Here is a 111609-nt window from a genome sequence, read left to right on the forward strand (position 1 = left end):
GGGGGGGGGGGGGGCCCGCTTGCGCTGACGCTAACCCCCTCATCCGGCGCTACGCGCCACCTTCTCCCCGCTGGGGAGAAGAGGTCCCGCCGGCGCTCTGCCCGTCAGTGTCATCACGTCATGCACGCTCTCCAGGAGGCCATCCATGCCCCTCGTTCCTGAAATCGACTACGGCACGCCCGCTTCGCGCTCGGAGAAACTGGTGACGCTGACCATCGACGGTCGCGCGATCACGGTTCCCGAGGGCACCTCGATCATGCGCGCCTCGATGGAGGCCGGCATTCAGGTGCCGAAACTCTGCGCCACCGACATGGTCGATGCCTTCGGTTCCTGCCGTCTCTGTCTGATCGAAGTGGAGGGCCGCAACGGCACGCCCGCCTCCTGCACCACGCCGGTCGCTCCCGGCATCGTCGTCCACACCCAGACGGAGCGGCTGAAAGCCATCCGCAAGGGCGTCATGGAGCTCTATATCTCCGACCACCCGCTGGATTGTCTCACCTGTGCTGCCAACGGCGACTGCGAGCTGCAGGACATGGCCGGTGCCGTGGGTCTGCGCGATGTGCGCTACGGCTATGAGGGCGAAAATCATGTGAAGGCGCGGTCTGCCGAGGGTGGCATCAATGCCCAGTGGATGCCGAAGGATGAGAGCAATCCCTATTTCACCTATGATCCGTCGAAATGCATCGTGTGTTCGCGTTGCGTGCGGGCCTGCGAAGAGGTGCAGGGTACGTTTGCGCTGACCATCGAGGGCCGCGGTTTCGACAGCCGTGTGTCACCCGGCGCGCACGAAGCGTTTCTCTCGTCGGAATGCGTCTCCTGTGGCGCCTGCGTTCAGGCCTGTCCGACTGCGACGCTGACGGAAAAGTCCGTCATCGCCATCGGCCAGCCGGAGCATTCGGCCGTCACCACCTGCGCCTATTGCGGCGTCGGGTGTTCCTTCAAGGCCGAAATGCGCGGCGAAGAGCTCGTGCGCATGGTGCCCTGGAAGGATGGCCAGGCCAATCGCGGCCATTCCTGCGTCAAGGGCCGCTTCGCCTATGGCTATGCCAGCCACAAGGACCGCATCCTCAAACCGATGATCCGCGAGAAGATCTCCGATCCCTGGCGGGAAGTGACCTGGGAAGAGGCCTATGCCCATGTCGCCTCCGAGTTCAAGCGCATCCAGTACCAGTATGGCCGTGAAGCCATCGGCGGCATCACCTCGTCGCGCTGCACCAATGAAGAGACCTATCTGGTCCAGAAGCTGATCCGCGCCGGCTTCGGCAACAATAATGTCGATACCTGCGCCCGCGTCTGCCACTCGCCGACCGGTTACGGTCTCGGCCAGGCTTTTGGCACGTCTGCCGGCACGCAGAACTTCGATTCGGTCGAGCATTCCGACGTCGTGGTCGTCATCGGCGCCAATCCGACCGATGGTCACCCCGTCTTCGGTTCGCGGCTGAAGAAGCGTCTCCGCCAGGGGGCGAAGCTGATCGTCATCGACCCGCGCCGCATCGATCTGGTTCGCACCCCGCATGTCGAGGCGGCCCACCATCTGCCTCTGAAGCCCGGCACCAATGTCGCCGTCTTGACGGCACTTGCTCATGTCATCGTCACCGAAGGCCTGTTCGACGAGCGCTTCATCCGCGAGCGCTGCGACTGGTCGGAGTTCGAGGACTGGGCCGGTTTCGTCTCCGACCCAGCACATTCGCCGGAGGAAACGGAAAAGTTCACCGGAGTACCCGCGGCAGAGCTGCGGAGTGCCGCCCGCCTGTTTGCCACCGGCGGCAATGGCGCGATCTATTATGGCCTTGGTGTCACCGAACACAGCCAGGGCTCGACGACCGTCATGGCGATTGCCAACCTTGCGATGGTCACCGGCAATATCGGTCGTCCCGGCGTCGGCGTGAACCCGCTGCGCGGCCAGAACAATGTCCAGGGCTCCTGCGACATGGGCTCCTTCCCGCATGAACTGCCCGGCTATCGCCACGTGTCCGACGATGCGACGCGCGAGACCTTCGAAAAGCTCTGGGGCGTCGAGCTCAGCAACGAGCCGGGCCTGCGCATCCCCAACATGCTGGATGCCGCCGTCGATGGCTCGTTCAAGGGCATCTATATCCAGGGCGAGGACATCCTGCAGTCCGACCCCGACACGAAGCACGTCTCGGCAGGACTTGCCGCCATGGAATGCGTCGTCGTGCACGACCTCTTCCTCAACGAAACGGCGAACTACGCCCATGTCTTCCTGCCGGGCTCGACCTTCCTCGAAAAGGACGGGACCTTCACCAATGCAGAGCGCCGCATCAACCGCGTGCGCAAAGTGATGAGCCCGAAGAATGGCTATGCGGATTGGGAAGTGACACAGAAGCTCGCCCAGGCCATGGGGCTTTCGTGGAACTATAGCCATCCGTCTCAGATCATGGACGAGATCGCCGCAACCACGCCGAGCTTTGCCGGTGTCTCCTACGACTATCTCGAAAAGATGGGTTCGGTGCAGTGGCCCTGCAACGAGAAATTCCCTGTGGGATCGCCGATCATGCATGTCGACGGCTTCGTGCGCGGCAAGGGCAAGTTCATCCGCACGGAATATGTGCCAACGGACGAGCGCACCGGCCCGCGCTTCCCGCTGCTTTTGACCACCGGTCGCGTTCTCTCGCAATACAATGTCGGCGCACAGACGCGGCGCACGGAAAACAGTGTCTGGCATGAGGAAGACCGGCTGGAGATCCATCCGCATGATGCCGAACAGCGCGGCATCAAGGATGGTGACTGGATCAAGCTTGCCAGCCGTTCCGGCGACACCACGTTGCGCGCACTGATCACCGATCGCGTGGCCCCGGGCGTGGTCTACACGACCTTCCATCACCCCAATACGCAGGCCAATGTCATCACGACCGACTTCTCCGACTGGGCGACCAATTGCCCGGAATACAAGGTGACCGCCGTGCAGGTTTCGCCGTCGAACGGCCCGACCGAATGGCAGGAAGAATATGAAGAACTGTCGCGCCAGTCGCGGCGGATCGTCGGCAAGCTGGAAGCGGCGGAATGAGTGATCTGATCGGCTCCACGGCGCGCCTCGTCGGCGGGCTGAAGGCGAGCCACGGGCGCGTCTCGGCCAGCAGCCGGCTGGTGCCCGAGGAGGTGCCGATCGCATTCTCCTACGCGGGCTCCACCCATGCGGTGATGATGGCGACGCCCGATGATCTCGAAGACTTTGCCGTCGGCTTCTCGCTTGCCGAGGGCATCATCGCGGGTGCCGAGGATGTGGTCGCCATCGACGCCATCGAGGCGGGCGAGGGGATCGACGTGCAGGTGACGCTGAGGGAGATGACGGCGCAAGCGCTGATCGACCGGCGCAGGCGCATGGCCGGGCCCGTCGGTTGCGGGCTCTGCGGCATCGAGTCGATCGAACAGGCAAGCCGTGCCGTCAAGCCGGTTGCTGCCGAGGGTTTCAGTCTGTCCGCCCGTGACGTTGCCCAGGCCATGGCGCAGCTGACGGCGCGGCAGGATCTGAACCGCCAGACGCGCGCCGTCCACGCTGCCGGCTTCTACAGCCTGAAGCAAGGGCTTGTCGCGATCCGTGAAGATGTCGGTCGCCACAATGCGCTGGACAAGCTCGTCGGTGCCGTTGTCATCGGCGGCTGGGATCCTGCCCAGGGTGCGGTCGTGGTAACGAGCCGTCTGTCCGTCGAGATGGTGCAGAAGACGGCAGCGCTCGGTGCGCCCGTGCTGATTGCCATTTCCGCGCCGACAGCGCTTGCCATTCGCACGGCCGCGCAGGCCGGGATCACCTTGATCGGCATTGCGCGCGACGAGGATTTCGAGATTTTCACCCGGCCCGACCGGGTGGCCGAGGGAGTACCGCTGCATGTCTGAAACCGGCACCGACGCCAAGCTGATCCGCATGGCGAACCAGATCGCCACCTTTTTCCTGTCGCAGCCGGAAGAGGTGCGTGCGGAGGGGGTGGCTACGCATATCAACAAGTTCTGGGAGGTCCGCATGCGCCGCCGCTTCCATGAGTTGGTGGCGGTCCCCGATGCCGGTTTTCTGCCGCTGGTGGTCGAGGCCGCCAGCAGCATCAAGCGCCCCGGCGCGTCTGATGCCACCGCCGTCGGTCTTGGTCAGGAGGCTGCTGTTGGTGCACCCTTCGGCAAAGGGGTAGCCGCAGGCGAGTCGCTGTCGGAGCCGAGCATCCCGGAGACGACGCCCTGAGCCCAGACGGAAGTGCCGTCAGTTTAGCCAGAGATGGATGAGTGCTGTTTCCGGCGTCTCGGTGCCGCCGTTTTCGATACCCGTGCTCCAGAGGCCGGTACCGGCCGCATAGGCGCCGGGTGACAGGCCGCCTGCCTCGCACTGGCTCACCGCCCGCAGCCGCTTTCCACTCTTCACTGCTTCGGCGAGCACCGACAGCAGGACGGTATCGTTCATCGCTGTGCCGGCGCCGAAAATACGCAGCACCGCACCGTCCAGTCTTTCTAGCATCGCCTTCACAGCTTCTGCCGGAATTCCTGGGGAGAGCGTCAGGATCGCGAGCTTTCGGTCCTCAAAAGTCCGACGCTGCGGCACGTCGGGTGTCGCCTGCGGCTGCGCGCGAAACGCATCCGCTTCGTGGCTGTCATGTTTCACCAGGCCGTCAGCCGCGAGAAGTTTGCCGGCGAAGGCAAGGAAAACGCCGGGCTCTTTGCTTGCCGTAGCCGAGATCGCGAGATCGAGATTGCTCTCGGCATCGCCCTGATGCCCGAGTGGCAGCATGGAGCCGCAGAGGATCACGCGGCGGTTCTCCTCCGCCAGAGCCTGGCTCAGCGCTGCACCGGAAAAGGCCATGGTGTCGGTGCCGTGGGTGATGATCACGGCTGCATCCGGATGGCGGCAGATCGTTTCCAGCATTCTGTTCCAGTGGGCAGGACCCACATCGGCGCTGTCGAGCAAGGGATCGAAGACGTCAGCGGTCAAAACCGCGCCGGCGGGCAGGCGTGCCGCAATCGCTTCTTCCACGAGCCCCTTGAGGGGTGCCAGCCCTTCCGGCGTCTCGGCCATCCCGATCGTTCCACCCGTGTGGATCAGCAGCAGTTTCATTGTCTCGCCTCCCAGATTCGTTGCCGTCTGGTAGGGCAGTGCGAAGTGGAGATCAACCGGGTCCTGGAACGCGAAAAGGCAGCGCCTGACAGCGCTGCCCCTTCAAAATCAGTCAACTGTCGCCGTGATCAGGCGGCCAGATCTTCCAGGTCGCTACCCTTGAACATCTTGGCGAGGTTCAGGAAGCAGATCATGCCGTTCTCGTTGGCAATGATGCCTTCAGAGAAGGTCTTGTCGAAGGAAGCGGAAACTTCCGGAACCGGCTGAACCTGGCTCGACGGGATGGTCAGGATGTCCGAAACGCGGTCGACCAGCATGCCGATGACCATGTTGTGGACTTCGGCCACGACGATCGCCGAACGCTCATTGGCAACCGTGCTCTTCATGCCCAGCTTGTAGGCGAGGTCGATGATCGGGATGACCGAGCCGCGCAGGTTCATGACACCGATGACATCGGCCGGCGCATGCGGGATCGGCGTCGACGGGGCCCAGCCGCGGATTTCGCGAATGGTCGTGGTCTTGACGCAGAATTCCTGATCATGAAGCCGGAAGGCGATGATCTCGAGGGTCTCACTGCCGAAGCTGGTGGAGCTGATAGTTGCCATTAGAAATCTTCCCAACCTTCCTGTACCTTGGCAGCGGCTGCGCCACCTGCGGCGCGAGCGACACTCGCCATGAGTTTGCGTGCCGGTGATGCCACAGGTGAAGCATCGGGACGCGCTTCCATGACTTTATGCGAAGAGTGTTGCCCAATTCTAAACTGTGACACCAGTTCGCGCAGGGATGCCGCCTGTTTTGCGAGGCTATGGCTCGCGGCAGTCGATTCTTCGACCATGGCGGCATTCTGCTGGGTGTTCTGGTCCATGGCGTTGACCGCCTTGTTGATCTCCGACAGGCCGGTCGACTGTTCGCGCGAGGCTTCGACGATCGCTACGACGTTGGTGTTGATGTCCTTGACCTCAATGACGATCTGCTCGAGCGCCTTGCCCGTCTCGCCCACCAGCTGGACACCTGTCTTCACCTGATCCGAGGAGGTGTTGATGAGCGCCTTGATCTCCTTGGCGGCCGTTGCCGAACGCTGCGCCAGTTCACGTACTTCCTGGGCAACCACGGCAAAGCCCTTGCCGGCTTCACCTGCGCGCGCAGCCTCGACACCCGCATTCAGAGCCAGGAGGTTCGTCTGGAAGGCGATGTCGTCGATTACGCCGATGATGTTGGAGATCTCCTTCGAGGAGTTCTCAATCTGGCCCATGGCCTGGATCGCGTTCTTCACCACCAAGCCGGACTTTTCAGCCCCTTCCTTGGTGCGCGCCACAAGCTGCCCGGCTTCGTTTGCTCGCTTCGAGCTATCGGCGACCGTCTGGGTGATCTGTTCGAGCGCGGCAGCCGTTTCCTCGACGGCCGCTGCCTGCTGTTCGGTGCGCTTGGCGAGATTGTCCGATGCTTCGCGGATCTGCGATGAGCCGGAGGCAATAGCATCCGTATTGTAGCTGACACCCTGCATCGCGGCTGCGATGCGTGTCATAGCGGCATTGAAGTCGGTGCGGATCTGCTCCAGCGACGGGATGAAGGGCTTATCGATGGTCGCCGTCAGGTCACCATTGGCGAGCGCCGTCAAACCCTTGGCGATTTCGTCGACGGCGTTGACGCGGCCGGTAATGTCGGTTGCGTATTTCACCACCTTGAAGACGCGGCCGCTGGCATCGAGGATCGGATTGTAGGATGCCTGGATCCAGACGATCTTGCCGCCCTTGCCGATGCGCTTGAACTCCTCAGAGACGAATTGTCCAGACGCGAGTTTTTTCCAGAACTCGCGATAGACGTCGGTGCGCGCGTAATCCGCCTCGCAAAACATGGAATGATGCTTACCGGTGATCTCGCCGAGCGTGTAGCCGAGGGTCGAGAGGAAGTTTTCGTTGGCCGTCAGTATCTCGCCCGTGGGCGTGAATTCGATCGTTGCCTGGACACGGGAGATCGCTTCGAGCTTGCCGGAGTCTTCCGCACTCTTCTGCTTTGCCGCCGTGATGTCGCTCGCGAATTTGACGATCTTCCACAGCTTTCCGTTCTTGAAAACGGGATTGTAGGAGGCCTGGATCCAGATCTCGCTGCCGTCTTTCTTAAGACGCTTGTATTCGCGGCTCTCGAATTTCCCGGAATTGAGCATCGCCCAGAATTCTTGGTAGTCAGCGGTGGCGGTGTAGGCAGGATCACAGAAGATGCGGTGGTGCTTGCCCTTGATCTCTTCAAGGCTATAGCCGAGCGCCCGACAGAAATTTTCGTTCGCTGTGATGATCGTACCGTCGAGCTTGAATTCGATGACTGCCTGTGACCTCCCCAATGACTCAAGGATCGCCTTTGACTCCGCCCCAGGCAACGCTATCAATCCCATCTGTATTCCCCCTCACAAGGATCCCTGCATGCACCGCTGACCAGTGCTACCATGTGAATATTAGCCTTGTGGGTTTAAGCAATCGTCAATGTTCAACGATTTTCTGAGGTGTCAGTGAGCGAAATTCGGTCATTTACCCTAAGAATTTGGGGGCTCTGAATTGACAAAAGGCAATCTTGAATCGAAAAATGCGCATATTATAATGCTATAATGTTGAATGCGTGGCTGGTGGGAGTCATCCGCCACGGGTCGGACGGTCCAGAATGCGGCGGCCGAAGAGGCTCGCAGCCAGTTCCACCATGACGCGGGCGCTGCGGCCTCGGTCATCGAGAAACGGGTTGAGTTCGACGAGGTCGAGGGATGAGACAAGCCCGCTGTCGTGCAAGAGCTCCATGATCAGATGCGCCTCGCGGAAGGTCGCGCCGCCCGGAACCGTGGTGCCAACGCCGGGTGCAACGTCGGGATCGAGGAAGTCGACATCGAGGCTGACATGCAGCAGCGCGTTGGCCTCGCGGACATCGGCCAGGATGCGTTTGACGATGCTGCCCATCCCCTCTTCATCAATGGCGCGCATGTCATAGACATTGACGGCATTCTCCGAGATCAGCCGGCGTTCCTCCTCGTCGACCGAACGGATGCCGACCTGGTAGACATGCCGTGGATCGACGAATGGCCGCTCGCTCGGAAGGATCGGGGCAAATTCAGCCTTGCCGCAGAAGAACGCGACGGGCATGCCGTGGATATTACCCGACGGGGAGGTTTCGGGCGCATTGAAGTCCGAATGGGCATCCAGCCAGAGCACGTAGAGCGGTCGACCCACCACACTTGCATAACGCGCCATGCCGGAAACGCTGCCCATGGAGAGGCTGTGGTCACCGCCGAGCAGGATCGGGACGGCACCGCCGGCTGCCGCCTCGTAGGTGGCAGTCTCGATTGCGCGGGTGAAGGCTCCGACGACAGGCAGGTTCTTGGCACGCGGCATGTCCGCTAGATCCGATGCCGGCTCCGGCCGAAGATCGCCGCGATCCTCGACCGTATAGCCGAGGTCACGCATGGCCGGACCGATCCCGGCAATGCGATAGGCTGCAGGCCCCATGGCACACCCGCCGCGGCCCGATCCTTCCTCGAGCGGTACCCCGATGAGGGCGACAGTCTTCTGTTGCATGGCCATGTCTCGTCCTTCTCTTTATTGACCCGCATGATCGGGCAAAGCGACGTTCTCAAAAAGGTGGAACTTCGTCACAAAGCGCTATAGTTTGCGCAGATCGCAACCATCATGTGACAGTTTGTAAAATGGACGACCTCGATCGCACGATCCTCGGCGCATTACGCCAGAACGCCCGCCTGCCCGTCGCTTCGCTAGCGGCTATGAGCGGGGCTTCGCGCGCGACGATTTCGGCCCGTATCGACCGGCTGGTGGCGAACGGAACGATCGCGGCCTTCACCATCCTGACCGGCAGCGAGATCCAGCCCAGCGGTGTCAGGGCGATCATCATGATTGAAGTGGTCGGGAAGTTTCACGACCGGGTGGCCCATCAGTTGCGCGGCATGCCACAGGTGCGTTCCCTGCACAGCACGAACGGCAAGTGGGACTTCATTGCCGAGCTGGAGGAGCGGGATCTCGCGAGTTTCGACGAAACGCTCAGACGGATCCGGCTGATCGAGGGTATCAATTTCACCGAAACCAATATTCTCCTGAAGACCAGCAAGGTCGCCTGACGGTTTCGACCGGCGACCGGCTCAGTATTCCTTTTCATAGAAGATGCCGCCGCCGGCTCCCGATCCGCCGGCTTCACCCTTCAGCTTCAATCCCCGGCCGATATCCAGGTTGATCGTCGCCTTGGCGCCGCCGGTGCCGCCCTGTTCCAGCTCGATATAGGTCCGGTCGTTCAGGTACTTGCCGGCACTGATGCTGGTTCCCCCGGTCTCATCAGTAGAGATGTCGAGATCATCGATGCCGAGTGTGTTGCGCAGCGACTGGAAGAGCGAGGTGCCCTGTCCGCCGGCCAGTTGCGCAGCCGCATCGGCAAGCTGGGCGATCTGCAGCGGCGACAGGCGCGACAGGGACTGGCCGAAGATCAGCTGGGCCAGAATTTCGTCCTGGGGCAGGGCAGGGGTGGAGCTGAAGGTCACTTGCGGATTGCTGGCCAGCCCAGTCAGCAGGATGACGATCGTGGCGTTGCCGGATGTGGTTGTTGCTTCCAGATCGAGCAATGGCACGAGATCGCCGCCAAAGGTGATGGTGGCGCGGGTGATGTCCAGCCGCTTGGTCAGGATCTGCATGCGACCGCGCCTGAGTTCGAACGCGCCCGAGACGACCGGGGCGGCAGCGCTGCCGGTCAGGTTGATTGTTCCGCCGAGTTCCGCGTCGATACCGCGACCCCGGATGAAGGTCTGGGACGGCGAGGAAATGGTGAGGTCGAGTGCGATGGGGGCGCTTGCAGAGCGGCCCTCCGCCGGCGTCTGATCAGGTTGCTGCCGCAAGATTGCCGGCGGTGCATGGCGGTGTTCGATATCCAACGCCTCGAGGCTGGCAGGGCGGCTCTCGGAGAGGGTGATCGACGTGCGTGAAAGGTTGATCGCGCCGGCGAGTGTCGGGCCGTTCAGCAATTGCCCCGTGAGCGTGAGCCGGCCATCCGCCGTGCTGGTCACCGTATTGCCATCGACATAGACGGCCTGGTCCAGGTTGATCGTCAGGTCTGCCGGCAGCCCCGGATTTGCGATGTCGATGAAACCGCTTGCCGATATCCGTCCGCCGGTCGCGAGGTTTCCGGTGAGGCTCCCGATTTCGGCGCGCGTCCCGGTGAGGTTCACGGTCGTTGCAATCTGTTCAATCGCGAGGTTGCGTCTCACGTCGACGATACGGGCGCCGCTGGTGGACACGGTGCCAGTGATGTTCAGCTGTGCGCCGGTTCCCCCGATCGTCAGGTTGACGCTGGCATTGCCCTCGGCGACGAAACCCTGGGCGGCCAGCTGGCCGTTGGCCGCGGACAGGGGGACATCACCCTGGACCTGGATATCGAGGCCAGGACCGCTCTGCAACGAGACCGCGCCGCCCGCCGTGAGGCCGATGCCAGCGCCATTGATGCGGCTGTCCAGGGTCAGGTTCTGGTTTTCGAACCGGCCGTTTGCCGTGATGCTGAGCGGAGGCACCCCAGCGCCCCGCGTCTGGGCGATTGCCGCGTTCTGCCAGTCGAGGCGATAATCCGCAACGGGCGCCGCTGCCGTGCCACGCACCGTGATCGTGCCGGAAATCGTGCCTTCCGGCGCGATGTCGGGTGCAAGCGCTGCTGCGAGCGAGGCGGGAAGGGCGGTGATGTCGGCTGCGAGATCCAGCCTTTCACCCACGGTTCCAGACAGTGCAATCCGGCCCGAACCTGCGGAAATGACGGTCTCGGCGATCGAGACCTGCCCGTCCGCGACGCGAACCGAGGTGGGGGATGCCAACGCGAGCGCAATGCCACGCGGTGCAGCGTTCAGTTCTTCGATCGCGACAGCGAGGCCTGCATCTCCCTGGTTCAGCGCGCCCCGGAGGAGCACAGGGGCATTGTCATAACGTCCGGTGATGTCGAAATCCGTGTCGGTGCCCGATCGCGTGAAGGCTAGTGTCACCGTATCCAGGCGGTTGGCGCCGGATGCAATACTCGCGGCGCGCACCGTGCCCTCGACCGCAAGGGCCATCACGTCGGACAGCCGAAGATCGATGGTCGGCTCCGCAATCGTCAGCGCACCTTGCCGGATTGCCGCGCCGGAAGCCTGAACGTCAGCCGCGAGCCTGCCCTCGCGAGATGCGAGCGTCACCTCTCCCTTGAGATCGCCCGCGACGGTCTGGCCGGCAAGTGCGGCAAGCAGGCTCAGATCCGGAAAGTCGAATGCAATGTCGCCGCTTGGCAGCATGTCCGGGCCGAGATCGAGCGCGCCGGTCAGCCGGTTCGGACCGATGGCCAGATCGAGTGCGTCGACCCGCGTCACGCCATCGGCGCTGACGACCTGCGCCTTCGCATCGACCGGTTTCCCATCGATCTGGCCGCTTGCCATGAGGTTGGCGGAGGGCGCCTCGCGGTTTGCCACGCCGTCGAGCTGGAGCGTCAGATCGTCAATACGATAACCGGCGGCTTGACCCTCCTCGACCACAAGGGTGACGGATGCCTCGATCGCATCGAGTGGGCCGGACGCCGACAGGTTGAAGGAGGCAGGTGCTTCAAGTCGTTCGACGAAAAGTCCGATGTCCCGCAGCTGGCCGGTCAGGTCGGTGGCGATCATGCCGTCCTGATCGAGGGAGAGGGAGCCTTCGGCCTGGGCAATGTCACTCGTCAGCACGATCTCCCGCAGCGCCACCGCACTCGGGGCGACGAAATCGACCCGGGCGGACAGATCGACAGGACCGTTGAGCCGGCTTGAAAGTGCGGGAGGCAGCAGGTCGGGTTCGGCCCGAACGGCAAGACGCCCGGAAAATCCGTTGCTCGCCAGCGTGTATTCGCCGGAGCCTTGCAGATCGAGACCGTTGCTGTCGAAAACCAGTTGCTCGAAGGCGATCGTCTCCGAGCTCACGGTGAGCGGCGCTGTCAGCGTCAGCGGGCCCCTGACATAAGGGCGAACGGACTCGTCGCGGATGTCTGTTTCCTTGACCGATGCCTGGAGGTTGACCGGTCCCGCACGGTTTGCAAGGTCGAAGCTGTCACTGTCGGCCGACAGCGTCAGATCCGAGAAGCTGCCCTGGGGAACGGTCATTTCTGCCAGATCGGCGCGCAACGAAAGGCTTGCGGCCGGTGCCTGTCCGGTCACGGCAAGATCGAGGCTCCGCAGCCTCACGCCGCCGGTGAAATCTGATGACTGCGAGGTGATGCCGACCGGCTCACCGGTTGCACGGGCCGCCAGCCTGAGATCGTTTTGACCGTTCGGATCGTAAAGACCGGCGGCCTCGACTTCGGCCGTAGCGGTGGCAAACCGGCCCCGTTCGATGGCAACCGATCCGTCTGCACCCAGTCGGGCCGCGACATCGATCGCCGTTTCCCCGGCCAGGACGTCTCGCAGTTCGGGTGGAACGAGCCCGGCAAAAAGGCCGCCGCCATTTGCGGTCAGCACTCGCGTTCCGTCCTCGGCGAGTTTGTGGCTGACGTCGACTGTAATCGTGCGTTCGCCGTCGAGCGACGCCATGACTTCGCCTGCCCAGTCATCGAGCGGTCCGTCGCCGTCCACCTTGATCGCCAGCGCCGGGAGACCGGGCAGCTGCAGCCTTTCGCCGAGAAGACCTGCCGCCGGCTCCTGATAGTCCAGGTTGATGCGCAACTGGTTGTCGTTCGGTGCATAGAGCAGGTCGACCACGGCACTATTGCCGGGATCGTCCAGCCGTGTTGCGGTCAGTCGGCTTGCGATGGTTTCGCCGACGATCGTCAGTGACCCCAGTGCCGAAAGGTCAAGATCGCGCTCTGCGAGGGCCGCCCCGATTTCAATCGAGGGGAGGTCGATCGAGGCGACATCTATCTCGACCGGCAACGAGAAAGGCTCTTCCGTTTGTGGCGTCTCTGCGGACGGAAGCGGTGCGCGCTCGACAGTCACCTGTCGTGCCGTGATGCGTTCGGCCGTGAAACGCTTGCGGATGAGATCGCGCGGTGTCCAGTCGAGCGAAAGATCATCTATGGTCGCATAGATGCCCTGACTGTCCGCCACCGTAATCTGATCGACGGAAAACTGGCTGCTGAGCAGTGGTCCGGTGCCGGTCAAAGTGATCTGCTGATTGTCGGTCGAGATGAGCTTGGCAATCTGGTCGGCGAGAAACTGGCTTCCCGTGCGCGACAAGCCGCCGACGAGAATGACCACCACAAAGAGCGCGATCAGCGCGGCCAACAGGCCGCCCAGCAGGCGAATCGTCCAGGTCAGGATGCGCTTCAACCAGATCATGTTCACTATCGTCCTGTCTTGCCCGGTCAGAAGCTCTGGCCGATGCCGGCATAGATTGCATAACGGCTGCCGCCATCATTCGGGTCCAGGGGAACCGCTACATCGAGCCGCAAAGGCCCGAAGGGCGTCGTGTAGCGCAGGCCGACCCCTGCGCCCATCTTGATATCCGAGAAATCGGGCACTGTGGTGTCGGTGACCGTGCCGATGTCGAGAAAGGGCACGATGCCAATCGTGTCGGTCACACCGATACGGGCTTCGAGATTGGCCGTCACATAGGATCGGCCGCCAGTGCCCTCGTCAGACGCCGTCCGCGGCGTGATCTCCTGGAAGGAATAACCGCGCACCGAGCCACCACCGCCGGCGAAGAAGCGTCGGGTCGCGGGGATTGCGGAGAGATCGCCACCGCCAACAAGCGTGCCCGCGTTCAGGCGACCGGCAAGTACGAAGCGTTCCTCCTCGCCGAAGCCGAGATAGGTCGAAATCGAGCCCTCGAGCGAAGTGAAGAAGGTCTGGCCGAAGAAATCGTAGCTCGGTGTCAGCGAGATGGTGCCGTAATGGCCCTCGGTGGCGTTCAGCCGGTTGTCCCGCGTGTCCCTGATGTAGCCGAGCGGTACGCCGAAGGTCAGGTATTCATTACCATCGCCGAAGGCGTCGTCGATGCTGTCATAAGCCAGGGATATACCGGCATTGACGATGTCGGTGTCGGTCAGTTCATAGGCATAGGATACCTTGCCCGTCACCGTTGCGGCATCATAGTAATCGGTTTCGAGCGTGCTGCCCTTGATGCTCGCCTCGAGCGTTCCCGAGGGGACGAAGGCGCCCGGCTTGATGAAGGTGATGCCGGCCGTGTAGTCGAGCGAGGTGACGTCGCTGACGTCCTTCAATTCTCCAAGTCCACGCACCGCGCCTTCGATCCTGAGCGATTCCGCCTGGCCGAACAGATTGCGATGGCCCCAATAGCCTTCGATGCCGCCGCCATCGAGCGAAGAGTAACTCGCGCCGATGCCGAAGTAGCGGTGTTTGCCTTCGGAGACGGTGATGCCGATCGGCAGGGATCCGCTCGGGTCCAGCCCGTCCGCTTCGTTGACGGTGACCGAGGAGAAGACGCCGAGTGTGCGCAGTCTCTCGCCTGCCTTTCGCAGCTGCTCGGGCGAATAGGTCTGGCCCGGCCTCAGCCGCGAGTAGTAGGCGATGAAGTCCGAATCGACTGCCCGAGCGCCCTTGACGGTGACGGCGCCGAGCGGCGCGACGGGGCCTGCTTCAACGGCGATGGTCACATCGACAGTATTCGTCTCGTGGTCGGCGACGACTTGACGGCGGGTCACGTTCGTTAGAGGTCTGCCTTCGTCCTTGAGGCGCTCGGCCATCTGTTCCGCTGCGCGCAGGATCACCAGCGAGCCCGCATTGCCGCCCGGGGCAAGATTGAATTCTTCCGGGTCGAGACGCGCCGCATCTCCCTCGAGGCTGATATCGCCGAGTTCAAATGTCGGACCGGGCTGCACGGAGATGGCGACCGGGACGGGGCGTGAGCGGTCGAAGACCGGGTTCGGCGGCAGACTGTCGATGTCGCGACCGTCGATCGTCACGGTGACAATGCCGCCATAGAGCGCGTTTTCATAGAGTGTCGCAATAAGGCGATCACGATCGTCACGCGCCTTGATGACCAGGCCAAGATCGCCGGATACCGGCTGATCTTCGTCAGCAATCAGCAACGATGTACGTTCCAGAGATTTCTTCAGGGCGCGATCGGCGTCCCCGGTGTCAAGGGCAATGCTGAAATCGACGGGATCGATGATGTCGCGGTCGGCTTCGTCGCTGCCGAATAGACGTATTCCAAATAGCTCGAAAGCGTAGGCTTGCGAGGTTATGCCGACGGACAGGGGGCTCGCGACGGTCAGTAACAGCCCGAGCCGGAACGCATGACTAAATTTCGGCAATGTCCATCCACTCGGTCTCGGCATGTCGCTTTCATCGCGATCCGTCAGGCACTCCCCACCCGGCGGACAACTTAGGCGGAAATGCGCCTCATAGCATACCCCCTTTTTAAGCACTCATGAAAAAAGGCGGGAAGTGTTGCTTCCCGCCCTGTCTCGTTTGCGGCAAATGCGTCAGTAGCTGCGCGGGCAGGCGTCGATGTAACGGTTGCCGTAGCGGTCGCGGTAGTAGCACTGGCCCGGCTGTTCCGAGACGCGACCGATCACGGCACCTGCAACGCCGCCGATGGCCGCACCTACAGCGGCACCCCGGACGTTGCCCGTGGCAATGCCACCGATGATGGCGCCAGAGGCAGCGCCGATGCCGGCACCTCGTTCCGTCTGGCTGCAGCCTGCGACCGAAAGGCCGACCAGCATCAGCACAAGAGCTTTCTTCATCTTCATCTCTCCAAGTTCCACGCGTCCGGTCGATCCGGTCTTGTTTTGACACTTTGCCCCGCCGCTCGAGCACTCCCCACGCGGCTTCAGGCTTTCATCAGCATAGCCCCGACTCTTGGAAAGTCCATGGTCGTGGCTCACACCCTCGCGGGTGGTTCCATTACATGAGACACCGAAGATGAACCCAGGATTTACAGCCGGTTTAATGCTGCAATGCGTCACAGAATTTTTCGTTTGCGACCTTCTGGACAGTTGCACATGTCACATAAAACTCACACCATGCTCCCCGTGTCCGGGAGAGACACGAGGAGGAACAACATGGCTAAAGTGACACTGACGGTGAATGGCCGGACAGTGAGCGGAGAGTGCGAGGATCGCACCCTGCTCGTGCATTTCATTCGCGAAAAACTTGGTCTGACGGGAACGCATGTGGGCTGCGATACCACGCAATGCGGCACCTGCGTCGTTCACATGGACGGCAAGTCGATCAAGAGCTGTTCGATCCTGGCCGTTCAGGCGTCGGGATCCTCGATCACCACGATCGAGGGCCTTTCTTCCGGTGGCGAGCTGCATCCGGTGCAGGCTGCCTTCAAGGAGCATCATGGTCTGCAATGCGGCTTCTGTACGCCGGGCATGGTGATGACGGCGCTGGACATGATCTGTCGTCACAATGGCGCGCTCGACGAGGCCACCGTCCGCCATGAGCTTGAAGGCAATATCTGTCGCTGCACGGGCTACCACAACATCGTCAAGGCCGTGCTCTCGGCCAACGAAGCGATGACCGCCGGCCGTCAGGCCGCCGAGTGACGTCCAAGCGATTAGGGAACAGTGAGTAGCGAAGAGAGCGTCGCGCCGCGACGCTAACTGAACGCACTCCGTACTCTATTCGCCATTCGCTATTCGCTCACTTCTGGAGGAGAAGACAATGGGTGTTGAAGGAATCGGCGCGCGTGTGGCGCGCAAGGAAGACAAACGTTTCCTGACCGGCAAGGGCCGGTATACGGACGACATGGTCGTCCCAGGCATGAAATATGCCTATTTCGTCCGTTCGCCTTATGCACATGCCAAGATCAAGTCGATCGATGTCGCCGCCGCCAAGGCCATGCCCGGTGTCATCGACGTGCTCGACGGCAAGCAGCTGCTCGCCGACGGTATCGGCAACCTGATCTGTGGCTGGATGATCCATTCGAAGGACGGCACGCCGATGAAGATGGGCGCCTGGCGTCCACTGGCACATGAAACCGTTCGCTACGTCGGTGACGCGGTCGCCATCGTTGTTGCCGACAGCATCGGCGAGGCACGTGATGCCTCGGAGGCCGTTTCGGTCGAGTATGAAGAACTGCCCGTCGTCACCGGTGCGGTCGACGCTCTGAAGTCCGGCGCGCCGCAGCTGCATCCGGAAGCCCCTGGCAACCTGATCTTCGACTGGGAGATCGGTGACAGCGCTGCGGCCGATGCCGCGATCGCCAGTGCCGCGCATGTCACGGAAATCGACATCTTCAATAACCGTCTCTCGCCGAACCCGATGGAGCCGCGCGCGACGCTCGGCATCTACGACACGGCGGAAGATCACTTCACCTGCTACACGACCTCGCAGAACCCGCATGTCGCGCGTCTCGTGATGAGCGCCTTCTACAATGTGGCGCCCGAGCACAAGCTGCGTGTGATCGCACCTGACGTCGGCGGCGGCTTCGGCTCGAAGATCTATATCTATCCGGAAGAGGTGGTCTGTCTCTGGGCCTCCAAGAAGACGGGGGTCCCGGTCAAGTGGACTTCGGATCGCACCGAGGCCTTCCTCACGGACGCCCACGGTCGCGATCATGTGTCCAAGGTCAAGATGGCATTTGACAAGGACAACAATATCATCGGGTTGAAGGTCGACACGATCGCCAATCTCGGCGCCTATATGTCGCTCTTCTCGTCCTCGGTGCCTACCTATCTCTACGCGACGCTGCTGTCTGGCCAGTATGCGATCCCGGCGATCCACGCCAATGTCCGCACCGTCTATACCAATACTGTGCCGGTCGATGCCTATCGTGGTGCCGGTCGCCCAGAGGCGACTTATCTCCTCGAACGTACCGTCGAAACGGCAGCCCGCGAACTCGGCATCTCGCCGGCAGAACTGCGCCGCAAGAACTTCGTGCGCACCTTCCCATACCAGACGCCTGTGATCATGTGCTACGACGCCGGTGACTACGACGCCTCGCTGGAGGCGGCGATGTCTGCAGCCGATTGGAACGGTTTCCCCGCTCGCAAGGCCGAAGCCGCAGGGCGTGGCAAGCTGCGCGGCATCGGCATGAGCTGCTACATCGAGGCCTGCGGCATTGCGCCGTCGGCGGCGGTCGGCTCGCTCGGGGCAGGCGTGGGTCTCTGGGAATCCGCCGAAGTCCGCGTCAATGCGGTCGGCACGGTCGAAGTGCTCACCGGCTCGCATAGCCACGGCCAGGGTCACGAGACCACCTTCGCCCAGCTTGTCTCCGAACGCTTCGGCCTGCCGATCGACAATGTCTCGATCGTGCATGGTGACACCGACAAGGTGCAGATGGGCATGGGCACCTATGGTTCCCGTTCCGGTGCCGTCGGCATGTCGGCCATCGTCAAGGCGCTCGACAAGGTCGAGGCGAAAGCCAAGAAGATCGCGGCGCATCTGATGGAAGCTGACGAGAGCGATATCGTCATCGACAATGGCGAACTGAAGGTCGCCGGGACCGACAAGTCTGTGCCGTGGTTCCAAGTGGCGCTTGCAGCCTATACCGCCCACAACCTGCCGTCGGGCATGGAGCCCGGACTGAAGGAGGGCGCCTTCTACGATCCCTCAAACTTCACCTTCCCCGCCGGCTGCTACATCGCGGAAGTCGAGGTCGATCCGGAAACCGGCAAGACCGAGATCGTGCAGTTCGTCGCAGCCGACGACTTCGGCAATATCATCAATCCGATGATCGTCGAGGGACAGGTGCATGGCGGTATCGCGCAGGGCATTGGCCAGGCGCTGCTGGAAAGCGTGCATTACGATCCGCAGACCGGGCAGCTTCTGACCGCGAGCTACATGGATTATGCCATGCCGCGCGCCGACGACCTGCCGTCGTTCAATGTTTCGCACCAGAACACGCCTTGCCCGGGCAATCCGCTCGGCATCAAGGGCTGCGGCGAGGCAGGCGCCATCGGGTCTCCGCCGGCACTGATCAACGCGATCACCGACGCGATCGGCAATAACGACCTCAACATGCCGGCGACGCCGCTTGCCGTCTGGAGTGCGCTCCAGGCCAATGCGACCCGCCAGGCTGCCGAATAAGGAAGGAGAGAATCATGCAGCTCTATTCCACCAGCTATCACCGCGCCTCGTCGATCGAGGATGCCGGAAAACTTCTTTCCGGTGCCGAAGACGGCAAGTTTATCGCCGGCGGACAGACACTGATCGCGGCGCTCAAGCAGCGTCTCGCGCAGCCGTCGGATCTTGTCGATCTCAGGCACATCGATGCCCTCAAGGGCATCAAGGTGGACGGTCGCCGCGTCACGATCGGCGCTGCCGCCACTCATGCCGAGGTCGCCTCTTCGGCGGCCATCCGCGCGGTGTGCCCGGCGATTTGCCATCTCGCCTCGATGATCGGCGATCCGCATGTGCGCCACATGGGCACGATCGGCGGCTCTGTCGCCAATGACGATCCGGCTGCCGACTATCCGTCGGCCGTGCTCGGCCTCGGGGCGACTGTCGTCACCAACACGCGCGAGATCGCGGCTGACGACTTCTTCGTCGGCCTGTTCGAAACAGCGCTTGCCGAAGACGAGATCATCACGGCGATCCGTTTCGACGCTCCGGAAAAGGCAGGCTATGCGAAGTTCGCCAATCCGGCCTCGCGCTATGCGATGACCGGTGTCTTCGTGTCGAAAGGTGCAGGGGGCGTTCGTGTCGCCGTGACCGGTGCCGGATCGTCAGGCGTCTTCCGCCATGCCGGACTTGAAACCGCACTCTCGGCCAACTGGTCACCGGAGGCTGTCGCAGGTGTCGATATCGATTCGTCGGAGCTGATGTCGGACCTGCATTGCACGGCCGAATACCGGGCAAACCTCATCCGGGTCATGGCCAAGCGCGCCGTCCAGGCATCTTGATGCCTGGCGTCTCATCAAAAACTGAAAAGGACGGCCTCGGTCGTCCTTTTTCTCTGCGGCTTGACGCAGATCAAGTTTCGCCAGCTGCAATCCATTAGGATTTACGTGAGAAAGTTCTGAAATTCGCGCCTTTTGTCGCAGTTTAGAATGAATATACACAAGCAGGGTTGACCGGAACCGCGGACGGACCCAAAAGAGGCTGAAAGACTGGAGTGACAGGCATGGATTTCGAGGCGTTTTTCAAGGATCAGCTCGCGGGGCTTCACGAGGAAGGCCGATACCGCGTCTTCGCTGATTTGGAACGCCAGCGCGGCAACTTCCCGCGCGCGACCCGCTACACCGAAAACGGCACCCAGGAAGTCACCGTCTGGTGTTCCAACGACTATCTCGGCATGGGCCAGAACCAGCTTGTCATCGATGCCATGAAGCAGGCGATCGACGACTGTGGTGCCGGTGCCGGCGGCACCCGCAACATTTCCGGCACCAATCATTACCATGTCCTGCTTGAGCGCGAACTCGCTGATCTGCACGGCAAGGAATCGGCGCTGATCTTCACTTCGGGTTACGTCTCGAATTGGGCAGCGCTCGGGACGCTCGGCGCCAAGATCCCGGGTCTCATCATCTTCTCCGACGCCCTCAACCATGCCTCGATGATCGAAGGCATTCGCCACTCCAAGGCTGAACGCGTCATCTGGAAGCACAACGACGTCAAGGATCTGGAAGCGAAGCTTGCTGCCGCCGATCCCAAGGCGCCGAAGATGATCGCGTTTGAATCCGTCTACTCGATGGATGGCGATATCGCGCCGATCAAGGAAATCTGTGATCTCGCCGATAAATACGGCGCGATGACCTATCTCGACGAAGTCCATGCGGTCGGCATGTACGGCGCCCATGGCGGCGGTATTGCTGAACGCGAGGGCCTGATGGATCGCCTGACGATCATCGAAGGCACGCTTGGCAAGGCCTTCGGCGTCATGGGTGGCTATATCGCTGCCTCGACCGCGCTTTGCGATTTTGTCCGCTCGTTTGCTTCGGGCTTCATCTTCACGACGGCGCTTCCGCCGGCGCTCGCTGCCGGCGCTGTCGCCTCGATCCGCCATCTGAAGACCAGCCAGGTAGAGCGCTTCGCCCATCAGGAGCGCGTGCGTCGCCTGCGTGCCATGCTCGACAAGGCTGGCATTCCGCATATGCCGAACCCGAGCCATATCGTGCCGGTCATGGTCGGCGATGCCGCCAAGTGCAAGTGGATCTCCGATCTGCTGCTCGATAACTGTTCCATCTATGTGCAGCCGATCAACTATCCAACGGTCCCGAAAAAGACCGAGCGGCTGCGCATCACCCCGACGCCTCTGCATTCGGACGCCGATCTCGAACATCTGGTCGGTTCGCTCCACCAGCTCTGGTCGCGCTGCGCCCTGGCGCGTGCGGTGGCTTGATCGACCCTAGCAGATCTTCATAAAAATGCGGGTTCCGGAAACGGAGCCCGCATTTTTCTTTGGGAGGTTTTAGGAACGTGAGTATTGCCGCGCGCGTGAATACCCTGGTCGACAGGGTGATCGAGGACGAACGCATCACGGGTGCTGTGGTGCTGGTGTGCCAGGATGGCGAACCGATCCTGGAAAAGGCGGCGGGTTTTGCCGACCGCGAGGCCGGCTTGTCTGCCCGTCTCGATACCATCTTCCGCTATGCCTCCGTCACCAAGCCGATCGTTGCGGTGACGGCCCTTGCGATGATCGAGAAAGGGCTGCTCAAGCTCGACGATCGCGTCTCGCAATACCTGCCCTGGTTCAGGCCGAAGGCGCCTGATGGTCGCGAAGGCGCGATCACCATCCGCCAACTCCTCACCCACACATCCGGCCTGCTCTATGATCCGGCACTGGAGCTCCTGCCCGAAGGACAGAGCATGACGCTCGGCCTCGGCAATACGGATCTCAGCCTCGAAGACAATTTCAGCCGCCACAATGCTATCCCGCTCGCCTTCGAGCCGGGCAGTCGCTGGGCCTATTCCTTCGCCACCGACATTCTCGGCGGTGTCCTTGCTGCCCTCCATGGTGGGACGCTTGAAGATGCCGTCGTCCATCATGTTGTAGGCCCGCTTGGCATGGTCGATGCCCGCTTTCACGTCACGGACCTCGCACGGCTTGCGGTAGCCTATGCCGATCATCTGGATCGACCCGTTCGCATGCCGGACCCCTGGGTCAGCGGCGACGAGGATAACTGGCGGACCGTCTTTTCACCGTGTCGCATTTTCAATGCGAGAGCTTTCCAGTCAGGCGGTGCTGGCATGGCGGGCACGGCGAAGGACGTCTTGCGTCTCCTGGAAATGCTGCGGACCGGTGGCGGCAGTCTGCTCTCGCCCGAAATGGCGCATGCCGCACTCTCCAATCAGATCGGCGACATCGAAGGCGAACCCGGCTATCGCTTTACTTTCGTCGGCGGCCTGGTCACCGATCCCGTCGCTGCGATGACGGCGCTCCCGAAAGGGGCGATCCAGTGGGGCGGTGTCTACGGGAATACCTGGTTCATCGATCCGGCCGAGCGCCTCACCGTCGTCAGCCTCACCAACAACGCGCTCGAAGGCTGCAACGGCGCCTATCCGGAAATGCTGCGCGCGGCGGTGTATGATCGATAGTCCAGAAGTTACCTGGCTGCGACAACCTCAGCCGCCTTGCGCCGCGCTTCCTTATCCGCCGCATAGACGTCGGCAATCGTATCCGCCGGCACGCCCTCGACCATGGCATCCATCACCGTCTCCACCACGTCGGCCATGTCGAGGAAGCGGATCTTATCCTCGACGAAGGCGTTGAAGGCGGTTTCTTCGGCGGCGTTGAGGATCGCGCCCTGCAGGCCGCCACGCTCCAGCGCCGTGCGGGCAAGCCGCAGGGCCGGGAAGCGCGTTTCGTCGGGCGCCTCGAAATCGAGCCTTGCCAACTTGGCAAAATCGAGCCGGTCGACATTGAGCGCCGGACGCTTCGGATAGGTGAGCGCATAGCCGATGGCGGTGCGCATATCCGGCACGCCAAGCTGGGCGATGACGGAGCCGTCGGTGTAACCCACCATCGAATGGATGATCGACTGGGGATGCACGACAACCTCGATCTGGTCTGGGCGGACATCGAAGAGGTGCTTTGCCTCGATCATCTCCAGCGCCTTGTTGAACATCGAGGCGCTGCCGACGGAGATCTTCAGGCCCATCGACCAGTTGGGATGGGTGCGCGCCGTCTGCACGGTGACATTGGCCATCTGCTCTCGCGTGTGGGTGCGGAAGGGACCGCCGGATGCTGTCAGCACGATCCGCTCCAGCGCGTGGCGCTGGTCAGCTTCCAGGCACTGGAAGATTGCGGAGTGTTCGCTGTCGACCGGGATCAGCCGTCCACCGCCATGTCTCACAGCATCGACGAAGAGGTGGCCGGCAGAGACGAGGCATTCCTTGTTGGCAAGTGCGATATCGGCGCCGCGGGCGGCAGCCTTCAGGGTCGGCGCGAGGCCGGCGGTGCCGACGATGGCTGCCATGACCCAGCCGGCCTCCATGTCGGCGGCTTCCTCAAGCCCGCTTGCGCCCGCGGCGACGTCCGTGCCGGTGCCCGCCAGCAGGTCCTTCAGCGTCCTATACTGGCTTTCGTCGGCGGTGACGGCCAGCTTTGCCCCCGTGCGGCGCGCCTGTTCGGCCAGCAGATCGAGATTGCCGTTGCCGGTCAGCGCCATCACTTCGAAGCTGTCGCGACCGCCGAGCTGCTCGATCACGTCGAGCGTGTTGACGCCGATCGAGCCGGTCGAGCCGAGGACTGAAAGGCGCCGGGGCCGGGCATTGTCGATCATGCTGCTTACGTCCGATTGCTTCATGCTTAGAAGGCTCTACAAGGGAAAGGGAAGACCAGCAAGAGAGGTCGATCCCGACCCCTCGCCAGCCCGCTTGGGAATATGAGAATGCCGGACATTTTGCAGTCGACACGTTTGCGTGAGAGCCTGCCGGTCCTGCTCGCGGCGCTTGCCTTTCTCTGTCTTACCGGCGGCGGCATTCTTGCGTTGACGGATTATCCCGAGCTTGCGCGTCAGGTCTGGCTGGTCGGTGCTGGTTCCGTCTTCATCGTCCTCGTCATCGATATCCTGCGGGCGCTTCTCAACGGCCGGATGGGCGTCGATGCCATCGCTGCGCTTTCGATCGGTGTTGGCCTCGCGCTCGGAGAGAACCTTGCCGCGGCCATCGTCGCTGTGATGTATGCCGGCGGCCAATTGCTCGAAAGCTTCGCCGAGGGCCGCGCCCGACGCGACATGACGGCGCTGCTCGGTCGTGTCTCGCGTACGGCCATGCTCTATCGTGGCGATGCGCTCGAAAGCGTGGCGATCGAAGCGCTCAAGCCGCAGGACCGAATACTCGTGCGCAAGGGTGAGGTCGTGCCGGTCGACGGGCGCCTGCTGGCCGCGACTGCCGTCCTTGATCTTTCGGCGCTGACGGGCGAATCGCTGCCCGTCCCCATCCAGATGGGCCATGAAGTGCCGAGCGGCTGCACGGTGCTTGGCGACGCCTTCGATCTTCTGGTGCTGCGCGAATCCAAAGCAAGCACCTATGCCGGTATCGTCCGCCTCGTCGAACAGGCGCAGGCCAGCCGGGCGCCGATGGCGCGGCTTGCGGATCGTTATGCCCTCGTCTTCCTCGGCATCACGCTTCTGCTCGCCGGTGGCGCCTGGTGGTGGAGCGGAGAGGCAACGCGGGCGCTTGCCGTGCTCGTCGTCGCCACCCCCTGTCCGCTGATCCTTGCCGTGCCGGTTGCCGTCATCGCCGGCATGTCGCGGGCTGCGTCGCTTGGCGTGCTGGTCAAGACGGCCGGCGCGCTCGAGGCGCTGGCTGCGGTGACCACCGTCGTTGTCGACAAGACGGGGACCGTGACATCCGCACGACCCGAAGTGTCCGAGGTCCGGCCGCAACCGGGCTTCACGTCTGATCAGGTGCTGGCGCTGGCTGCCTCTCTCGATCAGGCCTCCGGCCATGTCGCGGCAGAAGCGCTTGTACGCGCCGCCACCGCGCGGGGTCTCGGCCTGACCCTGCCACAGGGCGTCATCGAAGAGGCGGGGCGGGGGCTCTCCGGCTTGGTCGGAGGTGTCAAGGTGGTGCTCGGTGGCAGCGGCTATGTCCGCTCGCAGTTGGTTGCCGGCGAGGATTTCGCCAGAGGCGGCATCGAAGGCGGCACGGCAGTGGTCGCCGTCGGCATTGATGGGCGGGCAGCTGGCCTCATTCTCCTCTCCGATCCGTTGCGTGCGGATGCCGGGGCAGCAATCTCCGCCTTTCGGGCCGGTGGTATCAGTCGGATCGTCATGGCCTCCGGGGACCGCAGCGATGTGGCGGAAAAGGCCTCGGCCAGTCTCAGCCTTGATGCTGTCGCCGGGGATCTCACGCCTGAAGGCAAGGTCGATCTCATTCGCAGGGAACGCGCCGGTGGCGTGGTGATGATGGTGGGAGACGGGGTCAATGATGCCCCGGCGCTGGCGCTTGCCGATGTCGGCGTGGCGATCGGTGCGCGGGGTTCGGCGGCTTCGTCGGAAGCGGCGGATGTCGTGTTGCTGGCGGACGATCTTTCGCGGTTGCCGCTTGCCTGCGGGATCGCCAGACGTTCCCGCAACATTGCCCGGCAAAGTGCGATTGCCGGGCTGCTGCTCTCTTTCGGCGCTATGGTCTTTGCCGCCTTCGGTTATCTGTCGCCCGTTCAGGGCGCGCTGCTTCAAGAGGTCATCGACGTTGCCGTCATCCTCAACGCCTTGCGCTCTCTTCGGGGCTAGCTGCACCTCAGGCCTGCGTCATGACGCTGCCTTCGCCAGAAATCCGCACACGCAGATTGTTCTGCACATGGGTGACACCGCTGACGCGATCGGCGCAGTCTTCGGCGCGGCGCTTTTCCCAGCGATCCGTCACATGACCGGATAGGGTCACCTCGGCGTCCTTCACCGTCACCTCGATATCGGAGGCATCGACGGCGGGGTCGTCGGCCAAGCGGTCGTTGGTGTCCTCGAGAATGCGCGCATCCGAGCGGCGATAGCCCTTGGGGCCCTTGCCGCGGTGGTTGTCCATCTCGCGACGCCGAGCGGCCTCCTCGTCGCCGAACCAGGATGCGACCTCGTCGCTGGCACGGTCGACAAAGCCACGATCGTCATCATGGTCGCGACTGCTGCGGCCATAACCACCGCGATAGGATGGTTTGTCGGACGGGTGGGAGCCTCGTCCGCCACCCCGGGCATAGCGGCGTTCGTCGTCTCCGTATCCACGGTCGCTCAGGTCGCCGTAGTAGCCCAGATCATCCGTCGTCCAGTCGGAGCGCCCCGTGCGGGGATAACGCGACCCGCTGGCTCTGTCACCGCCGTCCATGCCGTGGTCGCGCTGGCGCATGGCGTCGTAGCGATCAGCGTCCGGTCGGTCGTCGCCATAGCCGCGGACGAAGCCGCTGTCGCCGGGGCCGTAGTTACCGGTCGGGCTGCGGCGCGTGTTGCGGTTTCGGCCGTCTCCGGCATCCCAGTTGTCGTTGCGATTGACCATTGTTTCCTCCTTCGGGTCTGGAGGGTGGCGTGCTGCGCCACCTGCAAAACTAACCCTGCGGAGCCCTTGATCGTTCCAGTCGGCGCGACAAAAACAAGTCAGGAACAAAGCGCCATCCGGCCGGTTCTTTTCTCGCCACAACCGATAACCGAGGAGATACCGACAATGGCTACCAAGACACTCGAAGACCTGTTCCACGAGACCCTCAAGGATATCTACTACGCCGAACGGAAGATCCTGAAGGCACTGCCAAAAATGGCGCGTGGCGCTCAGGACGAGAAGCTGAAGGCTGCCTTCCTGCAGCACAAGGAAGAAACCGAAGGCCAGGTCGAGCGCCTGCAGCAGGTGTTCGAGATCATCGGCAAGCGTCCGCGCGCCAAGACCTGCCCCGCCATTGACGGCATCGTCGAAGAGGGTGAGGAGATCATGGAAGAGTTCAAGGGCTCGCCCGCCCTCGACGCCGGCCTGCTTGCCGCCGCCCAGGCAGTCGAGCACTACGAAATCAGCCGCTATGGCACGCTGCGCGCCTGGGCTCAGCAGCTCGGCTACAAGGATGCGGTCAAGCTGCTCGACGAGACGCTGGCGGAAGAATCCAAGACCGACGAAGCGCTGACCAAGCTTGCCGAAAAGGCGGTCAATGCCGCAGCCCAGAAGAAGGCGGCCTGATAGCAGTTGCTTGCCAATTCAAGGAAGGGGCCGGATCTGTCCGGCCCCTTTTCCGTGCCTTTTGTCCTGCCGGACGCACTCAGTCGTTGTCTTCATCCTTCCGGGCATAATGAGCCTGGAGAAAGGTCATGAGCCTGTTCTCGTCGGCGCGGAGCAGGGCGCGGGCAGGTGCCGTCCGCACCAGTTCGCGCACCGCATCAAGGTCCGTGTTCTTGTCGGCCAGGTTGAGGATCGCCGGATGCACATAGCTCGAGCGGCAGATCGTCGGCGTGTTGTGCAGGCGGTCGGAGGCGATCTGGCACATCTGCCGGATTGTCGGACGTCCCGAAGCCTCAATGTGCTTCCAGGCTTCGGCGAATGCGGCGACAGATCCGCCCCAGGTGCGGAAGGTCTTGGCCGAGAGCCGTCTGCTGGTGATCTCCGTGAGGTAGGTGTTGAGCCGGCCCGAATCGATGCGATGCAACTGCCCCTCCTGATCCCGCCAGGAAAAAAGATCGCGCCCGGGCAGATCGGCAATCTCTTCGAGGATCTTCTGCAGTTTCGGATGACGAAGCTTTCGGCGCACCCGCTTGCCGCCCTTGGCGATGAAGCTCAGCCGGATGCCATCCGGCTCCAAGGTCAGATGGCGCTTCTGAAGTGTGGTTGCGCCATAGGTCTTGTTTTCCTGCGCATAAGCGCGGTTGCCGACGCGCATGTAGGTCACGTCCAGCAGGCTGATCAGGGCTGAGAGCAGGAAATAACTTGAATCGGCGTGTTCGGCGATGTCGCGGGCGATCCTCCGCCGGATGGTCGGCAGAGCCTCACCGAAGCCGATGAGTTCGTCGAACTTGCGCTCGCTGCGCCAGGATGCCCAGTCGACATGGTAGCGATACTGCTTGCGCCCCCTTGCATCGTAACCCGTCGCCTGCAGGTGGCTGTGGGGCTCAAGGCTGATCCAGACGCGTTCATAGGCCGGCGGCAGCGCGAGCCTGCGGATGCGTGTGAGGAGGGGCTGATCAGCGATGACGGTGCCGTCTGGAAGGTGATAGGAAAAGCCCTTGCCGCGGCGGCGGCGACTGATGCCGGGCTCCGCATCGGTGCCGTAGACCAGACCGATCTCGGTCAGCTCAGGCACATCGTCCGTCGAAGGCGGAGGTCCCGCACTCGCGTCTGCATCCCCGCTGTCGGTCTTGCTCATCCGACGGGACTGTCCGTCCCGGTTTCACCGAGTTCACGGCGCAATTGCTGGCGCGCGCGGCTCAGGCGGCTTTTGACCGTGCCCACGGCACAGCCACAGATTTCGGCTGCATCTTCGTAGCGTTCGCCGAGCATGACGATGAGGACCAGCATTTCCCGGTGATGTTCGGGCAATCGGTTCAGAGCCCTGCGGACCTCGTCGGCCTGCACGGTCCACTCCTGGCTCGCCTCGCTGGTCAGTCGCGAGGTTATCCCCTCGGGCAAGCCCACGGTTTCGCGGCTGCTCTTCTTGAAGCGCGTGCAGAAAGTGTTGCGCATGATCGTGAAGAGCCAGGACTTCAGGCGTGTTCCGGGCTCGAATTTGTCGAGGTTGGCCAGCGCCTTGGTCAGCGTCTCCTGGACAAGATCATCCGCCTCTTCAGGCTTATGGCAAAAGGTCCGCGCAAAGGCGCGCAATGCCGGTATCAACTCGACCACTTCAGACTGTGCGGCAAGCTCGGCTCTACGGGTCGTCAAGATCGCCATCCTCCGATGTCTGTGGTACCAGGCTGAACGACGCAAAAACGCGCGTCATTTACCTTGGTTCCCGAAATTGTGAGTGGTCAGCCAGGCCGGCGACCATGTCAGCTACGGCTTACAAACTTGCTGAAGCGGCTCAGTTCGCCGTCGGCGGTTTTGTCCTGGTGGAGAAAGGCGAGATCGTTCTTTTCAAAGATCTGAAAGAATTCCTCCCACTCAATCTCCTCCAGCGCCTCCTCCGGCTTGCCGAAATCCACTCTCAGGATACCGCCTTCGCCGCTGTCCTTGACCCGCGTCGGCATGCCATCCCGCTCCTCGATCCAGCGGCGTATCTCATCATGGTCCGTCGTTTGACGCGCACTGCTCATGGTGTGTCTCGCTCGTTCTCATTCCTCCCCTTGACCCGTTGATTGAACGCCTCTGTCAGACAGTGGTTCCCGCGGCTGCACCGCTTTTTCCGACGGAACAGAGAGCGTCTCCGGATGTTCTCTTTTGCGAGAGATCCGCAAGCGAGAGTGAGAAACATGACACATGTGCAGAATGTTGACGGCCAGGGACAGTTGCTGATCGGCGATCGCGTATCGCCCATCAGCTATCACGTCGCAGTCGCGCGACGGGGTGAAGGCTATACTGCAAAGGTCGAGATCCAGGCGCCGCGCGACTGGCTACTCCGCCAGGGCTTCGAGACACGCGCCACTCTGGTGTTTGCCTCGGGAGAGCGAGCCGAACTCGAGCACGACGGCCGGCTCGACGTATCCGAAAGCATCAGTGTGATCCTTCAGGCCGAGCCGCTTGAATACAAGGATCTTCAGAAGCTGATCGAAGCCTTTCCCGAAGCGGACGGGGGCGTCAACTGATCACGGCGGTTGATGTCGGTAAAAAAGACTGATCCGAGATGGTCCGGATGACGTAAGTGAAACATCATGCACTAATCAAACTCAACCTGCCAGCAATGCCCTCAAGTCGGAGGTCCACATGGAAGAACTGAAAATCGCATTTCCAGAGACGCGACGCGACAGGACGGGCGGCATCGTACGCGACAAGCTGGACCTGTTGATGCACGAGACGCGCCGTGAAGCAGTGCCTGAGTACCTGATCGTCCTTGCTGAAGAGTTGCAGTCGGCTCTCGATCAAAAGGTCGCGCCCTCCAAGACGTCGACCTGATACCTCCCGGAACCTTTTCCTCCCGCGATTGGTTGCACTTTTCATTGCGCATCCAGATTCGAGGAAAGGGTGTTTCATGATCAACTATTTATGGTTGTTTGTCGTCGCGCTCGGGCCGATCCTGCTCGGCGGCGCCGTCTTCTATGCCATCATGCGGCAGAGACGGCTTACCCGCCGCGAGCGCATCAATCAGGATGCTGCCACGCGAGAGCTCTACGAAAAAGATGAAACAGCCGATACCAGCCCTTATGGCGGCAACCGATAGAGATCGGCGCGGCATTCGTCTTTACAGGAAACTGCCGTTGTTCGGGTCGTAACGCTTCCCGTTCGCAATGCTTGCCAGTTCGACGAGATCGTCTTCGTCACGAATGCCGCTCTTCACAAGATAGCTGACTAGCGCTTCGGCATTTTCCTGCACATGTCTGTCGGCATGCTTGCGATCGTACAGTCGCCGTACGGCCCGCTCCACGATCGCATGTTCGTCACTGTTCTTGCCCGGGGGTCTTGGCGCCATGGCATTCCCTCCGTTCGAGGCCGACGATAAAAAGAATAAGCACCCGTCGGCGTGGCATGGAACCATCATGCCGTAGAACGGCACGAACGCAACCCTAGATTCGTAATGGCAAGATGTGGGCGGTGAGAGGATGGTGATCCCGACGTGATTCGAACACGTGACCCTCAGATTAGGAATCTGATGCTCTATCCTGCTGAGCTACGGGACCACTTCCTCCTCCATACAAAAGCAGAGCCTTCAAGCCAAGCGGTTTTGCATGGTCGAAATTCAGTGTTCAGCGCGGCAGGCGTTGCTCGGCCAGACGCACCCAATAGGATATCCCCGCCGCGATTGCCTCGTCGTTGAAGTCGTAAGCCGGATTGTGCAGGCCCGCCGTTTCCCCATTGCCGATCATGATGTAGGCGCCGGGGCGCGACTGGAGCATGAAGGCGAAATCCTCGCCGGCCATGCTCGGATCCACTTCGGTGTCGACATTGTCAGGGCCGACCACGTCGATCGCTGCGCGCGCGGCATAATCCGTCTCGGCGGGATGGTTGACGGTGACGGGGCAGGCGCGCTCGTATTCGTATTCGATGGTCGCGCCATGGGCGGCCGCAATGCCGGTTGCGATCTCGCCGATGCGCCGCTCCGCCAGATCGCGCACGCCTTCGTCCAGCGACCGTACTGTGCCGGAGATGAAGGCTTCTTCGGGAATGATGTTATGGGTCGTGCCGGCATGAAACTGGGTGACGGAGACCACGACCGAGCGTAGCGGATTGGCGTTGCGAGCAGCAATGGTCTGAAGGGCGCCGACGATCTGGGCCCCGATGACGATCGTGTCTGCCGTGTTGTGCGGTTCGGCAGCATGGCCGCCGACGCCGGTCAGCTTGAGCTGGAACTTGTCCGGAGCCGCCATGATGCCACCCTTGCGGATGGCGAACGTGCCGACAGGTTTTCCGGGCATGTTGTGCATGCCGTAGATCTCGTCGATGCCAAAGCGCTCCATCATTCCGTCTTCGACCATGGCGAGCGCCCCGCGCCCACCTTCTTCGGCCGGCTGGAAGACAACGGCAACGCTGCCGGAAAAATTGCGGGTTTCCGCGAGGTACTTGGCCGCGCCCAGCAACATGGCGGTGTGACCGTCATGGCCGCAGGCATGCATGCGGCCTGCAATGGTCGAAGCCCAGGGCTTGCCCGTGATTTCGTCGAGGGGAAGCGCATCCATGTCGGCGCGCAGGCCGATGGTCCTGCCTTCGCCGCCAGAGCCCTTGATGATCCCGACGACGCCCGTGCGCCCGAGGCCGGTTGCGATCTCGTCAACGCCGAATTCCCGCAGCTTTGCCTCGACAAAGGCTGCTGTGTTTTCAACGTCGTAAAGGATTTCCGGATTGGCATGCAGATGGCGGCGCCATTCGGTGGCTTCCGACTGGAGTTCGGAAGCTCGGTTCAGAAGCGGCATTCTCTCGTCCTGCGTTCACTCTTGATCACGGTCGCGGGGATCACGTGATTGTCGGCATGAATGTGCGCCTTTCAATTGACGTATTCAATGGGCTTTGCCATTCCTTCCCTACATAAGATCTCGTCATGCGTTGACGAGAGCCCAGCCGAACAAGAGGATCGAAGTCGTGTTTGCGAAACGTCCCCGCATGGTGTCTTCAACCGGATCCGTCCGCCGAGTGGCGGTCGCCGTCTCGCTGGTGGCGATGGTTCTGCCGGGTCTGGCTGCCGCCAATCCGATGATGGTGGTCGATGTCGGCAGTGGCCGGGTCATCGCCCATGAAGAAGCCTTTCGCAAATGGTATCCGGCTTCGCTGACCAAGCTGATGACGGCCTACACGACCTTCCGCTCTATGCGCTCAGGCGAGCTTTCGCCGGAGACCGTGGTCGTCATGAGCAAACATGCCGCCGATCAGCCGGCGAGCAAGATGTATTTCAGGCCGGGCTCCAAGCTGACGCTCGACAGTGCCTTGAAGCTTCTGATCATCAAGTCTGCCAACGACGTCGCGGTGGCCATCGGCGAGACGGTCAGCGGCAGCGAAGCGGCCTTCGTGCAGCGCATGAACCAGGAAGCCGCCCGGCTCGGCATGACGTCGACGCGGTTCGTCAATCCGAATGGTCTGCCGGGCAAGGGGCAGTATACGACTGCCCGCGACATGGCCGTGCTTGCGACGACCATCCGGCGTGAATTCCCTGAATATGCGGGTTATTTCGCGCTGGAAGGCGTGACGACCGGCAAGAAGGATTATCCGAATTTCAACCTGCTCGTCGGCCGCTTCCCAGGCGCTGATGGCATGAAGACCGGCTATGTCTGTGCCTCCGGCTTCAACCAGGTCTCGTCTGCCACGCGCAATGGACGCACCGTGATCTCCGTGGTGCTCGGTTCCGACAGCCTCGGCGCGCGCGCCGATCTTTCGGCCGAGTTGCTGCAGAAGGGGCTGACCACCTCGGTGGCCGGCAACCGGCTGGATCAGCTCGCGCCCTACGGCGAAGGGCAGGATCAGGTCACCGACATCAGCGCCGAGATCTGCAATCCGAAGGCGCGCCAGATCCGCAGCGAAGGCCGTGATGAGGCCGGGCGCATGAAGCTGACCTCTCCTTACATCCAGGAAATGGGCCGCCCGCCGGCGATGAGCTTTGCCGGGCTCATTCCCGGCAGTGAGCCGGTAGAGACAAAACAGGGCTCCGGCACGGGCGAGATCGCCAATGTGCCGATCCCGAGGCCCCGTCCCACATTCTGAGTATCGCAATGAGCCAGTCGCGCATTCCCGTCTCCATCCTCACCGGCTTCCTCGGGGCCGGCAAGTCGACGCTTCTCAACCGCCTGCTCAAGGATCCGGCGATGAAGGATGCGGCCGTCATCATCAACGAGTTCGGCGAAGTGGGTATCGATCATCTGCTGGTCGGGACCTCGAACGACGCGGTGGTGGAACTCGCCGACGGTTGCCTTTGCTGCACGGTGCGGGGCGAACTGGTCGATACGCTGGCGGAACTGATCGACGGCATGCAGACCGGCAAGGTGAAGCCGCTGTCGCGCGTCGTCATCGAGACGACGGGCCTTGCCGATCCAGCACCCGTGATGCAGTCGGTCATGGGTCATCCGTCGATCGCCCAGCATTTCGATCTCGATGGTGTCGTGACGGTCGTCGACGCGGTCAATGGCCTCTCGACCATCGATACCTTTCCGGAGGCCTACAAGCAGGTCGCGGTCGCCGATCGGCTGATCCTGACCAAGAAGACACTCGCTGACGAGGCCGCCGTCTCTGCCATCACGCAGCGCCTGCGCTCGCTCAATCCCCGCGCGCCGATCACCGATGGCGACGCTGATGATGCGGGCTCTGCCGCCATGCTGATCAACGGGCTCTACGATGCCTCAACCAAGATCGCCGATGTCGATCGCTGGCTGAAGGACGAAATGGCGGCGGCCGGCGATCACCATCACCACAGCCACTCCCATGGTCACGGCCACCATCACCATCATGATGTGAACCGACACGGTGCTTCGATCCGCTCCTATTCCATCCTCCATGACGAGCCGATCGATCCGATGGCGATCAACATGTTCATCGATCTCCTGCGCTCCACGCATGGCGAGAAGCTTCTCAGGATGAAGGCGATCGTGGCGCTCACCGACCGGCCGGACAAGCCGCTGGTGCTGCATGGCGTGCAGTCGATCTTTCATCCGCCCGTGCGCCTGCCGGCTTGGCCTGAAGGGTCCGACCGCAAGACGCGGCTGGTGCTGATCACCAGGGATTTGTCGGAAAGTTATGTGCGGGACCTGTTCGGTGCTTTCACCGGCAAGGTGGCGATCGACCGCCCGGATCGCGCGGCGATGATGGACAATCCGCTGTCGGTTCCCGGCCTCAAGTTCTAGCCGAGCGTCACGCCGCCCTTGCGGATGTGAAAGCGGTGACCGGCGTCGAGCCGTTCCTGCGCGACCAGTTCATGGCCGTCCTCGTTGCAGAAATGCGGAATGTCGATGCCGGCGAGCGGATCGCTGGTCTCCACCACGAGTTCGTCACCGGCCTTCATGTCGGCCATACGCCGACGGGTCTTCAAAACGGGAAGGGGGCATTTCAGCCCCCTCAGGTCGTAGATCACCGTCTCGGCCATGCCCTTACCAGAGCTTCCAGAAGGGCTTCTTGTCGGCCGGTGCCGGAGCTGCAATGGCCGCCTCGGCCGTCTGGGGGGCAAGCGGATTGGGCTGCGGCACCGGGACGGCGTTGGTGGCCGGCGCGGCGGGTGCGGCCGTCGTCGTCTGTGCAGCCTGTGCCTGCGGGTCACCGTTCGGGTTGGTCGCCATCTGGTTGACGGCAGCCGTGCCGTTGGCGGCAGGCAGCCTGGCCGGATCGACGTCGTCGAGGTCGAGCAGCCTGCCCGCCTTCAAGGCCGAACCCGTGGGCGCGAAAGCGAGGTCGTGCGAGCGCGACTTGCGCAGATCCGCCACCAGCGCCTTGCGCTCGGCTTCCGTCGGGTCGTACCAAATCTTGCCGTCGTATTTTTTCATCGCCTTGGCATAGGCGGCATCATAGGCCTCGTTGAAGCCGTTAAGCGCGACCGAGAGTGCAGGGGGCGTGCTCATCGGTGGGCACGAGGCCTGCGGATTGAAGCTCGATCCGGCCGGGACCGACTGGTTGAAGACGTATTTCTTCTCGCAGACATTGACTTCGGGTGGTCGCTTGGTGACCTCGAAATTGTCGTAGCCGACCTTCAGCATTTTCCAGAAATCGAAGTGCGGGCTATGGCGATGACGCGCCATGTTTTCAGCGGTCATGCGGAAGGGGAAGGCCTGCAATTGCACCGCCTGCTGGCCGCCCTTGAAGGCGTCCCGGGCAAAGGCGTAGATCTCCAGCATCTGGGCATCGGTCATCGAATAGCAGCCTGACGAAGAGCAGGCGCCGTGGATCATCAGGTGTGAGCCTGTGCGGCCGTTCGCCCGGTCGAACTGGTTCGGAAAGCCGGTGTTGATCGCCAGGAAATACTTGGAATTCGGGTTCAGGTGATACGGCGTCAGCGGGTAGAAGCCTTCCGGCGCCTGGCGGTCACCTTCCTTCACCTTCGGGCCGAGGCGACCCGACCAGGCGCAGATATCGTATTCCACGACCTTGTCGAAGCGGCCGTTGGTCTTGGCCTTCCAGACCTCGAGCTTGCCCTCTTCCTTGAAGATGCGGATCATGATCGGCGAATTGCGATCCATGCCCTTCTTCTGGATTTCGGCAACGAGGCGCGCCGGCAGCGGCTGCTGGACCTTGTTGGAAACCCGCGGCGTGTCATAGGCCGCGCTCTCGAGCGCGTCATTGCAGCCTGCCAGAGCCGCAGCGAAAACCAGAACCAGGGCCGTTGATGTCAAACGCATGCGCGAAGGCTCTTTCCAGAAACACATGTTGGTGGCTCAAACCGAGCCGATCATGCGTAGTTTAGAACTGCTTTCTTCACAAATTATAAACCAATGGCCGTCGATTTCGCCATCCGTCTTCCGCCGCTACCGCTGCAAAGCGGCGGAGTGATGGCAAATTGCCGCAGTCGCAACCTTCAATCTCAGAGGTTGCGGCCGATATCGAGGAATTTCTGGCGTCGATCGGCGCGCAGCTTGTCGCCCGGAAGCGGCGTCAGTTCGGCCAGTGCGCTGGCGATCACGTCGCCGGTCATGCCGATGACCCGGTCTGGTGCGCGATGGGCGCCGCCGACGGGCTCGGGGATGATGGCGTCAATGATGCCGAGCCCCTTCAGGTCCTCCGCCGTGATCTTCATGTTGGTCGCGGCTTCCTTGGCGCGGGTGGAATCGCGCCAGAGAATGGAGGCGGCGCCTTCCGGCGAGATCACCGAATAGATCGCATGCTCGAGCATGTAGACGCGGTTGCCGGTGGCAATCGCGATCGCGCCACCCGAGCCGCCTTCGCCGATGACGACGGAGACCATCGGCACCTTGAGGCCGAGGCACATCTCGGTGGAGCGGGCAATGGCTTCCGCCTGGCCGCGTTCTTCTGCTCCAACGCCCGGATAGGCGCCGGCCGTATCGATCAGTGTGATGACTGGCAGGCCGAAGCGGTCGGCCATTTCCATGACGCGGATCGCCTTGCGATAGCCTTCAGGGCGCGGGCTGCCGAAGTTGTGCTTGATGCGCGACTTGGTGTCGTTGCCCTTTTCCTGGCCGATCACGGCGACAGGCTGGCCGCGGAAGCGGGCGAGGCCGGCCTGGATGGCGGCGTCCTCGGCAAACTTGCGGTCACCGGCCAGCGGTGTGAATTCTGTGAACAGCGCTTCGGCATAGTCGACGAAATGCGGACGCTGCGGATGCCGCGCGACCTGCGTCTTCTGCCAGGCGTTGAGCTTCGAATAGATCTCCACCATCGCCTCATCGACGCGGCTTTCCAGCCGGCTGATCTCTTCCGAGGTGTCGATGCTCTCGTCCTCTTCCGCGATCTTCTTCAGTTCGCGGATCTTGGCCTCGAGGTCGGAGATGGGCTTTTCGAAGTCGAGATAGTTGTGCATGAACTCCGTTCCGATCGTTCGTTCCTGGCGCTCGCCGCCCGCAGGAACCGGCTTTGCCGGTCCTAATCGGGGTTTTTGGCCTGTTTTGCAAGGGGGTGATGCGTATGCACCAGTTGCTGCAGGCGCTCGTCGAGCACATGCGTATAGATTTGTGTCGTTGAGATGTCGCTGTGGCCGAGCAGTTCCTGCACGGCGCGAAGGTCCGCACCATTGCCGAGAAGGTGGCTGGCAAAGGCATGTCGCAGAACATGTGGAGACACGGCATTCGCCGATAACCCCGCCCGGATGGCGAGATCCTTGAGTTCACGGGCGAAGACCTGGCGGGGCAGATGGCCTTCCTTGCTGGCGGCTGGAAACAGAAAGGGGCTGTCCGCGTGAACAGGATCGGCCCCGCGAATTTTACCGTATCGCGCCAGGGCTTCGATCGCTGTCCTCGACAGGGGGACGAGCCTTTCCTTGTTGCCCTTGCCGCGCACCAGAAGGAAACGGCCCTCCTGCGTCAGCACCTTTACCGGCAGCGATACGAGTTCGCTGACGCGCATGCCGGTCGCATAGAGAAGCTCGATCAGCGCCAGTCGCCGGATCCGTGCTCCCTGATCCGGTCCTTCGAGGTTTGCTTCGTGCTCGGCGAGCGACAGAAGCCCCGTGACATCCTCGACGGTCAGCACCTTGGGCAGGGGGCGGGTCTTCTTCGGCGCGTCGAGGATCGCGGTCGGATCATCGCCCCGCAGCCCTTCCGCATAGAGAAACTTGTAGAACTGGCGCATCGCCGACAGGCGTCTTGCCTGGGACGTCGGCTGGAAGCCGCGTCGCGCGAGATCGGAGAGATAGGCGGCGAGATCTTCCCGTGTCGCTGCACCCAGGGTCACCTTGCGGCCGGAAAGAAAATCGGCGAGGTCGTCGAGGTCCCGCTCATAGGAGATGAGCGTGTTCTGGGCTGCTCCGCGCTCGGCGCTCAGCATTTCCAGAAAGGCTTCGACGCGAGCCCGGCTCAGATCCGACATGTCCTGTTTCCCGCTATTGCTCGACCGGATTGATCCGCTCGGAAGGAATGCGCACCGTCACGTCGCGTTCCCGCGGTTCGACGAAGACGGCAAAGGACCACATGGTGACATAGACCAGACCGACGATGGTCCCGCAGATGAACAGGAAGCGAAACAGAGTGGGCATGGTCGGTCCTTCACCGGTTCCGAGAATAAATAGGTAGAAACATGGAGTTTACCAAGGCCGGGACAGGCCTTGCGGAAATGCTGCCATGGCTTGACGCTAGCCCTCTATATGTCAATAGGTCATGAAACAGTCGTGAACAGGCCGATGACCGATACGATCCTCAACCTTGCTCCCAGTCTGGGTGTGCGTGCCAAGACGGCGCTCGGCAAACGCAATCTTGTTCTCGTTGGTCTGATGGGGGCCGGCAAGTCGGCGATCGGTCGGATTGTCGCGCAGCAACTCGGTCTGCCCTTCGTCGATACCGATACGGAGATCGAGCGGGTGTCGCGGATGACCATCGCCGAACTCTTTGCCGCCTATGGCGAAGAGGAGTTCCGCGCGCTCGAAACCCGTGTCATCAAGCGCCTGTTGCGGACGGGGCCGCGGGTCGTGTCGACCGGCGGCGGCGCCTTCATCAACGAGAGGACCCGCAAGCAGATCGAGCGTGGCGGGCTTTCGGTGTGGCTCAATGCCGATCTCGACGTTCTCTGGGAGCGGGTGAACAAGCGCGATCACCGGCCCCTGCTGAAGACCGAGAACCCGAAGCAGACGCTGAAGGATCTGATGGACAAGCGATATCCGATCTATGCACTGGCGGATATCGCTGTCCAGTCGCGTGACGTGCGTAAGGAAGTGATCGCCAACGAGGTCTTGACCTCTGTGATCGAACATATCGGCAAGGACAAGACGCAATGACGAAGCTCGAGACATCGGAACGCCTGGTGCATGTGCCGCTGGGCGAGCGCTCCTATGACATCCTCATCGGGCCTGGCCTGATGGCGCGTGCCGGCGGCGAAATCTCGACCCGCATCAAGGGTCGCCGTGCGGCCATCGTCACCGACGAGAATGTCGGTGCGCGCTATCTCGACGGCCTGATGGACAGCCTCCAGACCGATGGCATCGAGGCAGTCTCGGTCACGCTTCCCGCCGGCGAGAAGACCAAGAGCTTCGACTATCTCACCAAGGTCTGCGACGTGCTGCTTGAAGCGCGCATCGAGCGCAACGACACGGTGATTGCGCTCGGCGGCGGCGTTATCGGCGATCTCACCGGTTTTGCCGCCGGCATCGTCCGGCGTGGTGTTCGCTTCGTGCAGATCCCGACCTCGCTGCTCTCGCAGGTCGACAGTTCGGTCGGCGGCAAGACCGGCATCAATGCGCGGCAGGGCAAGAACCTCGTCGGCATCTTCAATCAGCCGGATCTGGTGCTCGCCGATACCGACGTGCTCGACACGCTGTCGGAGCGAGAATTCCGCGCCGGCTATGCGGAAGTGGCAAAATACGGCCTGATCGACAAGCCAGACTTTTTTGAATGGCTGGAGACGAACTGGCGCGAGGTGTTTGCGGGCGGTGCGGCCCGTATCGAAGCGATCGCCGTCTCCTGTCAGGCCAAGGCCGACGTGGTCGCCGCCGACGAGCGGGAGAACGGCCGTCGTGCTCTGCTCAACCTCGGCCACACCTTCGGGCATGCACTCGAAGCCGCAACACAGTATGACAGCAGCCGGCTCGTGCATGGCGAGGGGGTCTCGATCGGCATGGTGCTTGCGCATCGCTTCTCTGCGCGCATGAACCTGGTCAGTCCAGATCTCGCGGATCGCGTCGAGGCCCATCTGAAGGCCGTCGGCCTGCCGACGCGCATGGATCAGATCCCCGGCGAATTGCCGCCGACCGGTGTCCTGATGGATGCCATCGCCCAGGACAAGAAGGTCAAGAGCGGTCAGCTCACCTTCATCCTCACCCGTGGTCTCGGCCAATCCTTCGTCGCAGACGATGTGCCGGCATCCGAAGTTCAGCGTTTCATTGAGGAGATGCGCCCATCATGATCGAGCAAATCCTTGCCGGCCTCGCCGAGTATTGGCTGACGCTGGTCGCCATACTGTTGTTGATCTGCTGTTCTGGTTTCTTCTCCGGCTCCGAGACAGCGCTGACCGCAACGTCGCGTGCGCGCATGCACACATTGGAGGTCAATGGCGACGACCGCGCCGGGGTGGTCAACATCCTGATCGAACGGCGCGACCGGCTGATCGGCGCTCTGCTGATCGGCAACAACCTGGTCAACATTCTCGCCTCGTCACTGACGACCAGCCTGTTTCTCGGCCTTTTCGGCGATTCCGGCGTGGCGATCGCCACGCTCTTGATGACCGTTCTGCTCGTCATCTTCTCGGAAGTCCTGCCGAAGAGCTGGGCGATTTCTGCGCCGGAACGTTTCGCGCTGTTTGTTGCCCCGCTCGTTCGCCCGTTCGTCGCCGTGGTTGGGCCGCTTTCCAGCCTTGTCAACTGGATCGTGCGCAAGCTGCTTGGCATGTTCGGTGTTTCGATCTCCGGCGAAGCGTCGATGCTTTCTGCGCATGAGGAACTGCGCGGCGCAGTCGCCCTCCTGCATCGCGAGGGATCGGTGATCAAGGCCGACCGCGACCGCCTCGGGGGTGTCCTCGATCTGGGCGAACTCGAAGTGTCAGATATCATGATCCATCGCACGGCCATGCGGGCGGTCAATGCCGACGAGGCGCCGGAGACCGCGATCCGCAACATTCTCGAAAGTCCTTACACCCGCATGCCGGTCTGGCGTGGCGCGACCGACAACATCATCGGCGTGATCCATGCCAAGGATCTGATCCGCGCGCTCGCCGAGCCGAATGTCGAGCCGCAGGACATCGACATCGTCAAGATTGCCCAGAAGCCGTGGTTCGTGCCTGACACCACCAACCTCAAGGACCAGCTCAACGCCTTCCTGCGACGCAAGACCCATTTTGCCGTGGTCGTCGACGAATATGGTGAAGTGCAGGGTGTGGTGACGCTGGAAGATATCCTGGAGGAGATCGTCGGCGATATCTCCGACGAACATGATCTGGAGATCCAGGGTGTGCGTCAGGACAGCGACGGGTCGATCGTCGTCGATGGCGGCGTGCCGATCCGCGACCTCAACCGTGCCATGGACTGGCTGCTGCCGGATGAGGAGGCAACGACGATTGCCGGTCTCGTCATCCACGAGTCGAAGTCGATCCCCGAGGAGCGCCAGGCCTTTACCTTCTACGGCAAGCGCTTCATCGTATTGAAGCGGGAGAAGAACCGCATCACGCGTCTGCGCATCCGGCCGATCGATGCGGCCGAGCCGGAGGTCTGATTTTAGACGAAAACTACCAGCGCGTGGGCTCGCCGGGGGCGGCGGGCTCGATGGCCAGCGCATGCAGGCCGGCGTCCAGTTCGGGTTTCAGCAGATCGGTCACGGCCCGGTGGCGCGCAAGCCGCGTCATGCCCTCAAAGGCGGATGCGACGATGCGAACACGCATATGTGTTTCACCCGTGCCGGTGATGTCGGGCTGGTGGCCGGCATGGTGCTGGCTCTCGTCGATCACGACGAGCCGTTCGGGGCTGAAAGCCTCCGTCAGACGGGTCTCGATCCGGCTCTTTACCGACATGGTCTTACCTCTTTCTGCTGCTTCGCAAAACGCCCCACAAAGCGCGCAACAAACCGGTTTGTCAATTCTTGTCCGACCCCTTCCTGAGCCCCATAATTAGCGCATGAAACTCGACTCGAAATATTTCGACGGGATACGTACCCGGCGAAAGCGGGCAGCGGAGCCCGAACCATCCAATCCTGTGTGCCAATGGGACGGCTGTGAAAAGCCGGGGGCCCATCGCGCGCCTGTGGGTCGGCATGCCGAGGGCCAGTTCTTCCTGTTCTGCTTCGAGCACGTGAAGGACTACAACAAGGGCTATAACTACTTCTCCGGCCTCTCGGACACCGAGATCGCGCGTTACCAGAAGGAGGCAATCACCGGTCATCGCCCGACCTGGACCGTGGGAGTCAACAAGGCGGCGAAGGCGAGCCCGCTTCACTCCACCATGCGTTCCGGTTCGGCTGCGTCACAGGCGCGCATGAAGGACCCGTTCGGCTTCGTACAGCAAGGCCGCGGCGGTGCGTCGCGCTATCAGGCGGCGGATCGAAAACTCAAGGCCCTTGAGGCAAAAGCGCTTGATACGCTTGGACTTACCGTCAGCTCCACGCCGACCGACATCAAGACCCGCTACAAGGAGCTTGTAAAAAAACACCATCCCGACGCAAATGGCGGAGACAGGGCTTCGGAAGAGCGTTTTCGCGCTGTTATTGAAGCCTACAAATTGTTAAAGCAGGCCGGTTTCTGTTAATCCGAACACACAGCAGCGATGAGATGCGGCCGGTCGGTGGCGCCCGGCATGGAGAAACGATGAGCAAAATTGATCTTGATATTACCAATCTCCCCGACACCACCGTGTCGGTGCGCGAAGTGTTTGGTATCGACAGTGACATCCGGGTGCCGGCCTATTCCAAGGGTGACGCCTATGTGCCGGACCTCGATCCGGACTATCTTTTCGACCGTGAAACCACGCTCGCCATCCTCGCCGGCTTTGCCCACAATCGCCGCGTCATGGTCTCCGGCTTCCACGGCACGGGCAAGTCGACGCATATCGAACAGGTTGCGGCCCGCCTCAACTGGCCTTGCGTGCGCGTCAACCTCGACAGCCATGTCAGCCGTATCGATCTCGTCGGCAAGGACGCCATCGTCCTCAAGGACGGCAAGCAGATCACCGAATTCAAGGACGGCATCCTGCCCTGGGCCTATCAGCACAATGTCGCGCTCGTCTTCGACGAATACGACGCAGGCCGCCCGGATGTCATGTTCGTCATCCAGCGCGTGCTGGAATCGGCCGGCCGCCTGACGCTGCTCGACCAGAGCCGCGTCATCCGCCCGCATCCCGCCTTCCGCATCTTCGCGACCGCCAACACGGTTGGCCTCGGCGACACGACGGGCCTCTATCACGGCACGCAGCAGATCAACCAGGCGCAGATGGACCGCTGGTCGATCGTGACGACGCTGAACTATCTGCCGCATGACAAGGAAGTCGATATCGTGTGCGCCAAGGTGAAGAGCTTCGGCTCGACCGCCGAAGGTCGCGACACCGTTTCGCGCATGGTCCGCCTTGCAGACCTGACGCGTGCTGCCTTCGTCAACGGCGATCTTTCGACCGTCATGAGCCCGCGTACCGTCATCACCTGGGCCGAGAACGCCGAGATTTTCGGCGATGTCGCCTTCGCCTTCCGGGTCACCTTCCTCAACAAGTGTGACGAACTTGAGCGCACGCTGGTGGCCGAGCAGTATCAGCGCGCCTTCGGCGTGGAACTCAAGGAAAGTGCGGCCAATATCGTACTCGGCGCATAAGGACTGAGAAGCATGGCAGGGCGCGGCGACAATTCGAAGGCGAGAGCCGGCGGTGGAGTAGACACGGAACCGATGCGCCGGGCCATCACGGGCTGCGTCCGTTCGATTGCGGGTGATCCGCAGGTCGAGGTCGCCTTCGCCAACGAGCGTCCTGGTCTTGCCGGCGAGCGGATCCGCCTGCCGGAACTCTCCAAGCGTCCGACCGCCCATGAGCTCGCCGTGACCCGCGGTCTCGGCGATTCCATGGCGCTCAGGCTCGCCTGCCACGACCAGAAGGTCCATGCGGCACTTGCACCGCAGGGTACAGATGCCCGCGCGATCTTCGATGCCGTAGAACAGGCTCGTGTGGAATCGCTCGGGTCGCTGCGCATGCCGGGTGTGGCTTCGAACATCCAGTCGATGAATACCGAGAAATATGCGAAAGCCAATTTCTCGACGATCAGCCGGCAGGAAGATGCGCCGATCGGCGAGGCCGTCGCCATGCTGGTGCGCGAAAAGCTCACCGGCCAGAAGGCGCCGGAAACGGCCGGCAAGGTGCTCGACCTCTGGCGTCCCTTCATCGAGGACAAGGCCGGTGCCGACCTCGACAATCTCTCGTCCGTCATCGAAGACCAGCAGGCCTTTTCCCGCGTGATCCGCCACATGCTGTCGGCCATGGACATGGCTGAGGACATGGGCGACGACCAGGAGCAGAGCGAGGACGAGCAGTCCACCGACGAGGAGCAGCCGCGCAGCGGCGAGCAGGACCAGGAAACGTCCGAAGACGAAGCCGGTCAGGATTCCGCGCCTGCGGAAGAAAGCGAAGCCTCGCAGGAACAGCTCGACGACGGCGAGATGGACGGTGCCGAAATCTCCGAAGAGGAGATGTCGGACGAAGGCGACGACGACAGCGAGACGCCCGGCGAAATGCGCCGTCCGGCGACCCCGTTCGACGATTTCAACGAGAAGGTCGACTACAAGATCTTCACCCAGGAATTCGACGAGGAGATCACGGCTGAAGAGCTTTGCGATGAGGCCGAGCTCGAGCGCCTGCGCGCTTTCCTCGACAAGCAGCTCGCGCACCTGCAGGGTGCCGTGGGCCGGCTCGCAAACCGCCTGCAGCGCCGCCTGATGGCGCAGCAGAACCGCTCCTGGGACTTCGATCTGGAAGAAGGTTATCTTGATCCGGCGCGTCTCACCCGCCTGATCATCGACCCCATGCAGCCGCTCTCCTTCAAGAAGGAGAAGGACACCAAGTTCCGCGATACCGTCGTGACGCTGGTCATCGACAATTCCGGCTCGATGCGCGGCCGTCCGATCACGGTTGCCGCCTCCTGTGCCGACATCCTTGCCCGCACGCTCGAGCGCTGCGGCGTCAAGGTCGAGATCCTCGGCTTCACCACCAAGGCCTGGAAGGGCGGACAGGGCCGAGAGAAGTGGCTTGCGAGCGGCAAGCCGCCAGCGCCCGGCCGCCTCAACGATTTGCGCCACATCATCTACAAGTCTGCCGACGCCCCCTGGCGCCGGTCGCGCCGCAATCTCGGCCTGATGATGCGCGAGGGCCTGCTCAAGGAAAACATCGACGGCGAAGCGCTGATGTGGGCGCATAACCGCCTGATCGGGCGGCGCGAGCAGCGCAAGATCCTGATGATGATCTCGGATGGTGCTCCGGTCGACGATTCGACGCTGTCGGTGAACCCGGGCAACTATCTCGAGCGCCATTTGCGCGCCGTCATCGAGCAGATCGAGACGCGGTCTCCGGTTGAGCTTCTGGCGATCGGCATCGGCCACGATGTCACGCGCTACTATCGCCGCGCTGTCACCATCGTGGACGCTGACGAACTGGCCGGCGCCATGACCGAACAGCTCGCCTCGCTCTTCGAGGAAAAGCCCTCCGGTGGCACCGGCCGGGCGCGCCTGCGTGCCTGAGCGATCGACCTATCGGCGGCGTCTTGGCCTGAGCTCTGCGCTGGCAGGCCTGCTTGCGCTCTCCGCCTGTACGCCTTCGGTCATCCCGCCCGGTCAGACCTTGTCCATCCCGGTCGACAGCGACATGTTCACTGAACTCGGCGGCAATCCGACCATCGCGCCCGGACTGACATTCCTCGGCGGTGTCGAGCTGTCCTCATCCGAGCCGCTGTTTGGCGCCTTCTCGTCGATCCGGTTCCTGGACGACAGCCGCTTCCTTGGCGTGTTCGACACGGGCTACTGGATCGAGGGAGAGATCAGGCGCGATGCCGAGGGCCGACTCGCTGGTGTCGACGCCGTCAAACTTGCGCCGTTGCTGGACGCGTCGGGGCAAGAGAGCCCGAGCAAGTTCTTTGTCGATGCCGAAAGCCTTGCCGTCGATGGCAACAGTGCCTTCGTGGGTTTCGAACAGCGTCACCGCGTCGTGTCCTACGCTCCTCTGTCCGACCTCGGCAAGGCAGTGCCGTCTGAACCGCTCGCCTTCCCCTTCGATCTCGACGTCCTGCGCAGCAATGGCGGTTTGGAGGCGCTGGTGATCGCCGAAAAGGACGGACCGCTCGGCGGGGCGCTGGTGGCGATTTCCGAAAAGAGCTTCGACGACAACGGCAATATCTATGCGGCGATCCTCGGTGGTCCGCTTGCCGGCGAATTTCGAGTGCGTCCGCGTGACGGTTTCGACATCACCGATGCGACTTTCCTGCCGGATGGGGATCTGCTGCTGCTCGAGCGCCGCTTCACCATCGCCAGAGGTGTGGGAATGCGTTTGCGCCGCGTCGACGGGGGCAGCATTCGACCGGATGCTGTTCTCGATGGCGAGATCCTGTTCGAGGCCAATTACCGATCCCAGATCGACAATATGGAAGGCATCGACGCCATCCCCGAGCCCGACGGCTCCGTTCGGCTGATCGTCGTCTCCGACGACAACCATTCGATCCTGCAGCGGAACTTGATGCTGGAATTCCGGCTCTCCGCGCCTCAGTCCTGACGTCTTCACCTCTAGAGAACGAAACAGCCCCGGTTTCCCGAGGCTGTCTTTGATCGTTTGGTTTCGCTGCCGTCAGGCCGTGCGCGAGGCTGTCGGCATGGGGCGAACGACACTCATCAGCGCGCCGTAGGGCAGGAGCATGATGAAACCGATCAGCATCTTCACGCCGAAGTCGGCGATCGCCCAGGAGATCCAGCGTGGCGCTTCTGTCGACATCACGCCGAGGATCGGGGCTGCGGCAATCGCGAAGTCGTCGTTCGGGCCGATGAAGCCGAAGACGGGCGCGAAGGACAGCGAGAAGAAGATGATCGTGTCCAGCACGGAGCCGATCAGCGAGCCCATCAGCGGTGCCTTCCACCAGGTCTGCTGGCGCAGCCTGTTGAAAACCGAGATGTCGAGCAGCTGGCCGACGAGGAAGGCCGAGCCCGATGCGATCGCAATGCGCGGCGTGGCCAGCAGGATCGACAGGAGAACACCTGCGATGAAGCCGACGAGAACGACGCGGCGCGCAACCTGGGGGCCGAACTGACGGTTGGTCAGGTCGGTGACGAGGAAGGCGATCGGATAGGTGAAGGCGCCAAAGGTCAGGAGGTCGGCGAGATTAATGCCGGCCAGAACGCCGTTGACCGGGTGCTGGACGAGGAAGTTAGAGGCGACGACGATTGTCGTCATCAGCAGACTGTAGGCAAAGAAATAGCGCTTGTTCAGCATTTTTTTATCCTGGGTGATGCCACCAGTTGGAGGGACAAAAATGTAAGGGTAGGGCGGTATGCGAGGCTCTCGCCTCTCAGGATACCCCAAACGAAAAGGCTTGCCCGGCGTGCCGGTCAAGCCTTTCGAAAGTCTGGCCGGATGACGCTATCAAGCGGCTTCGGCGGTCTTCTTGACGATCTGGCGACGCAGCAGACGAGCGCGCATGCTCAGTTCGGTTTCGGAAGCCTTGATCAGGAAAGCATCGAGACCACCGCGATGCTCGACCGTGCGCAGGGCAGCAGCCGAAACGCGCAGGCGGAAGCGCTGGTTCAGAGCGTCCGAGATCAGCGTGACGTCGCACAGGTTCGGAAGGAACCGGCGCTTGGTCTTGTTGTTCGCGTGGCTCACGTTGTTGCCCGACTGGACGCCCTTGCCGGTCAATTCGCAACTGCGGGACATGGTACACCTATTGTTTTTCTAGGCCATCGCATCGCTTCCGGCCAAATGCCGGCGAGGCAATCCAACAGCGTCTGATTGGAAAGTTGCGGTTCTATAGTCAGTGAGAACCGGCGCGTCAAGCCAAACCTTGGATTTTCCGGGCGGCAGACCGGGTGTAGGATATTTTCTTGCCACAGTCCACGGCGAGACTGCATGTTCTAGACGCCGGCCCGCCGGCATTCCCATGATGGAGATGGCATTTGCGTCCGACCGGCTTCCTTACCGCCTTCCTCGTCCTTGCCGCCGGTGGTGCCGGGGCTGCCGATTATCGCTACGACACATCCTACAAGGTTTCTCTCGGTGTCTTGCCGATTGCGCGCATGACCTTTCAGACGGCCGTCAAAAACGACCGTTATACCATTTCCGGCCAGTTCCATTCGTCGAGCCTCGTGGACATCGTGCGCGAGGTGTCTGCCGACAGCAGCGTGTCCGGGCGCATGTCCGGCGGGAGCATGAACCCGGAGCGCTATGTGCTCGACTACAAGAGCGGCAAGCGGAAACATACCTACGAGGTGCTTTTTGCCGGTGGCAATGTGGTGGAAACCAGGGTCACGCCGGAGCGGCCGAAGCCGGACACCTGGGTGCCCGTCCAGCCGGGTGACCTGAAGTCGGTGCTTGATCCAATCGGTGCTCTCCTCATTCCCGGCAATGCCGATGTCTGCGGCCAGATACTGCCCGTCTATGACGGCGAAAGCCGGATGGATCTCGTTCTCTCCCCGAACCGCTCCGAGACCTTCTCCGCCGGCCGTGCCAAGGGCGAGGCCATCGTCTGTTCGGTTCGCTACGTGCCGAAGTCCGGATATCGCCAGGGCCGCAAGGACATCGAGTATCTGAAGTCGGTGACCGGCATGGAGATCTGGTTTGCCAAGACTGCGACGCTGCAGCTATATGCACCTGTCTATGCGAGAATCCCGACCCGCTACGGAACCGTGCATGTGACAGCAGAAAAGTTCGACGGCTAGTTTCAGCGGGCGAGCCCCGCATCAGGGGATTTCATGAAGACCAAGGCAACGCTGATCGGGTTCACCGCGATCCTGATGTGGTCCTTCCTCGCGCTGATGACAGCGGCTTCCGGCACCATGCCGCCCTTCCAGCTTTCGGCCATCACCTTTGCGATCGGCAGTCTTCCCGGCATCTTCATGTTCATCGCCCGGCCGGAGCGGTTGAAGGAGCTGCGCCAGCCGCCGAAGGTCTGGCTCGCCGGCGTCGGTGGCCTCTTCGGCTATCATTTTCTCTATTTCACCGCACTCCGGAATGCGCCGGCCGTCGAGGCCGGTCTGATCGCCTATCTCTGGCCGCTCCTGATTGTCGTCGGCTCGGCGCTCCTGCCAGGCGAACGGCTCGGTTGGCACCATATCGTCGGTGCGCTGTGCGGTCTCGCCGGCACTGCGCTCATTGTCGGCAAGAACGGTTTCGCTTTCGACCCGGCCTATAGCCTCGGCTATTTCACCGCCTTGCTCTGTGCCTTCACCTGGGCCGCCTATTCGCTTGTCAGCCGCAAGTTCGAGACGGTGTCGACCGATGTCGTCACTGGCTTCTGCCTTGCGACATCGGCTCTTTCACTTCTCTGCCATCTCGCGCTCGAAACCACCGTCTGGCCGGATACGACGGCGCAATGGGCCGCGGTGATCGGGCTCGGGCTGCTTCCGGTCGGGCTTGCCTTCTACGTCTGGGACTATGGGGTGAAGAACGGCGACATCCAGATCCTCGGCGTTTCCAGCTATGCCGCGCCGCTTCTGTCCACGCTGATCCTGATTATTTTTGGCTTTGGCGAGATTAGCGTCAGAATTGGCCTTTCATGCCTGCTTATCACAGGTGGCGCTGTGCTCGCGGCTCGCGATATGGTTTTCCGCAAATCGGAGCGCGCGACCTGACGGGAGATTGAATGGCCACTGCGACCGGCATCCTCTGGCTTTCGGTCGCGCTCGGTACCAGCTATCTCTGGATCCTGCCGCGGGAAAAAACCGTGTTCCGGGCCGTCTGGAAGACGTTGCCTGTCCTGCTGCTTGCTCTGTATGCCTATGCCGTCGGCGCCCATCCGCTGCTGGTTGCCGCCCTTTTGTTCGGAGCCCTTGGCGACTGGTCACTCGCCTTTGAAGGAGACCGAGCCTTTGTCGGCGGTGTCGCCGCCTTTCTCTCGGCTCATATCGCCTATGTGGCCTTGCTCGCGACCCTTACCGACCTGGAGATCGCCTTTGCCGAACCCTGGCGGGTGATCGCCGGCGCGCTTGTCGCGATCCTGACCTTCGGCGTGCTTATGCGCATCTGGAAGCCTGCCGGACGATTGGCGCTGCCCATAGGCATCTATGTCTTCTTGTTCATGGTCCTGGTCTGGTTGACGCTCGGTCTCGCCAATCCGATCGCCTTTGTCGGCGCGACGCTCTTCATTCTCTCGGATATCGTGCTGACGATCCGGAAATATTGGACGGGCCCCGATCACCCGATCGATGGCATGGCCGCTTACTTCGTCTGGGCGACCTATTATGCAGCGCAGGTGATCCTGACGGTGACGCTGTCCGAGGTCTGAATCGCGGGCTTATGCGCCCGGTGCCCAGCCTGGCGGCGCCATTTCGAAGGCGGAAAAGTCGAAGCCGGGCGCTACGGTACAGCCGACCAGCGTGAATTCGCCGAGACTTTCCGCCGCCTGCCACTCATCGGCATCAATGATTGCCTGAGGACGCTGACCGGCCGCGAGATCGAGCCCCAGAACGACCATCTCCTGCGTCACGCCGTCCTTCGAACGGTGCAGGGCAAGCGGCGCACCGGCATAGTAGTGCCAGGCCTCGGCGGCATCCTTGACCTTGTGCCAGTGAGACCGTTCGCCGGCCTGCAGGAGATAGTAGATCGCCGTCGAATGGCCGCGGGGCCCGCCGTGTTCGTCCCGATAGGTTTCCACATACCAGCCGCCCTCGGGATGGCGCTGCATGCCGAGGGTTTCGATGATATCTGCTGCCTGCATCAGAAGGAGTCCTTGCGCTTGCGGATTTCCGCGAAGACCTCATCATTCGTCGCGCCCTCCATGCCGAGCGTGCGGCGGATATCCGGGTCGCCGGCGCGCAGGAAGGGATTGGTTTCCTTCTCCAGTCCGATCGTCGTCGGAATGGTGAAATCGCCGCGCTTGCGCTGCATTTCGATCAGTTCGACGCGGGATCTGAGCCGGGCATTCTCCGGATCGACCGTCAGTGCGAAGCGGGCATTCGAGAGTGTGTATTCATGGCCGAAATAGACGATGGTCTCATCGGGCAGCGCCGCAAGCTTCTGCAGGGAATGCCACATGTCCAGCGCGGATCGTTCGAAGAGGCGCCCGCAGCCGAGGGCGAAGAGCGTGTCGGCGGCAAAGAGCAGCATATCCTCGGGCAGGTAGTAGCAAATATGCCCCGCAGTGTGGCCCGGCGTCTCGATTACCCGCACTGGCCGCTTGGCGAAGGTGAACTCGTCGCCGTCGCCTACCGTCCGGTCGATGCCGGGAATCGCCGCCGCCTCGTTGCGCGGGCCGATGATCTCGCAGCCGTATTTTTCCTTCAGTGCCAGATTGGCATCGACATGGTCACCGTGGTGGTGGGTCGTGAAGACATGGGTGATCGCCCAGCCCCGCTTCTCCGCGGCCGCCACGATCGGATCGAGTTCCGGTGCGTCGATCGACGCCGTCTCGCCGGTTTCCGGGCAATGGAGGAGGACGCCGAAGTTGTCACTTCGGCAGAGGAATACCTCGATCTGCAGTGATTTCATTGTTGACCCGCTTTTTTATGTCCCGCCTCGTTGGCGCGAATGTATCCTCTTGCAGCTTGAAGTCCAAGGATGGGCTGCTAACAATAAGTTCATGCATGTCGATATCGTGGATCTGAGGCAGTTTTATTATACGATGCTCGGCCGAGTGGCGGAGCAGTCGGTCGCGCTGGCAATATCCTCGGTCTGGGCGCGCCTGCCACAGGAACGGCTTGTCGGCCTTGGTTACTGTATTCCCTTTCTCGAACGCTTCCGTGCCGACACCGAGCGTACCATGGCCTTCATGCCGGCAGGGCAGGGGGCGGTGAACTGGCCTGTCGGCGAACCCTCGGCCACGACGCTCGTCTTCGACGAGGAGCTGCCGCTGCCGGACAGTTCCGTCGACCGCGTGCTGATGGTGCATTCACTCGAATTCGCCGAGAACCCGCGGGAGACGCTGAAGGAAGTCTGGCGGGTGCTCGCCCCCGGCGGCCGCCTCGTCATCGTCGTGCCCAACCGTCGTGGTGTGTGGGCGCGCATGGAGCACACGCCCTTCGGTTCGGGCCGTCCCTATTCGCGTGGCCAGCTCACGGCGCTGCTGCGCGAGACCAACTTCACACCCGGTGCCTCGGCAGAGGCCTTGTTCTTCCCGCCGTCGAAGATCCGTGCAGTCCTCCGCCTTCGCCGAGGCTTCGAGCGGCTTGGTAAGGTACTCTGGCCGGCCTTTTCCGGCGTCATCGTCGTCGAGGCGCAGAAACGGCTCTATCAGGGACTGCCCGTTGCCGCGCGTGCCTCCCGCCGCGTCTTTGCGCCGGTGCTCGCACCGCAGGGCGTGCCGACGACCCGCAATCGGTCTCCCGAGGTCTGAAAAGCGTGTTGTGTCGGGCGTCCCATTGCCAGGCTGCGGCGCTCGCCCGCCTCGACAAAGCGCGTTTTCCGCAGTAATCCCAATCCCATGTGAAGGGATGGCCTCTTGCCATCCAATGGCCGGGAATGCGCCTCATGAACGCCTCGACGAAGCCGACACCCCGTGCCGGGGTCATGGAGATCGCCGCCTATGTTCCTGGCAAGGACCATGCGGGCGGGGTTTCCCGCGTCTTCAAGCTGTCGTCCAATGAAACGCCGGTTGGTCCAAGCCCGAAGGCCATGGACGCCTTCCGCATGGCGGCCGAAACGCTCGAGATCTATCCCGATGGACAGGCGCGTGTGCTGCGTGATGCGATTGCCGAGGTGCATGGGTTGAACCTGGCCAACATCCTCTGCGGCAATGGTTCGGGCGAGTTGCTGGCCCTGCTCGCCAACATCTATGTCGGGCCCGGCGACGAAGCCATCATCACCGAACATGGCTTCCTGCTCTATCGGATCCAGATCCTGGCGGCCGGCGGCACGCCCGTGACGGTCAAGGAAGCCGATCGGCGCGTCGACGTGGATGCAATCCTTGCCGCCGTGACCGAGCGGACGAAAATCGTCTTCCTCACCAATCCCGGCAATCCGACTGGCACCTATGTGCCCTATGCCGAGATCAAGCGACTGCATGCGGCCTTGCCTGCGCATGTCATCCTCGTGCTCGACGCCGCCTATGCGGAATATGTCCGCCGAAACGATTATGAGGCCGGTATCGCGCTCGTGTCTGCCAACCGCAACGTTGTGATGACCCGGACCTTCGCCAAGGTCTACGGGCTGGCTGCTCTGCGCATCGGCTGGATCTATGGCCCCGCCGAGATCATCGACACGTTGAACCGGGTGCGCGGGCCGTTCAACATCAACACGCCGGCACTTCTCGCCGGGGCTGCCGCCATGCACGACCAGGCGCATGTGGCGAAAGCCGTCGAGCATAACCAGGTCTGGCTCGCCCGGGTCTCGGAAGCGCTCACCGCCCTTGGCCTCGAGGTCACGCCCTCGGTCACCAATTTCATCCTGATCCACTTCCCTGACCAGGACGGAAAGCGCGCGTCTGATGCCGATGCCTTCCTGACTTCGTGCGGCTTCGTCTTGCGCGCCGTCTCGTCCTATGGTTTTCCCAATGCACTCCGCATGACGATCGGCAGCGAGGAGGCCAATACCGGCGTCATCACTGCCCTCACCGAATTCATGGAACGCACCTGATGTCTGAAATCCTGTTCGACCGCATCGCCCTGATCGGTATCGGCCTCATCGGCTCGTCGATCGCCCGCGACGTGAAGAAGCTTGGGCTGGCTAAAGAGGTCGTCATCTCGACCCGCAGCGCCGAGACGCTGAAGCGGGCAGAAGAACTGGAGCTCGGTACTGCTTATGTCGAGTCTGCCGCCGAGGCGGTCAAGGATGCCGATCTCGTCATCGTCTCCGTTCCCGTCGGCGCTTCGGAAGCGGTCGCCAAACAGATCGCGCCCAACCTGAAGCTGGGCGCCATCGTCACCGATGTCGGCTCGACCAAGGCATCCGTCATCGCGCAGATGGCGCCGCATATGCCAGACGGTGTGCATTTCATTCCCGGTCATCCGCTGGCGGGTACGGAGAAGTCCGGTCCCGACGCCGGTTTTCCCGGCCTGTTCAAGGGCCGCTGGTGCATCTTCACGCCGCTCGAGGGTACGGACGGGCAGGCGATGGCCCGTCTGCGCGGCTTCTGGGAGGCGCTGGGATCGATGTGTGACGAGATGGATCCGCAGCACCACGACAAGGTGCTGGCCATCGTCTCGCATCTGCCGCATATCATCGCCTACAACATCGTCGGCACGGCGGACGATCTGGAGGCCGTGACGGAATCGGAAGTCATCAAGTATTCCGCTTCGGGTTTCCGCGACTTCACCCGTCTGGCCGCTTCCGATCCGACCATGTGGCGGGATGTCTGCCTGCACAACAAGGATGCGATCCTCGAAATGCTGGCACGGTTTTCGGAGGATCTCGCCTATCTACAGCGGGCGATCCGCTGGGGTGAGGGCGACAAGCTGTTCGAACTCTTCTCGCGCACCCGCACCATCCGCCGCTCGATCGTCCAGGCAGGCCAGGATGTCGATGTGCCGGACTTCGGCCGTCACGCGCTCGACAAGTGAGCCAATCCCGCCGCCTCAGAGGGGCGGGATCTGTCCAAGCGGGATGAAGCCGAGCGATGCCACGCCATTCTGGATGGTGATCTCGGCTTCGCTGTCGTCGCGGCCGAAGGCGAGTGCCCGCAGCACGTTGGCGACATTGTCGATCATGTCTGATTGCTCGGGATAAGCCGTCTTCACAGCATCGCGCCAGGCACGGATTTGCTCGACCTGCAACTTGATCCGCCCGGAGATCAGGCCGTCTTCACCCACCTCGAAGGGGCCACTCAGCGTCAGGACGCGGCCTTCACCCATGTCGATTACCATGCGATGAATTTCGCCCTTGGTGCCGTAGAGCTTCTGCTCCTGTGCCACACGCGGATCGAGCAATCCGCCCTTGTCGGCAAAGGTGGCGTCGAGGCTCGCCGCTACGGGTGGAAGCGCGATCTGGGTGCCGCCGATCGAGACCGAGACATCGCGCACCAGCGTCGCGTAGTCGAGATTGCCTTCGTTCTGGCGGACATGCGACTGGGCGCTCGGCGCCGTCATCTGCACCTGCAGGTTCGACACGGTGGACGTGACCGTCGCGCTGAGCCCTTCCATCATCAGCGAACTGCGCGACAGGCCTGATAGTCCGATGCGGAAGCTCGACTGCATGTTGGTCCAGTCCAGCGCCGTGTTGAAGCCGAGTGCCGAGCGGATTTCCGCCGGCCCGTCCAGTTCCCAGACGATATGGCCGGGATTGTAGATCTGGGCTGCGGCGCGCATCGGGCCGAAGGAGGCGGCCACACCCTGGAAGTGATCGTCGAAGGCAAGTCGCGTGCAATTCAGCCGGAAGCGGAAAGGATAGCCGCCAAGCGTCGCATCCTCGCAGGTCGCGGTCACGCCTGCCGGATTTCCGCCGCCGAAGAAGGTCAGAATGCGTTTCTTCAGAAATTCCGCAGCAAAATACCAGCCGACACTATAGACAGCGATGACGAGGACGATCAAAACGCCGAGCCGGACAACCTTTCGGCTGATCGTGCTTTCCGGCGCGGTCGACATGGCCATGGGATGCTCCTCGTTGCGATCACTTCACGTGTCTTGGATTGGCGTGCGATATGGACGAATTTTGGGTCTTTGGCTACGGATCGCTGATGTGGAATCCGGGCTTTCCCTATGAAGAAAGGGTGCTTGCCCGGCTCGGCGGCTATCGTCGTTCCCTCTGTGTCCGCTCCTATGTTCACCGCGGAACCGAAGAGCGCCCTGGACTGGTCCTCGGGCTCGACCGGGGCGGTTCCTGCAAGGGCGTCGCGTTCCGTGTCGCGCCATCTTCGTGGCAATCCACCGTTGACTATCTGCGCGAACGCGAACTCGTCACCAGCGTCTATCTTGAGCGCCACGTCCGCACCACGTTGGCCGACGGCCGCTCCGTCAGGGCACTCACCTACGTGATCGACCGGGCCCACCCGCAATATGCAGGCGCCGTCAAGGTCGAGGAGGCGGCGCAGATCGTCGAGGGCGCCGTCGGTCGCTCGGGTCCCAATCCGGTCTATGTCGCCAACACCGTCGCCCATCTCAGGGAAATCGGCATCCGTGACCACTGGCTCGAGAGCGTGGCTTCCGCCATCACCGCGAACGGAGCCTGAAGCCCCACACGTATTCCCGTGTTGAATGCGTTCAGAGTGCTCCGAGTTCCTTCAGCCTGTTCACGGCTGTGGGAGGCAGTGGCAGATGCGGGTTGTCCTTGGCCGTCTTGATCAGCAATTCGTCGCTTGCCGCCTCCAGGCGTTCCATCAGGGTTGCCTGCATGACATCGGGATCGAGACCCGGCTCGATCGGCGGCAGGATGCGGACGACGAAGTGACCCGGAAAACGCAGGAACTTGCGGCGCGGCCAGAAGAGGCCGGGATGCATGGCGACGGGCACGACGGGCACGTTGATGTCGCGGTAGAGACGGGCGATGCCATATTTGTATTCCGGCGGCGCACCCGGCGGACGGCGGGTGCCCTCGGGATAGATGATCAGCTGGCGGCCATTGGCCATTTCCACCTTGGTCCGCTCGATGACCTGCGCCATGACCTTGCCCTTGGCGCCGCGATTGACCGGGATCATCCGTTGCTTGGCGACATACCAGCCGAAGACCGGGATCCACATCAGCTCGCGCTTCAGGATGTAGACCGGATCATCCAGCCAGGGCAGCAGCGCATAGGTGTCCCAGAAGGACTGGTGCTTCGGCGCCAGGATGTAGCCGCCGCTCTTCGGAATGTTCTCCAGCCCCTCGACCGTAAACGTCGTGCCGACGATCTTCTCCATCAGCCAGTGATTGGCGCGCGCCCAGTCCTTCGGCACGAAGAAGGCCTTCTTGCGCGGCAAGAGGAAGTAGATCGGAAACAGCACGATCATCCGGATGATGATGTTCGCGTAGAAGGCGATGTTGAAGATGATGGAACGCAGGGCAATCATGATCTGGAGCTCTCGAGGGCGGGCGAAACCGTCATTAGAGCAAAAGTCCCGCCAGCAAAAGCGCTAGCTTCTTCTTGCTGGTCAGGATGTGCGGCCAGATTCGGTGATTTCGCCGTCCGGGCGCAGGCCCTGATCCCGGCTCCATCCGGTCACGCCCCTGACATAGGCAATCACCGTCTTTCCGTATTCGGCCAGCATGGTGCGCATCGCATCCGGCTCGCTGTACCAGGCGCGCGTCTTCAGATCGGCATTGACCACGGGATAGCCGATGAATTCGGTGTGCGGATCGCTGCGGCGCAACTCCATCAGGCTGCGGGAGAGATGGTAGTTACTGGTGACGACCAGGATGGAGCGATAGCCCTTGTCGCGGATCCAGATCGCCGTCTCGTTGGCATTGCCGATCGTGTCGATCGCGGCGTAACCGATGTCGACGCAGCATTCGAAGATGTCAGGCGAGGTGCGCGTCGCCTTGCGGATCTGCCCTGCGGTGGTCGAGGGATTGACCCCCGAGATCAGAAGTCTTTCGCCGTAGCCGCGCTTCAGAAGATCGATCGCCTGCTCGATGCGCTGGTAACCTCCGGTCAGAACGACGATCGCATCCGCCTTCACCGTCTCGGGCGGACGCATGTTGCTCACCGAATCAGCGAAGATCAGAAAACCGGCCACCAGCACCGCCGCGCTGAGGATCATGAGCATCCCGCCGTAGCGCAAAGCCCGGCGTATCAGGCCTTTGCGCGCAAAGAGGCCGTCTCCGGAAGGAGGGCGGCCGCCGTCACGCAGCGGTTGATTCGAGGTCATCCGATCCATGCTCATAGCCTGTGAATAGCCGGGATTTCCCACAGCGAACAGGCGGCTTTAAGGCAAGTCAACATGCGAGATTTCGTCAATCGTCGAGAAGGCCGTCCGTGCGGGCCGGATCGGAGCGAATGAGATCGATTTCATAGATCGTGCGCATGACCGTCAGGCGCGCGGTAATGGTGGTCAGAAGCGCAATCACGATCATCGTCGCGAAGATGCCGAGATAGCCACCCCAGCCGATCGTGAAGGTGCCGAACAGTGCCGTCGCCTGGTCGCTTTCCGGGGTTGCCAGCGAGCGGCTTTGCCAGAAACTGGCAAGCGCAAAAAAGCTTGCTGCCAGCACCGCCCCGACGGCGGCGCCCTTTAGGCTGATCTTCAGAAAGTGTTTCTGAAATTCCTGGGCGACGAAGCTGCCCTCGGCGCCGACGAAATGCAGCACTTCGATGATGTGGCGGTTGCCTGACAAAGCGCCGCGCGTCGCAAAAACCACCGTCAGCACCATGGCCGTGAAGACGAGGATCAGGATGCCCGAGCCGATCAGCACCGTCGTGCGGGCCATCTGCACCAGACGGTCCACCCAGGTGCGGTGGTCGTCGAGGAAGGCCTGAGGCACTTCTTCATTCAGGAGCGCGCGCATGGCGTCGAAGTCGGGCGGATTGGTCTCGTCGATGGTAATGACGATCAGCCGAGGAACGGGGAGGTCTTCGAGGTTGAGTCCCGTGCCGAGCCAGGGTTCGAGCAGGCGCGCGGTCGCTCCGTCGTCCATGATCTGGCCGTCGCGGGTTCCAACGAAGGTGAGCGCCAGATCGCGCGCCTTGACGAGGGCGGCCCCCATGTCGAGGCCTTCTTCGGGTTTGATCTGGATGGTGATCTCGCGAGAGATCTGGCTCTGCCAGCCGGCGGCCGTTGCGCGGACCATGGAAACGCCGCCCAGCGTCAGGCAGGCGAGAAAGGCCATGATGGCGATCACCACCATCAGGGCATTGCCCTGGATGTTGGATGGCGGCAGGATCGGGCCTGTCGGCCTCACCGTCATCTCGACGCGGCGCTTCTTCTGACCAGGGGTCTGGTTTGCGTTCTGATTTGGGTTCTGGGGGATCTCATTCATAGATGTCGAGCCGCCCGTCGGTCAGGATCATCCGGCGCGCATCCACCTGGTCCATCAATGCGAGATCGTGGGTGGCGATCACCACCGCGGTGCCGAGACGGTTGAGTTCCAGGAAAAGGCTCAAGAGCCTGCGTGCCATCGGCGGGTCTACATTGCCCGTCGGCTCGTCGGCGAGCAGGATTTCCGGCCGGTCGATCAGAGCGCGGGCGATCGCCACGCGCTGCTTCTCGCCGCCCGAGAGCACCGGCGGCAGCACATTGATGCGCTCGCCGAGGCCCACCCATTTCAAGAGTTCGATGACATCCTGCTTGTAGGTCTGTTCGGCCTTGCCGCGTACGCGCAAGGGAAGCGCCACGTTCTCATAGGTCGTCAGGTGGTCGAGCAGGCGGAAATCCTGAAAGACGATGCCGACGCGACGGCGCAGCATCGGCAGCTCATTGCGGGGTATGCTGGTGATGTCGCGGCCGAAGCTCTTGATCAGTCCGCGCGTCGGCTGCAGCGACATGAAGAGCAGGCGCAGAAGCGTCGTCTTGCCGGCGCCCGACGGCCCGGTCAGGAACTGGAAGGATCCCTTCGGCAGGTCGAAGGTCAGGTCGCGGAGGATCTCCGGTCCCATCCCATAGCGCAGGCCGACATTTTCGAAATGGATCAAAGGGGGCCCAGTCTGACGTGTCCGAGGTCTGGGGCGCGTAAACGACGATCGTAAACGGCCGGTAAACATGCCCCGGGGCGCCGGGCTTTCTCAGCCGTCTTTCCGAAGCATTAACCAATTGAATTTACGACTGGTGAGGATTCGTTTCAACCGCCGACTTTCGGGGTATCCGATTTTGGCTGTGCGAAAGGTCCGCACGCATGAGTGCTTTCCGTTACCAGAAGCAGGCCGCCGCCGCGGACCTCGATCTCCTGCCGCCGGATCGTGCCCGTCGACGGATCGATCACCAGCACCAGCGTGCCGCTCGTTACGAAGTCGTCGATGCGCAGTTCGTCACGGTCCGTGAGCCGCCCAAGACGTCGCCGCGCCCGGATGCGTCCGCGTCTTCCGCAGCCGTTGCCCCTGACCTGCGTGCTATCCTCCGTCATGCGACCGATGCCGTCGAACAGCGCCTGCAACGGCTGTCGGACGTCGCCTTTTCGCTGCTTGTGGCGATTGCCTTTGTCTCCATCTTCTCGCTTGCCGGACAATTGGTCTTCGGCGGTGGCGAGCATCCGGAGATTGCCGCCAAGCCGCTTGACTTCACGCATGTCAATCTGACGCCACAGGACCGCAATGGAATGCGTGTTCTTCTGCTCAATGCCATCGTCGAGAACCGCACCGCCCGGGAAGTGTCGCTGCCGAAGCTCAGGGCCGATCTTCTCATCGACGGGCAGGTGATCGCCAGCACCTATATCGAGCCGCCGGTCGCGAGCCTGGATGGCGGCGAGAGCCGCGGCATCGTCACCCGTCTCCAGCATCCCGGTGGAAAAACGCCGGAAGTCCGGCTTTCCTTCGAAGAGTCGGGTGCCTAAGCCCTTGCCAGTGTGCTAAGGCCCTTGCCTTTCCGGCATGCCGCCGGCCAAGGACCTGAGGTCGACAAGCAAGGAGTTCCCCATGCCCGTAGTTCGCGGAAAGAACATCGAACCGCTCTTTACCGCCGAGCAGATCCGGCAGCGTAATCTCGAACTCGCCCAGGATATCATCAAGGGTCCCTGCGACGACCTTCTGGTCATTTCGGTACTGAAGGGCTCATTCATCTTCGCCGCCGACCTCATTCGTGCGTTGCATGACGTCGGTCTTGCCCCGGAAGTCGAGTTCATCACCCTGTCCAGCTATGGCACAGGCACGGTCTCCCAGGGCGTGAAGATCATCAAGGACATCGATAGCGACGTGAAGGGGCGCAACATCCTTCTGATCGACGATATTCTCGAGTCCGGCCGCACCCTGCTTTTCGCCAAGGAACTGATGTTCGAGCGGGGTGCCGCCAATGTCACCATCGCCGTGCTTCTCGACAAGAAAGTGAAGCGAAAAGAACAGTTTGAGGCTGATTATGTCGGCTTCGAATGCCCCGACTATTTCGTCGTGGGCTACGGCATGGATGTGGCCTATGCCTTCCGCGAACTGCCCTTCGTCGGCGTCGTCACAGGCGACGCGTGAGCTGTTTCGAAATGGAACATCTCGCCATCTGATGGCAGTGACCTGTTAACCATCGCGCCGGACGACCTGTCCGGCGTTTACCACTCGACAAGGAAAGTCTGGTGATTTGCCTCTCGCAAGGCTCAAATGACGCGGGAGAAAACTTCAACCATGGCGAGAATCCTCATCACCGAAGACGAAGACTCCCTGCGTTCGTTCGTGGCCAGGGCGCTCCGCCTCGACGGTCACGAGACGCATGAAGCCGCCGATGGCGCGGAAGGTCTCGAAAAGCTCTCCGAAGGCGCCTTTGACCTGCTTCTGTCGGATATCCGCATGCCCGTCATGGACGGCATCGAGCTTGCGCATCGCGCCCATTCCGAGTTTCCGGCCATGAAAATCCTGCTGATGACCGGCTATGCCGAGCAGCGGGAGCGCGCAGACGACCTCTCGGCAAAGATCGTTGATGTCGTCTCGAAGCCCTTCGCCCTGCCGGATATTCGCAAAGCCGTTGCTTCGGCGCTTGCCGGCTGAGGCAGCCGACTACATCGCTCAACAAACAAACGCCCGCTGATGCGGGCGTTTTCGTTTCTGTAAAGCCGTTGCCTCACTGGATGTCGAGCAATCGCTCCAGGTAGCGCCGCTCGATCTCGGGGCTCGAATTCTCACCGAGCTTTTCGCGGATCGCTTCAAGGATCTCACGAGCACGCTGCACGTCGATCTCGTCGGGAACCTTGACCTGCTCGCCGAAATCCGGGCCGCTGGTGGCGCGGGGGCGGCCGAGCGGATCGCGACCATCCTGGTTGCCCTGACCCTGACCCATCTGCGGACCCTGGCCACCCTCGCCCTGCTGCGCCTGCATCATCTGGTTCATCATGTCGCGAGCACCCTGGCGAAGCGCCTCCATGGCGCGTCCCTGGCCTTCGACGGCCGGGCCGCCCTGCCCCTGGCCAAGCGCCTCGCCGGCGCCCTGCATTTCCTGCTGGGCCTCGCCGAAACCGGGGCCGGGCTCCATGCCCATGCCTCTCAGGCCTTCCTGCAATTCGCCAAGCTGCTGACCAAGCTGTTCCTGCTGTTCGCGCAGCTGCCTGAGCGCCTCGCGCAGCTGTTCGGCGGTCATGCCGTCCAGGCCCTGCTGCCCCTGCTCGCCCTGTTGTCCTTGCTGGCCCTGTTGCTGCTGGCCCTCGGCGCCTTCTTCGCCCTGCTGCGGGTCGCCGCGCTGCATGCGGTCGCGCAGCGCCTGATCCAGACGGAAAGTCTCGTCCATCAGCCGCTGCTGCTCCTGCATGATCTCGCCGAGCTTGTCGATCTGGCGGCGGGCCTCGCTGTTCTGCTGCTGCTGGCCCTGCTGCGGGCGTCCGGCCTGCAGGTTGTTCATCATCCGCTGCAGTTCCGAGAGCAGTTGCTGTGCCTGGTCGCGGTTGCCGGAGCGGGCGAGGTTTTCCAGCTGGTCGAGCATGTTGTCGAGATCTTGCTGACGCAGCATGTTCTGGGCATTCTGCTGCGGTTCGCCCTGCTGGTTGGGCATGCGCTGCGCCAGGGCCTGGAGAAATTCCTGCATCGCCGAGCGCAGCTCTGCCATCAGCCGCTGGATTTCCTCGTCGGAAGCGCCGTTTTCCAAGGCATCGGAGAGAGCCTGCTGTGCGTCGCGCAAACGGCGTTCGGCCAGCGACAGGTCGCCGTCCTCGATGCCGAGCGCGATTTCCCAGAGATAGTCGGCCGTGTCCTTCAGCTGTTCTTCGCCGCGCGCCATGTTCATGCGCGCGCGAGCGCTTTCTATCGCAATGAAATTGCCGAGATCGGGGATCGTCTCGTCGGCGCGGAGCACCAGCGCCTCGTTCAGCGCGATCGCCTGCGGCATCTGGCGGGTGTCGAGGGCGAAGACCTTGCGCTGTTCGGCAACGGCTGCGGCGAGCGGCTCGTTGAAATTGCGGCCGGGCAGCAGCATCTCGATCGGCTCGCTACGGCCGGTCTGGCCGGCGCCATCGGTCGCCACCACAGTGATCTTCACCATCTGGCCGGCAAGCGGATGCTCGGTGATGTTGCGGCTGGCCACGCCCTTGGTGTCACGGGCATTGTGGCGTGGCAGGTCGAGCTTGTAGTCCGGATGCGGGTAAAGCGGCGTCGCATCGGCCTGCTCTTCCAGCGGCAGGATCTCGGCATGGGCCTCGCGCAGGCCGTAGTCGTCCTTGGCGGTAAAGGCGATTTCGAGCGCCCCGTTGATCGCGCGGCGCGGCGTGCCGTCAAAGGCAATCTCGGGTGCTCTGTCCGGTGTGACGCCGATCGTCCAGGTTCTGTCGGCAACCCGCAATTCGCCGGCCTCGTTCAGTTCCAGCTCATGGGTGCGCGCCACCATAGGGGCGTTCGGCGCCGGCGCTGGCGGCGGCGTCGGGACAGCCGTCTGACTGCTTGCGTCGATCTCGGAGCCGGCCGTGGGCCTGCGGGCTGCATCGTCCTTCTCGGCTACGTCGAGAACGGCGCCATCCGATTGCTGGACGAAGAGGACCTTCTCTTCCGACGGCCCACCGCTGATGCGCACGGTCACCTTTGACTTCTGCGGCACGGTCACGCCGGCTGCGTCCTGGGTGCCGAGACCCGAGAGGAAGACCGGCGGCTGACCTGTATAGCCGGGTGGGGTGATCCAGGCGTCGATACGGATCGCTGGTGCCTCGCTTTCCGGCACATGCTGGCGGAAGGCATCGGCAATCTGGCCTGCGCCATTGGAGCCGGAATAGGCGAGCGCCGTGACGAAGAGCAGGGCGGGCACGGCGCGCAGCGCGTAGCGGTCGTAGCGGGCGATGTCGGGCTGCGGCATACCGGCGTCGAGGGCGGCAATCCGCTCGGCCATGCGCCGCTGGTGTTCCTGCCAGAGGGCGCGGGCAAAGGGTGTCTCGGCGGAGAGCTGATCGTCCTGCACCGCCACCGGCTGGTGGGCGAGGCCATTGCGCTCTTCAAGCAGCCTGTCCGCTTCCGGAATGCTCGGCAAGCGTAGCTTCAGGAAGGGCAGGAAGGAGGCGACAAAGGCAAAGACGAGGATAAAGACGATCGCCAGGCGGACGAGATCCGGGACCTCACGATAAACGCCGAACCAGGCAAGCGCGACGAAGAGGGCGGCAATGCCCGCGACCGGCAGGAAGAGCGGCAACAGCCGCTCGGCAAACAGCACGGACCGTGCGAGCACACGTTTGACGCCGACGCGCCGCGCAAGCTTCGGGTCGTCCTTGAAGGCGCCTTTCCTGTGGCCGGCCGGGCGGGAAGAGCTCATCCGTCTGGTCTCCGAGAGCGCCGCGCATCGTCACGGCTGATTGTCCTCGAAGATAGCAGTCTTTGTGGCGAAGACGAGGGCGGCAAGGAAAAGCGGCAAGCTTTTCCCGCCTCATCGCCGAATTGTGAATGGATCAGGCCAACCAGTCGGGCACGCTGTCGAGCGCGATCAGGTCCTCATAGGTCGGACGCGGGCGAATCACGTGGAACTCGTTGCCGTTCACCAGCACCTCCGGCACCAGCCGGCGGGTGTTGTAGGTGCCGGCCTGCACGGCGCCATAGGCACCAGCCGAACCGACAGCGATCAGATCGCCGGGCTTCGGCATCGCCATCTCGCGGTCGAGCGCCAGGTAGTCGCCGGTCTCGCAGACGGGGCCCACGACATCGGCCTTGATACGCGGGGCGTTCGCTGCCGAAATCACCACGGGTTTGATCTCGTGATAGGCCTCGTAGAGCGTCGGGCGGATCAGGTCGTTCATCGCCCCGTCGACGATGACGAAGGTCTTGTCGCCGCCGTCCTTCACATAGATGACCTCGGTCACCAGGATACCGGCATTGCCGACGATCAGGCGGCCGGGCTCGGTGACGATGCGGCAGTTGAGGCTCGACAGCTGGTCCTTGACGATCCGGGCATAGGCATCCGGCTCCGGCGGCGGGTTGTTGTCGTCCTTGTAGGGAATGCCAAGGCCACCGCCGACATCGACGTGATCGATGGTGTGGCCGTCGCCGCGCAGCGTCTCGACGAGCTCGCGCAGCAGGCGGAAGGCGTCTTCGAAGGGCTGCAGATCGGTGATCTGGCTGCCGATATGCATGTCGATCCCGGAAACCTTTATGCCGTCCAGCGTCGCCGCCCGTGCATAGACGGCACGCGCGCGCTCATAGGAAATGCCGAACTTGTTTTCCTTCTTGCCGGTCGAAATCTTAGCATGGGTCTTGGCATCGACATCAGGATTGATGCGGAAGGAGACATGCGCCTTTTTGCCGGCCTTGATAGCGCGCTGGTTCAGGATTTCCAGTTCCGGCTCGCTCTCGACGTTGAAGCAGTAGATGCCGGCTTCGAGCGCCAAATCCATCTCGCTCGGCGTCTTGCCGACGCCGGAGAACATGATGCGCTCTGCCGGGATGCCGGCTGCCAGCGCGCGGCGGAGTTCGCCTTCCGAGACCACGTCCACGCCGGCGCCGAGGCGACCCAGCGTCTTCAGGACGGCCTGGTTGGAATTGGCCTTCATCGCGTAGCAGACGAGGGCATCGACGCCGTCGAAGGCTTTTGCGAAGACCTTGTAGTGGCGCTCCAGCGTCGCGGTCGAATAGCAGTAGAAGGGCGTGCCGACGGCACGTGCGATTTCGGGAATGGCCACGCCTTCGGCGTAAAGAACGCCGTCGCGATACTCGAAGTGGTTCACGGGTTAAGCCCTGTCAAAGAAGCGGATCGAGAAGGAAGGGGCTGTCCGGCGTTGCCGGCGCTTCGGCGCCACGCTGGTTCTGCTGGCTGGCAGGGGTGCTCGGCGGATCGAGATCGCCCTTGCGGCCGCAGGCGGACAGAGCCAGCGAGGCGGCCAGCGCAATAGAGAGCGTAAGCGTCGTGCGTTTCAGCGAATTCACCATGACCCGGTCCATAGAAATGTTGTTGCTCTAGGCTCTAGCGAAAAAAGGGGCGCTTGTGCACCCCTGATCTCGTGATGATTGGCAAGCGTTCGCGTGATCGGTTGCCTTATCAGTTTCTGGCCCGCCACCAGGCAATCTGCTTGCGCACTTCCGAGGGCGCGGTTCCGCCAAAGCTCTTGCGGCTCGCGACCGAGGCTTCCACCGTCAGGACGTTGAAGACGTCGGCCGTGATTGCCGCATTGATGCTCTGGAGTTCTTCCAGCGAAAGCTCGGCTAGATCGCAGCCCTTCTTCTCGGCCAGCGCCACGGCATTGCCGGTCACATGGTGCGCATCACGGAAGGGAAGGCCGGCTTCGCGGACCAGCCAGTCGGCCAGATCGGTCGCGGTCGAGTAACCCGAACCGGCAGCCGCCTTCATGCGGTCGGTGCGGATGGTCATGTCGGTGACCATGCCGGTCATGGCGGCAATCGCCAGTTCCAGGCTCTCGGCGGCGTCGAAGACCTGTTCCTTGTCTTCCTGCATGTCCTTGGAATAGGCGAGCGGCAGGCCCTTCATCACGGTCAGCAGCGCGATCAGCGAGCCGTTGATGCGGCCGGTCTTGGCGCGCACCAGTTCGGCGGCGTCCGGGTTCTTCTTCTGCGGCATGATCGAGGAGCCGGTCGAAAACGCGTCCGACAGCCGGATGAAGCCGAATTGCGGCGTCGACCAGATGACGATTTCTTCGGCGAGTCGCGACAGGTGCACGGCGGCAATCGAGGCGATCGAGAGGAATTCCAGTGCAAAGTCGCGGTCGGAGACGGTGTCGATCGAGTTGCGGGTCGGCTCGCGGAAGCCGAGGGCCTGCGCCGTCATGTGGCGGTCGATGTTGTAGCCTGTGCCGGCAAGCGCTGCAGCACCGATCGGGCTTTCGTCGAGGTGTTCGATTGCATGGCGCACGCGCTGGCGGTCACGGCCGAACATCTCGACATAGGCCATGCAGTGATGACCGAAGGTCACCGGCTGGGCCGTCTGTAGATGGGTGAAGCCAGGCATCACGGTGTCTGCATGTTCTTCGGCGCGGTCGAGGAAGGCCGTTATCAGGCCGGACAATGCCTGTTCCGTCTTCTGCAGCTCTTCCTTCACCCAGAGGCGGAAATCGAGTGCCACCTGATCGTTGCGCGAGCGGGCCGTGTGCAGGCGACCGGCGGCCGGGCCGATCAGCTCGGCGAGGCGGGCCTCGACGTTCATATGGATGTCTTCGAGCTTGCGCGAGAAGACGAACTGACCGCCCTCGATCTCTGACAGGATCGTGTCCAGGCCGTGAAGGATCTTGTCTTTATCTTCGTTCGAGATAATGCCTTGGTGCGCCAGCATGGTCGCATGCGCCTTTGAGCCGCGGATATCCTGGGCGTAAAGCTTCTTGTCGAAACCGATGGAGGCATTTATCTCCTCCATGATGGCCGAAGGACCCGAGGCGAAGCGACCGCCCCACATCTGGTTGGAGGATTTGGTGTCTGTAAAGTCCTCGGCCATGAAGTGCCCGTCCTGGAGAATGACATGACAGAAAAAAGACCTGAGGGTCTCTTCCCCACCAAGCTGGTTGCGATTGCGGCGGTAGCCGGCATCGTCGCCGGCGCGGCTGCGGTATACGTGAAGCAGACCATGTCTGGCAATGCCGTGGAGACAGCGGATGCCGCGCAATGCGAGGGTTCTGTCGCCAGGGCAGAAGCCATCACGCCCTATCTGAAAGGCGATGTCGCAGCGATGATCCCCGTCAGCGAACCGAAGCTCATCCAGGGTCTTACCTTCCAGGACAAGGAAGGTACACCGATGACCATGGCAAACTTCGCCGACAAGACGGTGCTCATCAATCTCTGGGCCACCTGGTGTGTGCCCTGCCGCGAGGAAATGCCCGCCCTCAACAACCTGCAGGAGGCAACTGGTGGGGAAGCCTTCCAGGTACTCGCCATCAACATCGACACCGGCGATGTCGAAAAGCCGCAGACCTTCCTCGAGGAAACCGGCGTCGACGCACTCGGCCTCTATCGCGACGCCTCCATGGGTGTCTTCAATACGCTGAAGCGCGAGGGGCTTGCCTTCGGCCTGCCGGTGACATTGCTCGTAGACGGCAAGGGCTGTCTGCTTGGCAGCATGAACGGCCCTGCCGTTTGGGACGGCGCGGACGCCAAGGCGCTGGTGACGGCTGCCGCGACGCAGTGACCGAATTCTAGCGCATGAGGTGAGGAAAGCTGTCCGGCCTTGCTCGACAGACGGCGCCGTGCTCGCTCACTAGGCTGCTTTCGGCAGAGGCGTCAGGCTATTCTCGACCCTGGCAATCAGGTCGCTCGCCGGCAAAGGCTTGGCGTAGAGATAACCCTGACCCTCCTTGATGCCGAGGTCCAGGAGCTTGCTCCGCTGTTCTTCGGTCTCTATCCCTTCGGCCACGACCTCCATGCCGAATTTCTCGGCAAGCGAGATCAATGCTTCGACCAGAACGCTGGACTTCCTGTCCAGGGCCACGCTGTCGACGAAGTACTTGTCGATCTTCAGATACTGGGCCTGAAGGGCATGAAGCGATGAAAGTCCGTTATGCCCGGTTCCTGCATCGTCGATCGCCAGCCTGATGCCAAGCGTTGCCAGTTCCCGCGCAACCTGCAATGCAGACTCGAAGTCGGAAATCGGCTGACGTTCCGTGATCTCGATGACTAGCTGGGTGGGGTTCAATCCGGCTTTTGCGATCATTGCGGCCAGATTTTCGACAAATCCTGCACCGAGAAGCTGGTCCGGGGTCACGTTGAACGAAAGCTTGAGTGTCTCGTGGCGTCGGAGCAAGTCGCCAATCTCTGAGCCTGCCCTGCCGAGGAGGACTGATGTCAACGTGTCGATCCGACCATTGTTCTCGGCCAGCGGAATGAAGACTGCCGGCGAGACGCTGCCGCCATCGGGCTTGGTCCAGCGTGCCAGCATTTCGAAACCGGTCATCCGGCCGGTCGCAAGGCAGAAGAGCGGCTGGTAGACCGGATGCACATGTCCTCTGGAAAGAGCGTCGTCCAGCTGCCGCAGCGGCGTTGGCGGACGCACCAGACCTCTGGCGCCGAGATAACCCAGTCCGAGCGAAAACAGCCCGGCGATCACGATGATGTCGCTGCCGAAGCTGCTGTTCCAGGACCCGATGACAGCTTCTTCGATCATCAGCCTGACGCGGATGGGATAGCGCTCGGAGGCTTTCATGAATTCGCCAAACGGTCCGTCCAGTCCGGCAGCACCCTCTGGCTCGTAGCTCGATACGACCTGCTGATTGCTGAGCGTCATCTCCATCAGGGCATGGTCGCGCAGCTCGCCGGGCAGAATGTCGAAGAGAAGGCCTGCCGTGGCGAGGAAGGCGGTCAGGCTGCCATCCTCGGTCGTCCATCGCACCATCAGGCCTTTCCATTCCTCGGCCTCGATGGGAGCCAGTTCATAGGCGGGATTGATTGCGGGCACTGGATCGGAAGCAGCGAGGGCCGCCTGAAAGACCTGTTCATGGGCATTGTCGGCCCAACATGTCGCCTTTGCCGAGGAAACACGGATTTCCCGGATGGAGACGGAACGGAAGGCTATGTCTTCAATGGCCTTGTTGACGGACGGCGAGCAGCCATAGGGACCCTGTGCGCCAAGCTCGCCCATGCTCATGACTGCAAGATCGATCTGGCGTTCCAGCCGGATCACAGCGGCCGTCAATATGTCATTCAGTTGCTGCCGGTTCGCCTGAGCGACGAAAGACTGCGCGATCAGCCAAAGACTTCCAGCGACGAGCGCCGCAAGCGCGAGGGACGCTGCGGTCAATTTCAGTCGAACTCTCGTCGTCACGCTGCCACCCATGATGGCAAGGCTGGCAAACAATCCTTAAGATTGGCTCAAAGACCCAAGCCTGAACCGTCTCTGGATCATTCACAATCAGGAGAGCAGCGTGGAGCTTGGCTCACAGCTCGTAAATCCGCGGCCGCAGGATTTCGATGAAGCCCTGATCGCCCTTCGCCTTGGCGAAGTCGGGGGACACGTCGAATTCGACGATCGTGTCGCCCGCGGTCTTGGCCAGCACCCGGCGCGAGCCCGGGCGATCAAGGACCCGCTGGATTGTCGCTGCCACACCCTTCGATGCGTCGTCGCTCCACACGACATCAGTCGGACGGAAAAGAAGCTCGGCCGGGCCGTCCTTCAAACCTTCCGCGGCGTAGGTCATGTTGCCGACGGTCGCCTGTCCATTCGATACACTCGCCTTCAGCGTGTTGGTGTCACCGAGGAAGCGCATGACGAAGGCATTGGCGGGATGGCGGCAGACCTCTTCCGGCGTGCCCTGCTGAACGATTTTACCCTTCTCAAGGATCACCACGCGGTCGGCGAGGTCGAGTGCCTCTTCCTGGTCATGGGTGACGAAGAGCGTGGTGATGCCCAGCTCGTCATGGATCGAGCGCAGCCAGCGGCGCAGGTCGCGGCGAACATTGGCGTCGAGTGCGCCGAAGGGCTCGTCGAGCAAAAGCACACGTGGATCGACGGCAAGCGCACGGGCGAGCGCCACGCGCTGCCGCTGGCCGCCGGAGATCTGGCCGGGGAAACGTTCGCCGAGACCGGAAAGCTGGACGAGGGAAAGCAGGTCTTCGACACGACGGTCTATTTCGGCCGTCGAGCGCTTCACCTTCGACACCTTCATGCCGAAGGCGATGTTCTCGGCCACCGTCATATGCGGAAACAGCGCGTAATGCTGGAAGACGAAGCCGACGCCGCGGTCGCGCACGGGAATGTTTGTCGCATCCTCTTCGCCGAAATGGATCTGGCCGCCATCGGCAAATTCCAGGCCGGCGACCATGCGCAGGATGGTCGTCTTACCGGAACCCGAAGGGCCGAGCAGCGCCACCAGTTCGCCGCTCTTGATGTCGAGCGACACGCCATGCACGGCGCGGAAGGTTTCGAAGGTCTTGACGACCGTGTCGAGGCGAATGTTCACGAATTCATCTCCGAAGTATTGCCGGCGAGCGTGGCCGGTCGGTTCCGGCGTCCTGCGCCCTGGCGTTCGAGCAGAACCTTGGCCACGAGCGTGACCAGTGCCAGCGCGGCGAGCATTGAGGCGGCAGCGAAGGCGCCGACGGCGTTGTAGTCCTGGTAAAGCAGCTCGATATGCAGCGGCAGCGTGTTGGTCTGGCCACGAATGTTGCCGGAGACGATAGACACGGCGCCGAATTCACCCATGACACGGGCATTGCAGAGCACCACACCATAGAGCATGGCCCATTTGATGTTGGGCAGCGTCACCGACAGGAAGGTGCGCAAACCGCTTGCGCCCAGCGAGGTTGCAGCCTCCTCGAGATCGCGCCCCTGCGCCTGCATCAGCGGGATCAGTTCACGGGCGACGAAGGGTGCCGTCACGAACATTGAGGCGAGCACGATGCCCGGCAGGGCAAAGAGAACCTTCAGCCCGGCGCTGTCGAGGGTGGGGCCGAAAATTCCCTGCAGGCCATAGACGAAGAGATAGGCGACGCCTGCCACGACCGGCGAGACCGAGAAGGGGATCTCGATCAGGATGGTGAGCAAGCGCTTGCCGCGAAAATCATGCTTGGTGATCGCCCATGCGGCGGCCACGCCGAAGATAGTGTTGATCGGCACCGCGATCAGCGCTGTCAGTACCGTCAGCCAGATCGCATGACCCGTGTCGGGGTCTGCGATCGTCTCCAGGAAATAGGGAAGCCCCCTGGAAAACGCTTGGATGCCGATGACCGCCAGGGGCGCTACGACGAAAAAGGCCACAAGCACGAGGACCATGCCGATCAGCGTGTATTTGAAGAGGGGCGCATCGCCGACGCGCGGTGGGCGTCGATTGTTCGTGACGTGGCTCATGGTTCAGCCTTTCACCGTGTAGCGCAGCGCGCGGGCCTGCATGTAGTTAGTGACCGCCAGCATCACGAAGGCGGCGATCAGCATGACGGAGGCGATCGCGGCGGAGGCCGGATAGTCGTATTCCTCGAGCCGGATGAAGGCGAGAAGTGCCGTGATCTCGGTCGAGAAGGGCTGATTGCCGGCAATGAAGATGATCGCCCCGAATTCGCCGAGGCTGCGGGCGAAGGCGAGCGATGTGCCGGCAAGCAGCGCCGGCGTCAGAAGTGGCAGGATCACGCGGCGGAAGATCGAAAGGTCGCTGGAGCCGAGCGTCTGGCCGGCCTCTTCGAGCGCCGGATCGAGCTCTTCAAGCACCGGCTGTACCGTGCGCACGATGAAGGGCAGGCTGGTGAATGCCATGGCAATCATGATGCCGAGCGGCGTATAGGCGACCTTGATGCCGATCTCGCCTAGTGCTGCGCCAAACCAGCCGTTGGAGGCAAACAGGGTGGTGAGCGAAATGCCAGCGACGGCCGTCGGCAGCGCAAACGGCAGGTCGACCAACGCATCGACAATGCGGCGCCCTGGGAAACGATAGCGCACCAGCACCCAGGCGAGCGCCAGGCCGAAGACGAGGTTGAACAGGGTCGCGACCAGCGCCGAGCCGATCGTCACGCCATAACTCGCCACAGCGCGTTCGGAAGAGACGATGCGCCAATAGTCTGCGGGTCCGAGGCTCGCGGCCTTGAAGATCAGGGCTGCCAGCGGCAACAGGATGATGATCGCGGCATAGACCAGCGTGATCCCGAGGGACAGTCTGAAGCCCGGCAATACGCGGCGTTTCAACGTCGTCGTCCTTTCATGAGAAAACCGGCGGATGATCCGCCGGTCCTGAAATCGATTGGAGACCGTGCTTAGCGGCTGCCATAGATCCCATCAAGGATGGCACCCTCTGCGAAATGCTCCTCGGAAACCTTGGCCCAGCCGCCGAAGACGTCTTCGACGGTGACGAGACGGATCTCGGGGAACTGATCCTTGTATTCGGCAGCGACCGTCTCGTCATGGACGCGGTGGCCGAAATCGGCGGCGATCTTCTGACCTTCCGGCGAATAGAGGAAGTCGAGATACTTCTTGGAGAGTTCCTGGCTTCCCTTGGCATCGGCGACCTTGTCGACGATCGCGACCGGGAATTCGGCAAGCAGGCTCACCGACGGCACGACCTGCTGGAATTTGTCCTCGCCATACTGCTTGGCGATTGACTTGGTCTCGGCTTCGAAGGTGATGATCACGTCACCGGTCTCGCGCTCGACAAAGGTCGTCGTCGCGGCGCGGCCACCGGTGTCGAAGACCGGTACGTTGTCGAAGATCTTTTCGACGAATTCCGTCACCTTGGCCTCGTCGCCGGCAAACTTCTCCTTCGCATAGGCCGTGGCCGCCAGATAGGTGTAGCGGGCATTGCCCGAGGTCTTCGGGTTGGGGAAGATCACCTGGACGTCGTCGCGGGCGAGATCGTCCCAGTCCTTGATGTTCTTCGGGTTGCCGGCGCGTACCAGGAAGGACGGGAAGGAATAGAAGGGCGAGGCATTGTTCGGGAATTCGCCCTGCCAGCCTTCGTTGATGAAACCGTTCTTGGCCAGGAATTCGACGTCCGTCACCTGGTTGAAGGTGACGACGTCGGCTTCCAGACCCTCAACGATGGCGCGTGCCTGACGCGAGGTACCGCCATGCGACTGATCGATGCTGACGCCCGGATTGGCCTTGATGAAGGCTTCGTTCTGGGCGGCGAAGATCTCGCGGGCGATGTCATAGGAGGCGTTGAGCAGCTTTTCTGCGGCGCTGGCCGAAACGGGCAGGGAAAGGGCAGCGAGGGCGGCGCTCAAGAGCAGGAGGCGTTTCATGGACTTGTACTCCAGTATGCGGGGGATCGGTATCTGCCCCGCAAACTAGAGGGTCGGCCCGCCCCTTCCGAGGAATGGCCGACCAATGATTGCCCGGAGGGGCAAATATCTTTCCGCCGGAGGGTCCCCCGCCGGAATGGCCCATCAGCGCGTCGGAACCGGCACTTCGCCGCGGTAGTCGTAAAAGCCGCGGCCCGACTTGCGACCCAGCCAGCCGGCCTCGACATATTTGACCAGCAGCGGGCAGGGACGGTACTTCGAGTCCGAGAGGCCCTCATGCAGCACCTGCATGATCGAAAGACACGTATCGAGACCGATGAAGTCGGCCAGCTGCAGCGGGCCCATAGGGTGGTTGGCGCCGAGCTTCATCGCCGTGTCGATCGCTTCGACCGAGCCGACGCCTTCATACAGCGTGTAGATCGCCTCGTTGATCATCGGCAGCAGGATGCGGTTGACGATGAATGCCGGGAAGTCTTCGGCGACCGTGATCGTCTTGTCGAGCGAGGAGACGAAGTCCTTGGCGGTGGCGAAGGTGGTTTCATCGGTCGCGATGCCGCGCACCAGTTCTACGAGCTTCATGACCGGGACCGGGTTCATGAAATGGATGCCCATGAAGCGCTCTGGCCGATCTGTGGCAGAGGCAAGGCGGGTGATCGAGAGCGACGAGGTATTCGTTGCAATCAGTGCCTCTGGCTTCAGAACCGGGCAGAGTGTCGCGAAGATCTTGCGCTTGACAGTTTCATCCTCGGTCGCTGCCTCGATCACGAGATCTGATGGAGCGAGGTCGTTGACGTCCGACGAGCCGGAGATCAGCGCGAGTGCGGCCTTGCGATCCTCGTCAGTGATCTTGCCATTGGTGACCTGTCGGGCGAGGTTGCCGTTGATGGTGGCGAGGCCTGCCTCGATCCTCTCCTTGGAGAGATCGTAGATCGTGACCTTGTAGCCGGCGGCGGCGGCGACCTGGGCAATGCCACAGCCCATCTGGCCGGCACCCACGACACCCACATTGCTGATCTTGTCCGTCATCGTCTCGCTCCTCACCCGTTCTCGTCTTCACTCAAGAAGATGGCACCGACAAAAATGCCGGACCCGCTCATCGCGGACCCGGCTGATTGATAGACCGCAAAGGTTTCTTTGACCAGTCCTTTCGCAGTTGCGAAAGGGCGATCAGAGCGCCTTCTCGAGCTCCGGCAGGGCCTCGAAGATGTCGGCGACGAGGCCGTAATCGGCAACCTGGAAGATCGGTGCTTCCTCGTCCTTGTTGATCGCGACGATGACCTTCGAGTCCTTCATTCCGGCGAGGTGCTGGATGGCACCGGAGATGCCGCAGGCGATGTAGAGCTGCGGGGCAACCACCTTGCCGGTCTGGCCAACCTGCCAGTCGTTCGGGGCATAGCCTGCATCGACGGCCGCACGAGATGCGCCGACGGCGGCACCCAGCTTGTCGGCTACAGGCAGGATCACTTCCTGGAACTTCTCCGAGGAGCCAAGCGCACGGCCACCGGAAATGATGATCTTGGCCGAGGCCAGTTCCGGACGGTCGGACGAGGACAGCGCATCGGAAACATAGCTGGATACGCCGGGGTTTGCAGCGGCAGCAATGCTTTCTACGGCAGCAGACCCACCTTCACCGGCAGCGGCGAAGGAGGCTGTGCGAACGGTGATCACCTTCTTGGGATCGGTCGACTGCACGGTCTGGATGGCGTTCCCGGCATAGATCGGACGCTTGAAGGTGTCGGCAGAGACCACTTCAGTGATTTCCGAGACCTGCATGACATCAAGCAGGGCTGCGACGCGCGGCATAACGTTTTTGCCGACCGAGGTCGCGGCCGCAATGATCGTGTCGTAGGGGCCGCCAAGCGAGACGATGAGGGCCGCGAGCGGCTCTGCAAGGTTGTTGCCGAGCGAAGCGTCGTCGGCGAGCAGCACCTTGGAGACGCCCGAGAGCTTTGCAGCCGCATCGGCGGCAGCCTTGGCGCCGGAGCCGGCGACCAGCACATGCACGTCGCCACCGATCTTGGTGGCGGCCGTGAGCGCCTTCGCGGTCTGTTCGGAGACGGTCGCGTTGTCGTGTTCTGCGAGAAGAAGAATAGCCATTTTACGTTTCTCCTGTCCGTTCCGCTTACAATACGCCGGCTTCGTTCTTGAGCTTGTCGACAAGCTCTGCCACCGACTTCACCTTGATGCCCGCCTTGCGGCCACCCGGCTCCTCGGTCTTCAGAACCTTGAGGCGCGGTGCGACGTCGACGCCGAAGTCGGCCGGGGCCTTCTTGTCGAGCGGCTTCTTCTTGGCCTTCATGATATTGGGCAGCGAGGCGTAGCGCGGCTCGTTCAAACGCAGGTCGGTGGTGACGATCGCCGGGAGCTTCACGTCGATGGTCTGGAGACCGCCGTCGACTTCGCGGGTGACGGTCGCCTTGTCAGCGCCAAGCTCGAGCTTGGAGGCAAACGTCGCCTGGCCCCAGCCGAGGAGAGCCGCCAGCATCTGGCCGGTCTGGTTCGAATCGTCGTCGATCGCCTGCTTGCCGACGATGACGAGGCCCGGAGCCTCAGCCTCGACCACGCCCTTCAGGAGCTTGGCGACGGCGAGCGGCTCGACGGCTTCGTCTGTCTCGATCAGGATGCCGCGGTCAGCGCCCATGGCGAGTGCGGTGCGGATGGTTTCCTCGGCCTTGGCCGGGCCAATCGACACGATCACCACTTCTTCGGCCTTGCCGGCTTCCTTCAGCCGCAGCGCCTCCTCGACGGAGATCTCGTCGAAGGGATTCATGGACATCTTGACGTTGGCGAGCTCGACGCCGGAACCATCTGGCTTGACGCGGATCTTGACGTTGTAATCCACAACCCGCTTGACTGGGACGAGTATCTTCATGGGTTCCTCTCTTCAAATCTTCTGCCGGAAAATGCGCGCTGATGCGCTCCGCCGTTTGTCGATTGGCGACATCGATACGCATTTTTTTCCCAAACACAACGATCGATGCCGTTTGACGGACAGCAATAATTTACGTTGACGTTCACGTCAATACTTCGCCACCGCGACCTCTTGTCATCGTCCCCAGTGGGTGACCTTGCGAACCGGTTGCGATGCCGTGGTTTTTGCGCCGTTTTCTGCCTCGTCCCTGTCCCGGGCTCTCGTGTCGCCGGCCGGTCTTTGACCCCAGGGGCCGACTGTCGCGACATCCACGGTGGGCGCGGCGTGTTCGACGGCCTTGGGTGTCACGATCGCCCGGTCGAAGAGCGGCACGCCCGGACGTCGCAAAAAGAGCACCAGGATCGCACCGGCGATGATGCCGCCGACATGCGCGCCCCAGGAGACATTGCTGTCACCGTCGATCACCAGCATCACGAATTGCTGGCCGACCCAGAAGAGAAGCGGGATGAAGGCCGGGAGCGGCAGCGGAAAGCGCATGAAGACCAGCACCCAGACGCGCACCTTTGGGTGCAGCATCAGATAGGCCGCAACCACGCCCGATACCGCGCCCGACGCCCCGATCAGCGGCGCTTCACTCGCCGGCATGACCAGCCCATGCACGAGCGCGCCGGCGGCCGCGCAGGCAAGGTAGAAGAACAGGAACTTGAAGTGCCCCATCGCATCCTCGACATTGTCGCCGAAGACCCAGAGGAAGAGCATGTTGGAGCCCAGATGAAGCCAGCTGCCATGCAGGAAGGAATAGGTGATGTAGGTCGCCCCCTCCGGCACCAGCACCAGCCGCGGATCGAGCTCGGCAATATCGAAGGCGACGGCCGGGATGAAGCCCATGCCATAAACCCCGATCTCGTAGAGCGCCTCCGGTGCCAGTGTCGCCAGCGCATGGGTCACGACATTGGCGAGAATCAGCCCCAGCGTCACATACTGCTTGCGGATGTGCTTCAGCGCATTTCGGTCATGCAGGGGAATGAACATCGCGCCTCGTCGGGTTCGCCGGAGATGGGTGCGTAGAACCTAGCGCAGCTTGGGGGATGGGGACAGGGGGAGGTTGCCATGTAGGCGGCTCCCACCTCCCCCTTAGCGGGGGAGGACGGAAAATCGAAGGTTAGGCCAGCGCTAGCGGCCTAAACTTCAGATTTTCCTGGAGAGGGGCACGGTTCCGTAGCCAACCACCTCACCAAGCCCTCCTCTTGCGAAATCTGAGGTTTGGCCCTGATCGGGCCAATTCCCCGATTTCGCTTTCTCCCCCGCAAGGGGGGAGATATGTCGTCGCCTACCTGTTCTTCCCCGGCACCCACAGAATATCCGCCTTGCCGCCGTCATTCGCGTGACGTGCTGCCACGAACAGAAAATCCGACAGCCGGTTCACATATTTCAGTGCCGGTGCGCCGACTTCCTCACCGTCGAAGCGGGAGAGTTCGACCATGATGCGCTCGGCACGACGCGAGGTGGTTCGGGCGAGATGCAGATAGGCTGCAGCGGGCGTGCCTCCCGGCAGGATGAAGGATTTCAGCGGATCGAGAGCGGCATTCAGCTGGTCGATTTCCTTCTCGATCCGGTCGACCTGGGCCTCGATGACGCGGAGCGGCTCGTAGGAGAGGACCTCGCCGGTTTCGGGGGCGGCGAGATCCGCGCCGAGGTCGAAGAGGTCGTTCTGGATGCGCATCAGCATGGCATCGAGTTCCGGCATCTCTCCCGTATGGAGCCGGGCAATGCCGATCGCTGAATTCGTCTCGTCGATCGTGCCATAGGCGTCGACGCGCAGGTCGTGCTTCAGGCGGCGCGGGCCTGTCACCAGTGCCGTGGTGCCGTCATCGCCGGTGCGGGTGTAGATCTTGTTGAGCTTGACCATGGTTTCAGCGTCCCCCGCCCGTCAGCCAGAGTGTGAGCATGATCAGCGCGATCGCGATCGCCTGCAGCACGATACGGGCCTGCATCAGTTTGTTGGATGTATTGCCGTCGCCGCCTTTCAGCATGTTGAAGAGGCCTCGCAAGAGGACGAGGGCGACAAGCCCCATGACGATGATGGCGAGGACATAGGTGAATGTGGACATAACGTGGGATGAGCCTTTGTTCGTCGCCGGTCAGTCCAGCGAGCGCATCAGTCGATAGAAGAGGTCGGCCGGAAGCCAGCGCTTGATCAGGGCCCCCTGCTTGGCCGGCTTGGTCACGAGATAATGTGGGCGGGCACGCCGGGCGGTCAAGGCGTGGGTGAGGACTTTGTAGACGGCCTCCGGCCCGAGTTTGTGGCGGTTGACGGGGCCTGTGCCATCGAGTCGCGCCAGTTGCCGGCGGTAGTCCTCGGCATGAACCGAGTTTTCGAGGTCGATCACGCGGCGGATGTGGTGGAGCGCATTGGCGGTGAAGCGGCTTTCGATCGGGCCGGGCTCGATCAGGCTCACCTGCACGCCGGAGCCCTCGAGTTCCATACGAAGCGTCAGCGAGAGGCCCTCGAGCGCAAACTTCGAGGCTGTATAGGCGCCGCGCCAGCGATAGGGGATGATGCCGAGGATCGAGGAGCATTGCACGATGCGGCCTGATCCTTGCGCCCGCATCGCCGGGATCACCCGGCGGGTCAGATCGTGCCAGCCGAAGAGATTGGTCTCGAACTGCTCCCTCAGCGCGTCCGTCGGCAGATCCTCCACCGCACCCGCCTGGCCATAGGCGCCATTGTTGAACAGCGCGTCGAGCCGGCCCCCTGTGCGGTCGAACACGGTCGCGACAAGGGTTTCGATGCTGGCTGTGTCGGTGTAATCCATGACGAGGGCCTCAATACCCTTCGCCTCGAGCGCGCCCAGGTCTTCCGGCTTGCGCACCGTCGCAAAGACCCGCCAGCCGTCGCGCTTGAGGGCCTCGGCACAGTAGGCGCCGATGCCGGAGGAACAACCGGTGACGATGATGCTCTTCACGGGGAAAACCTCGTTATTGCTTTGCAAACGGCGATGGGTTTCCCATATTCGGCCCCAGCCTGCAATCGTGCCCCGCGTTCTTGAGGAGACTGGATGCCGACTTTCCTGCGTATGCTCTACAAGGTCGGCTTTGACGCGTTCTGGCATTTCACCGAGGACGACGGCTGGGCGATGGCGAGCCATGTCGCGCTGTCGGCTATTCTTGCGCTTTTTCCATTCCTGATCTTCGGCACGGCGCTTGCGAGTTTCCTCGGCGCCGACCAGTTCGCCGAGACGGCGGTGCATCTGATTTTCGACACCTGGCCGGAGACCATCGCCAAGCCGCTGTCCGACCAGGTGGTGCAGGTGTTGACCATTCCGCGCGGTGGGCTTCTGACTATCTCGGTGCTGGCAGCCGCCTATTTCGCCTCGAACGGGGTGGAGGCGCTGCGCGTCTCGCTCAACCGCGCTTACCGGGTGGCGGAGACGCGGCCCTGGTATGTGACGCGGCTCGTCAGCCTCGGTTTCGTGCTGGCCGCCGTCGTCGTGCTGGCGGCGATCAGCGCGCTCCTCGTCGCGGTACCCGTGGCGCTCGCCTATGCGGAAAAGCTCTTTCCCTTCCTCAAGGATTTTCTCGCGACCGTCGCCAACTGGCGGGTTTACGGAACCGTTCTCTTCCTCGTCCTGGCGCTCGTGGTTTTCCATCTCGGCCTGCCGGCCGGCCGGCGGCGACTGTTCGACGTTCTGCCCGGCGTGCTCCTGACGCTGGCGCTCTGGCTGGTCGGCGCGCTTCTCTTCGCCTATTATCTCGCGTCCTTCGCCGATTATGCGGCGACCTATGCCGGTCTTGCCTCGATCATGATCGTGCTGGTCTTTCTCTACATGGTCGGCGCGATCTTCATCATCGGCGCGGAGTTCAACGCGGCACTGATGAAATTCCGGGTGGTGCCGGTGAAGGGGGCACCCGCAGGGATCTCAAATCCCGACCATGGCGCGAATATCTGACGGCGTCTTGCCCTCTGCCCTGAGCGCCGACAAGGCCGTGTCGCCGAGGCTTTTCGACAGCTTGCGGCCATCGGGCCCCAGGATCAGCCGGTGATGGTGGTAGACGGGTGCGGGCAGGCCGAGCAGGGTCTGCAGCAGGCGATGGATCGAGGTCGCATGGAAGAGGTCGAGACCGCGCACGACGTTGGTCACGCCTTGGCCTGCATCATCGAACGTGACGGCCAGATGGTAACTCGAAGGCGCGTCGGAGCGCCAGAGCACGACATCGCCCCAGGCGGCCGGATCCGCCTCGATCTCGCCTGTCGTCCCGTCGCCGGTTTCCTGCCAGGTGAGAGGTTTTTCGATGAGACGCTGCGCCTTGTCGATGTCGAGCCGCCAGGCATAACGTTCGACCGTTGCCAGTTTGTCGCCCCGCTCGGCCTCGGACAGCATGCGCTCCTCTGTCGGATAGAGCGGTGCGCCGTCCGGGTCGCGTGGCCATGGGCCACCCTCGCGCTCGAAGGCTGAGACACGGGCCTTCACCTCGCCGCGGGTGAGAAATGCGGGATAGACCAGCCCCATTGCTTGCAGCCTATCGAGAGCGTCGCGATAGAGGGGAAAGTGCTCCGACTGGCGGCGGACGGGCCGTTCGAAGGGGATGCCGAGCCAGGTGAGATCGTCGATGACCGCCTGTTCGAAGTCCGGCGTGCAGCGCGTCAGGTCGATGTCCTCGATGCGCAGCAGAAGGCGCCCGCCCATTTTTCCGGCCATATCGGCGTTCAGAAAAGCAGAGAGCGCATGGCCGAGATGCAGCCGGCCATTGGGGCTCGGCGCGAAACGAAAGACGGGGGCATCCTGTCCGGTGGTTTGACGATCGCGTTCGGTCATGCTTTTCCTTCGCATGAGAGTGGAATGAGGAAAAGGGGACGGATTTGACGACGATCCGATGCGAGGCCGATCTCGCTGCGGGGCTTTCCCTTTTGCTGACACGCGATCCCCGGCTCTGTCCGATCGCAGACGCCTGCGGTCCGCTGCCGCTTCGCCTGTCGCCGCCGGGATTTGCGGGGCTCGCCTCGATCATCGTCTCGCAGATGGTGTCGCGGGCCAGCGCCGACGCCATCTGGCGGCGGATGACGGCGGTCCTGGGGAACCGGCCGCTGGCGGAAGATTATCTGGCGCTCGGGCCCGAGCTGATCGGCACATTCGGCCTGTCGCGCGGCAAGGCGCAGGCGCTGGAAGAGGCCGCCAAGGCCGATCTCGGTGGACCCTTCCGGCTCGACGAGCTGGCAGAAATGCCGGCGGATGCCGCGATCGCGGCGCTGACGGGGCTCAAGGGCATCGGCCCCTGGACGGCCGAGGTTTACCTGATGTTCTGCGGCGGCCATCCGGACATCTTTCCGGTCGGCGACGTGGCGCTCAGGATCTCGGTGGGCGATGTTTTCTTCGCCGGAGAACGGCCCGCGCCGGAACTTGTGGCGGAGCTGGCTGAAGCCTGGGCGCCCGCCCGATCGGTCGCCGCAAGGCTGTTCTGGGCTCATTATGCCCGCATCACAGGCCGCACTGCCTTGCCCCGCTGAGGGCGCGCCGAGAGGTCGCAAGGCGGCTCAAAGATTCAGGCTTCACAATGCTGTAACAACGGACCTAATATAGAAGGGCAGATGCCGAATCGATCAGGAGTACCCCTTGACGATTGCAGTTTCTCCCCAGGCCCTGCCGGCGCTCGTCCTGAATGCCGACTACCGGCCACTGAGTTATTATCCCTTGTCGCTCTGGTCCTGGCAGGACGCGATCAAGGCGGTCTTCCTCGACCGTGTGAACATCATCGCCGAGTATGATCACTCCGTCTGCTCGCCGAGTTTCTCGATGCGACTGCCGAGCGTGGTCAGCCTCAAGACCTATGTTCAGCCGACCCGGAACCCGGCCTTCACCCGCTTCAATGTCTTCCTGCGCGACAAGTTCGAATGCCAGTATTGCGGTTCGCCCGACGATCTGACCTTCGACCATGTCATCCCGCGCGCCCATGGCGGCGAGACGACCTGGGAGAATGTCGTGGCCGCCTGCTCGCCGTGCAATCTGCGCAAGGGATCGAAGCTCCCCAGGCAGGCCGGCATGCATCCGCATCAGGCACCCTACCGGCCGACGGTGCAGGATCTGCACAACAACGGCCGGCTCTTCCCGCCGAACTACCTGCACGAAAGCTGGATGGACTATCTCTACTGGGATACCGAACTGCAGCCTTGAGGTCAGGCGGCAGCGCGGCTGAAGGCGGCACGGATTGCGCCGCCTCGGATCCGCTTCAGACAGCGGGCTTGCGGAAGACGCCCCAGAGCGCAAGCGCGGCGAGGGCGGCACTCGTCAGCACATTCCAGCCGGCAAAGGACAGGCCCAGCACGCGAAGCGTCGCTTCGGTGCAGGAGGGCGCCTTGGTGGCGTTCAAGGCTTCCAGCACGTTGACGGGCGTGTCGCCACCGGTTGCGCCGATCGCGCAGGTTGACGGGCCTTCCCAGAACTTCCACTCGACGCCGGAATGGTAGATGCCCATGCCGACGCTGATCAGCATGGTGATGGCGATGGCGATCAGCAGGAGCTTCGTGACGACTGGCGGCAGGCGGAAGACGGTTGAAAGGACGGCCAGGACGCCGATTCCAATGCCGATATAGTAGGGATTACGCTGCATCAGGCAGAGCGCACAGGGGATATAGCCGCCGATATGCTCGAAGCCGAGCGCGGAGCCCACGACGAGCGCCATGCCGAAGGTAAGCAAGGCGGCAAGCGCGCCATCGGACTTCAGGGGTATTAGGATCGAGTTCATCTGCAACACTCTCACAGGGCGAATTTCACGAGGTAGAAGCCGCCGATCAGCAGCAGCATAAAAAGGGTAAAAAGAAGACCGAGATATTTCTCGATGAAGAGGCGAATGGATTCGCCATAGAGCTTCAGCAGGAAGGCTACGAGGAAGAAACGGAACGCGCGGCCAATGATGCTGACAATGGTGAAGACCAGGAAATTCAGCCCCGTGGCGCCGGAGAAGATGGTTAGGACCTTGTAGGGGAAAGGTGTGATCGCAGCAAAGAGCACCCCCCAGCCACCCCAGGTGTTGTACCAGCCCGCCACCTGTTCGAAGGCATCCTCCTTGCCGTAGAAGGCGAGGATAGGGCGTCCAATTGCCTCGAACAGGAACATGCCGATGGCATAACCGAGAAATGCACCGAGGACGGATGCGAGCGTGCAGAGGAGGGCCAGCCTGAACCAGTGGTCCCGGCGCTTGATGACCATAGGGATGAGCAGGACATCCGGCGGGATCGGAAAGAAGGAGCTTTCGATGAACGAGACGCCAGCAAGGGCCCGATCGGCGTGGCGAGTGCCGGCAAGCGACATCGTCCAATCATACATACGACGCAGCATTGAGGCTTCCGTGGGTAGATGGTTCACGGCGTTCTAGGGGGCGCATGGCTGCCTGTAAATGGTGCTGGCGCCGCGTCGGACGCGAGCGTTGAACGTTTGCGTGAAGGGATGCTCGAAAAAGGCGTTGACCGCTGCACCCCGGCTCGTATAGTCCGGCGCTGTCCATCCGACGCTCATGTGCCCCATTGGCGGAACTGGTAGACGCGCTCGACTCAAAATCGAGTTCCGAAAGGAGTGCTGGTTCGATTCCGGCATGGGGCACCACAATCTCAAAAAGGCAGAAGGCATGAGCAATACCGGCAAGAAGATCCGTATGGCGCAGCCTGTGCAGCAGGTGGTGGTGGATGCAGGCCTGTTGCCGAAGGTGCCGGCTCAGCCCGTTGCCGCCAAGGGCAAAGGCAAGCCGCAGACGGCTGCATCTCTGGCCGCGTCGCCTGTCGCCCCTGTCGAGGGCAAGCAAAAGATCAACATCGTGGCACCCGTTGCGCCGCAGGTTGCGGCCATGCGCCAGAAGCTTCGGCAGCAGTCCGTCCAGTCGCAGGTCGCGCGTATCGATGCGGCGATCGAGGCCGGTACGGTTTCGTCCGCCGATGCCAAGGCACTGGTTCTGACGCTTGCGATGAAGCGGCTCGGCGCGAAGGAGGCGGCGGAGAAGTGGTATCGCAGCCAGAAGCTCGAACCCTTCGCCGGACGGACGCCGGCGCAGATGGTGCGTGCCGGTGAGTTGAAGGCACTGGTTGCCTTGATGCGCGCAGAGGGCGCCCAAGCCAAGGGCTGACCTTTGCGGCCGGCCCGTGCGCTTCGATGTGCAGACGTTTCCGTTTTCGGGTCAGCCTATGTCCTCGCCTGGCAACCGGTTTCCCGGCCATTCCAACGTCGATCCTTCTCCCGTTTGCCGGTCGTTTACGCTGAGATGAGCGGCTTATTGTGCGCTTGCGAGATGAGTGTTAGCACTGACAGCATGACGATCCGGACACTCAGCCATGCTGCTTGAGCCGCGCGAGACCTTCGAGGCCCTGCGCCGCGACTTCCGCTGGACCATTCCCGCCGATTTCAACATCGGCCGGGCGGTCGCCGACGATTGGGCGGCGAAGTTTCCCGAGCAAGTTTGCCTGCAGCACTTTTCACCCGATGGCCGGCATCTTTCGATGACCTATGGCGAGCTTTCGGCGCAATCCTCGGCGCTGGCCGAGGCCTTGACGGAAATCGGCGTCATCAGGGGTGACCGTGTGGCGCTTCTCATGCCGCAATGCTTTGAAACGGTGATTGCGCATGTCGCGATCTACAAGATGGGCGCGATTGCCCTGCCACTTGCACTGCTCTTCGGCGAAGAGGCGCTGGAATACCGGTTGCGGGATGCGGGGGCGCGCGTGATCGTCACCAACAGTTTCGGCCTGCAGCGGCTGAAGGCCATCAAGGCGCGTCTGCCGGCGCTGCAGACGGTGATCTCGGTCGATGGCTCCGGTCCCGATGTCATCGGTTTCCGCTCGATGATCGAGGGCCGGTCCGGCCTGTTCGACATTGTCGACACAGGACCCGACACGCCGGCGCTGATGATCTACACCTCGGGCACGACGGGGCCGCCCAAGGGTGCGCTGCACGGACATCGCGTTCTGGCCGGTCACATCCCCGGCTTCCAGCTGGCGCATGACTATCTGCCACAACCGGACGACAAGGTCTGGACACCCTCCGACTGGGCCTGGGCGGGCGGGCTGCTCAACGCGCTTTTGCCGGCGCTGATGCTCGGTGTGCCGGTCGTTTCCTCGCCGGCGCAGAAATTCGATCCGCATATGGCCTTCCGGATCATGGCCGAGATGAAGGTGCGCAATGCCTTTATCCCGCCGACGGCACTCCGGCTCCTGAAGGCGGTCGACAAGCCCCGCGAGGCCCATGATCTCGTGCTGCGCAGCATCGGGTCAGCGGGCGAATCGCTGGGGCGTGAAACCTATGAATGGGTGAAGACGGCGCTCGGCATCGTGCCCAACGAGTTTTACGGCCAGACGGAGTGCAATTTCGTGCTGTCCTCGGCGGCGCATCTCGGTGTTTCCAAGGGCGGCTTCATCGGCAAGGCGGTGCCGGGGCATGAGGTGGCGATCATCGATGCCGAGGGTCGGGAATTGCCGGCCGGCGAAACCGGGCAGGTGGCGATCAAGCGACCGGATCCGGTGATGTTCCTCGGCTATTGGAACAATCCCAAGGCGACGGAGGAGAAATTCGTCGGCGACTGGATGAAGACGGGCGATCTCGGACGGCAGGACGAAGACGGCTATGTGCAGTTTTTCGGCCGCGACGATGATGTGATCACGTCGTCCGGCTATCGAATCGGACCGGCGGAGATCGAGGACTGCCTGATCGGGCACCCGGCCGTCCGGCTCGCAGCCGTCATCGGCAAACCGGATCCTCTGAGGACCGAGATCGTCAAGGCCTTCGTCGTGCTGCAGGACGGATACACGGCGCAGGCGGCCTTGTCGGCGGAGATCCGCGACTGGGTGAAGAACCGATTGTCGATGCACGAATATCCGCGCGAGGTGGAATTCGTCACCGAGCTTCCGCTGACGACCAGCGGCAAGGTGATCCGTCGGCTGTTGCGGGATCAGGAGATCGCCAAGGCCAGCTGATGCTGTGGAGGTCGCGCAATGCTACCGCGGTGATCAGCCGCCGAAGCGGCGATTGAGTACCTTGTCGCGCAGAATGCGGGCGATGTTGCGCGTGTTGCGGTACATATGCAGCTGTGCACCGACCTGGCGGACGTCACGATCGACATTGGTTTTCAGGCCGATCACCAGGGTGCCCATGGCTTCGCGCTCCTGCCAGAAGCGGCTCATGATCGGATGATCGGGGACCGCACAGCTGTCGGTGCGCTCGATGTTGGCATCGTCGAGATGCCATTCGGTGAGATCCGCCATCAAGAGCTTGCCAGGCGAGAAGCGGGCGTAGCGCTCGTCATAGGCGGTCTTCCAGGTATAGGCCTCGCCGGCCATGATGAAGACGACCATGGAGGCGATCGCCTGACCGTCGAGGTCGAGCGTGTGGATACGCACGGCATCGGCCTCGGCAAGATTGGTGATGGCCTCGCGGGCAAAGGCCGCCCGCAAGCGGTCGTTGACCATGGCGGAGCGCTTGCGCCCCTTCCAGCCGCTCGCTTCCAGCGCCAGAAATTCCTCCATCCGCAGACGGATCTCTTCCGGCTGGCGCGCGACATTGTAGCTCAACGTGCCCTGCGCGGAGAGCAGCTTCGCCTGACGCCGCATCTCGCGCAGGTGGCTCTTGCTGAGCGTCGATTGCAGATAGGCGGGGCCATCCACATAGCTCTGCAGCATGGGCCGTTGATATTCGTTGGTGACGGTCAGAGGCAGGTCGCGGGCGAGCGCCACGGCACGGGCGAGCTGGGTGAAGCGTCCTTCGAGGCGCAGATCCGGAATGACGAGCACGTTGGGAAGGCGCATCTCCGGCGCCACAAGGGCATCGAACATGTTGTCGATGGTTTCCGCCGCCCCTTCGGCATCGACCAGCGGCGTGCCAAGCGGTCCGAAGGGATTGGCCCAGACTCGAATGATCGAGGGACCGACGGAGAAGCCTGGCTTTTCGATCGAGAAGGGAAAGAGAAGGCGCAGGCGCGAACGGCGCTCGTCCTCGTCGCGAATGACGGCGAAACGCACCTGGCGCTCCTCCAGCCGCGGCATGGCCGGGGCGAGGAAACGCGGGGCGAAGAAGACATTGGCTTCCATCACCCGATAGGTCAGGTAGTCGAGTTCGTCCTGAAGCTCGTAGCCCATCTGGCTCGGATAGACGCTCAGACGACGGCCGGGGCGGCCGGTCGCGACCTCCGTCTCCGCCGCGGGCTTTACGCGGGCACCGGCAAGGCTGCCGACCAGGCGGTTGGCGCCGCTGTTCATGCTCTCGTCGTAGATGCTGTCGGTCATGGGCGGACGGCCTCCGTGGGGGGCGTCAGGGCATGCGGATCGGCAAAGGCGAAGACGACGATCCCGAGTGCGCGGCGGACCGCGATATGTAGCAGCATGGCTTCCACGACCATGGCCGTGGCGGTCGCTGTGGCAGCGCCGGCCAGACCCCAGGCGGGGATCAACGTGATATTGAGGCCGATATTGCAGGCAAGAGCCACCGCATAGACGGCGACGCAGAGCTGCTGGCGCCCGGCCATGGTCAGGAGCATTTCGGCCGGGCCGACCAAGGCCTTCGCCATATTGCCGGCAAAGAGGATCACCATCAACAGGTATCCGGCGGTAAAGGCTGAGCCGAAGAGACCGAGCAGCATGTCGCCGAGCATCAGGACGACGACGCCGACGGCCAGCGAGGGCCAGAAGCTCCAGCGCGCGGCCGTTCCCGCAAAACCGGCGAGGCCCTGGCTGTTTCCCTCGGCCATCAGGGTCGAGAAACGTGGTGTGGCTCCGGCTTTCACGGCGAAGAAGACGAATTGCATCAATGCCATGGTCTTTGCTGCAGCGAAGTAGACGGCGACCTGGTCCGGCGGCAGGTACAGACCGACGACGATGACATCGGAATTGGTGAGGAGAAAGCCGAACCCCTCGATGAAGAAGATCGGCAGGGCTACCTTGAACCAGCCGGCTAAATCGATCTTGCGATCGCCACGGTCGTAGCGGTTCAAAAGGCGTCGATCTACGAGCAGGAACTGGCCGAGGGTCGTGAGATAGGTTGCGGCAAGTGCTGCCTGCATGGCGGTGACCGCGGTTGCGGGCGCGCCCCCGCTGACGGCCAGAAGCATGAAGGCGAGGATCAGGGCGGGGCGGACGATATAGGTGGGGCTCAAGCCGAGCACGGCCCAGCGATTGGCCCGGGCGGTGCCGTCGAGCACATCGCCGAGGGCGATCATCGGCAGCGCGAAGACGGCAAGGAAGAGCGGCACGAGGTAATAGTGCTCGATGCCGCTGCCGAAGAAATGCAGGGCCGTGATGCCGGCAAGTGCCAGGATACTGGCGCTCGTCATGGCAAAGAGGCGTGCGGTGGAGGTCAAGCCGCGGATCTTGGCATCGGCCTTGTCCTGGTCGTATTGCGGCAGGAAGCGGATGACGGCGGTGTGGAAGCCGAGGCAGGAGAAATTGCCGGCGAGAACGACCAGAACCCAGACGAAGACGAAAATGCCGTATTCGAATTCGCCCATCAGGCGGGCCTGGATGATCTGCGAAACGAAGGCGATGGCGGCGCTGACGACGCGGATGGCGAAGGCGATCGCGGCCATGCGCTGGGCGCGGGCCGTCTCGTCTTCAGCGCGGAGCGCGCGTACCAGACGCGGGCCCGCGGGCAACCATTTTTCCGCTGTTTCCAGAACAGTCATCGGTACGGACGCAATACTTCTCGCTGGGTCGGGTATGGGCTCCAGTGATGACAGATCAGGGTTAACGAAGTGTAGTGATGCTGCCTTGCGGCCGCCCGTCGTCCCGGGTCTTGCCGGACATCGGTACGCCGTTGAAGAGGAAAAGTGCCAGGGGCGAGCGCCGGATCAGCCGGTGGAGACCAAAGGAGAGGAAGAAGGTCGTGAGGCAGATCAGGAGGAACTCCACGACCGGCGGCCATTCCGCCAGGATGAAGAGCGCCGCAAGCGCGTAGATGATCGGGTGGTGCAGCAGATAGATGCTGAAGGAGGCGTCGACGATGCGGTCGATGCGCGGTTCTGGGCGGTTCCAGAAGCGTTCGGCGATGCCGATGAAAAAGAGGCTCAGGAGGATCGCGGCCGCGCCGTCGAGCGCGTTGTAGGCGATGCCCCCATCGCTGGCTTCCGCCCCGCGCAGTGCTGCGGCAAGGATCGCGGCGGCCACGCCGAATGCCGGAAGGCCGTAGCCCTTCGTCCAGACGAGTGCCTGGCGGATCTCCGGCGAGGCCCGCAGGACGGTGCCGATCAGGAAGAATGGCAGGTAGCGGAGATAGGGATCGATGCCGTGGGCGAGCAGATAGGGAAGGGCACCCTGGCGCGTCAGCATGTCCTGATGCGTAAGGTGGATCATCACCTCCCATGTCGCCGTCGCGATGATCAGGAATACGAGCGCCAGCCTCGGGCGCGTCCGCCAGTTCCCTTCGGTCTGCTTGATGACACGACAAACTCGTTCGAACCGCCGTCCGGCGGTGAGAAGCACCAGTATCCCGCTATAGGCGAGGAGCGCTGGCAGGAACCAGAGATGCATGATCCAGTTGGCGCCGGGATGGACGAGATCCCGGCCAACCTGATCGAGCGCCGTCGACATCGAGCTTGCGCCGACGAGGGCACTTTCGAGGTCGATCACGGCAATCTGGATCGGCGCGAGCAGCACCAGCCCGGTGAGGAAGGGGATGCCGAGGCGAATGATACGACCGCGGAGCCAGGGTGCTGGCTCGCGCCTTTCCAGCATCATGGCGGCGAAGTAGCCTGCGACCATGAAAAAGGCGGGCATGCGGAAGGTCACGAGCACGCCGCTCAGGAAGGTCAGGATCTCGCTCTTTTCGGGGGACTGTATGTCCCAGAGGACGCGGGCATTGTAGGCCATGGCGGCGTGGTAGGGGATGCCGAGAAGCATCAGGAAGGCGCGCAGCCAATCCCACTGGTGCTCCCGCGCTGTCATGGCCGACATCAAGCCCTCCAAAGGAAAAGGGGAACCGGGCCGTTTGGCGCGGTTCCCCTTTTGTCAGAGGTTAAAAGCGAAAGGTTGAGAAAGCCTCAAGCCCTCGCGGTCACGCTTCGAGCGCGCCGTGGCAGTGCTTGAACTTCTTGCCGGAGCCGCAGGGGCAGGGCTCGTTGCGACCGACGGTGCCCCAGCTCTTCGGATCCTGGGGATCGCGGTCGCCGGCGGGAACGGCAGAGCCTTCGCCGACATCGTCCTCGCCGGTGGTGGCGTCGATGTGGTGGGCCTGCATCGGCGGCGGGGTCGGGGCCGGGGGCGGATCACGGACCAGTTCGACGCGTGACATCTGCATGGTCACGGCATCGCGCAGGTTGGCGAGCAGGGCCTGGAAGAGCTCGAAGGCTTCGGCCTTGTATTCCTGCAGCGGGTCGCGCTGGGCGTAGCCGCGGAAGCCGACGACCGAGCGCAGGTGGTCGAGGTTGACGATGTGTTCGCGCCACAGGTTGTCGATGGTCTGCAGCACGACGGAGCGCTCGACATAGGTCATCAGTTCGGCACCGAAGCGCTCGGCCTTGTCGGCATAGGCCTTGTCGGCAGCTTCCATGATGCGGTTGTAGATGTCGTCCTCGGCGATGCCTTCCTCGGCGGCCCAGGCATCGATCGGCAGGTCGAGATTGAGGGTGGTCGCGACCTTCTGCTTGAGGCCGGCGACATCCCACTGCTCGGCATAGGCGTTCGGGGGCACATGGATGCCGACCATGGTCTCGATGACTTCGTGGCGCATGTCGGTGACGGTCGCCGAGACATCGGTCGCGTCCATCAGCTCGATGCGCTGCTCGAAGATCACCTTGCGCTGGTCGTTGATGACGTCGTCATACTTCAGAAGGTTCTTGCGGATGTCGAAGTTGCGGGCTTCGACCTTCTTCTGGGCGCGTTCCAGCGCCTTGTTGATCCAGGGGTGGACGATCGCTTCGCCATCCTTCAGACCGAGCTTCTGCAGCATGCTGTCCATACGGTCAGAGCCGAAGATGCGCATCAGGTCGTCCTGGAGCGACAGGTAGAACTTCGACCGGCCCGGGTCACCCTGACGGCCGGAACGTCCGCGCAGCTGGTTGTCGATGCGGCGGCTTTCGTGACGCTCGGTGGCGATGACGTAGAGACCGCCGGCTTCGAGCGCCTTCTGCTTGAGGGCCGCGATCTCAGCCTTTATGGCTTCTGTCTTCGCATCGCGCTCCGGACCCGGCTCGATCTCGGCCAGTTCGTGTTCGAGGCGCATGTCGAGATTGCCCCCCAGCTGAATGTCGGTGCCGCGGCCGGCCATGTTGGTGGCGATCGTCACGGCGCCGGGAACGCCGGCCTGCGACACGATATAGGCTTCCTGCTCGTGGTAGCGGGCGTTCAGGACCTTGAAGTCCTTGAAGCCCGACTGGCTCAGCATGTTGGCGAGCAGTTCGGACTTTTCGATCGAGGTGGTGCCGACGAGAACCGGCTGGTTGCGCTCGCTGGCGGCCTTGATTTCCTCGATGATCGCCTTGAACTTTTCCTCGACGGTCCGGTAGACCTCGTCATCCTCGTCGATACGCTTGATCGGCAGGTTGGTCGGAACTTCCAGGACATCGAGACCGTAGATGTTGGCGAATTCTTCCGCTTCGGTTGCTGCCGTACCGGTCATGCCGGCAAGCTTCTTGTACATGCGGAAATAGTTCTGGAAGGTGATCGAGGCGAGCGTCTGGTTCTCGGGCTGGATCTGCACCTTTTCCTTGGCTTCGAGCGCCTGGTGCTGACCTTCCGAGTAACGGCGGCCTGGCATCATGCGGCCGGTGAATTCGTCGATGATGACGATCTCGTCGTTGCGGACGATGTAGTCCTTGTCGCGCTGGAACAGCTTGTGGGCCTTCAGCGCGTTGTTGATGTGGTGGACGATCGCAACGTTTTCGACGTCGTAGAGGCTCTCGCCCTTCAGGAGGCCTGCCTCGCGAAGCAGATTTTCGAGCTTCTCTGTGCCGACTTCCGAGAAGTTGGCCGCGCGCTGCTTTTCGTCGATCTCGTAGTCTTCTTCAGACAGGAGCGGGATGAAAGCGTCGATGGTGTTGTAGAGATCCGAGCGGTCGTCGAGTGGGCCGGAGATGATCAGCGGCGTGCGGGCTTCGTCGACCAGGATCGAGTCCACTTCGTCGACGATCGCGAAGTTGTGGCCACGCTGCACCATCTGGCCGCGCTCGTACTTCATGTTGTCGCGCAGATAGTCGAAGCCGAGTTCGTTGTTGGTCGCATAGGTGACGTCGCAGGCATAGGCAGCGCGGCGTTCATCGTCGGAGAGACCATGGACGATGACGCCGGTGGTCAGCCCGAGGAAGCCGTACATCTTCGCCATGGTCGCGGCGTCACGGCGGGCGAGGTAGTCGTTGACGGTGACGACGTGGACACCCTTGCCCTCGAGGGCGTTCAGGTAGACGGCAAGTGTCGCGACCAGCGTTTTGCCTTCGCCCGTCTTCATTTCGGCAATCGAATTGTCGTTGAGGATCATGCCGCCGATCAGCTGAACGTCGAAGGGACGCATGCCGAGCGCACGACGGGCACCTTCACGGGCGACGGCGAAGGCGGGTACCAGGATATCGTCCAGCGTCTTGCCGGCGGCCAGCTCTGCCCGGAACTCGGCCGTCTTGGCGGCGAGCTGTTCGTCGGTCAGCGCCTTCACCTTCTCTTCGAGGGCTGCGATCTGAGCAACGCGGGGGTTATAGGATTTCACGCGACGGTCGTTCGACGATCCGAAGATTTTGCGCGCAAGTCCACCAAGACTGACCATATCGATGGTCCTTTCTGACCTTCGTCATATCGTTGACGTACCTTTCGAACCACCATTAGCGAGGACGAATAGGCACAAGGCGCCCTGAAACTACTCTGGACGCGAGGTTGCGTGACAGATAAGAGGGGGGTCGAATGATGTCAACGGCGCAGGCTGGTGCCAAATCCCCTCGGTCGCCGGGCATCTGACAATCTTTTGCCCAATTCGAACGGTCTTGAAACGGTTCACCATCCGAAAGGTCTTTCATGCTTCGCCTCAACAAAATCGTGCTTGCCGCCTGCGTTTCCCTCTCGGCCCTCACCGGTGCGGCTTTCGCCCAGGACGCCACTGTCGTTGCAAAGGTCGGTGATCTCGAGATCACCCAGTCCGAACTCGATCTGGCGATCGCCAACCTCGATCCGCAGCTCGCACAGCTTCCCGATGAGCAGAAGAAGGTCGCTGCCCTTTCCGGCGCAATCGACGTCAAGCTGCTTGCGGCAAACGCGACCGCCGCCGGTCTGCAGGACGATCCTGAATACAAGCGCCGCATGGCCTTCATCGCCGAGCGCGAGCTGCATAACGCCTTCTTCAAGAAGAATGTTGTCGACGCTGTCACGGAAGACGAAGTGAAGGCGCGCTACGAGAAGGAAATCGCAGCGCTTCCGAAGCAGGAAGAAGTGCGCGCCCGCCACATCCTGGTGAAGACCGAGGAAGAGGCCAAGCAGATCATTACCGATCTCGATGCCGGCAAGGACTTCATCGAAATCGCCAAGGAAAAGTCGACAGACCCGAACAAGACGGAAGGTGGCGACCTCGGCTACTTCTCCAAGGGCCGCATGGTCCCCGAGTTTGAAGAAGTGGCGTTCTCGCTCGAAAAGGGCACTTACACGAAGACCCCGGTTCAGACCCAGTTCGGCTTTCACGTGATCCTTCTCGAAGACAAGCGCGATGCTCCGCCGCCGGCCTTCGAAGCCGTCGAGCAGCAGGTTCGCCAGCTCGTGATGCGCGACAAGTATCTCGAGCTGATCGAAAAGGCGAAGACCGAGCAGAAGATCGAGATCGTCGACGAAGCCCTGCGCAAGGGCTACGAAGAAGCCAACACGGCAGAGCAGCAGTAAGCTCTTCCCCAATCGTTGTTTGTTCCAAGGCCCGCAGTTTGCGGGCCTTCCATTACGGGCCGCGCCATGTCTTCCAGCATTTCTCCTCTCGCTCCGAAAACCTATGCCGACATGCCTCAGATCCGCGGTGTGCGGATGGCGACCGCGGCTGCGGGCATCAAGTACAAGAACCGCACCGATGTGCTGTTGATGGCCTTTGACGAGCCGGCTTCAGTTGCGGGTGTCTTCACCAAGTCCAAGTGCCCTTCGGCTCCGGTCGATTTCTGCCGGCAGAACCTTTCGCACGGCGTGGCGCGCGGCGTCGTCGTGAATTCCGGCAATGCCAATGCCTTCACCGGGGTGAAGGGCAAGGCTGCGACGGAGCTGACGGCGAAGTCGGCAGCGGCAGCATTGGGTTGCGGCGAGAGCGAGATCTATCTTGCCTCGACGGGGGTCATCGGCGAACCGCTGGACGCGACGAAGTTTTCCGGCGTCCTCGAGCAGATGGCGACAGATGCGGCCGGTGACTTCTGGTTCGAGGCCGCCAAGGCGATCATGACCACGGATACCTATCCGAAGGTCGCAACGCGCAGTGCGAAGATCGATGGCGTGACTGTTACGATCAACGGGATTGCCAAGGGTGCCGGCATGATCGCGCCCGACATGGCGACGATGCTCTCCTTTGTCGTGACGGATGCGGATATCGCGCCGGCGGCCCTTCAGGGTCTCCTGTCTGCAGGCGTCGAGCCGAGCTTCAATTCCATCACCGTCGACAGCGATACATCGACCTCGGACACGCTGATGCTGTTTGCGACCTGTGCCGCATCGGCGGATGGTCAGGCGAAGATCGAGGGGGCAGATGATGCCCGTCTCGGCGATTTCCGGGCGGCGCTGAACGATCTCCTCAAGGATCTGGCGCTGCAGGTTGTGCGTGACGGTGAAGGTGCCCGCAAGATGGTGGAGATCACCGTCAAGGGGGCCGAAAACGATCTTGCGGCCAAGAAGATCGCGATGTCGATCGCCAATTCGCCGCTGGTCAAGACGGCGGTGGCCGGTGAAGATGCCAATTGGGGTCGTATCGTGATGGCGGTCGGCAAGTCCGGTGAAATGGCCGATCGTGATCGGCTGGCGATCTGGTTTGGCGATGTGCGCGTAGCGGTCAATGGCGAGCGTGATCCGGCCTATTCGGAAGAGGCGACCACGGCCGTCATGGAACGGGAAGACATTCCGGTTACCGTCGATATCGGTCTTGGTTCCGGCACGGCCACGGTCTGGACCTGCGATTTGACAAAGGAATATGTCGCCATCAATGGCGACTATCGGAGCTGACGTCTGAATGCATGCAATGGTAAGTGATCCCAACCTGCCGCTCGTCCGGCGCCTCGAAGCGGTGGGTTTTCGGGCCTGGCCGGCAAGCAGCGTCGTCTATGATGGAAGCTGGCAGGTGCGCCTGACTGGGGGACATCCCGGCAAGCGGTTGAATTGTGTCGTGCCGCTCGATCCCTCGGATAGCCGCGATATCGCGCTGCGCATCGAAAAGGCCGGCAAGCGTTTCGAGGCGCATGGGCGACCGCTTCTGGTGCGGCAGACGCCGCTTTCGCCGAAGCCGCTGATCGACTTTCTGGCGTCCGATGGCTGGGAATGCTTCGAGGAGGTCGTGACAATGACCGGCGATCTCGGGCGCATGACCTTCCCGGATACTCTCGACCATCTGCCGACCCAGGATGTCGGGCGTTATGTCGATGCCGATATCGCGGTGCATGGCAGCGATCCGGGTTTGAAGGCAGCGCTCGCTGAGATCCTTGGAAACATCAAGCCGGCATCCGGCCTCTTTGTGATCGAGGATGCCGTCAAGGGACCGCTTGCGGCGGCTCTGTGCGTTCAGGACAATGATCTCGCGGGCATCATGTCGCTTGCTGTCCGTCCCGATCACCGTCGACAGGGGTTCGGTATCGAGATCCTGAGTTCTGCACTGCGCTGGGCCCGCATGCGCGGTGCGCGCACCGCCTGGCTGCAGGTGGTTGCCGACAACAAGGAAGCGATGGCGCTCTACACGAAGATGGGTTTCGAGGAAGCCTATCGCTATGCCTATTGGCGGAAAGCGTCCGCATGAGCGATGTGAAGAAACCCATCCTGCTGGTCGCGGCCTGTGCACTCGTCGATACCGACAACCGCATCCTGCTCGCACAGCGCCCCGAGGGGAAGTCGCTGGCCGGTCTCTGGGAATTTCCCGGCGGCAAGGTCGAGGCTGGCGAGACGCCTGAGGAAAGCCTGGTGCGCGAACTCGAGGAGGAGCTCGGGATCAAGACCAAGGTAGCTTGCCTCGCGCCTCTGACTTTTGCGAGCCACACCTACGAGACGTTTCATCTGCTGATGCCGCTCTATATCTGCCGTCGCTACGAGGGCATTCCGCAGGGGCGGGAAGGGCAGGCAATCAAGTGGGTCAAGGCCAAGGCACTGCGCGACTATCCGATGCCGCCGGCGGACGAGCCGCTCATTCCGGTTCTCCAGGACCTTCTCTGAGAAAAGCCTGATTCAAGCCGCGTCGTTAATCAAAAGTTTATAACCCTGACCGCAATATACACTCTGTTCATGCGTCGGATACGTGTGTGGAGCGTAATATGGTAAACGAGGATTTCTGGAAGGCCGCACGGTCCCGAGAGCGGTCTTCGGTCAAAACGGGCAGGACCGGGGTCTTGAATATCGCGTTGCTTTTCGGCACGGCTGCGATCGCCCTTTCGCTTGTCTTGACGCCCATGCTCGCCTCCAAGACCGACCGCAAGACGCTCGCTTTCCAGCCTGACGAATTCGACATGATTACCACCGGATCGATCCCCAAGGACGAGAGCGGCAAACGGTATACGATCCGCCGCAGCGTGCTTCAGGAGACGCCGGGTTCCGTCTGCATCATCGACGGCTACGGCTCCGGCCAGGCCTGCTAATTCCCATCGGCCGGGGCGGGGCAACCATCTCGGATCCAGACTGTCAGGAGCGAGAATGCGTCTTTTACGCCAGTTGATGTCTGACCTTCGTGGCGCGACCGCCGTCGAATACGGACTGATCGCCGCGATTATCAGCGTCGCGCTGCTTTCCGGCTACAGCGCGTTCACGGGCTCGCTGCTCAGTACCTTCAATACAGTCGAAACCCAATTCACCGAAGCCAAGAAGTAACAATCGCCGTCAGGGTTCATCTGGTCGCCGCGCTGGATCGAGCGCGTCGGCGAGGCGCATCTTTGCAGAACCGGGCTTGAGCGGTTTCTGCTGGCTCTCGTGTGGGGCCCAGCCGGAAACGAAGACGATCGAGAAGGTGGCGCGGATGCGGCCATCCGGATCGGAGAACCGTTCGGCATAGAGTTCCGCTGCCCGAAGGAAGAACTTGCGCGAGACCGGGCGACGGCTGCGTCCCAGCAGCGGATTGGCCATGCCCATGGCCTTCAGGTCTCGCATCAGCGCGAAGATGTGATCGTAGCGGACGGTGAAGCTTTCCTCATCGATGACCGGAAGTGCGAAACCCGCGCGCTGCAGAAGCGAGCCGATGTCCCTGATGTCGGCGAAGGGGATGACGCGGGGGCTTGCACCGCCATAGATCTCCGTTTCGGCCGCCAGGAGGACCTCGCGCAACTCGGAAAGCGTTCCTGAACCTGGGATGGCGGCGAGCAGCAGGCCGTCGGGTTTCAGCGCACGGCGCATCTGGATCAGCATGCCGGGGGTGTCATTGGTGAGATGCAGAGACAGCGGCGAGAGGATGAGGTTTACCGATTGCGGGTCGAGCGGCACGCTTTCGTAACTGGAGACGGCGACCGGGTTTTCGGCCTCACCGAAATTCGCATCGGTTTCGATCCGCCGCAGCGTACCGATCTTGCCGGTCGCGAGCGCAGCCCTGGCGGTGAGCCCGGTTCCGCCGAAGAGTTCCACGGCATCGTCGAAGCTGCGCTGGACGATGGCCAGGCGGTCGGCGAGTTCGCGGGCGGTCAGGTCCAGCAGGAAATCGCTGCCGGCTGCGTTGCGGGCCAGGGCACGCGCACGGTTGCGGGCGATCAGGGCTTCGTCGAAAAGCTCGTTCATGGCGGGAATCCTGGATTGGCCTCGTTCCGGCATTGGCCGAACGCCCAAGCGGGCGTAAAGTCGATGCATGTGGGCTCATTTAGTGCAGAAAAGCGCATCCGTCAGCCGGCATCATGCCGGATCGGCACTGCGCGGGCTGTTTCATCTCATCTATCCACCGGCCTGTGCCCATTGCCATGCCCGTGTCGCCAGCCATCACGCACTCTGTGCGCAGTGCTGGGGCGACATGCGGCTGATCGACAAGCCCTATTGTCCGGTTCTCGGCCTGCCCTTTGCTCATGATCCGGGCGAGGGGATGGTTTCGCCGCAGGCGATCGCCCATCCGCCCGTCTTCGACCGCCTGCGTTCGGTTGCCCTCCACGAGGGGGTGGCGCGGCATCTGGTACATGATCTCAAGTATCGTGACCGGGTGGATCTGGCGCCGATGATGGCCGGCTGGATGCTGCGGGCGGCCTCGGTGGAAATTGCCGCCTGCGATGCCATCGTCTGCGTGCCGCTGCACCGGATGCGGATATTTCGGCGCATGTTCAACCAATCGGCGGAACTGGCGCGGCATGTGGCGCGGCAATCGGGCAAACCGTTTTTCGCGGAGGTGCTGCTGCGGCGCAAGCGCACGCAGCAACAGGTCGGCCTGACGGCGAACCAACGTTCGCTCAACGTACGCGGCGCCTTCGGCGTGCCGGCAGGCCTTGAGGATCTCGTCTTCGGCAAGCGCTTGGTGCTGGTTGACGACGTCTACACGACGGGGGCGACGGTCAGTGCGGCGACAACTGCCCTGAAAAAGGCAGGCGCTCAGGATGTCACTGTTTTGACCTTTGCAAGGGCACTCGCCGGGCCTATATGAGGGGACCAATTCCCTGTCTATGCGACGCTTTCCGGCGGAGAACTTCATGGCTGACGTCACGATCTACACACGGCAATTCTGCGGCTACTGCGCCAGCGCCAAGGCGCTACTGGACAGCAAGGGCGTCGCCTATGTCGAGCATGACGCGACAGGCAAGCCGGATCTGCGTGAGGAAATGATCGCCAAGTCCGGCCGCAACACTTTCCCGCAGATCTTCATCGGTAGCCAGCATGTCGGCGGCTGCGACGACCTGCATGCGCTCGATCGGGCCGGCAAGCTCGATCCGCTTCTCACAAAGTAAGGACTGATTGGTCATGGTGTTCAAGGCTGCCGCCGTCCAGATGTGCTCCGGGATCGATCCGGAAAAGAATGCCGAAAGCATGGCACGGCTCGTGCGCGAGGCCGCCCGGCGCGGGGCGATCTATGTTCAGACGCCGGAAATGACGGGCGCGGTGCAGAAGGATCGGGCCGGTCTTGCCGCCGTGCTGCGCGACGAAGAAACCGATCTCATTGTCAAAAAGGCGTCGGAGCTTGCCAAGGAGCTCGTCATCCATCTGCATGTCGGCTCCACCGCCATCAAGCTTGCCGATGGCAAGATCGCCAACCGCGCCTTCCTGTTTGGCCCCGACGGCAAGAAAATCACGTCCTACGACAAGATCCACATGTTCGACGTCGATCTCGACAATGGCGAGAGCTGGCGCGAAAGCGCGGTCTATCGTCCGGGCGAGCGGGCGGTCGTTGCCGATCTGCCCTTCGCCAAGCTCGGCTTCGGCGTTTGCTACGACGTGCGCTTCCCGCATCTGTTCCGGGCGGAAGCCATGGCGGGGGCGCAGATCCTGACGACGCCGGCCGCCTTTACCAAGCAGACCGGCGAGGCGCATTGGGAGATCCTGCTTCGAGCCCGCGCGATCGAGAACGGCGCCTATGTCATCTCGGCCGCCCAGGCGGGCGTGCATGAAGACGGGCGCGAGACCTTCGGTCATTCGATGATCGTCGGCCCCTGGGGCAAGGTGCTGGCGTCTGCCGGCGGCACCGGCGAGGACGTGGTCGTTGCCGAGATCGATCTCGAGGCAGTGAAGGCCTGCCGGGCGAAGATCCCGAACCTGAAGAATGGCCGCGACTTTGCGCTCGACATCGCGCCTGTGCTTGCCAAGGGAGGCGTCACAGTTTGATCCGCTATTCGCTGTGCTGCGAGAAGGCCCACGAATTCGAAGGGTGGTTTTCGGAGAGCGCCGATTTCGACCGGCAGAAGGCTTCGGGTTACCTCACCTGTCCCGTCTGCGGATCGGCCGAGGTGGCCAAGGTGCTGATGGCACCGGCCGTGTCGACCGCCCGTCAGAAGGAGGAGACCCAGGCGCTGGCCGTCTCCGAGGTGCAGAAGCAGGCCTTCGTCAAGCTCAAGGAAGCGATCCGCGAGATCCGTGCGAGCAGCGAGGACGTCGGGGAGAAGTTTCCCGAGGAAGCCCGCAAGATCCACTATGGCGAGTCGGAGGCGCGCGGCATCATCGGCCAAGCGTCACCCGTGGAGGTCAAGTCGCTGATCGAGGAAGGCATCGAGATCGCGCCGCTGCCGGTCCTGCCTGACGACGTGAATTGACCACCGCCTTTACCGCCGACGGTGCGCCTATTTCATCAATCGAGCGCGCATCAAGCGACTGGCTGCTGACAATCTTGAGACGCACGCCGATCTGATTTCAGCCGTCAAAGCCTTGCCCGTCTGATCGACGGCTCAGCCCTTGAAACCGTCTTGGTCGAGATAGGCCTGCTCTTCGGGCGTCGTCTTGCGGCCGAGAGCGGTATTGCGGTGAGGAAAGCGACCGAAGCGCTCGATCAGATCCAGATGCAGAAGGGCCCATTTCAGCGCTTCCGCATCACCGGTCTCGTCGCGGTGCTTCTCGAAAAGCGAGACGCTGTGGCGCTGATCTTCCATGTCTTCCGAGTGTTCGAAGGGCAGGTAGATAAAGGGACGCAGGATCGGCTCGACCTTGATGTCGAAGCCCTTGGCCAGAGCGTGGTGGGCTATCGTGCGGGCGAGCGGATCGGTCGCATAGGAATGCGCGCTGCCGCGAAAGAGATTGCGCGGGAACTGGTCGAGCAGCAGGAGAAGAGCGAGGGTGCCCTCAGGGGTCTCCTGCCAATCCGACAATTCGTTGCGCGAAGCCTGGAAATGCAGTTCGGCATAGTCTGCTGCGATTTCAGCGTCGAGCGCTTCATTGCGCGAAAACCAGGCTTCCGGACCGTGGCGCAGCCAGAAGTCGATGATCGTCTGCGGTGTCGTCATGTCGCCGATCCCGGGCGGCTCGCCAGCATCATGTAGTTGACATCGATGTCTGCCGAGAGGTTCCACTGGTTCTGCAGCGGATTGAAGAAGACGCCTTTGGTTTCGAGGATCTGCATGCCGTTTGCAGAAAGCGGCCGTTCGATTTCCTCGGGGCGGACCAGCTTTTCATACTGGTGGGTACCGCGGGGCAGCCAGCGCAGGACATATTCGGCGCCGACGATGGCAAGCGCTGCGGCTTTCAGCGTGCGATTGATGGTGGAGACGAGCATCAGGCCGCCGGGGCGGACCATGGAGGCGCAGGTCGACAGGAAGAAATCGACGTCGGCGACATGCTCGACGACTTCCATGTTGAGCACGATGTCGAAGGTCTCGCCCTGGGCGGCCAGTTCTTCGGCGGTCACAGCGCGGTAATCGACTTCCACGCCGCTCTGGGCGGAATGGGTCATGGCGATCTTGATGTTCTTCTCGGAAGCGTCAGCACCAAGAACGCTTGCGCCCATGCGGGCGACCGGTTCCGACAGAAGGCCGCCGCCGCATCCGATGTCGAGGATGCGCAGGCCCTCCAATGGGCGGGCGCTCTTCGGGTCGCGGCCGTAATGCTCGATGACCTTGTCCCTGATATAGGCAAGGCGCACCGGATTGATCTTGTGTAGCGGCTTGAACTTGCCGGTCGGATCCCACCACTCGGCCGCCATGGCGGAAAAGCGGTCGACTTCGGACTGATCGATTGTGGTGCGGGCCTCTGCACTCATGACGGAACCTCCTGGCGCGTTTGGTCATGAAGTCGTCTCGATGACCTTTAAAGTCAAGGGTGGAGACGTCACAGGTGGCGGAGCGACGACGGATTGGCAGGCCTCAAGCGTTCTTGCCGTCGTTCGCGCCAGGTCGTGTTGTCTTGTCTTGCGGACGATCAACGGGACGTCCGTTTCTCCAGTCCGTCGAGAATGCGTTTGGCAAGGGCGGGATAGTCGCCGTCAAAGTGGTGACCGCCCTTGATGCCGATCGTCTCGATCGGGCCGCCGACGAGATCCTTGCAGGCGTCGTCGTCTTCGTCCGTTCCATACATGCATTGAACCAGGGCGGGGTCGATCCTGGCGACTTCCGTCAGGGGATCTGCCCCGCCGCTTCCGCCACTGCCCAGCCAGCCGGAGACGGACACCTCGTAATCGGCCTCGTGGGACAGCGCGAGCAGGCTCACGAGGGAGACCCGTGACTTCAGCTTGTCGGGCAGCCCGTTATAGGCGGCCGGCAGGATGTCGGCGCCAAAGGAATAGCCGATCAGCATCACGTGCTTCACCTTCCAGCGCTTCTCGTAGGTGTGGATGATGGTGGCGAGATCCCCGCTGGTCTGTTCCGGGGTCTTCTTCGACCAGAAGTAACGGAGCGAATCCACGCCGACGACGGGAATGCCGGCGGCCTGCAAATTGGTGCCGACCTGGCTGTCGAGGTCGCGCCAGCCGCCATCGCCCGAAAAAATCACCGCCATGGTGTCACGGGACGGCGTCGCGTCGAGAATGGTCAGCGGCAGGCCGAGCGGGGTTTCCGCAGCATTGGTCGCCGCGACCAGTTCGTCGATCGTGTCGGAAAAGGCCTTGCTCGTATCCGCATCGATGTCACGCTGGTCGATATCAGGATGGCTTGCGACGAGATCGGTCACATGAGCGCGGGCCTCAGGCGTGGCTGAGGGGCTGAAGAGCACGGTCGCGGGATCTGGCAGGTCGCCCGCTGTCAGGCCATAGATCATGCGGTCACCGACGACCTTCTTTTCGGCCGGCGTGCAGAATTGTTTGGTGAGCGGGATGCCGGCTTCCGGGTCGAGGGCCAGCGTCTGGCCGATGGTGGCTTTCGGCGTCTGGGCGAGGATGGCGAGCGCCAGTGCCCCGCCTTCGCCGCGGCCCGCGACAACAGGCGGCAGGAAGTTCGCATTGCCTGCCTTGCGCTGCAACTGGCGTCCAAGCGCCTCGATGTCGGAGACGGTGTAGATGCAATCGCCTTTGTCGGCAGACAGCGAGGCAATGTATTTCGGTGTGTCGATGCCGACGACGATTGCGCCGTTCGCCTGCAGGCGCTCGGCTTCCTTCTGGTCGGTATCCTGCCAACCCGGCGCGTCCGACAGCAGCACGACGAGCGATTGCGGATCTCCGTCGGGCAACAATGTGACCGGCGAGGGGATCATGCCGGTGTCGAGCGGCGGGTCTTCGGCATGCGCCAGGCCGGGCACGATTATCGGCGAGAGCAAGGCGAGGAGGGGAAGTGTCAGCAGCTTCGCGCGGAGGGAGGTCTTCATTTTTTCACCACGCCTTTCAGGCCGCCGCCGATCAGAAGGGTTGCATCGAGCAGGGCCAATACGGGATTGAGACCGCCGGCGACCGCGAGATAACGCGGCTGCCAGTCGGGGTGGAACTTGGACTTGAAGGCGCGCAGGCCCTTGAAATTGTAATAGCGTTCGCCGTGCTCATAGAAAGTGTTGGCGACGCGATCCCAGACGGGAGCCACCTCGCGGCGTGACAGGCCCGACAGTGGCGCCATGCCGAGGTTGAAGTGGCGATAGCCCTGGTCGCGGAGTGTCGTCATCAGGCGCACGAACAAGAAATCCATCGCGCCTTTCGGGGCATCGGGGGCGAAGCGCATGAGGTCGATCGATGCCTCCTCGCGGGTGTCCGTCAGCAGAATGTCGGCGAAGGCGACGATCCGGCCCCCGTGGCGCAGGATGGCGACCGGTTGGGCTGTCATATAGGTCTCGGTAAAGGCGCCCAGCGAGAAGCCCTTTTCCTTCGCCCTGTGGTGGTCGAGCCAGGCATCGGAGATGCGGCGCAGGTCGTCGAGGATGGCAGCGACGTTTTCCGTCGGTATGATCTCGAAGGTCAGGCCGTCGCGCTCGCCCTTGGCGGCGGCCTGGCGCAGGCCCGCCCATGTGCCGCCCTTCAGGTCGAAGCGTTCGAGATCGACCACCGCCATCTCGCCGAGCTTGAAGGCCTTCATGCCGGCATCGGCGATGACAGGCAGGATGGCGGGGGAGGCCTGGTAGAAGACGGCACGGCATCCGCTCGCACGTGCCGTTTCGACGAATTGCCAGATGAGCTCGTCACGCGAGGCTTTCGGCCCGACGGGATCGAGGAAGGCAATCAGGGACCGGCCCTGGCGGCCATACATCAGGAATGCCTCGCCATCGGGTGAGACCATCACGGACTTGTCGCCGGTGCGCACGAGATTGGCGTCGGCCACATCGTGGCGGTCGAGAATGGCGACGGCTTTCGCCAGTTCCTCCTCGCCTGCCGGGTGGATCGCCGGGGCTGCCGGGCGCATGAGGCTGAAGAGGCAGACACCCATGGCGACTACGGTGAGACCGAGCATGGCGCGAAGCGAGCGCGGCGCCTCGGCATCGAAGGCGAACTGCCACCAGAGCGCATGGCTGTATTCGACGTCACGATAGACGAAGAGGAGGACGATGACCGCGCCGCCGATCAGGACTGCAACAGCGAGCAGCCAGGAGGAGGTGAGCGCCTGGCCGAGGGATGCCCTGCGATGAAAAAGGCGGCGGCTCGGGAGGAGGCCGATGACGAGAATGGCGAGCAGGGCCGCTTCGTAGACGGCGACGGCCTTGGCGAGCGACAGGACGAGGGCGAGCAGGGCGACAAGCAGCGTGCCCCACCAGGCGCCGTCGAGGCGCTGGGCCAGGCCGCGGGCGACGACGACGAGCATCAGGCCGAGGATGCTGGCGAGGAAATGGGCGCCTTCGACCACGGGGAGCGGCAGGAACCCCGCCAGCAGGTCGAGATTGTCGCCCGGTGTGGGCGTCACGCTCGACAGCACCAGCATGGCGCCGAGGACCAGAGCAAGTGCTGCGAGAAGCGTCGGGGCAAGGCGTCCGGCGGTCCTGGCGACACCTGTTGCGAGCGGGCTCGCCGACAACTGGCGCAGTTCGGTTGCCGTGACCACGAAGATGGCGATGACCAGCGGCAGAACATAATAGATGGCGCGGTAGGCGACGAGTGAGGCAAGCAGCGCGTCGCCCGGAACCTCTGAGCCGAGGGCGGCCAGGATCACGGCCTCGAAGACGCCAAGGCCGGCGGGCACGTGGCTGACGACACCGATGCCGATGGCGACGGCATAGACGGCGAAGAAAGCAGGCCAGGAAATCTGCGCTTCTGCTGGCAGAAGGGCATAGAGCACCGACGCTGCAAAGGCGACATCAAGCACGGTCACCAGGAATTGCCGCGAGAGCATGCCTGTATCGGGGAGGCGCAGCGTGCGGCCGGCAAACTTCAGTCCGCCACTGCGGGCGATGCCAAGAAGCAGCAGGATCGCTATGAGGATGATGGTGCTGACCGTCGCAAGTGTTGTGGAGGAAATTCCCAGCAGCGGTGCGATTTCGCCGGCCATCGGCACCATGCTGCCTGTGGTCAGCAGCGCAAGGCCGAGCGAGAAGGACACAGTGACGAAGGCGATGATGCGGCCGATTTCGTCCGGCGAGAGACCGGCGCGGGAATAGGCGCGGTAGCGGATGGCACCTCCCGACAATGCGCCGAAGCCTGCGACATTGCCCACGGCATAGGCGCTGAAGGCGGTGAGCGCGACCTCCGGCCAGGGGCGCTTGCGGCCGATATGGGACAGCGCGTTCAGATCATAGAAGCATAGGGTGACGAAGCTCAGTGCCGTGAAAAGCACGGCGAGCGCGATCGAGGAGGCACTTGTCGTCTCCAGGGAATGGATCACGTCGGCATAGGTGACCTCCTCTGTCAGCCGGTAGACGGCATAACCGACGGCGGCAAAGACGAGGAGTGCCGCGACTGCGGCGATCGACTTCACATGTCTGTTAAAGAAGGAGGGCGGCGGGAGGTTGTCGCTGAGGGCAGGCTCGGGAAACGCGTCTAATGCTTTCATGACACCCTATCCGGTATCGATCGACCAACATGTGACGATCCAGCCTCCCAGCCCGGGCGTCGCCTCATGGTTGGCGCCCGAATTCGATCCAAATTAAGGCAGGGTTCCCGCACGCCTGCTGCGACCGAAAATCCGCGCTTTACCGTACCGTTTGGGGGGCAAGTGGCCGTTGCGCCCCGGGAACATATAGACTAAAAGCCCCGCAACCTGAGGCCTATCCGCCCAGGTCGGTGTTTTTGTGCCGGGGTTCCGGCGTCTTTCAAGGGCATATGGTTCAAGTCTATGGCTCGCATCGTTATGAAATTCGGCGGGACATCCGTCGCCAATCTGGATCGCATCTATAATGTCGCGCGCCATGTGAAACGCGAAGTGGATGCGGGTCACGAAGTGGCCGTGGTTGTCTCGGCCATGTCGGGCAAGACCAACGAGCTGGTCGACTGGGTGCAAAACATGCCCAAAGTCGCCGGTGCCGCTTCGCCCTTTTACGACGCGCGTGAATATGATGCCGTCGTCGCTTCGGGCGAACAGGTCACTGCCGGCCTGCTGGCGATTGCGCTCCAGTCGATGGATATCAATGCCCGCTCCTGGCAGGGCTGGCAGATCCCGATCAAGACCGACAACGCCCATGGTGCTGCCCGCATCCAGGAGATCGACGGCACCGAGATCATTCGCCGTATGGCCGAAGGCCAGGTGGCTGTCGTTGCCGGTTTCCAGGGTATCGGCCCTGACAACCGCATCGCGACGCTCGGCCGTGGTGGCTCTGATACGTCTGCCGTTGCGATTGCCGCCGGCGTCAAGGCCGACCGTTGCGACATCTACACCGACGTTGACGGCGTCTATACGACCGACCCGCGCATCGAGCCCAAGGCGCGTCGCCTGAAGAAGATCGCGTTCGAGGAAATGCTTGAGATGGCCTCGCTCGGCGCCAAGGTGCTGCAGGTCCGCTCCGTCGAACTCGCCATGGTGCACAAGGTCCGCACCTTCGTGCGCTCCAGCTTTGAAGATCCCGATGCACCGGGCATGGGTGATCTCCTGAACCCGCCCGGTACATTGATTTGCGATGAGGAAGAGATCGTGGAACAGGAAGTCGTCACCGGTATTGCCTATGCCAAGGATGAAGCCCAGATTTCGCTGCGCCGTCTGGCCGACCGGCCGGGTGTCTCGGCTGCGATCTTCGGACCGCTCGCCGAATCCCACATCAATGTCGACATGATCGTTCAGAACATCTCTGAAGATGGTTCGAAGACTGACATGACCTTTACGGTGCCCTCAGGCGACGTGGACAAGGCGCTCGCCGTTCTCGGCTCCAACAAGGAGAAGATCGGTTTCGACGTCGTCCAGAGCGAGAAGGGTCTCGTGAAGGTTTCCGTCATCGGTATCGGCATGCGCAGCCATGCAGGCGTTGCCGCGACCGCCTTCCGTGCGCTGGCCGAGAAGGGCATCAACATCAAGGCGATCACGACGTCCGAGATCAAGATCTCGATCCTGATCGACGGCCCCTATGCCGAGCTTGCGGTTCGGACTTTGCATTCCTGCTACGGTCTGGATAAGAATTGATTCCTGAGAGCGGACATCCGTGACCCGACCCCTGAAAAGGTAAGGGTAACAATCCGCTGACCAATGGGAAGTGGAGCAAAATCGGGATGAGAGACCTTTCTGCGGGTCCCCGCGTCCTCCTCAAGCGGCTGCGCGAATTGATGGCGGAGCCGCTCGAGCCGCAGGAGCGACTGGATCGGATCGTTCGCCAGATCGCGAACAACATGGTCGCAGAGGTGTGCTCCGTCTATGTGCTGCGCTCCGACGGCGTTCTCGAGCTTTATGCGACCGAAGGTCTGAACAAGGACGCGGTTCACCTGGCCCAGTTGAAGATGGGTCAGGGTCTCGTCGGTACGATCGCCGCATCCGCGCAATCGCTCAATCTTTCGGATGCCCAGGCGCATCCGGCCTTCCGCTACCTGCCGGAAACCGGCGAAGAGATCTATCACTCCTTCCTCGGCGTGCCGATCCTGCGCGCCGGGCGAAGCCTGGGCGTTCTCGTCGTACAGAACAAGGCGCAGCGGAACTATCGCGAGGACGAGCTCGAAGCGCTCGAGACGACCGCGATGGTGATTGCCGAGATGATCGCCACCGGCGAGCTCAAGAAGATTACCCGGCCCGGCCTCGAACTTGATCTGACGCGACCCGTCTCGATCGACGGCGACAGCTACTCCGAAGGCATAGGCCTCGGCTATGTCGTGCTGCACGAGCCGCGAATCGTCGTCACCAATCTGTTGAACGAAGACAGCGAGACGGAAATCCGCCGGCTGGCAACGGCCCTCGGATCGCTGCGCATTTCGATCGACGACATGCTGTCGCGGCGCGAAATCTCCATGGAAGGCGAGCATCGCGACGTGCTCGAAACCTACCGCATGTTTGCCCATGACCAGGGCTGGGTGCGGCGCATGGAAGAGGCGATCCATAACGGTCTGACGGCGGAAGCCGCGGTCGAGAAGGTGCAGAGCGACACCAAGGCGCGCATGATGCGCCTGACCGATCCCTATCTGCGCGAGCGCATGCACGACTTCGACGACCTGGCGAACCGCTTGCTGCGCCAGCTCACCGGCTTTTCGCCGCACAGTGCTGCCGAAGGCTTCCCGAACGATGCGATCGTCTTTGCGCGCGCCATGGGGGCGGCCGAGCTGCTCGATTATCCGCGTGCCAACCTGCGCGGCCTCGTGCTCGAAGAAGGAGCCGTCACCAGCCACGTCGTGATTGTTGCGCGTGCCATGGGCATTGCGGTCGTCGGCCAGGCGGCGGGTGCCGTGGCGCTTGCTGAAAACGGTGATCCCGTCATCATCGACGGTGACGACGGCAAGGTGCATGTGCGCCCGGTTGCCGATTTGCAGAAGGCTTATGAGGAAAAGGTCAAGCTCCGGGCCAAGCGGCAGGAACAGTTCCGCGCGCTGCGCGATGTCGAGCCTGTCACCAAGGACGGTCACCGGATCAAGCTGCAGATGAATGCGGGCCTTCTGGTCGATCTGCCGCAACTGGCCGATTCCGGTGCCGATGGCATCGGGCTGTTCCGCACCGAATTGCAGTTCATGATTTCCTCGACCATGCCGAAGGGCGAGGAACAGGAGAGCTTTTACCGCAATGTGCTGAAACAGGCGGCTGGCCGTCCGGTCACCTTCCGCACGCTCGATATCGGCGGTGACAAGGTCGTTCCCTATTTCCGCTCCCAGGAAGAAGAGAATCCGGCGCTTGGCTGGCGGGCGATCCGCCTGTCGCTTGATCGGCCGGGATTGCTGCGCACCCAGTTGAGGGCGCTGCTGAAGGCTGCCTCCGGCGCCGAGCTCAAGATGATGCTGCCGATGGTGACCGAGGTCTCGGAGATCCGGGCCGTGCGCGAACTGATGCAGAAGGAGATCCAGCACATCTCCAAGTTCGGCCATCAGTTGCCGAAGAAGCTGCAGTTCGGCGCCATGCTCGAAGTGCCGGCGCTGCTCTGGCAGCTCGACGAGCTTATGGACGAAGTGGATTTCGTCTCGGTCGGATCGAACGACCTCTTCCAGTTTGCCATGGCCGTTGATCGTGGCAATGCCCGGGTGTCTGATCGTTTCGACGTTCTGGGGCGACCTTTCCTCAGAATTCTGAGGGATATTGTTCGCGCCGGCGAGCGCAACAAGACGCCGGTGACCCTTTGCGGCGAGATGGCATCGAAGCCGCTCCCGGCGATGGCCCTGCTCGGCATCGGCTTCCGCTCCATCTCGATGTCGCCGACCGCGATCGGTCCGGTCAAGGCCATGTTGCTCGGTCTCGACGTCGGTCTGCTCTCGGAGGTTTTGATGGCTGCGCTTGACGACGACACCCCGGGCGTGTCAGTGCGCGACCTGCTCCTCCGCCATGCGGAAGAGCACAACATCCCCGTCTGACTTTGAAGACTGACTTTGGCGACTGACCTGGAGTAAAGGGTGGCGAAGCTTCCTGTCGAGAAAATGCGCGAGCTCGAACGCCGGTTCGGCGAGATCGAGGCGCGAATGTCGGCGGGACCGGCAGCTGATGTCTATGTGAAGCTCGCATCGGAGTATTCCGAACTCGAGCCGGTCGTGAAGAAGATCCGCGAATACCAGTCTGCGATCGACGAGGCCGACGGCTTGCGCGCCATGCTGTCCGACAAGGCGACGGACCGGGAGATGCGCGATCTTGCCGAGATGGAATTGCCCGAGGTCGAAAGCCGGATCGAGGCGCTTGAGGGCGAGATGCAGATCCTGCTTCTGCCGAAGGATGCCGCCGACGAGAAGAGCGCGATCCTGGAAATCCGTGCCGGAACCGGCGGGTCCGAGGCAGCACTCTTTGCCGGTGACCTGTTCCGGATGTACGAGCGCTTTGCCTCGACGAAAGGCTGGAAAGTCGAAGTGCTTTCCGCCAGCGAAGGGGAAGCTGGCGGCTACAAGGAAATCATCGCAACGATCAGCGGTCGGGGCGTGTTCTCCAAACTGAAGTTCGAATCCGGCGTTCACCGCGTGCAGCGCGTGCCGGAAACAGAAGCGAGCGGGCGCATTCATACGTCTGCGGCAACCGTTGCCGTTCTGCCGGAAGCGGAAGATATCGACATCGAGATCCGGCCGGAAGACATCCGCATCGATACGATGCGCGCTTCGGGGGCCGGCGGCCAGCATGTCAACACGACAGACTCGGCCGTGCGTATCACCCATTTGCCGACCGGACTGATCGTGACGTCGTCAGAGAAATCGCAGCACCAGAACCGCGCCAAGGCCATGCAGGTGCTGCGTTCCCGGCTTTACGATATCGAGCGACAGAAACTCGACAGCGAGCGATCGGCAAACCGCAAGAGCCAGGTCGGTTCGGGCGACCGTTCGGAGCGTATCCGGACCTATAACTTCCCACAGGGGCGCGTCACCGACCACCGGATCAATCTGACGCTCTACAAGCTCGACCGGATGATCGAAGGTGATCTGGACGAAATGCTGGACGCATTGATCTCCGATTATCAGGCCGGGCAGCTTGCGCAGCTGGGCGAAAACCAGTGACGGGGGCCGCGCCAACAGCACGGTTGCTGATGGCGGACGCCCGGCGTCGTTTAGAGGCGATCGGATTGGACGATGCTGCGACCGATGCGCGTGTGCTCGTCTGCGGCCTTCTCAAGCTGAGCCCGACGGCCCTGTTGCTCGAGGGTGAGAAGCCGGTTTCGCCGGAAGGCGTGGCACAGGTGGAGGCGGCCGTGCTTCGGCGTCTGGCCCGCGAGCCGGTCCACCGCATCCTTGGTCGGCGTGACTTTTACGGGCTCGATCTCGCGCTTTCATCCGGGACGCTCGAACCTCGACCGGATACGGAAATCCTGGTTGACGTGATCCTGCCACATCTCAAGTCCATGGTCATGCAAGGTCGCAAGCCGAAACTTGTCGATCTTGGAACGGGAACCGGAGCGATCGCGCTTGCGTTGCTTCACGAATGCCCCGAGGCCGAGGCCATGGGGATCGATATCTCCGAAGACGCCTTGAAGACAGCTGCTGACAATGCCGAGCGCAACGGGCTGGGGTCGCGTTTTGTCACGCGGTCAGGACCGTGGTTCGACAAGACGGCCGAACGGTTCGACATCATCGTTTCCAATCCACCCTATATCCGCAGCGATGTGGTCAAGGGACTGGAACCGGAAGTGACCAAGTTCGATCCGATGGTAGCGCTGGATGGTGGTCCGGACGGGCTCGACGCCTATCGGGCG

The 111609-nt window shown here is 62.4% G+C and carries 110 protein-coding genes and 2 tRNA genes (1 of these 112 only partly in view); 54 read left to right on the forward strand and 58 right to left on the reverse strand.

Features of this window, described 5'->3' with window-relative positions; translation table 11 throughout:
• The first annotated feature begins 145 nt into the window (after window positions 1-145).
• The 3 genes from fdhF to IP85_RS11700 are packed head-to-tail and all read left to right on the forward strand — an operon-like array spanning window position 146 to window position 4192.
• The gene (fdhF, locus tag IP85_RS11690; protein WP_054149862.1) at window positions 146-3028 is read left to right on the forward strand and encodes a formate dehydrogenase subunit alpha; all 2883 of its coding nucleotides are present in this window, start codon (window positions 146-148) and stop codon (window positions 3026-3028) included.
• Window positions 3025-3855 carry a formate dehydrogenase accessory sulfurtransferase FdhD gene (gene fdhD / locus IP85_RS11695; RefSeq protein WP_054149863.1) on the forward strand — a complete coding sequence of 277 codons (831 nt, stop codon included), beginning with the start codon at window positions 3025-3027 and terminating at the stop codon, window positions 3853-3855. The genes fdhF and fdhD overlap by 4 nt, the downstream gene beginning before the upstream one ends.
• Window positions 3848-4192 carry a formate dehydrogenase subunit delta gene (locus IP85_RS11700; RefSeq protein ID WP_054149864.1) on the forward strand — a complete coding sequence of 115 codons (345 nt, stop codon included), beginning with the start codon at window positions 3848-3850 and terminating at the stop codon, window positions 4190-4192. The genes fdhD and IP85_RS11700 overlap by 8 nt, the downstream gene beginning before the upstream one ends.
• An 18-nt stretch (window positions 4193-4210) precedes the next feature.
• On the opposite strand, the gene IP85_RS11705 is transcribed toward IP85_RS11700, so the two are convergent.
• The 4 genes from IP85_RS11705 to rocF form a co-directional block, all read right to left on the reverse strand.
• Window positions 4211-5056 (reverse strand): asparaginase domain-containing protein, encoded by an 846-nt coding sequence (locus tag IP85_RS11705; RefSeq protein WP_054149865.1) that lies wholly within the window; start codon window positions 5054-5056, stop codon window positions 4211-4213.
• Between the two features lie 128 nt (window positions 5057-5184).
• Complete coding sequence (locus IP85_RS11710; protein ID WP_006724495.1) at window positions 5185-5661, reverse strand: chemotaxis protein CheW; 477 nt, start codon at window positions 5659-5661, stop codon at window positions 5185-5187.
• Window positions 5661-7445: a PAS domain-containing methyl-accepting chemotaxis protein gene (locus IP85_RS11715; RefSeq protein WP_054149866.1), complete on the reverse strand. Its 1785-nt coding sequence runs from the start codon at window positions 7443-7445 to the stop codon at window positions 5661-5663. Before IP85_RS11715 ends, IP85_RS11710 begins: the two co-directional genes overlap by 1 nt.
• A 235-nt stretch (window positions 7446-7680) precedes the next feature.
• Window positions 7681-8616 carry an arginase gene (gene rocF / locus IP85_RS11720; protein WP_054149867.1) on the reverse strand — a complete coding sequence of 312 codons (936 nt, stop codon included), beginning with the start codon at window positions 8614-8616 and terminating at the stop codon, window positions 7681-7683.
• A gap of 122 nt (window positions 8617-8738) precedes the next feature.
• Here rocF and IP85_RS11725 point away from each other — a divergent pair, with 122 nt between their 5' ends.
• Window positions 8739-9164 (forward strand): Lrp/AsnC family transcriptional regulator, encoded by a 426-nt coding sequence (locus tag IP85_RS11725; protein WP_054149868.1) that lies wholly within the window; start codon window positions 8739-8741, stop codon window positions 9162-9164.
• Between the two features lie 21 nt (window positions 9165-9185).
• Here IP85_RS11725 and IP85_RS11730 read toward each other — a convergent pair whose 3' ends face one another.
• From IP85_RS11730 to IP85_RS11740, 3 genes are all read right to left on the reverse strand, one after another.
• The gene (locus tag IP85_RS11730; protein WP_054149869.1) at window positions 9186-13346 is read right to left on the reverse strand and encodes a translocation/assembly module TamB domain-containing protein; all 4161 of its coding nucleotides are present in this window, start codon (window positions 13344-13346) and stop codon (window positions 9186-9188) included.
• A 26-nt stretch (window positions 13347-13372) separates the two neighbouring features.
• Complete coding sequence (locus tag IP85_RS11735; RefSeq protein WP_197278010.1) at window positions 13373-15307, reverse strand: autotransporter assembly complex family protein; 1935 nt, start codon at window positions 15305-15307, stop codon at window positions 13373-13375.
• 147 nt (window positions 15308-15454) lie between these two features.
• A complete protein-coding gene (locus IP85_RS11740) occupies window positions 15455-15718 on the reverse strand; it encodes a YMGG-like glycine zipper-containing protein (RefSeq protein WP_054149957.1) in 264 nt (87 codons plus the stop codon).
• 318 nt (window positions 15719-16036) lie between these two features.
• Between IP85_RS11740 and IP85_RS11745 the strand changes: the two genes are divergently transcribed.
• From IP85_RS11745 to IP85_RS11765, 5 genes are all read left to right on the forward strand, one after another.
• Window positions 16037-16525 carry a (2Fe-2S)-binding protein gene (locus tag IP85_RS11745; protein ID WP_054149870.1) on the forward strand — a complete coding sequence of 163 codons (489 nt, stop codon included), beginning with the start codon at window positions 16037-16039 and terminating at the stop codon, window positions 16523-16525.
• A 118-nt stretch (window positions 16526-16643) separates the two neighbouring features.
• Window positions 16644-19010: a xanthine dehydrogenase family protein molybdopterin-binding subunit gene (locus tag IP85_RS11750; protein WP_054149871.1), complete on the forward strand. Its 2367-nt coding sequence runs from the start codon at window positions 16644-16646 to the stop codon at window positions 19008-19010.
• A 14-nt stretch (window positions 19011-19024) separates the two neighbouring features.
• A complete protein-coding gene (locus IP85_RS11755; protein ID WP_054149872.1) occupies window positions 19025-19825 on the forward strand; it encodes a xanthine dehydrogenase family protein subunit M in 801 nt (266 codons plus the stop codon).
• 221 nt (window positions 19826-20046) lie between these two features.
• Window positions 20047-21261 (forward strand): 5-aminolevulinate synthase, encoded by a 1215-nt coding sequence (gene hemA, locus IP85_RS11760; RefSeq protein WP_054149873.1) that lies wholly within the window; start codon window positions 20047-20049, stop codon window positions 21259-21261.
• 77 nt (window positions 21262-21338) lie between these two features.
• The gene (locus IP85_RS11765; RefSeq protein WP_054149874.1) at window positions 21339-22457 is read left to right on the forward strand and encodes a serine hydrolase domain-containing protein; all 1119 of its coding nucleotides are present in this window, start codon (window positions 21339-21341) and stop codon (window positions 22455-22457) included.
• Between the two features lie 8 nt (window positions 22458-22465).
• On the opposite strand, the gene dxr is transcribed toward IP85_RS11765, so the two are convergent.
• On the reverse strand, window positions 22466-23644 hold the full coding sequence (gene dxr / locus IP85_RS11770; protein WP_054149875.1) for a 1-deoxy-D-xylulose-5-phosphate reductoisomerase: 1179 nt from the start codon (window positions 23642-23644) through the stop codon (window positions 22466-22468).
• A gap of 108 nt (window positions 23645-23752) precedes the next feature.
• Between dxr and IP85_RS11775 the strand changes: the two genes are divergently transcribed.
• On the forward strand, window positions 23753-25600 hold the full coding sequence (locus IP85_RS11775) for a heavy metal translocating P-type ATPase (protein WP_054149876.1): 1848 nt from the start codon (window positions 23753-23755) through the stop codon (window positions 25598-25600).
• Between the two features lie 7 nt (window positions 25601-25607).
• On the opposite strand, the gene IP85_RS11780 is transcribed toward IP85_RS11775, so the two are convergent.
• On the reverse strand, window positions 25608-26351 hold the full coding sequence (locus IP85_RS11780; RefSeq protein ID WP_245280857.1) for a BON domain-containing protein: 744 nt from the start codon (window positions 26349-26351) through the stop codon (window positions 25608-25610).
• A 165-nt stretch (window positions 26352-26516) separates the two neighbouring features.
• Between IP85_RS11780 and IP85_RS11785 the strand changes: the two genes are divergently transcribed.
• Window positions 26517-27017 (forward strand): ferritin-like domain-containing protein, encoded by a 501-nt coding sequence (locus IP85_RS11785; RefSeq protein WP_054149877.1) that lies wholly within the window; start codon window positions 26517-26519, stop codon window positions 27015-27017.
• A gap of 79 nt (window positions 27018-27096) precedes the next feature.
• Here IP85_RS11785 and IP85_RS11790 read toward each other — a convergent pair whose 3' ends face one another.
• The 3 genes from IP85_RS11790 to IP85_RS11800 form a co-directional block, all read right to left on the reverse strand.
• Window positions 27097-28194 (reverse strand): DNA topoisomerase IB, encoded by a 1098-nt coding sequence (locus tag IP85_RS11790; RefSeq protein ID WP_245280858.1) that lies wholly within the window; start codon window positions 28192-28194, stop codon window positions 27097-27099.
• Window positions 28191-28718, reverse strand: a complete 528-nt coding sequence (locus IP85_RS11795) for a sigma-70 family RNA polymerase sigma factor (RefSeq protein ID WP_054149878.1) — start codon at window positions 28716-28718, stop codon at window positions 28191-28193. The genes IP85_RS11790 and IP85_RS11795 overlap by 4 nt, the downstream gene beginning before the upstream one ends.
• A 98-nt stretch (window positions 28719-28816) precedes the next feature.
• On the reverse strand, window positions 28817-29080 hold the full coding sequence (locus IP85_RS11800; protein WP_054149879.1) for a hypothetical protein: 264 nt from the start codon (window positions 29078-29080) through the stop codon (window positions 28817-28819).
• Between the two features lie 156 nt (window positions 29081-29236).
• Between IP85_RS11800 and IP85_RS11805 the strand changes: the two genes are divergently transcribed.
• From IP85_RS11805 to IP85_RS11815, 3 genes are all read left to right on the forward strand, one after another.
• Window positions 29237-29569, forward strand: a complete 333-nt coding sequence (locus IP85_RS11805) for a hypothetical protein (RefSeq protein ID WP_054149880.1) — start codon at window positions 29237-29239, stop codon at window positions 29567-29569.
• A 118-nt stretch (window positions 29570-29687) separates the two neighbouring features.
• Window positions 29688-29876 (forward strand): hypothetical protein, encoded by a 189-nt coding sequence (locus tag IP85_RS11810; protein ID WP_054149881.1) that lies wholly within the window; start codon window positions 29688-29690, stop codon window positions 29874-29876.
• A gap of 76 nt (window positions 29877-29952) precedes the next feature.
• Window positions 29953-30141 (forward strand): hypothetical protein, encoded by a 189-nt coding sequence (locus IP85_RS11815; protein ID WP_054149882.1) that lies wholly within the window; start codon window positions 29953-29955, stop codon window positions 30139-30141.
• Between the two features lie 21 nt (window positions 30142-30162).
• Here the strand turns inward: IP85_RS11815 and IP85_RS11820 are convergent, their stop codons facing one another.
• The 3 genes from IP85_RS11820 to IP85_RS11830 all read right to left on the reverse strand — a co-directional run bounded on the left by IP85_RS11820 (window position 30163) and on the right by IP85_RS11830 (window position 31828).
• Window positions 30163-30390 carry a hypothetical protein gene (locus tag IP85_RS11820; RefSeq protein WP_054149883.1) on the reverse strand — a complete coding sequence of 76 codons (228 nt, stop codon included), beginning with the start codon at window positions 30388-30390 and terminating at the stop codon, window positions 30163-30165.
• 131 nt (window positions 30391-30521) lie between these two features.
• A tRNA-Arg gene (locus IP85_RS11825) sits at window positions 30522-30598 on the reverse strand.
• A gap of 66 nt (window positions 30599-30664) precedes the next feature.
• Window positions 30665-31828, reverse strand: coding sequence for a M20 aminoacylase family protein (locus IP85_RS11830; protein ID WP_054149884.1), 1164 nt, complete (start codon window positions 31826-31828; stop codon window positions 30665-30667).
• A gap of 244 nt (window positions 31829-32072) precedes the next feature.
• On the opposite strand from IP85_RS11830, the gene IP85_RS11835 reads away from it, so the two are divergent.
• Together IP85_RS11835 and IP85_RS11840 are read left to right on the forward strand one after the other, a co-directional pair.
• Complete coding sequence (locus IP85_RS11835; RefSeq protein WP_245280859.1) at window positions 32073-33107, forward strand: D-alanyl-D-alanine carboxypeptidase family protein; 1035 nt, start codon at window positions 32073-32075, stop codon at window positions 33105-33107.
• Window positions 33108-33115: 8 nt separating this feature from the next.
• Complete coding sequence (locus tag IP85_RS11840) at window positions 33116-34240, forward strand: GTP-binding protein (protein ID WP_054149886.1); 1125 nt, start codon at window positions 33116-33118, stop codon at window positions 34238-34240.
• Here IP85_RS11840 and IP85_RS11845 read toward each other — a convergent pair.
• The 5 genes from IP85_RS11845 to IP85_RS22405 form a co-directional block, all read right to left on the reverse strand.
• Window positions 34237-34479, reverse strand: coding sequence for a sulfurtransferase TusA family protein (locus tag IP85_RS11845; RefSeq protein ID WP_054149887.1), 243 nt, complete (start codon window positions 34477-34479; stop codon window positions 34237-34239). The genes IP85_RS11840 and IP85_RS11845 overlap by 4 nt on opposite strands.
• 4 nt (window positions 34480-34483) lie before the next feature.
• The gene (locus IP85_RS11850) at window positions 34484-35722 is read right to left on the reverse strand and encodes a murein L,D-transpeptidase family protein (protein WP_054149888.1); all 1239 of its coding nucleotides are present in this window, start codon (window positions 35720-35722) and stop codon (window positions 34484-34486) included.
• A gap of 182 nt (window positions 35723-35904) precedes the next feature.
• Entirely contained in the window at window positions 35905-36858 is a 954-nt protein-coding gene (locus IP85_RS11855; RefSeq protein ID WP_054149889.1) for an acetyl-CoA carboxylase carboxyltransferase subunit alpha, read from the reverse strand.
• 62 nt (window positions 36859-36920) lie between these two features.
• Window positions 36921-37862, reverse strand: a complete 942-nt coding sequence (gene xerD / locus IP85_RS11860) for a site-specific tyrosine recombinase XerD (RefSeq protein ID WP_054149890.1) — start codon at window positions 37860-37862, stop codon at window positions 36921-36923.
• Between the two features lie 13 nt (window positions 37863-37875).
• A complete protein-coding gene (locus tag IP85_RS22405; protein WP_006724525.1) occupies window positions 37876-38028 on the reverse strand; it encodes a hypothetical protein in 153 nt (50 codons plus the stop codon).
• 144 nt (window positions 38029-38172) lie between these two features.
• Between IP85_RS22405 and IP85_RS11865 the strand changes: the two genes are divergently transcribed.
• Genes IP85_RS11865 through IP85_RS11875 form a run of 3 tightly spaced genes read left to right on the forward strand, consistent with a single transcriptional unit; the run spans window position 38173 to window position 41188 of the window.
• Entirely contained in the window at window positions 38173-38763 is a 591-nt protein-coding gene (locus IP85_RS11865) for a shikimate kinase (RefSeq protein WP_054149891.1), read from the forward strand.
• Window positions 38760-39887, forward strand: coding sequence for a 3-dehydroquinate synthase (gene aroB / locus IP85_RS11870; RefSeq protein WP_054149892.1), 1128 nt, complete (start codon window positions 38760-38762; stop codon window positions 39885-39887). The genes IP85_RS11865 and aroB overlap by 4 nt, the downstream gene beginning before the upstream one ends.
• On the forward strand, window positions 39884-41188 hold the full coding sequence (locus IP85_RS11875; protein ID WP_054149893.1) for an HlyC/CorC family transporter: 1305 nt from the start codon (window positions 39884-39886) through the stop codon (window positions 41186-41188). Before aroB ends, IP85_RS11875 begins: the two co-directional genes overlap by 4 nt.
• A 13-nt stretch (window positions 41189-41201) precedes the next feature.
• On the opposite strand, the gene IP85_RS11880 is transcribed toward IP85_RS11875, so the two are convergent.
• On the reverse strand, window positions 41202-41483 hold the full coding sequence (locus tag IP85_RS11880; RefSeq protein WP_054149894.1) for a BolA family transcriptional regulator: 282 nt from the start codon (window positions 41481-41483) through the stop codon (window positions 41202-41204).
• Window positions 41484-41586: 103 nt separating this feature from the next.
• Here IP85_RS11880 and IP85_RS11885 point away from each other — a divergent pair, with 103 nt between their 5' ends.
• Genes IP85_RS11885 through IP85_RS11900 form a run of 4 tightly spaced genes read left to right on the forward strand, consistent with a single transcriptional unit; the run spans window position 41587 to window position 46197 of the window.
• Window positions 41587-42213, forward strand: coding sequence for a DnaJ domain-containing protein (locus IP85_RS11885; RefSeq protein ID WP_054149895.1), 627 nt, complete (start codon window positions 41587-41589; stop codon window positions 42211-42213).
• A 59-nt stretch (window positions 42214-42272) separates the two neighbouring features.
• Entirely contained in the window at window positions 42273-43265 is a 993-nt protein-coding gene (gene cobS, locus IP85_RS11890) for a cobaltochelatase subunit CobS (protein ID WP_054149896.1), read from the forward strand.
• Between the two features lie 12 nt (window positions 43266-43277).
• Window positions 43278-45173, forward strand: a complete 1896-nt coding sequence (gene cobT, locus IP85_RS11895; RefSeq protein WP_054149897.1) for a cobaltochelatase subunit CobT — start codon at window positions 43278-43280, stop codon at window positions 45171-45173.
• A complete protein-coding gene (locus tag IP85_RS11900; protein WP_156322861.1) occupies window positions 45142-46197 on the forward strand; it encodes an esterase-like activity of phytase family protein in 1056 nt (351 codons plus the stop codon). Before cobT ends, IP85_RS11900 begins: the two co-directional genes overlap by 32 nt.
• A 72-nt stretch (window positions 46198-46269) precedes the next feature.
• Here the strand turns inward: IP85_RS11900 and IP85_RS11905 are convergent, their stop codons facing one another.
• Window positions 46270-46908: a VUT family protein gene (locus tag IP85_RS11905; RefSeq protein WP_054149898.1), complete on the reverse strand. Its 639-nt coding sequence runs from the start codon at window positions 46906-46908 to the stop codon at window positions 46270-46272.
• Window positions 46909-47058: 150 nt separating this feature from the next.
• Window positions 47059-47349, reverse strand: coding sequence for a 50S ribosomal protein L28 (gene rpmB / locus IP85_RS11910; RefSeq protein ID WP_006724535.1), 291 nt, complete (start codon window positions 47347-47349; stop codon window positions 47059-47061).
• A gap of 239 nt (window positions 47350-47588) precedes the next feature.
• On the opposite strand from rpmB, the gene IP85_RS11915 reads away from it, so the two are divergent.
• Genes IP85_RS11915 through IP85_RS11925 form a run of 3 tightly spaced genes read left to right on the forward strand, consistent with a single transcriptional unit; the run spans window position 47589 to window position 49915 of the window.
• Window positions 47589-48350, forward strand: a complete 762-nt coding sequence (locus tag IP85_RS11915; protein WP_054149899.1) for a DUF3108 domain-containing protein — start codon at window positions 47589-47591, stop codon at window positions 48348-48350.
• Between the two features lie 33 nt (window positions 48351-48383).
• Entirely contained in the window at window positions 48384-49262 is an 879-nt protein-coding gene (locus IP85_RS11920) for an EamA family transporter (RefSeq protein ID WP_054149900.1), read from the forward strand.
• Window positions 49263-49273: 11 nt separating this feature from the next.
• Window positions 49274-49915 (forward strand): lysoplasmalogenase, encoded by a 642-nt coding sequence (locus IP85_RS11925; protein WP_054149901.1) that lies wholly within the window; start codon window positions 49274-49276, stop codon window positions 49913-49915.
• 9 nt (window positions 49916-49924) lie between these two features.
• Here IP85_RS11925 and IP85_RS11930 read toward each other — a convergent pair whose 3' ends face one another.
• Together IP85_RS11930 and gloB are read right to left on the reverse strand one after the other, a co-directional pair.
• Window positions 49925-50347, reverse strand: coding sequence for a cupin domain-containing protein (locus IP85_RS11930; RefSeq protein WP_054149902.1), 423 nt, complete (start codon window positions 50345-50347; stop codon window positions 49925-49927).
• Window positions 50347-51117, reverse strand: coding sequence for a hydroxyacylglutathione hydrolase (gene gloB / locus IP85_RS11935; RefSeq protein WP_054149903.1), 771 nt, complete (start codon window positions 51115-51117; stop codon window positions 50347-50349). Before gloB ends, IP85_RS11930 begins: the two co-directional genes overlap by 1 nt.
• A gap of 91 nt (window positions 51118-51208) precedes the next feature.
• Here gloB and IP85_RS11940 point away from each other — a divergent pair, with 91 nt between their 5' ends.
• The 3 genes from IP85_RS11940 to IP85_RS11950 all read left to right on the forward strand — a co-directional run bounded on the left by IP85_RS11940 (window position 51209) and on the right by IP85_RS11950 (window position 54122).
• Window positions 51209-51961 (forward strand): class I SAM-dependent methyltransferase, encoded by a 753-nt coding sequence (locus IP85_RS11940; protein ID WP_054149904.1) that lies wholly within the window; start codon window positions 51209-51211, stop codon window positions 51959-51961.
• Window positions 51962-52095: 134 nt separating this feature from the next.
• Window positions 52096-53199, forward strand: a complete 1104-nt coding sequence (locus tag IP85_RS11945) for a histidinol-phosphate transaminase (protein WP_054149961.1) — start codon at window positions 52096-52098, stop codon at window positions 53197-53199.
• On the forward strand, window positions 53181-54122 hold the full coding sequence (locus IP85_RS11950; RefSeq protein ID WP_245280860.1) for a prephenate/arogenate dehydrogenase family protein: 942 nt from the start codon (window positions 53181-53183) through the stop codon (window positions 54120-54122). Before IP85_RS11945 ends, IP85_RS11950 begins: the two co-directional genes overlap by 19 nt.
• 15 nt (window positions 54123-54137) lie before the next feature.
• Here the strand turns inward: IP85_RS11950 and IP85_RS11955 are convergent, their stop codons facing one another.
• Complete coding sequence (locus tag IP85_RS11955) at window positions 54138-55148, reverse strand: DUF2125 domain-containing protein (protein ID WP_054149906.1); 1011 nt, start codon at window positions 55146-55148, stop codon at window positions 54138-54140.
• A gap of 50 nt (window positions 55149-55198) precedes the next feature.
• Here IP85_RS11955 and IP85_RS11960 point away from each other — a divergent pair, with 50 nt between their 5' ends.
• The gene (locus IP85_RS11960; protein ID WP_082347668.1) at window positions 55199-55726 is read left to right on the forward strand and encodes a gamma-glutamylcyclotransferase; all 528 of its coding nucleotides are present in this window, start codon (window positions 55199-55201) and stop codon (window positions 55724-55726) included.
• Between the two features lie 31 nt (window positions 55727-55757).
• Here the strand turns inward: IP85_RS11960 and IP85_RS11965 are convergent, their stop codons facing one another.
• The 4 genes from IP85_RS11965 to ftsE form a co-directional block, all read right to left on the reverse strand.
• Complete coding sequence (locus IP85_RS11965) at window positions 55758-56543, reverse strand: lysophospholipid acyltransferase family protein (protein ID WP_054149908.1); 786 nt, start codon at window positions 56541-56543, stop codon at window positions 55758-55760.
• An 81-nt stretch (window positions 56544-56624) separates the two neighbouring features.
• On the reverse strand, window positions 56625-57341 hold the full coding sequence (locus IP85_RS11970; RefSeq protein ID WP_156322863.1) for a YdcF family protein: 717 nt from the start codon (window positions 57339-57341) through the stop codon (window positions 56625-56627).
• Between the two features lie 85 nt (window positions 57342-57426).
• Entirely contained in the window at window positions 57427-58449 is a 1023-nt protein-coding gene (locus IP85_RS11975) for an ABC transporter permease (RefSeq protein ID WP_054149909.1), read from the reverse strand.
• Complete coding sequence (gene ftsE, locus IP85_RS11980) at window positions 58442-59101, reverse strand: cell division ATP-binding protein FtsE (RefSeq protein WP_054149910.1); 660 nt, start codon at window positions 59099-59101, stop codon at window positions 58442-58444. The genes IP85_RS11975 and ftsE overlap by 8 nt, the downstream gene beginning before the upstream one ends.
• Window positions 59102-59301: 200 nt before the next feature.
• On the opposite strand from ftsE, the gene IP85_RS11985 reads away from it, so the two are divergent.
• From IP85_RS11985 to IP85_RS11995, 3 genes are all read left to right on the forward strand, one after another.
• On the forward strand, window positions 59302-59955 hold the full coding sequence (locus IP85_RS11985) for a hypothetical protein (RefSeq protein WP_054149911.1): 654 nt from the start codon (window positions 59302-59304) through the stop codon (window positions 59953-59955).
• Window positions 59956-60037: 82 nt separating this feature from the next.
• Window positions 60038-60580 (forward strand): hypoxanthine phosphoribosyltransferase, encoded by a 543-nt coding sequence (gene hpt, locus IP85_RS11990; RefSeq protein ID WP_006724552.1) that lies wholly within the window; start codon window positions 60038-60040, stop codon window positions 60578-60580.
• Between the two features lie 150 nt (window positions 60581-60730).
• The gene (locus IP85_RS11995) at window positions 60731-61090 is read left to right on the forward strand and encodes a response regulator (protein WP_006724553.1); all 360 of its coding nucleotides are present in this window, start codon (window positions 60731-60733) and stop codon (window positions 61088-61090) included.
• A 73-nt stretch (window positions 61091-61163) separates the two neighbouring features.
• On the opposite strand, the gene IP85_RS12000 is transcribed toward IP85_RS11995, so the two are convergent.
• From IP85_RS12000 to argH, 4 genes are all read right to left on the reverse strand, one after another.
• Complete coding sequence (locus IP85_RS12000) at window positions 61164-63821, reverse strand: TIGR02302 family protein (RefSeq protein WP_054149912.1); 2658 nt, start codon at window positions 63819-63821, stop codon at window positions 61164-61166.
• 133 nt (window positions 63822-63954) lie between these two features.
• Window positions 63955-65223 carry a diaminopimelate decarboxylase gene (lysA, locus tag IP85_RS12005; protein ID WP_054149913.1) on the reverse strand — a complete coding sequence of 423 codons (1269 nt, stop codon included), beginning with the start codon at window positions 65221-65223 and terminating at the stop codon, window positions 63955-63957.
• 13 nt (window positions 65224-65236) lie between these two features.
• A complete protein-coding gene (locus IP85_RS12010) occupies window positions 65237-65425 on the reverse strand; it encodes a lipoprotein (RefSeq protein ID WP_054149963.1) in 189 nt (62 codons plus the stop codon).
• A 109-nt stretch (window positions 65426-65534) separates the two neighbouring features.
• A complete protein-coding gene (gene argH / locus IP85_RS12015) occupies window positions 65535-66938 on the reverse strand; it encodes an argininosuccinate lyase (protein WP_054149914.1) in 1404 nt (467 codons plus the stop codon).
• Between the two features lie 24 nt (window positions 66939-66962).
• On the opposite strand from argH, the gene IP85_RS12020 reads away from it, so the two are divergent.
• The gene (locus IP85_RS12020; RefSeq protein ID WP_054149915.1) at window positions 66963-67625 is read left to right on the forward strand and encodes a TlpA disulfide reductase family protein; all 663 of its coding nucleotides are present in this window, start codon (window positions 66963-66965) and stop codon (window positions 67623-67625) included.
• 69 nt (window positions 67626-67694) lie between these two features.
• On the opposite strand, the gene IP85_RS12025 is transcribed toward IP85_RS12020, so the two are convergent.
• The 12 genes from IP85_RS12025 to IP85_RS12080 all read right to left on the reverse strand — a co-directional run bounded on the left by IP85_RS12025 (window position 67695) and on the right by IP85_RS12080 (window position 78991).
• On the reverse strand, window positions 67695-69254 hold the full coding sequence (locus IP85_RS12025) for an EAL domain-containing protein (RefSeq protein ID WP_171901581.1): 1560 nt from the start codon (window positions 69252-69254) through the stop codon (window positions 67695-67697).
• A 112-nt stretch (window positions 69255-69366) separates the two neighbouring features.
• On the reverse strand, window positions 69367-70389 hold the full coding sequence (locus tag IP85_RS12030) for a sulfate/molybdate ABC transporter ATP-binding protein (protein ID WP_054149917.1): 1023 nt from the start codon (window positions 70387-70389) through the stop codon (window positions 69367-69369).
• The gene (gene cysW / locus IP85_RS12035) at window positions 70386-71276 is read right to left on the reverse strand and encodes a sulfate ABC transporter permease subunit CysW (RefSeq protein WP_054149918.1); all 891 of its coding nucleotides are present in this window, start codon (window positions 71274-71276) and stop codon (window positions 70386-70388) included. The genes IP85_RS12030 and cysW overlap by 4 nt, the downstream gene beginning before the upstream one ends.
• Window positions 71277-71279: 3 nt before the next feature.
• Window positions 71280-72101, reverse strand: a complete 822-nt coding sequence (gene cysT, locus IP85_RS12040) for a sulfate ABC transporter permease subunit CysT (RefSeq protein WP_054149919.1) — start codon at window positions 72099-72101, stop codon at window positions 71280-71282.
• Window positions 72102-72169: 68 nt separating this feature from the next.
• On the reverse strand, window positions 72170-73153 hold the full coding sequence (gene cysP, locus IP85_RS12045; RefSeq protein ID WP_054149920.1) for a thiosulfate ABC transporter substrate-binding protein CysP: 984 nt from the start codon (window positions 73151-73153) through the stop codon (window positions 72170-72172).
• Window positions 73154-73297: 144 nt separating this feature from the next.
• Window positions 73298-74179, reverse strand: coding sequence for a 3-hydroxybutyryl-CoA dehydrogenase (locus IP85_RS12050; protein WP_054149921.1), 882 nt, complete (start codon window positions 74177-74179; stop codon window positions 73298-73300).
• 141 nt (window positions 74180-74320) lie between these two features.
• Window positions 74321-75250, reverse strand: coding sequence for an FAD-binding protein (locus tag IP85_RS12055; protein WP_054149922.1), 930 nt, complete (start codon window positions 75248-75250; stop codon window positions 74321-74323).
• A 25-nt stretch (window positions 75251-75275) separates the two neighbouring features.
• The gene (locus IP85_RS12060; RefSeq protein ID WP_054149923.1) at window positions 75276-76025 is read right to left on the reverse strand and encodes an electron transfer flavoprotein subunit beta/FixA family protein; all 750 of its coding nucleotides are present in this window, start codon (window positions 76023-76025) and stop codon (window positions 75276-75278) included.
• Window positions 76026-76199: 174 nt separating this feature from the next.
• On the reverse strand, window positions 76200-77057 hold the full coding sequence (locus IP85_RS12065; RefSeq protein ID WP_054149924.1) for a rhomboid family intramembrane serine protease: 858 nt from the start codon (window positions 77055-77057) through the stop codon (window positions 76200-76202).
• 298 nt (window positions 77058-77355) lie between these two features.
• Complete coding sequence (locus tag IP85_RS12070) at window positions 77356-77934, reverse strand: cob(I)yrinic acid a,c-diamide adenosyltransferase (protein WP_054149925.1); 579 nt, start codon at window positions 77932-77934, stop codon at window positions 77356-77358.
• Between the two features lie 4 nt (window positions 77935-77938).
• Window positions 77939-78136 carry a twin transmembrane helix small protein gene (locus IP85_RS12075; protein ID WP_006728764.1) on the reverse strand — a complete coding sequence of 66 codons (198 nt, stop codon included), beginning with the start codon at window positions 78134-78136 and terminating at the stop codon, window positions 77939-77941.
• Between the two features lie 30 nt (window positions 78137-78166).
• Complete coding sequence (locus IP85_RS12080; protein WP_054149964.1) at window positions 78167-78991, reverse strand: SDR family oxidoreductase; 825 nt, start codon at window positions 78989-78991, stop codon at window positions 78167-78169.
• Window positions 78992-79084: 93 nt separating this feature from the next.
• Here IP85_RS12080 and IP85_RS12085 point away from each other — a divergent pair, with 93 nt between their 5' ends.
• Window positions 79085-79975, forward strand: coding sequence for a YihY/virulence factor BrkB family protein (locus IP85_RS12085; RefSeq protein WP_054149926.1), 891 nt, complete (start codon window positions 79085-79087; stop codon window positions 79973-79975).
• Here the strand turns inward: IP85_RS12085 and gluQRS are convergent.
• Window positions 79946-80842 (reverse strand): tRNA glutamyl-Q(34) synthetase GluQRS, encoded by an 897-nt coding sequence (gluQRS, locus tag IP85_RS12090; RefSeq protein WP_054149927.1) that lies wholly within the window; start codon window positions 80840-80842, stop codon window positions 79946-79948. The two genes, IP85_RS12085 and gluQRS, sit on opposite strands and share 30 nt — an antisense overlap.
• Window positions 80843-80886: 44 nt before the next feature.
• Here gluQRS and IP85_RS12095 point away from each other — a divergent pair, with 44 nt between their 5' ends.
• Window positions 80887-81531, forward strand: a complete 645-nt coding sequence (locus IP85_RS12095) for a DNA-3-methyladenine glycosylase (protein WP_054149928.1) — start codon at window positions 80887-80889, stop codon at window positions 81529-81531.
• 106 nt (window positions 81532-81637) lie between these two features.
• The gene (locus IP85_RS12100) at window positions 81638-82195 is read left to right on the forward strand and encodes an HNH endonuclease (RefSeq protein WP_054149929.1); all 558 of its coding nucleotides are present in this window, start codon (window positions 81638-81640) and stop codon (window positions 82193-82195) included.
• Window positions 82196-82250: 55 nt separating this feature from the next.
• Here the strand turns inward: IP85_RS12100 and IP85_RS12105 are convergent, their stop codons facing one another.
• Window positions 82251-82766, reverse strand: a complete 516-nt coding sequence (locus IP85_RS12105; protein WP_054149930.1) for a disulfide bond formation protein B — start codon at window positions 82764-82766, stop codon at window positions 82251-82253.
• 11 nt (window positions 82767-82777) lie between these two features.
• Complete coding sequence (locus IP85_RS12110) at window positions 82778-83359, reverse strand: YqaA family protein (protein WP_054149931.1); 582 nt, start codon at window positions 83357-83359, stop codon at window positions 82778-82780.
• Between the two features lie 179 nt (window positions 83360-83538).
• Between IP85_RS12110 and IP85_RS12115 the strand changes: the two genes are divergently transcribed.
• The 3 genes from IP85_RS12115 (at window position 83539) to IP85_RS12120 (ending at window position 85977) form a co-directional block, all read left to right on the forward strand.
• A tRNA-Leu gene (locus IP85_RS12115) sits at window positions 83539-83623 on the forward strand.
• 22 nt (window positions 83624-83645) lie between these two features.
• A complete protein-coding gene (locus IP85_RS21950) occupies window positions 83646-84137 on the forward strand; it encodes a hypothetical protein (protein WP_210166418.1) in 492 nt (163 codons plus the stop codon).
• 205 nt (window positions 84138-84342) lie between these two features.
• Window positions 84343-85977 carry an AMP-binding protein gene (locus IP85_RS12120; RefSeq protein ID WP_054149932.1) on the forward strand — a complete coding sequence of 545 codons (1635 nt, stop codon included), beginning with the start codon at window positions 84343-84345 and terminating at the stop codon, window positions 85975-85977.
• A gap of 33 nt (window positions 85978-86010) precedes the next feature.
• On the opposite strand, the gene IP85_RS12125 is transcribed toward IP85_RS12120, so the two are convergent.
• From IP85_RS12125 to secA, 4 genes are all read right to left on the reverse strand, one after another.
• The gene (locus tag IP85_RS12125) at window positions 86011-87282 is read right to left on the reverse strand and encodes a GNAT family N-acetyltransferase (protein ID WP_054149933.1); all 1272 of its coding nucleotides are present in this window, start codon (window positions 87280-87282) and stop codon (window positions 86011-86013) included.
• On the reverse strand, window positions 87279-88673 hold the full coding sequence (locus IP85_RS12130) for a lipopolysaccharide biosynthesis protein (protein ID WP_054149934.1): 1395 nt from the start codon (window positions 88671-88673) through the stop codon (window positions 87279-87281). The genes IP85_RS12125 and IP85_RS12130 overlap by 4 nt, the downstream gene beginning before the upstream one ends.
• Before the next feature lie 61 nt (window positions 88674-88734).
• A complete protein-coding gene (locus IP85_RS12135) occupies window positions 88735-89940 on the reverse strand; it encodes an acyltransferase family protein (RefSeq protein ID WP_054149935.1) in 1206 nt (401 codons plus the stop codon).
• A gap of 100 nt (window positions 89941-90040) precedes the next feature.
• On the reverse strand, window positions 90041-92737 hold the full coding sequence (gene secA / locus IP85_RS12140) for a preprotein translocase subunit SecA (protein WP_054149936.1): 2697 nt from the start codon (window positions 92735-92737) through the stop codon (window positions 90041-90043).
• Window positions 92738-92982: 245 nt separating this feature from the next.
• On the opposite strand from secA, the gene IP85_RS12145 reads away from it, so the two are divergent.
• From IP85_RS12145 to IP85_RS12170, 6 genes are all read left to right on the forward strand, one after another.
• Window positions 92983-93834, forward strand: a complete 852-nt coding sequence (locus IP85_RS12145; RefSeq protein ID WP_054149937.1) for a peptidylprolyl isomerase — start codon at window positions 92983-92985, stop codon at window positions 93832-93834.
• A 66-nt stretch (window positions 93835-93900) separates the two neighbouring features.
• Window positions 93901-95142, forward strand: a complete 1242-nt coding sequence (gene argJ / locus IP85_RS12150) for a bifunctional glutamate N-acetyltransferase/amino-acid acetyltransferase ArgJ (RefSeq protein WP_054149938.1) — start codon at window positions 93901-93903, stop codon at window positions 95140-95142.
• Between the two features lie 7 nt (window positions 95143-95149).
• A complete protein-coding gene (locus IP85_RS12155; RefSeq protein WP_054149939.1) occupies window positions 95150-95926 on the forward strand; it encodes a GNAT family N-acetyltransferase in 777 nt (258 codons plus the stop codon).
• Window positions 95923-96336: an 8-oxo-dGTP diphosphatase MutT gene (mutT, locus tag IP85_RS12160; RefSeq protein ID WP_054149940.1), complete on the forward strand. Its 414-nt coding sequence runs from the start codon at window positions 95923-95925 to the stop codon at window positions 96334-96336. Before IP85_RS12155 ends, mutT begins: the two co-directional genes overlap by 4 nt.
• A gap of 98 nt (window positions 96337-96434) precedes the next feature.
• A complete protein-coding gene (locus tag IP85_RS12165) occupies window positions 96435-96755 on the forward strand; it encodes a hypothetical protein (RefSeq protein ID WP_054149941.1) in 321 nt (106 codons plus the stop codon).
• Window positions 96756-96810: 55 nt separating this feature from the next.
• A complete protein-coding gene (locus IP85_RS12170) occupies window positions 96811-96984 on the forward strand; it encodes a Flp family type IVb pilin (RefSeq protein WP_054149942.1) in 174 nt (57 codons plus the stop codon).
• A gap of 9 nt (window positions 96985-96993) precedes the next feature.
• Here the strand turns inward: IP85_RS12170 and IP85_RS12175 are convergent, their stop codons facing one another.
• A complete protein-coding gene (locus tag IP85_RS12175; protein ID WP_054149943.1) occupies window positions 96994-97878 on the reverse strand; it encodes a methyltransferase domain-containing protein in 885 nt (294 codons plus the stop codon).
• A 67-nt stretch (window positions 97879-97945) separates the two neighbouring features.
• Between IP85_RS12175 and IP85_RS12180 the strand changes: the two genes are divergently transcribed.
• Genes IP85_RS12180 through IP85_RS12195 form a run of 4 tightly spaced genes read left to right on the forward strand, consistent with a single transcriptional unit; the run spans window position 97946 to window position 100319 of the window.
• On the forward strand, window positions 97946-98722 hold the full coding sequence (locus IP85_RS12180; protein WP_082347670.1) for a ComF family protein: 777 nt from the start codon (window positions 97946-97948) through the stop codon (window positions 98720-98722).
• Window positions 98723-98768: 46 nt separating this feature from the next.
• Window positions 98769-99023: a glutaredoxin 3 gene (gene grxC, locus IP85_RS12185; protein ID WP_054149966.1), complete on the forward strand. Its 255-nt coding sequence runs from the start codon at window positions 98769-98771 to the stop codon at window positions 99021-99023.
• Window positions 99024-99036: 13 nt separating this feature from the next.
• Window positions 99037-99894 carry a carbon-nitrogen hydrolase family protein gene (locus tag IP85_RS12190; protein WP_054149944.1) on the forward strand — a complete coding sequence of 286 codons (858 nt, stop codon included), beginning with the start codon at window positions 99037-99039 and terminating at the stop codon, window positions 99892-99894.
• Window positions 99891-100319 (forward strand): DUF1178 family protein, encoded by a 429-nt coding sequence (locus IP85_RS12195; protein ID WP_054149945.1) that lies wholly within the window; start codon window positions 99891-99893, stop codon window positions 100317-100319. Before IP85_RS12190 ends, IP85_RS12195 begins: the two co-directional genes overlap by 4 nt.
• Before the next feature lie 132 nt (window positions 100320-100451).
• Here IP85_RS12195 and IP85_RS12200 read toward each other — a convergent pair whose 3' ends face one another.
• The 4 genes from IP85_RS12200 to mprF form a co-directional block, all read right to left on the reverse strand.
• Window positions 100452-101003 (reverse strand): DUF924 family protein, encoded by a 552-nt coding sequence (locus IP85_RS12200; protein ID WP_054149946.1) that lies wholly within the window; start codon window positions 101001-101003, stop codon window positions 100452-100454.
• Window positions 101000-101755 carry a bifunctional 2-polyprenyl-6-hydroxyphenol methylase/3-demethylubiquinol 3-O-methyltransferase UbiG gene (gene ubiG / locus IP85_RS12205; RefSeq protein WP_054149947.1) on the reverse strand — a complete coding sequence of 252 codons (756 nt, stop codon included), beginning with the start codon at window positions 101753-101755 and terminating at the stop codon, window positions 101000-101002. The genes IP85_RS12200 and ubiG overlap by 4 nt, the downstream gene beginning before the upstream one ends.
• A gap of 158 nt (window positions 101756-101913) precedes the next feature.
• Window positions 101914-103290 (reverse strand): AcvB/VirJ family lysyl-phosphatidylglycerol hydrolase, encoded by a 1377-nt coding sequence (locus IP85_RS12210; protein ID WP_054149948.1) that lies wholly within the window; start codon window positions 103288-103290, stop codon window positions 101914-101916.
• Entirely contained in the window at window positions 103287-105887 is a 2601-nt protein-coding gene (mprF, locus tag IP85_RS12215) for a bifunctional lysylphosphatidylglycerol flippase/synthetase MprF (protein WP_054149949.1), read from the reverse strand. Before mprF ends, IP85_RS12210 begins: the two co-directional genes overlap by 4 nt.
• 282 nt (window positions 105888-106169) lie before the next feature.
• Here mprF and IP85_RS12220 point away from each other — a divergent pair, with 282 nt between their 5' ends.
• From IP85_RS12220 to prmC, 4 genes are all read left to right on the forward strand, one after another.
• Complete coding sequence (locus tag IP85_RS12220; RefSeq protein WP_054149950.1) at window positions 106170-107444, forward strand: aspartate kinase; 1275 nt, start codon at window positions 106170-106172, stop codon at window positions 107442-107444.
• A gap of 86 nt (window positions 107445-107530) precedes the next feature.
• Window positions 107531-109798 carry a phosphoenolpyruvate--protein phosphotransferase gene (gene ptsP / locus IP85_RS12225; RefSeq protein ID WP_054149951.1) on the forward strand — a complete coding sequence of 756 codons (2268 nt, stop codon included), beginning with the start codon at window positions 107531-107533 and terminating at the stop codon, window positions 109796-109798.
• Between the two features lie 39 nt (window positions 109799-109837).
• A complete protein-coding gene (gene prfA, locus IP85_RS12230; RefSeq protein ID WP_054149952.1) occupies window positions 109838-110917 on the forward strand; it encodes a peptide chain release factor 1 in 1080 nt (359 codons plus the stop codon).
• A 29-nt stretch (window positions 110918-110946) separates the two neighbouring features.
• A protein-coding gene (prmC, locus tag IP85_RS12235) for a peptide chain release factor N(5)-glutamine methyltransferase (protein WP_054149967.1) crosses the window boundary here: on the forward strand, window positions 110947-111609 show its 5' portion. 180 nt of this gene lie beyond the right edge of the window; only the first 663 of its 843 coding nucleotides appear in the window; the start codon lies at window positions 110947-110949; its stop codon lies beyond the right edge, outside the window.

Origin of the sequence: Rhizobium sp. AAP116, assembly GCF_001295785.1 — a bacterium.
Taxonomy (GTDB): Bacteria; Pseudomonadota; Alphaproteobacteria; order Rhizobiales; family Rhizobiaceae; genus Allorhizobium.

Excerpts from the sequence above, each read along its gene's own strand:
- hpt (WP_006724552.1), top strand. The coding sequence starts at position 60,038 with ATGCCCGTAGTTCGCGGAAAGAACATCGAACCGCTCTTTACCGCCGAG.
- ptsP (WP_054149951.1), top strand. The coding sequence starts at position 107,531 with ATGAGAGACCTTTCTGCGGGTCCCCGCGTCCTCCTCAAGCGGCTGCGC.
- argH (WP_054149914.1), bottom strand. The coding sequence starts at position 66,938 with ATGGCCGAGGACTTTACAGACACCAAATCCTCCAACCAGATGTGGGGC.
- mprF (WP_054149949.1), bottom strand. The coding sequence starts at position 105,887 with ATGAAAGCATTAGACGCGTTTCCCGAGCCTGCCCTCAGCGACAACCTC.
- IP85_RS11840 (WP_054149886.1), top strand. The coding sequence starts at position 33,116 with ATGAGCCAGTCGCGCATTCCCGTCTCCATCCTCACCGGCTTCCTCGGG.
- IP85_RS11945 (WP_054149961.1), top strand. The coding sequence starts at position 52,096 with ATGAACGCCTCGACGAAGCCGACACCCCGTGCCGGGGTCATGGAGATC.
- argJ (WP_054149938.1), top strand. The coding sequence starts at position 93,901 with ATGTCTTCCAGCATTTCTCCTCTCGCTCCGAAAACCTATGCCGACATG.
- IP85_RS11815 (WP_054149882.1), top strand. The coding sequence starts at position 29,953 with ATGATCAACTATTTATGGTTGTTTGTCGTCGCGCTCGGGCCGATCCTG.
- IP85_RS12170 (WP_054149942.1), top strand. The coding sequence starts at position 96,811 with ATGCGTCTTTTACGCCAGTTGATGTCTGACCTTCGTGGCGCGACCGCC.
- IP85_RS11835 (WP_245280859.1), top strand. The coding sequence starts at position 32,073 with ATGGTTCTGCCGGGTCTGGCTGCCGCCAATCCGATGATGGTGGTCGAT.
- IP85_RS12200 (WP_054149946.1), bottom strand. The coding sequence starts at position 101,003 with ATGACGACACCGCAGACGATCATCGACTTCTGGCTGCGCCACGGTCCG.
- cobT (WP_054149897.1), top strand. The coding sequence starts at position 43,278 with ATGGCAGGGCGCGGCGACAATTCGAAGGCGAGAGCCGGCGGTGGAGTA.
- IP85_RS21950 (WP_210166418.1), top strand. The coding sequence starts at position 83,646 with ATGAGCAATACCGGCAAGAAGATCCGTATGGCGCAGCCTGTGCAGCAG.
- IP85_RS11865 (WP_054149891.1), top strand. The coding sequence starts at position 38,173 with ATGACCGATACGATCCTCAACCTTGCTCCCAGTCTGGGTGTGCGTGCC.
- rocF (WP_054149867.1), bottom strand. The coding sequence starts at position 8,616 with ATGGCCATGCAACAGAAGACTGTCGCCCTCATCGGGGTACCGCTCGAG.
- IP85_RS12210 (WP_054149948.1), bottom strand. The coding sequence starts at position 103,290 with ATGAAGACCTCCCTCCGCGCGAAGCTGCTGACACTTCCCCTCCTCGCC.
- IP85_RS12165 (WP_054149941.1), top strand. The coding sequence starts at position 96,435 with ATGGTAAACGAGGATTTCTGGAAGGCCGCACGGTCCCGAGAGCGGTCT.
- IP85_RS12120 (WP_054149932.1), top strand. The coding sequence starts at position 84,343 with ATGCTGCTTGAGCCGCGCGAGACCTTCGAGGCCCTGCGCCGCGACTTC.
- IP85_RS11725 (WP_054149868.1), top strand. The coding sequence starts at position 8,739 with ATGGACGACCTCGATCGCACGATCCTCGGCGCATTACGCCAGAACGCC.
- IP85_RS12050 (WP_054149921.1), bottom strand. The coding sequence starts at position 74,179 with ATGACGGACAAGATCAGCAATGTGGGTGTCGTGGGTGCCGGCCAGATG.
- IP85_RS12135 (WP_054149935.1), bottom strand. The coding sequence starts at position 89,940 with ATGTCGGCCATGACAGCGCGGGAGCACCAGTGGGATTGGCTGCGCGCC.
- IP85_RS12065 (WP_054149924.1), bottom strand. The coding sequence starts at position 77,057 with ATGTTCATTCCCCTGCATGACCGAAATGCGCTGAAGCACATCCGCAAG.
- IP85_RS11880 (WP_054149894.1), bottom strand. The coding sequence starts at position 41,483 with ATGTCGGTAAAGAGCCGGATCGAGACCCGTCTGACGGAGGCTTTCAGC.
- IP85_RS11745 (WP_054149870.1), top strand. The coding sequence starts at position 16,037 with ATGGCTAAAGTGACACTGACGGTGAATGGCCGGACAGTGAGCGGAGAG.
- IP85_RS11975 (WP_054149909.1), bottom strand. The coding sequence starts at position 58,449 with ATGAATGAGATCCCCCAGAACCCAAATCAGAACGCAAACCAGACCCCT.
- IP85_RS11850 (WP_054149888.1), bottom strand. The coding sequence starts at position 35,722 with ATGCGTTTGACATCAACGGCCCTGGTTCTGGTTTTCGCTGCGGCTCTG.
- IP85_RS11780 (WP_245280857.1), bottom strand. The coding sequence starts at position 26,351 with ATGGTCAATCGCAACGACAACTGGGATGCCGGAGACGGCCGAAACCGC.
- IP85_RS11735 (WP_197278010.1), bottom strand. The coding sequence starts at position 15,307 with ATGCCGAGACCGAGTGGATGGACATTGCCGAAATTTAGTCATGCGTTC.
- IP85_RS11705 (WP_054149865.1), bottom strand. The coding sequence starts at position 5,056 with ATGAAACTGCTGCTGATCCACACGGGTGGAACGATCGGGATGGCCGAG.
- IP85_RS11845 (WP_054149887.1), bottom strand. The coding sequence starts at position 34,479 with ATGGCCGAGACGGTGATCTACGACCTGAGGGGGCTGAAATGCCCCCTT.
- IP85_RS22405 (WP_006724525.1), bottom strand. The coding sequence starts at position 38,028 with ATGCCCACTCTGTTTCGCTTCCTGTTCATCTGCGGGACCATCGTCGGT.
- IP85_RS12155 (WP_054149939.1), top strand. The coding sequence starts at position 95,150 with ATGCATGCAATGGTAAGTGATCCCAACCTGCCGCTCGTCCGGCGCCTC.
- IP85_RS12010 (WP_054149963.1), bottom strand. The coding sequence starts at position 65,425 with ATGGTGAATTCGCTGAAACGCACGACGCTTACGCTCTCTATTGCGCTG.
- IP85_RS12055 (WP_054149922.1), bottom strand. The coding sequence starts at position 75,250 with ATGGCTATTCTTCTTCTCGCAGAACACGACAACGCGACCGTCTCCGAA.
- IP85_RS12145 (WP_054149937.1), top strand. The coding sequence starts at position 92,983 with ATGCTTCGCCTCAACAAAATCGTGCTTGCCGCCTGCGTTTCCCTCTCG.
- IP85_RS11820 (WP_054149883.1), bottom strand. The coding sequence starts at position 30,390 with ATGGCGCCAAGACCCCCGGGCAAGAACAGTGACGAACATGCGATCGTG.
- dxr (WP_054149875.1), bottom strand. The coding sequence starts at position 23,644 with ATGATCGACAATGCCCGGCCCCGGCGCCTTTCAGTCCTCGGCTCGACC.
- IP85_RS11715 (WP_054149866.1), bottom strand. The coding sequence starts at position 7,445 with ATGGGATTGATAGCGTTGCCTGGGGCGGAGTCAAAGGCGATCCTTGAG.
- aroB (WP_054149892.1), top strand. The coding sequence starts at position 38,760 with ATGACGAAGCTCGAGACATCGGAACGCCTGGTGCATGTGCCGCTGGGC.
- IP85_RS12130 (WP_054149934.1), bottom strand. The coding sequence starts at position 88,673 with ATGACTGTTCTGGAAACAGCGGAAAAATGGTTGCCCGCGGGCCCGCGT.
- IP85_RS11790 (WP_245280858.1), bottom strand. The coding sequence starts at position 28,194 with ATGAGCAAGACCGACAGCGGGGATGCAGACGCGAGTGCGGGACCTCCG.
- IP85_RS11700 (WP_054149864.1), top strand. The coding sequence starts at position 3,848 with ATGTCTGAAACCGGCACCGACGCCAAGCTGATCCGCATGGCGAACCAG.
- IP85_RS12105 (WP_054149930.1), bottom strand. The coding sequence starts at position 82,766 with ATGAACTCGATCCTAATACCCCTGAAGTCCGATGGCGCGCTTGCCGCC.
- IP85_RS12070 (WP_054149925.1), bottom strand. The coding sequence starts at position 77,934 with ATGGTCAAGCTCAACAAGATCTACACCCGCACCGGCGATGACGGCACC.
- IP85_RS11855 (WP_054149889.1), bottom strand. The coding sequence starts at position 36,858 with ATGCACAACTATCTCGACTTCGAAAAGCCCATCTCCGACCTCGAGGCC.
- IP85_RS11810 (WP_054149881.1), top strand. The coding sequence starts at position 29,688 with ATGGAAGAACTGAAAATCGCATTTCCAGAGACGCGACGCGACAGGACG.
- IP85_RS11940 (WP_054149904.1), top strand. The coding sequence starts at position 51,209 with ATGCATGTCGATATCGTGGATCTGAGGCAGTTTTATTATACGATGCTC.
- fdhD (WP_054149863.1), top strand. The coding sequence starts at position 3,025 with ATGAGTGATCTGATCGGCTCCACGGCGCGCCTCGTCGGCGGGCTGAAG.
- IP85_RS11925 (WP_054149901.1), top strand. The coding sequence starts at position 49,274 with ATGGCCACTGCGACCGGCATCCTCTGGCTTTCGGTCGCGCTCGGTACC.
- IP85_RS11955 (WP_054149906.1), bottom strand. The coding sequence starts at position 55,148 with ATGGCCATGTCGACCGCGCCGGAAAGCACGATCAGCCGAAAGGTTGTC.
- IP85_RS11740 (WP_054149957.1), bottom strand. The coding sequence starts at position 15,718 with ATGAAGAAAGCTCTTGTGCTGATGCTGGTCGGCCTTTCGGTCGCAGGC.
- IP85_RS12075 (WP_006728764.1), bottom strand. The coding sequence starts at position 78,136 with ATGTCCACATTCACCTATGTCCTCGCCATCATCGTCATGGGGCTTGTC.
- cysW (WP_054149918.1), bottom strand. The coding sequence starts at position 71,276 with ATGAGCCACGTCACGAACAATCGACGCCCACCGCGCGTCGGCGATGCG.
- cysP (WP_054149920.1), bottom strand. The coding sequence starts at position 73,153 with ATGAAACGCCTCCTGCTCTTGAGCGCCGCCCTCGCTGCCCTTTCCCTG.
- hemA (WP_054149873.1), top strand. The coding sequence starts at position 20,047 with ATGGATTTCGAGGCGTTTTTCAAGGATCAGCTCGCGGGGCTTCACGAG.
- cobS (WP_054149896.1), top strand. The coding sequence starts at position 42,273 with ATGAGCAAAATTGATCTTGATATTACCAATCTCCCCGACACCACCGTG.
- IP85_RS12190 (WP_054149944.1), top strand. The coding sequence starts at position 99,037 with ATGGTGTTCAAGGCTGCCGCCGTCCAGATGTGCTCCGGGATCGATCCG.
- IP85_RS11710 (WP_006724495.1), bottom strand. The coding sequence starts at position 5,661 with ATGGCAACTATCAGCTCCACCAGCTTCGGCAGTGAGACCCTCGAGATC.
- IP85_RS11985 (WP_054149911.1), top strand. The coding sequence starts at position 59,302 with ATGAGTGCTTTCCGTTACCAGAAGCAGGCCGCCGCCGCGGACCTCGAT.
- IP85_RS12060 (WP_054149923.1), bottom strand. The coding sequence starts at position 76,025 with ATGAAGATACTCGTCCCAGTCAAGCGGGTTGTGGATTACAACGTCAAG.
- IP85_RS12085 (WP_054149926.1), top strand. The coding sequence starts at position 79,085 with ATGCCGACTTTCCTGCGTATGCTCTACAAGGTCGGCTTTGACGCGTTC.
- IP85_RS11750 (WP_054149871.1), top strand. The coding sequence starts at position 16,644 with ATGGGTGTTGAAGGAATCGGCGCGCGTGTGGCGCGCAAGGAAGACAAA.
- IP85_RS11775 (WP_054149876.1), top strand. The coding sequence starts at position 23,753 with ATGCCGGACATTTTGCAGTCGACACGTTTGCGTGAGAGCCTGCCGGTC.
- IP85_RS12000 (WP_054149912.1), bottom strand. The coding sequence starts at position 63,821 with ATGAGCTCTTCCCGCCCGGCCGGCCACAGGAAAGGCGCCTTCAAGGAC.
- IP85_RS11875 (WP_054149893.1), top strand. The coding sequence starts at position 39,884 with ATGATCGAGCAAATCCTTGCCGGCCTCGCCGAGTATTGGCTGACGCTG.
- IP85_RS11995 (WP_006724553.1), top strand. The coding sequence starts at position 60,731 with ATGGCGAGAATCCTCATCACCGAAGACGAAGACTCCCTGCGTTCGTTC.
- gloB (WP_054149903.1), bottom strand. The coding sequence starts at position 51,117 with ATGAAATCACTGCAGATCGAGGTATTCCTCTGCCGAAGTGACAACTTC.
- IP85_RS11920 (WP_054149900.1), top strand. The coding sequence starts at position 48,384 with ATGAAGACCAAGGCAACGCTGATCGGGTTCACCGCGATCCTGATGTGG.
- ubiG (WP_054149947.1), bottom strand. The coding sequence starts at position 101,755 with ATGAGTGCAGAGGCCCGCACCACAATCGATCAGTCCGAAGTCGACCGC.
- rpmB (WP_006724535.1), bottom strand. The coding sequence starts at position 47,349 with ATGTCCCGCAGTTGCGAATTGACCGGCAAGGGCGTCCAGTCGGGCAAC.
- xerD (WP_054149890.1), bottom strand. The coding sequence starts at position 37,862 with ATGTCGGATCTGAGCCGGGCTCGCGTCGAAGCCTTTCTGGAAATGCTG.
- IP85_RS11970 (WP_156322863.1), bottom strand. The coding sequence starts at position 57,341 with ATGACCTCGAATCAACCGCTGCGTGACGGCGGCCGCCCTCCTTCCGGA.
- IP85_RS11885 (WP_054149895.1), top strand. The coding sequence starts at position 41,587 with ATGAAACTCGACTCGAAATATTTCGACGGGATACGTACCCGGCGAAAG.
- IP85_RS11755 (WP_054149872.1), top strand. The coding sequence starts at position 19,025 with ATGCAGCTCTATTCCACCAGCTATCACCGCGCCTCGTCGATCGAGGAT.
- fdhF (WP_054149862.1), top strand. The coding sequence starts at position 146 with ATGCCCCTCGTTCCTGAAATCGACTACGGCACGCCCGCTTCGCGCTCG.
- IP85_RS11905 (WP_054149898.1), bottom strand. The coding sequence starts at position 46,908 with ATGCTGAACAAGCGCTATTTCTTTGCCTACAGTCTGCTGATGACGACA.
- grxC (WP_054149966.1), top strand. The coding sequence starts at position 98,769 with ATGGCTGACGTCACGATCTACACACGGCAATTCTGCGGCTACTGCGCC.
- IP85_RS11800 (WP_054149879.1), bottom strand. The coding sequence starts at position 29,080 with ATGAGCAGTGCGCGTCAAACGACGGACCATGATGAGATACGCCGCTGG.
- gluQRS (WP_054149927.1), bottom strand. The coding sequence starts at position 80,842 with ATGACCGAACGCGATCGTCAAACCACCGGACAGGATGCCCCCGTCTTT.
- IP85_RS12110 (WP_054149931.1), bottom strand. The coding sequence starts at position 83,359 with ATGCTGCGTCGTATGTATGATTGGACGATGTCGCTTGCCGGCACTCGC.
- IP85_RS11930 (WP_054149902.1), bottom strand. The coding sequence starts at position 50,347 with ATGCAGGCAGCAGATATCATCGAAACCCTCGGCATGCAGCGCCATCCC.
- IP85_RS11795 (WP_054149878.1), bottom strand. The coding sequence starts at position 28,718 with ATGGCGATCTTGACGACCCGTAGAGCCGAGCTTGCCGCACAGTCTGAA.
- IP85_RS11805 (WP_054149880.1), top strand. The coding sequence starts at position 29,237 with ATGACACATGTGCAGAATGTTGACGGCCAGGGACAGTTGCTGATCGGC.
- secA (WP_054149936.1), bottom strand. The coding sequence starts at position 92,737 with ATGGTCAGTCTTGGTGGACTTGCGCGCAAAATCTTCGGATCGTCGAAC.
- IP85_RS12125 (WP_054149933.1), bottom strand. The coding sequence starts at position 87,282 with ATGACCGACAGCATCTACGACGAGAGCATGAACAGCGGCGCCAACCGC.
- IP85_RS11830 (WP_054149884.1), bottom strand. The coding sequence starts at position 31,828 with ATGCCGCTTCTGAACCGAGCTTCCGAACTCCAGTCGGAAGCCACCGAA.
- IP85_RS12175 (WP_054149943.1), bottom strand. The coding sequence starts at position 97,878 with ATGAACGAGCTTTTCGACGAAGCCCTGATCGCCCGCAACCGTGCGCGT.
- IP85_RS11730 (WP_054149869.1), bottom strand. The coding sequence starts at position 13,346 with ATGATCTGGTTGAAGCGCATCCTGACCTGGACGATTCGCCTGCTGGGC.
- IP85_RS11785 (WP_054149877.1), top strand. The coding sequence starts at position 26,517 with ATGGCTACCAAGACACTCGAAGACCTGTTCCACGAGACCCTCAAGGAT.
- IP85_RS12180 (WP_082347670.1), top strand. The coding sequence starts at position 97,946 with ATGTGGGCTCATTTAGTGCAGAAAAGCGCATCCGTCAGCCGGCATCAT.
- IP85_RS11960 (WP_082347668.1), top strand. The coding sequence starts at position 55,199 with ATGGACGAATTTTGGGTCTTTGGCTACGGATCGCTGATGTGGAATCCG.
- IP85_RS11965 (WP_054149908.1), bottom strand. The coding sequence starts at position 56,543 with ATGATTGCCCTGCGTTCCATCATCTTCAACATCGCCTTCTACGCGAAC.
- IP85_RS12220 (WP_054149950.1), top strand. The coding sequence starts at position 106,170 with ATGGCTCGCATCGTTATGAAATTCGGCGGGACATCCGTCGCCAATCTG.
- IP85_RS12020 (WP_054149915.1), top strand. The coding sequence starts at position 66,963 with ATGACAGAAAAAAGACCTGAGGGTCTCTTCCCCACCAAGCTGGTTGCG.
- mutT (WP_054149940.1), top strand. The coding sequence starts at position 95,923 with ATGAGCGATGTGAAGAAACCCATCCTGCTGGTCGCGGCCTGTGCACTC.